Here is a 114,587-nt window from a genome sequence, read left to right on the forward strand (position 1 = left end):
ACGACGGCCGGGCCGCGCCGCCCAGGCTCACCGCGACGGCAAGCACCCCGACGAGCAGCGGGTCCAGCGCGGCCGGCGCGCGGCGAAGCGGGTTCCGCACGCCGCTATGGTGCCAGAAGCGGAGCGCGACCCCGCCGCTGGCCGAACCTCAGTTGAGCAGCCAGACGTGCCAGAATCCGTCGGAGCCCAGCCGGCAATCCCAATGCGTGTACAGGTTGTCGTTGTGGGTGAGCTCGACGTGCGGGGCGTCCGCTTCGCAACCGGCCTGGCTCGAGTAGTTGCCTTCGACCTCGATCTCGTCGGCACCGGCCACGCCCACCCCGGTGGTGAGCAGCCCGGCCAACGCCAATACGCCAGCCGCGCAAGCCATCTTCATGTGGACCTCCCCTTGGGTAGCTGAGCCGACTATATCGATCCGCCCGCGTGCCGGACCCAAAACGAGGAACCGGGCCGCCGATGCCCGTTCGAACGTATGATCGATCGATGGGGCAGTTCGCGTCCATCGGGTACAACGGCCAACCGGTCCGTAGCCCGTTTCGGGTGGTGCGTCCGCCGATCACCGTCCTGGTGGACCTGACGGTGCTGTTCCCGCGCGAGCCCCACCGCTCCGGCCGGTATCAGCCCAACGGGCTGCAGCTGCACAAGGTGGTCGAGGGGCTGCTCAGCTGCTGGGGCCTCTGCGAGCAGGGCGACTGGTGGGGGCTCGTGACCTACCCGGTCGCCTACGGCTCCGAGCGCAAGACCGTGACCCACTGGGTGCCCGCCTGGACGCTGCGCCGAAACCGGTTATGAGCACGGGGGTTACGCCGGACCCATGCGGCCGCGCCGAGCCGATGCGATGATTGCTGCCCGTGGACGCAAGTTGGGGTTCGGTGCTGACCAAGCTCGTCGCGCTGGCGGCGGTCATCGCGCTCTCGCCGATCACCGTCATCCCGGCCGTCCTGGTGTTGCACGCGCCGCGCCCACGCCCGACCAGCCTCGCGTTCCTCGCGGGGTGGGTGCTGGGCCTGGCCGCCCTCACCGCCGCGTTCGTCGGCGGCTCGGGCCTGCTCGAAGGGCTGCACAAGGCGCCACCGACGTGGGCGTCGTGGCTCCGCGTCGGACTGGGGTCGGCGCTGATCGCCCTGGGCGGCTACCACTGGCTGACCCGGCATCGCCACGGCAGCATGCCGCGCTGGATGCGGTCGTTCTCCACGCTCACCCCGGTGCGCGCCGGGGTGACCGGGGCGGTGCTGGTGGTGCTGCGGCCCGAGGTGCTGATCCTGTGCGCGGCCGCCGGTTTGGCCGTCGGCAGCAGCAGTCTCAGCGCGGGCGGCCAGCTGCTGGCCGCCGCGGTGTTCCTCGTCATCACCGCGTCGACGGTCGCCGTCCCGATATTGGGGTATGCGGGGGCCGGTGATCGCCTCGACGACGCGCTGGAACGCCTCAAAGCGTGGATGGAGGAAAACCATGCGACGCTGCTGGCGATCATCCTGGTCCTGATCGGTTTGATGGTGCTCTACAACGGGATTCGCGCCCTGTAGATTGCTGCCCATGGCAGGAAGCTGGGGCACCGTCCTGACCGGGCTCGTTCCGCTCGGGCTGGTGATCTCGCTCTCGCCGCTCACGGTCATCCCGGCCGTGCTGGTGCTGCAGGCACCGCGGCCCCGGCCCAGTGGCCTGGCGTTCCTGGGCGGCTGGTTGCTGAGCCTGGCCGCGCTGACGGCGCTATCCGTCGCGGCCTCCGGCCTGCTCGGCGGCCTGGACAAGTCGCCGCCGAAATGGTCGTCGTGGCTGCGGATCGTGTTCGGCTCGGCGCTGATCGTGTACGGCATCTACCGGTGGTTGAACCGGCGCGGCCAGGCCGAGTCGCCGCGCTGGATGCGGTCGTTCGCCACCATCACCCCGGCCCGCGCGGGCATCATGGGGGCGGTGCTGGCCGTGGTGCGGCCGGACGTGCTGCTCATCTGCATCCCGGCCGGACTGGGCATCGGCACCGCCGGGCTGGGTCTGGTCGGGGACTGGGTGGCCGCCGCGTTCTTCGTCGCCATCGCGGCGTCAAGTGTCGCGATCCCGATACTGGCCTACGCGGCGGCCGGCAGCCGCCTCGACGACCCGCTGGCAAGGCTCAAAGACTGGATGGACCGAAACAACGCCGCCCTGCTCGCGGCGGTCCTGGTCGTGATCGGCGCCATGCTGCTCTACCACGGGATCGACGCTTTATAGCCGCCGTCGGCCAGGCCGGCCTCCTCCTCGAGCCTGTTGATCGCGCCGAAGGCGTATTCGCGGACCAACTCGCGGCCGTAGTCGGCCAGCATGCCCGCGTAGCCCTTGGCCGCCCATTGCCGGCAGTGACGCTCCTCGTGGTGCAGCACCCGATCCAAGTCGAGGCCGCTCTCCACGGCCCGCCCCGCCGCGTCGACGTACCAGGCATGCCCGGACTCGACGATGCGGCGCAGCCGTTCGGCGGGGTCGGAGACGGCACCCATGTTGACCATGAAGATGTCGCCCCACGTGGTGCCGGCCCGCCGGCAGAATTGCCGTTGGATCCAATTGCCGCCGAGGCCCATGAGGATGCCGTTCGGCGTCGCGACGAGGCGCCCGCCGTTGCGGTCGACGAACCTGACGTCGCGGGTGTAACTCCAGCGGTTTACCCTCTGCCGCCGCATGATTCGCGTGACTTCGGCGGCGCAGTAGGGCGTCGGCGGGAAGTCGGTGCGCCACGCGCCTTTGGTGCCGTAGCCGGTGCCGGCGTTCAGGATGTAGGTGCGGAGCGCCGCCGCGCGGGCGTCGCCGCCGCTGGTGCCCCGCGGCAGGAGGAAGAAGGATTTGCCGTCCGGATCCCTGATTTCCGCCATCCGGGCGAGGACCTGAAAGCTGGCCGGGGTGACGGCGTGCCGCCGGGCGATCTCCGCGAGCACGTCCGGGGCAACGCCGCGCCGCTCGGCGTTGGCGCGCCATGCCTGGAAGTAGCCCGCTGCGTCCATGTCCGCCAACCAATTTAGGGTGTAGCGAATGAACACGCGGCCCTGGCGACGTGCGCGCGGCATCAACCAGATCACCCGGGGGCTGGGGACCCTGGACCGGGAGATCTTCGAAGCGATCGCCGAGACGGACACTCCGCTGCTGGACGCGGTCATGCCGCCGCTGACCCGGGCGGCCGACAACTCCAAGCTGTGGTTGGCCATCGCCGCGGTCCTGATGGCGTCGGGGAAGCAGAGCGCCCAGCGCGGGGCGACGCGCGGCGTCGTGACGCTCGCGGCCACCAGCCTGCTCACCAACCAGGTCGCCAAGCGCATCCGCCGGCGCCCCCGTCCCGGGTACGAAACGGTGCCGCTGGTCAGGCAGGTCCGTCGCCGCCCGACGTCGAACTCGTTCCCGTCGGGGCACTCCGCCAGCGCGGCCGCGTTCGCCGTGGGGGTCGGTCTGGAGAACCCGATGCTGGGTTTCGGGCTGGCGCTGCTGGCCGGGCTGGTCGGCCTGTCGCGGGTGGCGACCGGGGCGCACTACCCGGGTGACGTCGTCGCCGGGTTCGGCATCGGGTCGGGCCTGGCGGTCCTGGGCGGTCGGCTCGTCCCGCCGATCGTCGAAACCGCCCTGCCCAGGACCGAACCGCTTCGAATGGAGGCGCCCGAACGGCCCGACGGCGCCGGGGTGGTGCTGGTCATCAACCCGGAGTCGGGCAGCGGCACCGGGGCCCGCGTCGTCGACGAGGTTCGCGACGCGCTGCCGCGGGTGGACATCCGGGAGCTGGGCCCCGACGACGACCCGGAGGACGTGCTGCGTGAGGCCGCCGCGCGCGCCGAGGTGCTCGCGGTCGGGGGCGGCGACGGCACGGTGGCGGCCGCTGCCGGGGTGGCCATCGAGGCCGGCCTGCCGCTGGCCGTATTTCCCGCCGGCACGTTCAACCACTTCGCCAAGGACATCGGCTGCGACACCGTCGCCAAGACCGTCGACGCGATCCGCCGCGGCAGCGTGGCATGCGTGGACCTGGTGTGCCTCAACGAAAGTCAGATGGTCCTCAACACCGCCAGCATCGGCGCCTACCCGGCCTTCGTGCAGCAGCGCGAGAAACTGGAGAAACGCATCGGCAAGCCGCTGGCCGGCCTCTACGCGATGCTGCACACGCTGCGCCACGACCAGCCCGTGCGCATCTCATACGACAACAAGACGCTGCTGACGTCGCTGTTCTTCCTCGGGAACTCGCTGTACCTGCCGACCGGCTTCGCCCCGTCGCGACGGACCCGCATGGACGACGGGCTGATCGATGTCCGCATGCTCGAAGCGGGCCGGCGGTGGACGCGGACCAGGATCCTGACCGCGCTCGCGCTCGGTCGGCTGGAACGCAGCCCGCTCTACCACGAGCTGCAGGTGCCGGAATTCGGCTTCGTCGCGCTCGACGGCCCGACGGTCATCGCCTGCGACGGCGAGGTGGGCGACGGATACGAGAAGGCCACCTTCACCGCCAAATACCGGGTCCTGCCGGTGTTCCGGCCCTGCGACTAGACCGGCGAGTCGCCGCCGCAGGCCGGGTCATCCACCGGGCGCGGTGAGCGCCCGCAGCGTGGCGCGCGCGCCGTGGCGGTGCAGCGAATCCAGCGCCCACAGGTACGGCTCGAGGAAGCGGGGCTGGTCGACGAGGTCACCGAACACCGCGCGGTTGGCCAGGAATGCGGCCGGGTCGTCGCGCTGGGAGCGGGCGAGCGGGACGAGCGTGTCGGCGAGCCGGTCCACCACCTGGATCGGCCGGCCTTCCTCGTCGACGCCCTCGGCGTAGCGCGCCCAGCTCGCGACGATCGCCGCGGACAGTCGCACCGGTCCGCCGCGCCGGAGATTGTCGTCGACCACCGGTAGCAGCCACTTGGGGATGCGGTCGGACGAGTCGGCGCACAGTCGGGCCACCGTGTCGCGCACGTAGGCGTTGGCGAAGCGGGGGATGAGCCCGGCTTTGAAGTCGGTGAGTTCCGGGACCCGGACGAGGGTCGGCATCGCCTCGAATTCCAGGTAGCGGTCCAGCAGTTCGGCGATCAGCGGGTCCCGGGCGGCCTCGTGCACCAGCCGATACCCGGCCAGGTAGGCGAAGTAGCACAGCCCCTGGTGTCCGGCGTTGAGCAGCCGCAGCTTCATCGCCTCGTAGGGCGACACGTCGTCGACGAGGGTGACGCCCGCCCGGTCCAGTGGGGGACGGCCGTCGGCGAAATCGTCCTCGAGCACCCACATGGCGAACGGCTCGGCGACCACGGGCCAGCCGTCGCGCACACCGAATTCGGAGTCCAGCCGGGCGATCGCCTCGGGCGTGGTGACCGGCGTGATGCGGTCGACCATCGAGTTCGGGAAGGTGGTGTGTTCCCGCATCCACTGCGCGAGTGCGGGTTCGAGCCGCTCGGCATGCGACGTGAACACGCGCCGGGCCACGTTCCCGTTTTTCGCGATGTTGTCACACGACACGATCGTGGGGGAGGGCAGGCCGCGTGCCCGTCGCCGGTTCAGGCCCTCGGCCACCAAGCCGAAGACGTCACTCAGCGGCGGCTGATATCCGCCTTCGGTGATGGTGAGCGACACGATCCGGGTGGCCGGGGCGGCGAGCAGCTCCACGACCGCCTCGGGATCCTCAGGCGCGTAACGGAAGTCGACGATGGAGCCGATCACCCGCGGCTCCCGGGTGCCGTCGGGGTGTTCGAGGATCAGCGTGTAGAGGTAGTCCTGGGCGCGCAGCACGTCGCGCATGCGCCGGTCGCCCGGCAGCACGCCGACGCCGCAGATTCCCCAGTCCCGGGCCAGCCCGTCGCGGAGCAGCCGGTCGAGGTACATGGCCTGGTGGGCGCGATGAAAGCCGCCCACACCGAAATGCACGATACCGACCCCGATTTGGCTGCGGTCGTAGGCCGGGACGGGGATGCTGAGAGCGCTCAGGTTGCGCGCGCTCAGCTCCATTCCCGGAACTTAGCCCACCGCTAAGCGTTGGGGCACAGATCCCGCATGGCGAAAATGACGACGTCAGCGGCCTGCCGGCCGTTGATCCCGCCGGTGCCCTGGTCGGCGTCGGAGCGTTGTATCGCCAGGCCCTCCAGCTGTTGGGGGGAGGCGCCCCAGGACAGCTGCTGGCACAGGTCCGCGCCCATCTGCAGCAGCGCTTCGTCGCCGCCGTTGACGGCGTGGATGCCGGCGTTGTGCAGGTCATTGAGGAAGGCAGTCGCGTCGGCCCGGGCCGGGCTGGCCCAGACGATCCCCGCGGCCAGAAGTGGGCCACCTGCGAGGGCTGCGCCCATGAACCGGCCATAGGGCCGCTGTGCTGCCATCGAAATCTTCTCCTTCGTCCCGTGCCCGAACGGCGATGATGCACTTTTACACGAAAGCGCCGCCGAACACGCTGGGGAAGAGAAATCTCGATGATGAATTGTGGGCGAAGACCGCCGGTCCGCTCGGCGCTACGCGTCCGGGCACAGATCGCGGACGGCGTCGATGACGACGTCGTCGGCCTGCTGGGGGGTGATCCCGCCGGCGCCCTGCCTGCTGTCGGAGCGCTGCAGCGCGAGGCCCTCCAGTTGGGAGGGCGGGGCGCCCCACGACAGCTGTTGGCAGACGGCGAAGCCCATCTGCACCAGCGCCCCGTCACCGCCGCTGACGGCGTGGATGCCGTCCTTGTGCAAGTCATTGACGAAGGCGGTCGCGTCGGCCTGCGCCGGGCCGGCCCACATCACCTCCGCGGCCAAGAGTGAGCCCCCCACCAGCGCTGTGCTCATGAGTCGGCCGCAGAGCCGTCGTGCTGTCATGGCTCCTTCTCCTGCCCGTTAACCGTTTGGTTGCCTACCGTTCACTTCCATGGAACCTCCGCGGGTTGTCGATTCCCCGAAAGTTTCCTGTGAATAAGCTGCGCGAAAGCGCACCCGCCGGCCGCGGCCGGCGTGGGCAAACATGCGGGGACGCAACCGACTTCGTGACGCCCTTGTGACATCACCATTTGGAAACGGCGCGGTGCGGCGCGGCCGGTGTTTCATCTCCGCTGCCGACAATTGGCTCGGTCGCCGAAAGACGACTACGCGGTTCTGCTGCACCAGGTTGTTATGTGAGCGCGAATATAAGGAGAGTCGACGCTGATGGCGATCGTCGATCGGTTCAACATGAAAGTAGTTGCCACGCTTGGGTTGTGCGGAGCCGCACTCGCGTTGAGCCCGGATGCGGCAGCCGCTCCCCTGAAGACGGGCGGCTACGCCTGCATACAGGGGCAGGCCGGCGAGGCCGGCGCGCCGCTGGCCGGACCGGGAGCCGCCGGTGCCGCTGGTGGGGCGCCGCTGGCCGGACCTGGAGCCGCCGGTGCCGCGGGCGGGGCGCCGACCGCGGAGGTCTGCACGGCCAGCGCGCCGCTCACCGACATGGCCGGTGTCCCACTGGCTGTGCCGGGTCCGCTGCCGGTGGGTGCTCCGCTGCCGGTTCCGTTGGGTGGCCCGCTGCCGCTGCCGTTGGGTGCGCCGCTGCCGTTGGGTGCACCGCTGCCCATCGCCCCGGTGGTGCCGGCCGGTGCTCCGCTGGTCGCGCTCGGTGGGCTGGCGGCCGGTGCCCCCCTCGATGCGGTCGCCGGTGCCCCGCTCATCGACATGTCCGGCGTCAAGGACGCGCCCACGGGACCGGCCCCGACCGGCGGCCCCCAGCCCGGTCAGCCGGTGGCGCCCGGCCCGGGCACGCACTGAGCCCCCATTCCCTCCCGACCGGAAGGACCCGCTGGCGGCCACCAGCGGGTCCTTTCGTATGTGGTTGGTGCTTCACTTCGGTCGCCGATGGTGAGGTTAGTTTCCCAGTCGACCGCGGGTGTGAAACCAACATCACACTCGACAGCGGGGGTGGAGCGCAAGCGAAAAGACCTCGCGCTCGGGGTGATTGAGTGAGGGGCCCTCCTCAGGAAGGAGGCCGCTCCCAGAGGTCTTGCTTGACGATCACCGGGTCGCCGACGTTGACCGTGTTGTAGTACCACTCGGCGTCTTCGGGGCTCAGGCTGATGCAGCCGTGGCTGACGTTCTCCAGTCCCAGTGATTGGACCGCCCACGGGGCGGAATGCACGAACAGGCCGCGGTTGGTGATCCGGACGGCGTAGTCGACATTGAGCAGGTAACCGCTGGGATCGTCGACCGGGATGCCGACGCTGCTCGAATCCATAAGCACCGAGCGGTCTTTGGACAAGACGGTGTAATTGCCGACCGGGGTCGGGAATTCCGGCCTACCCATCGATGCGGGCAGCACGCCCTCTTCGCCGAAGTGGGGACGGTGGTGCGGAGTCGGCGGGACCGCGTCGACCCCGTCGACGCTCACCGTGAACGTGTGGTCGGTGATGTTGGCGACGCCGACGACCTTCGGGCCCGTTTTGAATTCCGTGGGCCGGCCTTCCACCGACAGCGCCACCGTGCTGTGCGCCGGCCAGTAGTGGGCGGGGACCCACTGCACGACGTTGTTGTCGAGCCATTCGAACGTGCCCGTCATCGCGGGCGTCGACTTGACCGCGATGGCGCGTTCGGCGGCCTGCCGGTTCGCGACCGGCGCGTCGAACGTCACCACGACGGGGTGCGCGACACCCACCGTCGCGCCCGGCGCCGGCAGGACCGACGCGATGGCGAAGTCATGCGGCTGGCTCGCCGCCGCCGCGCTGGTGCCGGTCGGCCCGGCAACCACACCCGCAGCGATTCCGACCACCGCAAGAACACACCGAACGTCCGCCCGCATGGCTCCGCTTCCTCTTAACTGACATAGTTGTAATAGGAGGATCGTAAATCCCCGCTGACCAGCGGAAGCGCAAGGGCGCGTTAGTATTTGGTCAAGCCTCGGTCACGTTTCGGCCACGGGGGTTTAGTTCCGGCAATGTGGCCGTGCGCTGGGGTTTCGGGCGGGCTCGACCCTGGCCGCGAAGAGCGCGGCCTGACGCGCGGAGCGCGGGTCGACCAGAGGAATTCAACGTCGTCCGCTTGCGGCGGGCCCTGCCGGAGCATGACCTCGCGGCCGGTTCACGGGGGACCGTCGTCCCAGTCGGCCCACCCACTCGGGAACCGGTGTGTCCGGCATGGCGCCATAAACCGACGCCTCGTAACCGGATGCCACGCCCCTTGCAGTTTGGATCCAGCCTGTTCGCCCGTGATCGCCGGACCCGCGGGCGATCAGGGCGCGGACTCCGAAAGACTTGTGTCACCCACCTCGATTGCCGATGCTCGCCGGAGCGAAAAGCCCAATCGCGGGGCTTGACGCTAGCCGCCGAAGGGTGGTCGCGCCATGACAGTGGGGCGGAATCCGTACTTGGGGCCCACACCGCCATGCCCGCCTGCGGCTGTGCCGGCTAAGGGCATACCACCGAGAAGGTTTCCGGGTCCACCGCTGGCCTCGGGGGCGGCGCTGACCGTGCTGACCGGAATGGCCTGCCCGAGAACAGGAGGAGGCGTGCTGGCGGCAGACCATGTGACCGGTACTGACAACCTGCCACCAACGGAGGCTGCGTTACCCAATGCCGCGGCCGGGTGGGCAGCGGTCGCACCACCGCCCAGCAAGCCGCCCAGGCCGCCCAGGCCGGGCAGTGCCTTGACCGCCGGCGCCGCGCCGTTGAGCATGCCCGTTGTTTTGGCGATCTGGACACCGAAGTTGCCCATACCGACGGAGAAGTAGGGCAGACCTTCGGTGTTGTACCACAGCGCCGAAAAAGGGTTATAGCCGTTGACGAACGCTCCAAGGCTCGTGGGCAGTGTGGTCTGCCCGGTCAGCAGGTACCACAATTCGCTGAAAGGATCGCTGGTGGTTGAACCCTGCGTGGCCGCCGTGGATGCCGGCGTCGCAAGGGCCTGGAGTGTATTGGGCGTGCTCGAAACCGCATGTGACAATACGGATTGCGTGCTGCTCGCCGTGCTGCCACCGGTAGCGCTGGCGACCGCGGCGCCCTGGGTGGCTTGGGCGGTCGGGTTGGCGATCTGGGGCGCCGCGGTAAACGGCGTCACCTTGGTCGCGGCCGCGGATTGACCTGCGTAACCATACATTGCGCTGGCATCCTGGGCCCACATCTCGCCGTATTGCGCCTCGAGTTGTGCGATCGCCGGGGTGTTTAGTCCCAGTACGTTCGTGGCGAGCAGCTGGGCCGTCTGGGCACGGTTGCCCGCGACCAGTGGCGGCGGCACCGTGGCTGCCAGTGCGGTCTCGTAGGCCGTTGCCGCCGAGAGCATTTGGGCGGCTGTCTGTTCGGCCTGGGCAGCGGTGGTACGTATCCATGCCACATACGGTGCCACCGCCTGAGCCATCGACGCCGATGCCGGCCCCAGCCACTCCTCGCTGCTGAGCGCGGTAATCACCTTGTCATAGCCCAGGGCAGTCGAATTCAGTTCGGCGGCCAGCCCATTCCATGCCGACGCGGCCGCTGTTAGCGCCTCGGGTCCCGGCCCCGTGTACATCCGCGCGGAGTTGTACTCCGGTGGTGTTGCCCCAAAATCAATCACCTTGACCTCCTTAGCTGTCCACGGCCGTGTTGGCCGCCTCGATCGCCGCGTGACCCTGAGCTCATGCTCAAGGTGCTGAGGAACATCTCGTGAATCGCGGCCGCCTGCACGTTGACGGCCCGGCACATGCGCGCATTGGCGGCGGACCGCGCCGCCGTGAACGGGTGGATCGTGGCAGTCAGCATCGCGTCAACCGGCCGACGGAGGGCGGGTCAGCACACTGCGGCGAAACCCGTACTTGTTGACGGCATTGGCGGAGCTGCGCCGGCCCGCCGCTCCGTTGGGGATTCCGCGCAGCAGTCCGTTGCTGGTGGCCACATTGGAAGTGGTGTGGACGGACATGGGCTCTGTGGCAGTGAGTGCGGGGCTCGCCTGCGACACCGGCGTGGCCCAACTCTGCGGAACCGACAACATCCCGACCTTGCCGGCCTGGCCCACGCCAGCGGTAAGCCCTGCGTGGCTGACACCGCTGAAGCTGCTCAGACTGCCGATGTTGCCCAAGCCCAGCTGTGCGAATTGCGGTGTCGGATACCAGGCGCCGCTACCGGCGGTTGTCCCGGTGCCGAAGACCAACTGTTGTGCCATTTGGTAAGCCTGGTAGCCGGCGCCGTAGGAGTTATATTCCTGGAGCAGGTCGTGGAAGATGATCTTGTAGTCGTTAGGCACGAACCCCCACCAATTATTCGGGCCCGGGATCAACGAACTGGAAGATGAGTCGGCGGTGCCCAGCGTCGACGAAACCTGCTGCACGGAGATGGCCGTAGCCAGCTGCGGTGTCGTGGTCGCCGTGGTCTGCGCGGTGTTGCCCGCCGGCGTCGCGGTGGCTTGGGCCACCGCGGTCGCCTGGTCGGTCGGTGCATCCGGGGTGGTGGTATTCGGCGGTGAGGTGAAGGGAGTCAACTGCCCAGCTACCGCCGACGAGCCCGCATACCCGTACATGGCCACGGCATCTTGGGCCCACATCTGCATGTACTGGGCTTCCGTGGCCGCGATCGCCGGAGTGTTCTGGCCGAAAAAGTTGGTCGCGATCAGCGCCATCAACAAGGTCCGGTTCGCGGCAATCTCCGGCGGCGGCACCGTCATCGCGTATGCCGTATCGAAGGCCGCAGCAGCCCCGCGAGCCTGGTTCGCCGTCTGTTCTGACAAATTGGCCACCGCCGCAAGCCAACTCACATACGGGACCACTGCCGATACCATCGACTCCGATGCCGGCCCCGACCAGAGCGCGCTGGTCAACTCTGAAAGCACCGAGCCGCAGATACTGGCCGCCGTACTCAACTCCGTCGCCAGCTCGTCCCACGCGGCCGCGGCGGCCAGCATCGGACCCGATCCTGGACCGGTATACATGCGGCCCGAATTGATTTCGGGTGGCAACGCCCCAAAGTCAAACATCCTGTCATCCCCCGATATCCATAGTCGCTGGGCGATATGTCGACTGTCCCTAGTTCCAGCTCAATGGCAGCGACTCAAGCGCAAAACTCTTCGATGGGAACTTGATAACCGGCCTGTAGCCTTGTGGCAGTACGAAGTCGGGGATCTGCTTGAGCCACTGGTCGACAATGATCATCAGCTCCATTCGCGCGAGGTGAGAGCCCAAGCACCGATGAGGACCGCCGCCAAATCCCCAATGCCGATGCACTTTTCCATCCATGACCAAGTCGTCGGTCGATATCTCGTCGCTGCCGTCGCGGTTGATCGCGGCCGTGCACAACCGCACCGGTGTGCCTGGGGGAAGCACCATGCCGCCCACATTGACGACGTCGGTGGTGACCCGGGCGGCCAATGGTGCCGCCGGCTCAAGTCGGACGATCTCTTCGATGAAAACCTTGATCTGCTCCGGCTTATCGCGAAGCTCTTGACGTAGTTCGGGTCGGCGCGCCAGTTCAAACAGCGAGAAACCGATTGCGGCGGCCACCGTATCCAGACCCGACAGCACCAGCAGGTGACTCATGCCGAGCAGCTCGAGGTCAGTGAGGTCTCCCGGACCCGTCATGATTTCTGATAACAGGTCGGAGCCCACGTTCTGCCGGCGTTGTTGGATGGCGTCGGTGAAATACGCCAACAGGTCATGCCCTTCGGGTCTGCCGTCCACCGCGGCGTCCTTCCACGCGATCACGCGATCACGGTCCTCCAGGGGCAGGCCGCAGAGGTCCATAAACACCTGAAACGGGTAGAGTCGCGCGAAATCCATTGCATCGCATTGAGTGCGAGCCGCTAGCGCGGCAATCATCTCGGCGGCGTGGCGCTCCATCACCGGCCGAAACCTGTTCAAGGCGTGCGGACTGAAATGCGGCTGCAAAATTTTGCGATATCGGGTGTGCTCAGGAGGGTCGAACCCCGAGGGCAGCACGGGCACCGGGCTGCCGGGGGGCTGAAGCGCCAACTGGGCCGAGAAGAGATTGGGTTCGCTCAGCGCTGCGAGCACGTCTTCGCGGCGGGTCAGATAGTAGGCGCCGTTCATGAACACGACCGGCCCGGCGTCGCGCAGTGCCTTCCAGCCGACTCCTCGGTCAGCGGCCATTGGGAGTGTGGAATGTTCCAGCCGCGGTAGGTGGAACGCGCTGGTGGGGCATTCGGTGGGAATGTGGCTCGACTCGGTTTGCGTGGGATCGGCAGGCGATGCTTGGGATTCGAGATTCATCGCGGCCGAACCTGGTTCGTGGCGGCTCGGGCGAGCTGAGTTACACATGCAGCCATGACTGTTCCTTCAAGACGATGACGCTGGAAAAGAAAGCCGACGTTGGAGGTGCCGTGTTGTCTTACGGACGGCTTGGCTCGCTACAGCCGCACGGCATTGAGCGCGCGCAGGCAACAACCCTGCGATTGGCCTTCCCAACCGAAGCCGTAGCTTTGCCGACAGCCGCGTTGCGGGCCGGGGCTACAGGGCCGAATCAGACTCCACGACAGGCGCTGGGTTGTCAGCAGCGGAGGATGCAGAGCAGGGTGGGGGTATCTCGGTTGGCCGGGGTGGGCGCCGAAACGGCCCCGGCGGCGGCGCCCGGCGCAGACGCCGGGGCGGCAAACGATGCCGGCAACGCCAGCCAGTCCGAATGAGGCGACAGCGCAGTCCAACTGGTCGGCACAGCGCGTGGCATCCACATGCTGAGGAACGTCTTGTTGTTCGTCGGCGCAACGCCGGTGCCAAGACGATGCCCGGGTTGGCTGTGGGATCGGGCGGCAGCAATGTCTGAACGCTGCCCGACATGTGCTGGCAGATGGCGGGTTACGTGAGTCCACGCCGCGGGCTCGGGCAGGGTCGACGCTGCCAGCCGAGGACGCAACGAGGATCCTGCGACCAGCGCAATGAACACGCTCAGCGCGGCGATAATCGCGATGGCCGACCGCCACCGCGGAGTCATGTCACATCCCCGAAGCTCCACAGTGGCGCAAATGTAACCCGTAAGGCGTGAACACAAGCTGACAGAAGCGTGAACGGAAGTTGGCGAAGGACTGTGAATGCCCAGGTAGTCCGCTGCCAGTTAGGTGCAGCTCCGCGACGGTCTATCGACACGCTGAACCGTCTCGGGTATGGGCCCGACTTCATGGCGGAGGCTTCGCCGGCTGACACGCAGATCTTCTTCTCCGCCGGCGCATCGTCATGCGCACCCGCCGACGTGGTTGAGCTGCAGTGTTTTTCGGGGCAGATGAGTCCGCGAGCGGTCGACGTGTACTGTCCGGAACTGGATTGGCGAACGGCAGGAAGGTGGCGACGATGCCGCAAATCCACGGCGCTTCATCGGATGTCGCCGAGCGGGTAGGGGCGACCGCGCTGGGAATCGCCGCAGCGCGTGCCGCAGAAACCGCCGGCGACAACCCCATCATCCAAGATCCGTTCGCGCAGGTATTTGTGGACGCGGCGGGTATCGGAGTGTGGAACGTCATGGCAAGCCCCAAGCTGTTGGCCGAGCTCAGCGCCGCAGAGCCGGGTCTCGAGCCGATGGTGCGCGCGCTGATCGGCTTCACGGCCGTTCGGACAGCGTTTCTCGATGAGTTCTTCCTGGACGCCGGGCGGGCCGGGATTCGGCAGATAGTCAATCTGGCCGCCGGCCTGGACTCACGCGCGTGGCGGTTGCCGTGGCCCGAGGGCACCACCGTGTATGAGCTCGATCAGCCAACGGTGCTGGAGTTCAAGTACGCCGCGTTGCGGCGGAACGGTGCGACCCCTACGGCAAACGTGGTCGGCGTACCGATGGATCTTCGGGACGACTGGTCAATGGCATTGCAGGAGAGTGGGTTTGACGCTTCGCAGCCCACCGCCTGGTTGGCTGAGGGGCTACTCCATTATCTGCCGGCGCGGACCCATGATCTTTTGTTTGACCGGGTGCATGCGCTCAGTTCCGCAGCCAGTCGGTTCGCTCTCAACGCCCCGAGCAGTGACACGCAGGCTCCGGCGGCCGGGCTGCGGGGCACCGAAGCCGCGGGCGTGACGGGTCAGTGGTGTGCCGACGAAATCACCGGCTGGCTGGACCAACAGGGTTGGGAAACATCGGCCCTAAGTCTCGAGGACTTACTGCGTCACTACGGGCGGGTGGTTCGCGACACCGAGGTAATGCCAACCGTTTTCATCTCCGCGCACCTTCCCGTGGCTTCGCCCACGGATCCGCACCACGCGGTGGAGCCCAGATACCGTCGCGGAGCCACGGGTGGCCGCGACAGTGCGTCGGAGACGTCCGTAGGGCCGAGATTAGGTCTGTGAAGTGAGGATTTGATGAATCAGAAATCCGAAGGGCGTGCCCGCCCTCTGATCGGGTACATCACCCATGACATCGCGCCGCCGATCAGCCCCGCACCGATCAGCCGGAGGTGGATGTCGGAGATGCGTCAAGGGCGGCCGCACCGGTGTTTGCCAATGCTGATCGCCAATCAAAGCGGCTGGGAGGTGCGCAACCGCAGCGCGTTCACCGCGACGTGGATGGGCGGGGATGACCGCAGCAGTCTGTCGATTGCTCCCGACACGCGCCAAAGCGGTCAGTTCCTGCCCTCCAGCCACTTCGGCTACGGGATCTTGACCTGGCATCTGGCGATACTGTTTCGTACACCGCCGGGCTACAACCTATTGGTCCGCGGGCCGGCGAACTATCCGAAAGACGCTATCTGTCCGCTGGAAGGCATCGTCGAAACCGACTGGTCATCCTCGAGCTTCAGCATCAACTGGAAATTCACCCGCGAATTCATGCCGGTGCGTTTCGAGGTCGACGAGCCGATCTGCATGATCGTTCCCCAGCGCCGGGCCGAGCTGGAAGAATTCGCCCCCGAACTCAGACGCATCGAGTCCGACGCAGAACTGTACGCCAAGCACGAATTCTTCCTGGGCTCGCGTGGCGCGCTGGGGCGCGAACAGGTGCCGGCGGACACCGCTGACGAGCGTGCGCCGTGGCAAAGCGATTACACGCGAGGAAGGCACAGCGACGGCGAGGCCGGGGCGGAAGACCACCAGACACGTCGCCACCTTCGCTCGTTCGTTGAGCACCAGCCCGAGAACCGTGCATGAGCGGGTCCACTAACGCCGACCTCGGCTAGCACACTGGTCGCAAGCCCCGCCCGCCGGTGGCACACACCAGACTCGGATTGATTTCACAGCTAGCTCCGATCGTTCACGTGGTTGTGAGCCGTACATTTTGATCATTGTGAAATTGCGAGGCGCTGGTATGACTCCGCGGTGGCGGTCGGCCATCGCGATTATCGCCGCGCTGAGCGTGTTCGTTGCGCTGGTCGCAGGATCCTCGTTGCGTCCTCGGTTGGCCGCGTCGACCCTGCCCGAGCCCGCGGCGTGGACTCACGTAACCCACCATCTGCCAGCACATGTCGGGCAGCGTCCAGACATTGCTGCCGCCCGATCCCACAGCCAACCCGGGCATCGTCTCGGCACCGGCGTTGCGCCGACGAAAAACAAGACGTTCCTCAGCATGTGGATGCCACGCGCTGTGCCGACCAATTGGACTGCGCTGTCGCCCCATTCGGACTGGCTGGCGTTGCCGGCATCGTTTGCCGCCCCGGCGTCTGCGCCGGGCGCCGCCGCCGGGGCCGCCTCGGCGGCCACCCCGGCCAACCGAGATACCCCCACCCTGCTCTGCATCCTCCGCTGCTGACAACCCAGCGCCTCGACGACGTGGGTGTCGCTGGGCCGGGGGAAGGCTGCGTGCGTCGGCCATGCTTCCAGACCAGGCGTCCGCGCCATGCATCTCCCTGACACTAAGCGCGCTAACACCTCTGACCGCTGTGTCTATCTCTTGAAAGAAGTAGTCCTTATGTTGTCGAACGCGACTCATACCGCTGAACTGGGGCGGTGGTTGTAATGGATTTCGCGGCGCTACCGCCGGAAATCAACTCCGGCCTGATGTATTCGGGTCCCGGCGCGGGATCGATGAGAGAGGCGGCCACGGCCTGGGGCCAATTGGCCGCACGGTTATGTGCCGCCGCGGCTGATTATCGGGCTGTGCTGGCGACGGTGGTGGCAGAACACGGAGGGCCGACGGCGATGACCGAAGCCGCGGCACCGTACATCGCCTGGATTGACGGTGTCGCCGCACGCAGTGAGCTCGCGGGCATCCAGCTTGCGGCGGCAGTCAATGCCCATCAGGCGGCCCTGACGGCGATGGCGCCCCCACCGCTGATCGCCGGCAACCGCGCCCGCCAGAAGTCGTTGGCAACGGAAAACGTTCTGGCGCAGGTCAGCCCGGTGATCGCGGGCCTCGACGCCGAATACGAAGAGATGTGGCTGTGCGACGCCCACGCGATGCACGCCTACGCCGACGCCTCGACCGATGCGGTGGCGCTGGCGCCGTTCACCTCGCCGCCGGGCGAGCCGGGCACGACGTCAACCACCTGGGCCCTAGAGTCTGCACCGGAGGTCATATCAACGGGCTGCCAGGTGATGTCAGCGATTCCCGAAACGCTCCTGGAGCTGTCGTCATCACCCCGGGCCACCTTGGAGGCATCTCTCGCACCGGTGACGTCGTCGCTGTCAAAGCTGGGTTCACTTTCTGCGCCTTCGGATTTCGCGATCAGCCACTTGAATACCATGAACAAAGCAGCCGCGCTCCAGTCACTTTTGCCAAATCCGGTTGACCGCAACGACGACCGGGTGAGCGCGAGCCTGGGTTGCGGGATCCCGGTCGGCATACTGTCAGTACCGCATGCGTGGATGACAGGCACGCTGAACGAAACTGTTTCGGCGCCCGTGTGCACAGGGTGGGTCGGGGCACCCGTCCGGTTGGTCACGGCCTGTCAGTTGCCTGGCTTCCATGCTGCCGGCCAGTACGACGGTTGAGGGCCTGGAGAAGCAGTGATGGGTGACACGTCGGCGTCGCCAAAAGAGCTGCTATGTAGGAGATTTCGGCGTGGATGCGGATCTCCCGGGTAACGCACTTCGTGTACGCCCGGCGCGCGGACCCGCACCGGCCGTTCGGGATCCGGTACCTGCAGCTGTAGCCGCCGTTGTGAACTGCCGGATCCCGCACACCGGGTCGCGACCTATCCCGCTGTTAGCGCCGGCGGCGAGCCAATGCCGTTGTAAGGAAAGAACGTTCGAGCACCTCGGTGCGTCCGACAACGACGACGGTGAAGTCGACTACGGCGTCTACGTGCCCGGTCTGCCCGGGCGCCAACGCTTCAGGCAATCATCGGTCGGTCACCGCGAGGGCTCTCGTAGCCGAGTTCCTCTGCGCCGTACATAGTTTCGCCAGTTCATTCCCAGGATATTTTTGGTCAACAGGGAGCCTTTAGTGGTCAAATGGTAATCAACATGAGCTGACCGGTCGACAGACCGAGGAGAAGATATGTTCGGGTCACCGAGTCTTTGTGGGCGTTCCATCGGCCTAGCGCTCGCAGTTGGCCCACTTCTGGCCGGAGTCTTCTGGGCCAGCCCGGCGGCGGCGGACGCAACTGGCTTCATCAGTGACATGCACAAGGACGGGATCCACGCCGTGTCGGGTGGTGATGCGGCGCTGTTGCAGGCGGGCCTGGACCTTTGTCAGCAGCTATCGTGGGGCGCTCCTCCCTCCCAGCTGGAGGGACTGGCGTTGCAACGCTCCGACGGCAGGCAAGGAGGGAGTGGGCTCACCCCTCGGCAGGCAGACGACGTCGTCAATTACGCCCTGCGTGATCTGTGCCCCCCGACGTAGCTTGAGTACGAATTGCTCTGCAGCACGACATCACACGAATCAGGCGTATTGACGGCCAAAGCGCGCCGGGCGCTCGGGGCATTTCGAAACTGGGATGTGTCCTCTTATGACTGAGGAGTGACTCGAACGCCATCGAGCGATCCCGTTGCCCCGATGGGTCTGCTGCCTTCGTGGGGAGTGTTTTGCGGTTTGTGCTTCCACCAGTGAAGTACGCCTAAGGCCTACGGGATGGGCGGGATGGTCGGGATCGCAGGGATCCGTGGTATGCGCGGAATCTGTGGTACCTGAACCGATGTCGGCGGATTGTCCGTAGACGACGGTGGTGGCGGTGCCGGCGGCGACGTCGTGGCCGTTGACGGGGCGCTCGTCGGCGGCGGTTCCGTGGTGGTCGCTGGCGGTTCGGTGGTGGTCGGCGCCGGCTGAGTGCTCGTCGGCGGCGGGGCAGCCGGTGCGGCCGTGCTGGTCTGCACGGGGGCCTGCTGCGCCGGGGCCGGGGTTGTCTGCACCGGGGAAGGCGATGGTGACGGCTGCGATGTGGTGGCGACGCCGGGTGTCGGCGTGGCCGGTGTGCCGGTCGACCCGTGGCTCAAAGCCAGCATGATCACGGCGCTGACGGCTAGCACCGCCGCGGCCGCACCGAGGATCATCACCAATGGTCGCCGATACCAGGCGACCTCGGCTGGCCGGTCGTTTTCGGGAACGGGTTGTTGCTCGAACCTCAAGTCCGGCCGGGCGTAACCGGTCTCGTCGCCGAACTGAAACGGCGGCGCGGGGGACGGGCCCGGGGCATCATCGTCGGCCCAGCCCCGAGGCCCGTCGGTGGCCAGCGGCATCATCCCCGATTCGTCGCCGGCCTCAGACCACGCGAGGGCCGGCATGGCCGTTGACCCCGGCGCCACGTCGGCCAGCGTTGGTTCCGCGAGCGGCGGTGGGGCAGCCACGGATGCCGCGACGGCCATTTTCGTTGCGCTGTCGTCTGCCGGCCCGCGCGCGGCCCGCAGCGCCGCGCCGGTGGCGGCCGCCAGCTGCGGCCGCGGTGACGTGATGACCGGCGCCCGAAAGTGCTCGGACAGCCTGGTGGTGATTTCCGGGATCGCCGCTCCACCGCCCACCGAGGCGATGGCAACCAGATCGGTGGCGCGGATTCCGTTGCGCGCCAAGGTGTCTTGTAGGACATGGACGAACTGGTCCAGTGGCTGATTGATCGCTTCGTTGAGTTCGGTCCTGGTGAGCCGGATATCCCCGCGGAAGCCCGGCAGCTCGGCGGGCAGCGTGGTCGCGGTACTGGCCGAGAGGCGCTGCTTGGCCGCCCGGCATTCGGCCCGCAGTCGGGTCAGCGATCCGATTGCCGACGTGGCCGAGACGTCGATGGAGCCCGCCGAGGACAAGTCCGCCACGATGTGGGCCAGCAGGGCTTGGTCGATCAGTTCCCCGGAGAAATCGGTGTGGCGCACCGTGGCACCGATGGGCTCGTAGCCATTGGTGGCATCGGCAAGGGTGATGCTGGTTCCGCTGGCGCCGAAGTCGCACACCGCGACGATCCCGCGGATGGGCAGACCCGGGTTGGTCTGCAGGGCGGTCAGCGCCCCTTCGGCATCCGAGATCAGCGACAGGGATCCCGAACCGCCCGACCATTCGGGCACCCGGCTCAACGCCGTGCGCAACGCGTCCACCGCGGCGGGCCGCCAGTGCGCGGGGTAGGCCACCGCCGTCGCCTCCGGCAGCGGGCGCCCGGCGGTCGCGGCGTAGGCGAGGGCACGCAACGCGTCCGCCAGCAACGCCTCGCCGCGATGCGTGGTGCCGTCGGCGGCCACGATCCCGACCGCGTCTCCCACCCGGTCGACGAAGTCGGTGACCACCAAACCGGGTCCGTCCAGGTTGGGATTCTCCGCGGGCACGCCCACTTCCGCAGGGCGATGCTGGTACAGCGTCAGCACCGACGTCCGGGTCACCGCCCGATCGGCCGTTATGGCTACCAGGTTGGCGGTCCCCGCCGACAGCCCCAGCGCTCGTCTTGCTTCCGTCGACATATCGTCCAATTCAGGTGTCCGCCGGCGTGCGAATGCGCGGCCACGACAATCTATCGGCAGCCAACCTATAGCAGGCCAGCGCTGTCCCCCGACTCACCTTCGTGAAGGCGGCCACGCCCCGCCGTTGGGCGCGGCGAACGCCGCCACCATGGCTTCGGCGCTTCGCACCGCCGCGCGGCACACCCTGGTGGTGAATGGGTCGTTGAGTGGGTGCTCGGCGCGGCGGCGCCAGCGTTGGGCCGCGGCGAAGGCGGCGCGCGGCGCGTCGTGGTGCGCCTCGGGGGCCAGCCCCAACCGGCTGGCCGCGTCGGTACCCGAACCGCCGATGAGGCGCCGCAGCGACGCAAGCTCTTCGTCGTGCAACGCCGTCGCGCGCGAATGCAGTTGGCTCAGCAGGCGCAGCTCCTCGAACGCGTGGGTGTCGGCCAGCAACGGATCGATGTCGGCGAGGATGCGGGGAGTGCCCGCGATCGGGTATGCCTCCACGAATCGGCGCAACGACACCAGCGCGGTGTGCGCCTTGAGCATGTCGGAGCGCTGCGCGAACTGCTGATCGATCACGTTGCGCAACGCGACCAGCCCGCTGCGTTCGAGCAACTCATCGGCCAGCCCCGCCGCGTCGGTGACGCCGGCCTTGAGCACCGCGATCGAGATCCGGATGCCGAACATGCCGAACCGGTCGAGCAGCCGGGCCCGCGTCGCGGCGTCCACCGGCAACGGGCTGTCGGGACGGACGAAGCGGTCCGCGCTGAGCATGGCCTTGTGCAGCTCGGCGGCATCGACACCGGCGAGTTTTTGCAGCGCGCCGAACTCCGACTGGCGCAGCGTGCGGGCGGTCAGCGCCAGCAGCCCCGAGACCGGCACCACCGCCTGGCAGACGCCCGTCTGGCTCAACTCGCGGGTGAACCTCTTGGCCACGTCTTCGGCCGAGAGCATGGCGTCGAGCCGCCCGGCGCCGATCTCGTCGGCCCGCGACGCCACACCGATGATGCCCAGCGCCCCGGCCGCCCCGCCGACGAGGTCACCGATCTGTTTGAGGAGCGCGATGTCGGCGGCGTTGAGGGTGCGCAGCAAGAACACCACCGCGTCCACCCGCGGCATCCCGTCCTCGGGTACCAGCAGCCGCAGCGTGCGCGCGGAGACGTCACGCGCCAGCGACGAGGTCCCCGGCGTGTCGATGATCGTGGTGGCGATCAGCTCGTCGGCGGGCCATTGAACGTCGAGGTCAACCAGTTCGTCAGGGTTCAGCCTGCTCAGGTCGAAGCCGAGTCCGCCGTCGCGCATGATCGGCACATGAGAACGACGCCCCCCACGATGGTTGGCAATGACCTTCGGTGCCAGGCCGTGCCGAAACCAGGTGACGATTCGGGTGGCCTCGGTGGCATCCGTTGGCGCGACGGTTTCCCCGACCAGCGCGTTGACCAGGGTGGACTTACCAGCCTTGAGGGTCCCGGCCAGTGCGATGCGCATCGGTTCGTTGAGCCGGTCGGCGATGCGCTGCAATTCGTGGAAGACGTCGGGCCGCTCGCGGTAGGCCGGCTCCGCCTGGTAGGCGCGAATGGTTCCGCCCAGGATGGCGCGGACCTGCTCGCTGGTGCTCACACCCGTGTCACCTGGGGCGCGAGCTTATCGACGTTGTCGGTGACCTGGGTCAGGATGTTCAACTGCCGCTCCAGCTCCCGGATTCGGTTGTCACGCTCGGTTTCCTCTAACCGCGCGGCGGCGATGGTCGCCTGCAGCGATTCGTTGAGCGAGCGGGTGGCCTGGTTGGCGATGCCGCGGTAATGGTCGCGCAGTTGACGTTGGATCGTCTTGAGCCGGTCGCGCGACTCCTTGCCGACCACGAAGGACACATCGTCGACGAAACGCCGCAGGTTGGTTTTGGCCTCGTTGCGGGCCCGCAGCAGCCGGTTCTCCCTGTCTTCCTTGTATGCCATGCGGCCCATCACCAGCCCGGCCCCCACCGACAGCGGGTTGAACAGACCCAGCCCGGCGACCGAGGACAACATGCCGACCATCACCATGCCGCCGTAGGAGCCGCGCATCCCCGTCACCACCTTGTGGCCTTTGCCCATGGGCTTGGACTCCAGCCGGGCCAGCGACTTGAGCTGACCGAACTCCGCACCCATGGCGTGCGCGCTGAGCTCGGGCATGGCGACCGCGCCCAGCCCCGCCTCGACGAACACGCGGGCCACTTCCTGGGCAAGGGCTTTGGCGCGCTGGTAGGCCCAGACGAAATTGTCGCCGACGGCGGTGGCGACGGCGTTCTCCACGTCCACCCCGATCTCGGCCCAGTGCCGGGTCGGGTCGCACGAGTCGATCACCCGCTCGGCGTGCTCGGTGATTTCCCGGAAGCGTGCCCGCAGATCGTGGTCCACGTCGCCGGTCAGGTCGGTGATCCCGTCGTTGAGCAACTGCTGCCACAACGCCGTCTGCTGCAGCGCGTCCTCGGCCTCGCGTTTGCGTTGTTCCAGGTCCTCGGTGAGCCGCCCACCGACGTCGGCGTCGCTGAGCGCGGCCAGCTCAGAGCGCACCGCGAGCGTCAAATGCTCTGCCGCCGAGCGGATTTCATCCAGAACCTGGTCTCGGAGCTGGTCCTTGCGGCGGCCCAGCACGTCCTCACTGAGGAACTTGACGATCGCCGGGAAGTTGGACTCGTCGTTGAGTTCCTTGTCGTTGAGCGTGATGGCGTGGCTGCGCAACAGCGACGACACCGGAAGCACCGGCATCGGTACCCGGGCGCGCTGCAGGTGTCCGATGTTGGCGTTGACGATCTCGCGCCAATGCGGATACAGGTCGGTCTTGGTGGCCAGCAGCACCCCGACCGAACAAATTTGATAGGCCTGCTGCACGAACCGCATTTCCGGCTCGGTCAATTCCTGGCTGGTGTCGCTGACCATCAGGATCGCGTCGGCATCGGGTAATAATCCCAGCGTCGCCGACAGGTGCGGCTGACCGTGACCGCCCACACCGGGTGTGTCGATGAAGGTGAGCCCCCCTTGCAGCATCGGGCTGGGCGCGCCGACCTCCACCCGGAGCACGTCGCGGCCGGCGGCCTGCGGAGCCTGACGCAGGTCCGTTTGCAGCTCGGCGACCGGGAGCTCAGCGGTTTCCGGTTCGCCGTTGGGGCCCGCCAGGACGATCCGAGCCGACGGCGGGTCGCCGTAGGCGACGACGGTGACCAGCACCGTGGCCTCGTCGTCACCGACGCGCGCGACGGGCATGTTGAGCAGCGAGTTGAGCAGCTGGCTTTTGCCCTGCTTGAGCTGGCCGGCGATCACCACCCGGATGTGGGGGTCGGTGATGCGTTCGCGGGCCCACGCGAGCCGCTGGCTCAGGTCGCCGCGGCCGTTGAGGCCGGCGATCGTGCTGGTGTGATCGATCAGTTCGACGATCACGTTGACCCGGCGCGGGTCATCGGGCTGGGTCACCGGGTCGCCCTACCTTCTGCGTTGAACTCCGAAACACCGTATGCCCACCGACCGGCGGGAGCCCCGCAAGGTCCCCGCCGGTTGGCGGCGGTGCGTCTGATCAGAACCCGGTGTGCGGGTCCACCGGGTGGTGCGTCATCGGGTCGCTTTGGACCGGCGTGTGCGATGCCGCCGGGTCGTAGCTGTTGTGGTCGAACACCGAGTGACTTGAGGCGTCGGCGGCCGACTGGCCCGACGCGTCGAACGCCGTGTGGCCGGACGGGTCGGCGAGCGCCGACGTGCCCTGCAGGGCCGAGTGTGCGTCCACCAAGGCCGCGCTTTGGCCGGCGGCCGCCGTCGGATCCGCGTGCGCGGGCGTGCTGGGACTCTGAATGACAGCGGAGCTGCCGCCCGCGGCGGCCGCGTGGCCACCGGCCGTGGCGGCGGAGCTGCTGTCGTGTATGACGCCGCTTTGGCCCGCGGAGACGTGGCTGGTGCCCGCGCCGCCGCCGGTGGTACCGCCGCCGAGCGCAGCGCCCTCGTGGCTGAGGATGTTGCCCTGCGCGTCGCCGCCGGCGCCGACCGCCGCGCCACCGCCGGCCGCGACGTGACCTGACATGCCGGTTTCGGGGGGCGTCGTCGGCTGAGCGCTGGCGTTGCCACCCAGCGCGGCGCCTTCGCTAGTGAGCATGGTGCCGTGTGCGCCAGCGCCGGATCCGGTCGCTGCGCCACCGCCGGCTTGGCCGCCCGCGGCGACTCCGCCTTGTGCGCCGGTCGGCTGCGCGGCACCGCCCAGCGCTGCGCTTTCGTTGCCCAGGAAACTGGCGTGACCGCCGGCGTTGGCCGCGAGTGCCGCGTTTCCGGCAGCGCTGGCTTGGGCACCCAGGCCGGCATTGCCTAACGAGCTGGCTGCCGCCTGAGCACCGGCGGCACCGCCGAGGGCAGTAGCCCCGCCGACACCGCCAACCGTGGAGCCGCCAGCCGACCCGAACGCGCCACCGCTGGTGCCGAGCGTCGCGCCTCCGGCTGCGCCAGTTCCGACCTGGCCGCCTACACCGACGCCGCCCGACGAGGTGCCGAGCTGAGCTCCGCCAGACCCCAGGCCGCTGGCCTGACCGCCGATGCCGCCGCCGGCCTGTCCGCCGATGCCGCCGCCGGCTTGTCCGCCGAAGCCGCCGCCAACGCGGCCGCCGAAGCCACCGCCAGAGTCACCCTCAGCGCCCGCCTGACCACCAGCTCCGACCTGACCGCGAGATCCAGCCTGGCCGCCAGCTCCACCCTGCCCGCCAAAGCCGCCGGCGGCACGCCCACCTGCTTCGCCGCGACTACTACCAGCGACCTGGCCGCCGGCCCCTAGGCCGCCACCGGCGTGGCCGTCGACGCCGCCTTGCCATCTGGCGTCACCACCGGCACCAAATCCGCCGCCGGCTTGGCCGCCGACACCGCCTTGCCATCTGGCGTCACCACCGGCACCAAATCCGCCACCGGCTTGGCCGCCGACACCGCCTTGCCATCCGGCGTCACCACCGGCACCAAATCCGCCACCGGCTTGGCCGCCAAAGCCACCGCCGATACCAGCGCCGGCGTCGCCACCGACACCGAAACCGCCGCCGGCTTCACCGCCGGCTTGGCCGCCGACACCGCCTTGCCATCCGGCGTCGCCACCGGCACCGAAACCGCCGCCGGCTTCACCGCCGGCTTGGCCGCCGACACCGCCTTGCCATCCGGCGTCGCCACCGGCACCGAAACCGCCGCCGGCTTCACCGCCGGCTTGGCCGCCGACACCGCCTTGCCATCCGGCGTCGCCACCGGCACCAAATCCGCCACCGGCTTGGCCGCCAAAGCCACCGCCGATACCAGCGCCGGCGTCGCCACCGGCACCGAAACCGCCGCCGGCTTCACCGCCGGCTTGGCCGCCGACACCGCCTTGCCATCCGGCGTCGCCACCGGCACCAAATCCGCCACCGGCTTGGCCGCCAAAGCCACCGCCGATACCAGCGCCGGCGTCGCCACCGACACCGAAACGGCCGCCGGCTTCACCACCGGCTTGGCCGCCGACACCGAAACCGCCGCCGGCTTCACCGCCGGCTTGGCCGCCGACACCGCCTTGCCATCCGGCGTCACCACCGGCACCAAAACCGGCACCGGCTTGGCCGCCAAAGCCACCGCCGATACCAGCGCCGACACCGCCACCGACACCGAAACCGCCGCCGGCTTCACCGCCGGCTTGGCCGCCAAAGCCACCGCCGATACCAGCGCCGGCATCGCCACCGACACCGCCACCGACACCGAAACCGCCGCCGGCTTCACCGCCGACGCCAAAACCGCCACCAATACCTGCGCCCGCTTCGCCACCGAGGCCTAAGCCGGCACCGGCCTGGCCGCCGACGCCGCCTTGCCAACCGAGGTCACCACCGGCAGCACCACCAACACCAAAGCCGCCACCGGTTTCACCGCTAAGACCACCGCCGACGCCGTAGCCGACCTGAGCACCCAGCCCCACCGCATCGGATAACTCGGCGCCGACGCCCAAGCCAGCACCCACGTCGGCGCCCAGCCCAGCAGCGGCCTCACCGCCAGCCGCCGCAGAAACATTTGAGGCCGCCGCGAGACCGAACTGACTGGACACCGCTTGCTGCAGGCCAGCGATGGGGTCGCCGCTACCCAGTTCCAGTCCCGGCACCGCGCTGGCCGCCACGGAGGAGACCTGGGCGGGGGACACGTCAGCAAACCCGGCCTCATTCAGCGCCTGCTGGGGGGAAGCAGCGAAAGCCCTGGCCGCGTCTTCGCTGCGGAACAGGTTAAGGATGTAGTCGATCAGAGAGCTCACGTCAGTGCCTTTCGATTGTGACTCGTTTGAGCCGTTGCCGGTGCTACGCCGACGTTCCGACACTCAAGCTAGGTGCTTCTTTTCAGGCCGGTAACGGGGCCGAATCCCCCAGTCGTTTGCGCCCTTGGCGGGATCACTCAGCCGATGCCGTTAGGGGATTAGGGGGTAGTTAGGGACAAGGTGGAGCTTGGTCGGATAACCCCCCATCGACGACAATTGCCCACTTCAGGACCATAACGGCCGACAATTGCGGTCGTCGCCCAAGTCGATAACGAATCGAAATCACCCGAAGTGTGGGTCGAATCCGTGATGCTCATTCTCGACGGGGTGGCTGTCGGCCACGGAGTGATCCCATCCTACCGGGCCGTCCATCCCGAATCCGCCGTCGTGGACTGGCTGATCAGGCATTTCGTCGGGCGCAGCGATCGTCGCCGAAGGATCATGCAGCTCGAGTGGCGCCGGATTGGGATCTGTCCAAGCCCCCGGGGCCTCGCCGCCGCCGCCGACCGGCGGGTGATCGATGACGTGTCCGGTCAGGCCGTGCCCGTCGGTTCCCCCCGAATCTTGGACCGGCGCATGCGCCGGGAACGCGTCGAACGCGGCCGTGGCCGCCCCGCTCGCCCACACATTGCCGTGCTCGGTGGTGCCGCCGGTACCGCCCGGAGTGGACATCGACAGCGAATCCGACACCATCGGGATCAAATGATTCACATCGGCGCTGGTGACACCGGTCAGGTGAGCCTCGGCGATCGCTTGTGCGGGATCTGCCGCGTAGCGCGCGGCGGCTTGCGGGTCGCGCACAAGTGACATCACAAAGTCAAGCAATGCATTTGCCATGACACGCCTCCAGCGTGCGCTCCGTCACCATCAGCGCCTACCCGCAGCCAAATACCAGCCGTTTCCCGGAATGCTATCGGCCGACGGCGCCGCCGTGATCGGTGTGCGCCCACCCTGCCCGAGCGCCGCGTTAGGGGATACCCCCGTTAGGGGATCACGGTGCCTACGGGGATTATGATGACCGGCACGTCGGGGGAGCGCTAGGGTAGGCAACGACCGCCGACGCCAGTCACCGGAATCGACACAGGGACGTGCACTATGGGCAAGTCGCTCGGGTTGGGGGCCGGGTCGCGAGCCTGGTGGCCGGACGCCGACGCCTCGCCGCGCGTTGGCCACCGGCCACCCGAGAACCGCCTGTTCGACACGGCCACGGGTGCCAGGGTGCGCACCGATCACCGATCGCCCGCCCGCGCCACGCCCGGGTAGCCCCCCCAACGTGGCCAGTCCGGACATTACGGCTTCCGCCGAGGTCCTCCCCCCCGACGCGCGTCGCATCATCAACGCGCTGGCGGACGGCGCGCAGACCCCGGTCAAGGTTCTGGTCAGCGGGGGAATCGGTACGGGAAAGACCACCGTCCTCGCCGCCGTTCGGGATGCCTTGCGCGGTGCCGGGATAACGGTGCTGACGCGGTCTCCGCGCGACGGGGACCGACCCGACGCGGCGGTTGTCATCGATGACGCGCAACTGTTGCCCGACGCCGAGCTGCTGGCGCTCGTTGAGCGCATCGCTGATCCCGCGGCGACGATCGTGGTGGCCGCCGAACCTTGCGAGCAACACACCACGCTGCGGACGCTGGCCACGGCCCTCGAACGGGAGCGGCCCCGCCTAGCGTTGGGTCCGCGGCCGGTCGCCGACCACTTCCTGGACAGCACGGCGGGGCTGCCGTTCTTGGTGCGGGCAGTGGCCGAGGCCGCGCAGGACCCGATGCAGGCGGCCAAGTTCGCATTGATCGACCGGCTGCGCCGCCTCGACGAGCCGACGCTGGACACGCTGCTCATCACGTCGTTGAGCCACGGTTTGGGCACCGCCGATGTCGCTGCGGCACTGGACATCCCGGCGACGCAAGCGCTGCTGCTTGTCGACCGCGCGCGCGCAAGCGGGCTAATCGAGCCATCGCACAGCCCGGGCTTCCTCCAATCGGTGCACGACGCCGTTGCCCAGCTCGTCGGCAACGCGCATCACCACCAGGTCGAGGCCGCACTGTTGCGTTCCCAGCTCGCCATGTCCACGTTGTCATCAGACCTCGCGCTGCGTCTCGCCGAACACGGACTGCGAGACCCCGATCTGGCGAGCATCCTGCGCCGTGAGGCGACGCGGGCTCGCGGCCGGTCGGGCCGAGCCGCCCGGCTGTACCGCGCGGCGGCCGACGCCGGCGCCGAAGGGTTGTCGTGCCGGCTGGCCGACGCGCTGGCCCTGACCGGAGACTGCGCAGGCGCGGCGGCCCTGGCCGACGACTTGCTCGGTTCGGCGGACCTTGCCGAACGTGCCGCCGCGGTGCGGGTTGCGGCCAGCGCCGCCGCCCACGACGGCAATGCGGGGCAGGCGGCGGAGTTGTTCGGCTGGCTGGGACCCTATCCGGACGCGGTGGTCAGCGCCGCCGGCGCGATCACACTGGCCGCGACGGGAGACCTCACGGCGGCGCACGCGGCGCTGCAGGTCCCGGGACAGGGGCCGCCGACGGCCGCCGCACGCGCCGCGCGCGGCCTCGCCGAAGGCCTGCTGAGGAGTATGAAAGAGCCGTACCCGGTGGCGGTGGCGAAGCTCGGCCAGGCGATCGCCGTGGGCGGGTCGATGGGTGAAGTGATCCCCGACAGCCCGGCCGCATTGGTCACGCTGGCCGCGTTGCACGGCGGCGATTCGGTGCGGGCGCGCAGCGTCATCGGTCGCGCTGCCGTCCGCGCCGACGGCGACGGGTTCTTCGGGCGTCGGCACCTGCTGCTGCTCGGCTGGACGAAGATGCGCGACGGCCAGCTCGCGTCGGCCGGCGCCGACGCCGACGCCGCCTGCTCGGGTGCGGCCACCGACCTGCATCGGCGCGACGCATTATGGGCGGCGACGCTGCGTACCGCGATCGCGCGTCGCAGCGGCGACACCGGCGCGCTGCACAAGCATTGGTATGCGGCGATGGAGGTGCTCGCCGAGTACTCCATCGACTTGTTCACCCTGCTGCCCTTGGGTGAATTGTGGGTCGCCGCGGCAAGGATGCGCCAGGTGGCCCGGCTGCGCCACCACCTTGATCTGGCGTTCGGTTTGTTGGACTCGCTGGGCAACCCGGTCTTATGGTCGGTGCCACTGCACTGGGCGGGCGTGCACGCCGGAATCTTGACCGGTTCACCCGAATCCGTTGCCCCGCACGGGCAGGCCCTCACCGCGGCGGCATCCCAGAGTGTCTTCGCCCAGGCGCTGGCGAGCACCGGTCGCACCTGGCTGCGGGTGCTCGCCGGCGATGTCGACGCCGACGAGGTGACCATGGGCGCCCGCTCGCTGGCCCAATTCGGTTTGACCTGGGATGCGACGCGCCTTGCCGGTCAGGCCGCGCTGCAGACGCCGGATGGCCGGGTATCGGGGGACATGTTGCAGCTCGCCCGTGACCTCAAGCTGGTCGCGGCGGTGGAGGAAACACCCGACGACGAGCCCGGGTCTGACGCTCCGAAAACGACCCGACAGGCGCCGTCGGCCTCGCCGTTGTCCGCGCGCGAACGCGAAGTCGCCGAGCTGCTCCTCTTGGGCTTGCCGTACCGCGACATTGGCCGTCAGCTGTTCATCTCGGCCAAGACCGTCGAACACCATGTGGCGCGGATACGCCGCCGGCTCGGCGCCGGCTCGCGTTCCGAGATGTTGTCGATGCTGCGCGCAATATCGGCTCCGTAGCATTCGTCGGGGCGGTTGATCCACAGGTAGGTGTCGGCGGGGACGATCCATCGCGCGACTGCACCAGCAGCTGAGACATCAGGTCAGGGGAATTAATGTCCCGTACTTCGAGCGCCAATCGTCGAAGCCAGGCTCGGTGACGGCCGCTCGAATATGGAGCCGATGACGGGAATCGAACCCGCGTATTCAGCTTGGGAAGCTGATGTTCTGCCATTGAACTACATCGGCGGTATCGGCTTCGAAGGTTAGCATCCGGCGGCGGATCCGTCGGGGGGACAGGCCCCCACCGGCCGGGCCCCAGCTGGCGCCACCCAAGCCCGGCGGTGAAATGCCCACGCCGCGAAATGGGCCGCTCAGCCGCAAATTCCCAAAGCGATGTTTATTCTTTCGTGATCATGTCGTAATGTGCCTTGGGTGGGTCGGCACCGGTTAGCCACGAAGCGGCGGAAATCGCCGCTGCTCCTGGCAGGGATGCTGGCCCCCGCGGCGGTGTTCTTCGCGGCGGCGGGAGATGTCTCCCCTTTCATACCCCGCCATGACGCCGCACCCGTTATTAGAGACAATCCAGCATGCTGCTTAGAAATCGTGGCGGCAAAGCCGATCGGGATTGTGCTCGCGTCGGACGTGTCCCGCGGCGAGGGCGCGGCTGAGCCCCTCGCCGCATCGAGGTATCACACAAGGTCGCGGTTCCTGCCCGCCGGGCTTACGCCCGAACAGGGCCTCCAGGTCAGAACCATCCTGGTCTCGCGCAGCATCAGCGCCAACTTCCCCCAGATCCACGAAATGGGGGGAGTGCGACCGGATCCGCTGCCGTGGCATCCCCTTGGCTTGGCCATCGACGTGATGATCCCCAACCCGCAGAGCGCCGACGGCATCGCCCTGGGCAACGAGATCGTCGCGTACGTGATGACGAACGCGAAACGCTTCGGGATCCAGGACGCGATCTGGCGCGGCGTCTACTACACGCCGGGCGGAGCGCAGCCGAGCCGGCTCGGCCACTATGACCACGTCCACGTCACGACCACCGGGGGCGGATACCCGACGGGTCGGGAGATGTATCTCGCCGACTGACCGCGCGACGGCGGGCAGCGGATAGGCTCGTCGCGTGCTGCTCTCCGATCGTGACCTCAGGGCCGAAATCACCGCCGGCCGGCTGGGCATCGACCCCTACGACGACACCCTGGTGCAGCCGTCCAGCATCGACGTCCGCCTCGACTGCATGTTCCGGGTGTTCAACAACACCCGCTACACCCACATCGACCCGGCCAAGCAGCAGGACGAGCTCACGACGCTGGTCGAACCCGTCGACGGGGAGCCCTTCGTCCTGCACCCGGGGGAGTTCGTGCTCGGCTCCACGCTGGAGCTGTTCACCCTGCCCGAGGACCTCGCGGGCCGGCTGGAAGGCAAGTCGTCGCTGGGCCGGCTGGGGCTGCTGACGCACTCGACGGCCGGGTTCATCGATCCCGGCTTCAGCGGCCACATCACGCTGGAGCTGTCCAACGTCGCCAACCTGCCGATCACGCTGTGGCCCGGCATGAAGATCGGCCAGCTGTGCATCCTGCGGCTGACCAGCCCGGCCGAACATCCTTACGGCAGTTCGCAAGTAGGTTCGAAGTACCAGGGCCAGCGCGGACCCACGCCGTCGCGCTCCTATCAGAACTTCATAAGGACTACATAGGTTCTGCGGGGCTCTCCCGCCCCCGTTCTGCGCGATACTTAGTTAGCCATGGTTCTTTCCTCCGCCTGACCATGGTTCACCGCGCAATACCTTTGGAGGGGTTTGTCTTGGAAATCGTGCTCGGGGTGTCGATGGCACCGGCGTCGATCCAAATGGTCGTCCTCGAAGGCCAATACGCCGACGGCGCCACCGTCGAAGAGGAAGTGTTCGACGTCGCCGCCGCCGCCGAAGCGCCCACCGCGAGCGCACCCGACCAGGTGCTCGCCGCCATCCTGGGGACCCGCGAGGGCGCGGCCGACGCCGGACTCGAGGTGTCGTCCATCGGCGTGACGTGGACCGACCAGTTCGAAGCGGCGGCGTTGCGCGACGCACTGGCCGCGCACCGGGTCGAGCACGTGATGCTGGTGTCGGCCTTCCTCGCCGCGACCGCACTGGCCCAAAATGTCGGCGGAGCAATGGGTTACGAGCGAACCGCCGTGATGTTCGTGGAGCCCGACACCGCGACGCTGGCGGTTGTCGAGACCTCCGACGGGTCCATCCCCGACATCTACAAACAACCGATCTACGCCGAGTCGTACGACCAGGCCGCCGCGCAACTCGGCGGCATGATCGCCGGGCTGCAGAAGCTGGAAGCGGCGCCGGACGGCGTGCTGGTGGTCGGCTCGGGCGTCGACGTCGCCCCGCTGAAACCGGCGCTGCAGACCGCGACCTCGCTGGCGGTCAGCGTGCCGGAGGAGCCGGAGACGGCGCTGGCCCGCGGCGCCGCCCTGGCGTCGGCCAACGCGCCGCTGTTCGCCTCGTCGACCGCCGCGCTGGCCTACGCCCAGGACCCGGGCACCGGTGCCGTCGACCAGCACTCGCTGCCCGAATACCTGTACGTGCCTTTCGGGCCGGAGGCCGGCGACGACGAGCTCGCCTACAGCGCGGTGCCCGACGAGGACGCCGATTCGCCGACCGTCGTCATCGAAAAGCTCTTCATGCCGGACGAAAGCCAACCGCGGCGCAGGCCGGCCCTGCTGATCGGGAGCGGGCTGGCGGTCGCCGGCATCAGCGCGGTGCTGGCGCTCGAGATCGCGCTGGCGATCGGCATCCGCACGACCGGCACGATCGCCTTGCAGCCCACCCCGGGACAACACCTGATCGTCCCGACGCAGGAGCCGCCGGCGCCCGTCGAGGCGTCGGCCCCGGCGGCGAAGCTCAACGTGCCGGAGCCGGTGGCGGCGCCCAAGCCGATGACTCCGCAGTTCGCCGCGCCGCTGCCTGCGGCCCCTCCGCCCGCGGCGCCTCCCATCCCCGCGGCGCCGGTCCCGGCGGCTCCGGTGGTGCCGGTTCCCGTCGTGGTCCCGCCGATCGTGCCGGTGATTTTGCCGCCGGTCCGCGTCCCGGTTCCCAACCCGATCGTGAGCCCGCCGGTCATCCAGGCTCCGCCGCGCGTGTCGCCCCCGCAGCCGGTGCTGCCCCAACCGCCGGTCCACGTTCCCGAGCCGCCACAGACCGGTGGCACGGTCCCGCAGTCGCCACCCCACCAGACGCCTCCCGGGGGTACCGGCACCTCCACCGGAGGACATGTTCCGCCGCCCGGTTCGGGTACCGGCGGCTCGACTGGCGGGCATGTTCCGCCGCCCGGTTCGGGCACGGGCGGCTCCACCGGCGGCCACGAGCCCGCCCCCGGTTCGGGTCCTGGCGGCCTCGGCGGTGGGCATGTGTCACCTCCGGGTTCGGGCACCGGCGGCTCCAGTGGCGGGCACGAGCCGGCACCCGGTTCGGGCGCTGGCGGCCTCGGCGGCGGCCACGTGTCGACGCCGGGTTCGCCCCCGGGCTCGGGCCCCGGTGGCCTGGGTAGCGGCCACGTGTCGCCCCCGGGTGCGGGGCCGGGCGGATTGGGCGGCGGGCACCTTCCGTCTCCCGGTTCGGGCGGCGGCGCGCCCAGCGGTCCCGGTGGCCTGTTCGGCGGTGGCGGCCATGGCGGCGGACCCGGTGGCCTGTTCGGCGGTGGCGGCTTCGGCGCCCCCGGTGGTGGCGGCGGGTTCGGCGGTGGCCACACCGGCGGCGGCCTGGGCGGCGGCGGCCTGGGTGGCGGCGGCCTGGGTGGCGGCGGTGGGTTCGGCGGTGGCCACAGCGGCGGCGGCCTGGGTGGCGGCGGCCTGGGTGGTGGCGGCGGCCACAGCGGCGGCGGTGGCGGTGGCGGCGGGCACAAATAGGCCCGCGGCGGACGAACCTCACTCAATGACACGTCACCCCGGGTAGGCCGTCGCAGCCCCGGACGCCTGGCTTCGCGCGCTAGGGTGGCGAATTGGGTTGGGGCGCGGCCGGGATCGCCGCGAAGTCTCCGCCACTCCCGAAGTGACGGACGCCCGTGCGCACGGCGCAGCAATCGATTTGGACGACTTGGAGGAGCAGTGGACGTCGTACTTGGCGTGTCCATGGCGCCTGAGACGGTCCGCATGGTGCTGGTCGAAGGCGAGGCCGCCGGCGGGGTGACCGTAGATCAGGACGGTTTTCACCTCACCGATCAGACGACCGCGGTCGCCGCGGCCGATCGCGTCGTCTCCGCGATTCTCGGCACCCGGGAGAGCGCGGCCCAGGGCGGCTATCAGCTGACATCAAGCGGAGTGACCTGGACCGATGCCGCCGAGGCGGCCGCGCTGCGAAAGGCGTTGGCGGAACGCAAGATCGAGAACGTCAAGCTGGTGTCGGCGGTCATGGCCGCAGCGGCGCTGGCGCAGGCGGCGGGCAGCGCGACCAATTGCGCGCGCACCGCACTGCTGTTCGTCGAACCCGCCACCGCGACGCTGGCCGTCGTCGACACCGCGGACGGGTCGGTCGCCGACGTGCGCCGGCATCCGCTGCCCAGCAGCGACGAGGCGGCGCTGGCGAAGCTGGCCGCGATGGCCTCGGACGCCGAATCGATGCGGGCGCGCCCGGACGGACTGTTCCTCGTGGGTTCGGACGTCGACATCCCCTACCTCAAGCCGGCGCTCGAGGCGGCGACCTCGCTGTCGGTCACCACGCCCGAGGAGCCCGAGATGGCCCTGGCGCGGGGCGCCTCACTCGCGGCGGCCAACGCGCGGCTGGGGGCGCCGTCGACGATCGCGATGCCCTACGCCGGGGACCCCTCGGCGGACCGGCGCGAGCTGGCCTACAGCGCCGAATCGGACAGCGGGAAGGCCCGGGCGACCGGGGCCGAACGCGAGGCCGCCGCCCACACGGACGAGCAGCGCAGCCGGAAAGCGGTGCTGGCCGTCGTCGCCGCCACCCTGGTGTTCGTCGGCGGTGTCGTCGCACTGGCCGTGGCGCTGGCCGTCGACATCCGGCCCCACGCGCACCAGCGCCCCGACATCACCCAAAACGTCGTCGCCCCGGGCAACCAGGCGCCCCCGCCGCCGTCGGTGATCCCGCCGCCCCCGGCGTCCGCCCCGCCGGCGCCCGCCCCGGCGTCCCCCCAACCGGGGCCCGCCCCCTCCCACGGCGAGCAATGGGACGACTGGCTGCACCGGCACCTGGGGGAACACGGCATCCCGGTCCCGTAGCCGCGCCCGTCCCCAACCGAAAGGCGCGACCGCGCGTAAAATCGGATCACTAGGGGAACATAGGGTGGGGACTCAGTGACCTCTGGCGTTTTCGCGGGGTGCGGCGGCCACGTCCTCATCATCAGGGCTAGCAAATCGAACCTTGGAGGAACATTGGACACCGTACTTGGCGTGTCAATGGCGCCGACGGCGGTCCGGATGGTGCTGGTCGAAGGCCAAAACGGCGAAGGCGCCACCGTTGACGAAGACAATTTCGACGTTCCGCCCGAAGACGACGCCGCAACGCTCAACGCGGCCAACCAGGTAGTGTCCGCGATCCTGGGCACACGTCAGGGCGCGGCCGAGGGCGGCTACCAGCTGGCCTCGACCGGCGTCACCTTCACCGACCCGATCGAGGCCGCCGCGCTGCGCGATGCGCTGGCCGCCCACAAGGTCGAGAACGTGATGTTGGTCTCGGCATTCCTCGCCGCGGCCGCCCTGGCGCAAGCGGTGGGCAGCCAGACCAACTACGCGCAGACGGCGCTGCTGTACATCGAGCCCGACACGGCGACCCTGGCGGTGGTCAACAGCGCCGACGGCTCGGTCGCCGACGTCCGCCGGCAGCCGCTGCCGGCCGACGACGAGGCCGCGGTGGCCCAGCTGGCCGCGATGGTGTCGCAGGCAGAGACGCTCGAGACCCGCCCCGACGGCGTGTTCGTCGTCGGCTCCGGCATCGACATCCCCCTGATCAAACCCGCGCTGGAGGCGGCGACCTCGCTGCCGTTGTCGGCCCCCGAGGAGCCCGAGACGGCGCTGGCCCGGGGCGCGGCGCTGGCCTCGGCGCATGCCCCGCTGTTCTCGTCGTCCACCGCGGCGCTGGCCTATGCCCAAGACCCGGGCACCGGAGCCATCAACCCGTTCGCGTTGGCGCCCGGCTACTTCGACACCCCGGGAACCTTGGGCAGGGACGCGCTCGCCTACAGCGCCGTGCCCGACGACATCGACGGCCCCTACACCGGTGCGCACACCGGCGCCACCGCGCTGGTCGACGCGGGCTATCCCGAGCGCCGCTCGTTCCGGCTGGTGGGCAGCATCGTGGCGGGCGTCTTCGTCATCGGTGTGGTGGCGCTGGTCGTCTCCCTGGCGATCGCCATCCGGCCGACCGCCAACGTCCGGCCCAGCCCGAACCAGAACGTCGTCGCGCCCACCCGGGCCGCGCCGGCCCCAGCGGCCCCCGCGCCGGCCGAAGCGCCGGCACCGGCAGCCCCGGCTCCCGCCCCACAGGCCCCGGCGCCCGCGCCCGAGGCCCAAGTGCCCGCCCCGGCCCCGGCCCCGGCGGCCCCCGCTCCCGTCCTGGTTCCCGAGGCCCCGGCGCCCGCACCGATCCCGGCCGCGCCGGCTCCCGCACCGCCACCGGCGGTGGCCCCCATTCCGGTTCCGATCCCGCTGCCGATACCCGGCATCGGCGGGCCGGTCATCGGTGGGCCGCCCGGCGGCGGCTTCGGGCCACGAGAAGGCGGCGACGACGGGCCGCGTGGCGGCGGCGGGTTCCCCGGAATCCCGGGCTTCGGCGGCGGCCACGGCGGCTTCGGCGGTGGTCACGGCTTCGGCCGCCACTAGCGCGGGCAGCTGGGCCACCTGTCATCTGCCGTTTGCCTCCCGCTTAGCGGGGCGATGCAGTTAGCTCATCGCGGCGACCTACACCGGTTATATGCGATGCACCGTCTTCGGCACCGGTTACCTGGGTGCGACCCACGCCGTCGGAATGGCGGAACTGGGACACGAGGTGGTCGGGGTCGACATCGACTCGGGCAAGATCGCCAAGCTCGCCGGCGGTGACATCCCCTTCTACGAGCCCGGCCTGCGCAAGCTGCTGACGAAGAACCTGGCGGCCGGGCGGCTGCGGTTCACCACCGACTACGACCTGGCTGCCGAGTTCGCCGACGTGCATTTCCTCGGGGTCGGGACACCGCAGAAGAAGGGCGAGTACGGCGCCGACCTGCGCCACGTGTACGCCGTCATCGACGCGCTGGTGCCGCGGCTGACGAGATCCTCGGTGCTGGTGGGCAAGTCGACCGTGCCGGTGGGAACCGCGGCCGAGCTCAACCACCGGGCGGCCGCCCTGACACCCCGCGGCGTCGACGTGGAGATCGCCTGGAACCCGGAGTTCCTGCGCGAGGGCTACGCGGTGCACGACACCCTGCACCCGGACCGCATCGTCCTTGGCGTGCAACAGGATTCGACGCGCGCCGAGACGGCCGTGCGCGAGCTCTACGGCCCGCTGCTCGCCGAGGGAGTGCCGTTCCTGGTGACGGACCTGCAGACCGCGGAGCTGGTCAAGGTTTCCGCCAACGCCTTTCTGGCCACCAAGATCTCGTTCATCAACGCCATTTCCGAGGTGTGCGAGGCGGCGGGTGCCGACGTCAGCGTGCTGGCGGACGCGCTCGGCTACGACCCCCGGATCGGTCGCCAATTCCTCAACGCCGGTTTGGGTTTCGGCGGCGGCTGCCTGCCCAAGGACATCCGCGCCTTCATGGCCCGCGCCGGTGAACTGGGCGCCGACCAGGCGCTGACGTTCCTGCGCGAGGTCGACAGCATCAACATGCGCCGGCGCACCCGGATGGTGGAGCTCGCCAGCGCCGCCTGCGGCGGATCGCTGCTGGGCGCCAACATCGCCGTGCTGGGCGCGGCGTTCAAGCCCGAATCCGACGACGTGCGCGACTCGCCCGCGCTCAACGTCGCCGGCCAGCTGCAGCTCAACGGCGCCGCGGTCAACGTGTACGACCCCAAGGCGCTGGACAACGCGCAGCGGCTGTTCCCCACGCTGAACTACGCGGTGTCGGTCGAGGAGGCCTGCGAGCGCGCGGACGCGGTGCTCGTTCTCACCGAGTGGCGGCAGTTCATCGACCTCGACCCCGGGGACCTGGCCGACCGGGTGCGCGCCCGCGTCATCGTCGACGGCCGCAACTGCCTCGACGCCGCACGCTGGACGCAAGCGGGCTGGCGGGTGTTCCGGCTGGGCGCGCCGCGCCCCTGAAGCCGTTGACGCCGCCGAGTAGCCTGACCGGGGTGGACTACGCCGGCGCATTCCTCGAAGAGAACCGCGCATTCTCGGAGCTTTTCCGCGATGTCGACCAGTCCACGCCGGTGCCGACCTGCCCGGGCTGGAGCCTGAGCCAACTGCTGCGCCACGTCGGGCGCGGCGACCGCTGGGCGGCGCAGATCGTGCGCGACCGGCTCCAGGAGTTTCTCGACCCCCGGTCCGTCGAGGGCGGCAAGCCGCCACCCGATCCGGCCGACGCGATCTCCTGGTTGCACGGCGGAGCGCAGCGGCTCGTCGACGCCGTCGAGCTCACCGGGGTGGAAACCCCGGTGTGGACGTTCCTCGGCCCCCGCGCGGCGAACTGGTGGATCCGGCGCCGCCTGCACGAGGTCGCCGTGCACCGGGCCGACGCGGCCATCGCCCTGGGATCCCCCTACACCCTGGACGCCGCGGTGGCCGCCGACGCGATCACCGAATGGCTGGAGCGGGTCGCGATCCAGGCCGGAAGCGACGGGGCGCCGCTGCCGCTCGACGGCGACGACACCCTGCACCTACACGCCACCGACCCCGGGCTCGGCGCAGCCGGCGAGTGGACGATCGGCGTCGACGACGGCCGGATCACCTGGTCGCACGAGCACGGCAAGGGCACCGCGGCCCTGCGGGGCGGTGCGACCGAACTGCTGCTGGCCATCCTGCGCCGGCTGCCGCTCGCGGACACCGGCGTCGCGCTGTTCGGCGACGAGCGGGTGTGGCAGAACTGGCTGGACCGTACCCCGCTCTAGCCACGGCGGCGGGGCGCACACGGTAACTTTGCACACCATGACCACTTCGGAGATCGCCACCGTCCTGGCGTGGCACGACGCGCTCAACGCCGCCGATCTGGAAACCCTGGTCGAGCTGTCCAGCGACGACATCGAGATCGGCGACGCGCACGGCGCCGCGCAGGGCCACGAGGCGCTGCGCAGCTGGGCCGCCTCCCGCGACGGCACGGCCGAAGTCGGCCGGATGTACGTGCACGACGGTGTCGTGGTCGTCGAACAGAAGGTCAGCGCCCCGGACAGTCCCGGAGCCGTGACCACCGCGGCGTCGGCATTCCGGGTGGTCCACGACCACGTCACGTCCGTGTTCCGGCACGACGACCTGGCGTCGGCGCTGGCGGCCACCGACCTCACCGAATCCGACCTCGTCAATTGAGCGATTGAGCGTGGAATAGGGGACCACCATGCGCGGGATCATCCTGGCCGGCGGCTCGGGCACTCGCCTGCACCCGATCACCGTGGGCATCAGCAAGCAGTTGCTGCCGGTGTACGACAAACCGATGGTCTACTACCCGCTGTCCACCCTGATGATGGCCGGGATTCGCGACATCCTGGTGATCACCACCCCGCACGACGCGGCGGGCTTCGAGCGGCTCCTGGGCGACGGCTCGCAATTCGGGATCAACATCAGCTACGTCACGCAGGAACGGCCCGACGGCCTGGCCCAGGCCTTCGTCCTGGGCGCCGACCACATCGGCAACGACTCGGTGGCATTGGTGTTGGGAGACAACATCTTCTACGGCCCCGGCCTGGGCACCAGCCTGAGCCGTTTCCAAACCATCAGCGGCGGAGCGGTTTTCGCGTACTGGGTGGCCAACCCGTCGGCGTACGGTGTCGTCGAGTTCAGTGACGACGGCACGGCGCTGTCGCTGGAGGAGAAACCCAAGACGCCGAAATCCAATTACGCGGTGCCGGGTCTGTATTTCTACGACAACGACGTGATCGAGATCGCCAGGGGCCTGAAGAAGTCCGCACGCGGGGAGTACGAGATCACCGAGGTCAACCAGATCTATCTGAATCGGGGCCGGCTCTCGGTCGAGGTGATGGCCCGCGGAACGGCCTGGCTCGACACCGGCACGTTCGACTCCCTGCTCGACGCCAGCGACTTCGTGCGCACGCTGGAACGGCGGCAAGGCCTGAAGGTCAGCGTCCCCGAGGAAGTGGCGTGGCAGCAGGGCTGGATCACCGACGAGCAGCTGGCCGAGCAAGCGCAGACCCTGCTCAAGTCCGGGTATGGCGGCTATCTGCTGGATCTGTTGGAGCGGAGCCGATTTCACTAGGCTTCGCCAGCGCCGCGGCGATCGCTGTCGTCAGCGGCACCGACAACGCCAGCGCGACACCGCCCACCGCCGACCGGGCGATCTCGATCGCCACGCTCTCACTGGTCAGCACGTCGGTCAGGGAGCGGTTGGCCACGCTGAACAGCAGCAGCAGCGGCAGCGAACTGCCGGCATAGGCCAGCACCAGCGTGTACACCGTGCTGGCGATGTGGTCGCGACCGACCCGAATGGCGCCCACGAAGATCGCGCGTCGCGAACCGCCGAGGTGGGCCAGCTCGAACACCGTCGAGGCCTGGGTCACCGTCACATCGTTGAGCACACCCAGCGACCCGATGATGAAGCCCGCGAGCAGCAGGCCGCCGATCGACACGTTGCCCAGGTACGCGCTGACGGTGGCGTTCTGGTCGTCGGACAGGCCGGTCAGATGGGCCACTCGTATTGCGGCCCAGGACAATCCCGCGGCCAGCAGCAGCGACGTCAGGGTGCCCAGCAGCGCGGCGCTGGTCCGCAGGCTCACGCCGTGGGCCAGATAGATGACCGCGTAGAGGATCGCCGCCGAGGCCACCAGGGCCACCGGAATCGCGGGGGCCCCGTCGCGCAGCGCGGGCAGCAGAAACACCACCAGCACCGAGAACGCGACCACGATGCCGACCAGCGCCAGCAGCCCCCGCCAGCGCGCCACCGCGACGACCACCACCGCGAACGCGACGGCCAGGGCGACCAACGACCAGCCCCGTTCGAAGTCGTAGAACGCGTAGCTGGTGGCGCCCTGGTCGTCGACCTGGCGGACGAGCCGAATGTGGTCTCCCACCGCGAACTTCGGCTGGCCGGGGCCGGGGGAGGACTCCAGCAACGTGCTGGCGCCGGCGTTGGGGCCGGAATCGATGGCCACCTGGGTCAGCACGCACCGGCCGGCGCCCGGCGGCGCCGGTTGTGGTGCGGTGGTGAGCACCTGGCTGACCGACGGGCTCCCGCAATCGCCCATGCCGCTGGACAGCACGTGCCCGGCCTGCGTGCTCACGGCGCCGCCGGCCGCGTTCTGCAACGGCATGGGGATGTCGACGTGCTCGCGGCTGGGCCACAGCACGACGGCGCCCGCCAGTACCGCCAGACCGATCGCGACCAGCAGCCCGACGACGATCCTGGCGGGCAGCGGGTCGACCGGGGCCGGGCCGGACAGGCTGTGCGAGTGGGAGTGGGAGTGGCTCACCCGGTCCACCGTAGAGGCGCCGGCTGCGAAGATGCTTACTGGCGATAGCCGACCAGGAAGTTGCCCAACCGCTCGATCGCCGCGGCCAGGTCGCGGGCCCACGGCAGCGTCACGATGCGCAGGTGATCCGGTGCCGGCCAATTGAATCCGGTGCCCTGGGTGACCAGGATCTTCTCCTGCAGCAGCAGGTCGAGGACGAGCTGTTCGTCGTCGGTGATGTCGTAGACCTCGGGGTCGAGGCGGGGGAAGGCGTACAGCGCGCCCTCGGGCTTCACGCAGGACACCCCGGGAATCTCGTTGAGTTTCTCCCACGCTACGTCGCGCTGCTCGAGCAGCCGGCCGCCGGGCAGCACCAGGTCTTCGATGCTCTGGTGGCCCCCCAGGGCCACCTGAATGCCGTGCTGGGCGGGCACATTGGGGCACAGCCGCATATTGGCCAGCAGGTTGATGCCCTCGATGAAGCTCTCGGCGTGGTCCTTGGGGCCGGTGATCGCCAGCCAGCCCGCGCGGTAGCCGGCGACCCGGTAGGCCTTGGACAGCCCATTGAAGGTGAGGCACAACATGTCCGGCGCCAGCGTGGCCACGTTGATGTGCTTGGCGTCGTCGTAGAGGATCTTGTCGTAGATCTCGTCGGCCAGCAGCAGCAGTTCGTGCTTGCGCGCGAGTTCCACCATCTGGGTGAGCACCCCGTGGCTGTAGACGGCGCCGGTCGGGTTGTTGGGGTTGATGATGACCAACGCCTTGGTGCGCTCGGTGATCTTGGATTCCAGGTCGGCGATGTCGGGCTGCCACCCCTGGGTCTCGTCGCACAGGTAGTGCACGGGCGTGCCGCCGGCCAGCGACGTCGACGCCGTCCACAGCGGGTAGTCCGGCGACGGGATCAACACCTCGTCGCCGTTGTCGAGCAGGGCCTGCAGCGTCATCGTGATCAGCTCGGAGCACCCGTTGCCCAGGTAGACGTCGTCGACGTCGAACCGGGGGAAGCCCTCGACCAACTCGTAACGGGTGACCACCGCGCGGCGGGCGGGCAGGATGCCCTGCGAATCCGAGTAGCCCTGGGCGTACGGCAGCGCCTGGATCATGTCGCGCATGATCACGTCGGGCGCCTCGAAGCCGAACGGCGCCGGATTGCCGATGTTGAGCTTGAGGATGCGGTGCCCTTCGGCCTCCAGCCGCGCGGCGTGCTGGTGCACCGGACCGCGGATCTCGTACAGGACGTCCCGGAGCTTGGACGACTGCGCGAAGACGCGCTGCCGATGGTGGGCGCTCGCGTGCAGGGGCAGTTGGTGCATGGTCACCTCACCAATGGTGCCACTTGTGTCCACCGAATTTTGCCGTCAAGCGGCAAAATCCCTGATCAGCGCTTGCCCGGCGGGCGGGCCCCGCGGGCGATACCCAGGCCTTTGACCGGCGGGCCCGCCGGTGCGCCGTCGCCGTCGGCCTGTTTTGCGGGCTCCGCTTTCGGCGCGGGCTCGGCTTCCGCCTGCTCGGCGGGCTTGGATGCCTCCGCCTTGGGCGCCTCGGCCCTGGGTGCCTCGGCTGCCGGGGCGGCCTTCTTGGCGCCGGGGCGCTTGGCGCCCGCGGCGATGCCCAACCCCTTGACCGGCGCCGCGGGCGCCTTGGCTTCGGCCTTCTCCTCAGCCGCGGGTGCGGCCTCGGCCGTGGGCGCCTCCGCCTTGGCCTCGGCCGCCGGGGCGGCCTTCTTGGCCCCGGGACGCTTGGCGCCCGCGGCGATGCCCAACCCCTTGGCCGGGGCGGCGGGTGCCTCGGAAGACGCCGCGGGTGCCTCCGCCTCGGCCTCGGCCGCCGGGGCGGCCTTCTTGGCGCCGGGCCTCTTCGCCCCGCCGGCGATGCCCAACCCCTTCACGGGAGCGGCGGGCGCGGATTCGGCTTTCGGCGCGGCTTCGGCCTTCGGGGCGGCCTCGGCGGGTTCCTGCTCGGTCTCCCTGGCCGGCGCCTCGACGGTCGCGGTGGCCTTGGGCGCAGCAGCCGCCCGCTTCTCGGCTTCCTTTGCGGCCGTGCCCTTCTCCGGCAGCGTCGCCTTGTCGTACTCGAGGGAGCCGAGCAGCACCTGGGCCACGTCGAGCACCTCGACGCCGGTGCGGCCGGCCTCCTCGGCGCGGTCGTTGACGCCGTCGGTGACCATCACGCGGCAGAACGGGCAGCCGGTGGCGATCGTCGACGCCCCGGTGGCCAGGGCCTCGTCGACGCGTTCGTGGTTGATCCGCTTGCCGATGTGCTCTTCCATCCACATCCGCGCGCCGCCGGCACCGCAGCAGAAGCTGCGCTCGGCGTGGCGCGGCATCTCGGTGAGCGTGGCCCCCGCGGCCCCGATCAGCTCGCGCGGCGCCTCGTACACCTTGTTGTGCCGGCCCAGGTAGCACGGGTCGTGATAGGTGATGTCCTGAGAAACGGGCGTCACCGGCACCAGCTTGTTGTCGCGGATCAGCCGGTTGAGCAGCTGGGTGTGGTGCAGCACCGAGTAGTTGGCGCCCAGCTGGCGATATTCGCGGCCCAGCGTGTTGAAGCAGTGCGGGCAGGTGACGACGATCTTGCGGTCCACCGTCTCCACGCCCTCGAACACCCCGTCCAGGGTCTCGACGGCCTGCGCGGCCAGCTGCTGGAACAGGAACTCGTTGCCCGAGCGGCGCGCGGAGTCGCCGTTGCAGGTTTCGCCGGTCCCCAGCACCAGGTACTTCACCCCGGCGATGGCCAGCAGTTCGGCGACGGCCTTGGTGGTCTTCTTGGCCTTGTCGTCGTAGGCGCCGGCGCAGCCGACCCAGAACAGGTACTCGTAGCCGTCGAAGCTGTCGACGTCTTCGCCGTAGACGGGGACGTCGAAGTCCACCTCGTCGATCCAGTTGGTGCGGTCGGAGGCGTTCTGGCCCCACGGGTTGGCCTTGGTCTCCAGGTTCTTGAACAGCACCGACAGCTCGGACGGGAACTCCGACTCCATCATCACCTGGTAGCGGCGCATGTCGACGATGTGGTCGACGTGCTCGATGTCCACCGGGCACTGCTCCACGCAGGCGCCGCAGGTCACGCACGACCACAGCACGTCGGGGTCGATGACGCCGCCCTGTTCGGCGGTGCCGACCAGCGGGCGGGTGGCCTGCTCGGGGCCGGACCCCATGACGCGGCCGAACCCGGACTCGGGGACGTGGTGCGCCTCGGCGTGCTTCTCGCCGGACAGCTCCTCGCCGATGCCGCCCTCCGGCGTGTTCTCGAGGGGGCTCTCCTTGTCACCGAGGATGTAGGGCGCCTTGGCCATCCAGTGGTCGCGCAGGTCCATGATGACGAGCTTCGGCGAGAGCGGCTTGCCGGTGTTCCACGCCGGGCACTGCGACTGACAGCGCCCGCATTCGGTGCAGGTGGCGAAGTCCAGCATCGCCTTCCAGCTGAAGTCCTCGATCTTGCCGCGGCCGAATTCGGCGTCGTCGGGCGGGTTTTCGAAGTCGATCGGCTTGCCGTCGTGTTCCAGCGGCATCAGCGGCCCGAGCCCGTTGGGCAGCCGCTTGAAGATGACGTTGATGGGCGCCGTGAAGATGTGCATGTGCTTGGAGTGCAGCACGATGATCAGGAACGCCAGCATGACCGCGATGTGCAGCAGCAGGGCCACGGTTTCGATGATCTCGTTGGCGGGCTGGCCCAGCGGACGCAGGATCACGCCGAACAGCTGCGACAGGAACGCGCCCTTGCCGTAGGGCAGCGTGCCGTTGTTGACCGCGGACCCGCGCACCAGGACGTAGGTCCAGATGACGTTGAAGATCATGAACAGCACCAGCCAGGCGCCGCCGGTGTGCGAGCCGTAGAACCGCGACGAGCGGCCGATCTCGCGCGGGCTGCGCGTCAGCCGGATGATCGCGAACGTGGTGATGCCCAGGAAGACGGCGGTGGCGAAGAAGTCCTGCAGGAAGCCCAGCGCGTCCCAGCGCCCGATGATCGGGATGTGGAAGTTGTCCTGGAACAGCAGCCCGTAGGCCTCGATGTAGACCGTCAGCAGGATGAAGAATCCCCACATGGTGAAGAAGTGGGCCAGGCCGGGGATGGACCACTTGAGCAGGCGACGCTGCCCGAAGACCTCGGAGACCTCGGCCCAGATTCGTTTGCCGGGTTCGTCGGTGTGTCCCGGGGCGGGCTTCCCGGACGTGATCAGCTTGAACAGCCACAGGACCCGCCGGGCAGCCAGTGCGGCCACGACCAGCGTCATGCCCATGCCCACTACCAGTCTGATGAGCATCTGCGTCGTCACAGAAGGTCTCCCCAATGCCTTGTTGATTCAGCCAGCGTTTTGTTTGCCTGCTCAGCCCTGCTCATAGTTGCATCTCCGCAGCTTTCGCCGCGAGAAAGGCTGCCCTAACTTGGCGTTCATCGGCGCCCTTGGCCTGCTTGGTTAGCGCCCGGCGGGGGTGTGAGCTTCGTCGCCGTGACCGGCGCCACCGCGTCAGGGCCGGGGTTGGGGCACGAAGGGTGGCAGGAGCGGCCGGAAGCGGGTCGTCGTGGGGGGCGCGGCCGTGGTGGTCGGCGCCTGCGAGGTCGTGGTCGGCGGCGCGGTCGTTGTGGTCGTGGTCGGCGGGGGCGTCGTGGTGGTGGTGGTCGGCGGGGGCGTCGTGGTGGTGGTGGTCGGCGGCTCGGTCGTCGTGGTGGCCGGCGGCTGCTCGGACGACGACGGCGGCGGCGGGGGCGGCGGCAGGACCGTCACGGTGGTGCTGTTGTCCGGCCCGGTGATGGTCACGGTTTGCGACGTCGGCGGGGGAGCCGGTGTGGTGGTGACCGGGGTGGGCTTGGGGTGGCCCAGGGTCAGCGCCAACACGATGGCCACCAGCACCGCCGCCGCGGCGCCGGCGACGGTCAGGACCAGGGCCGTGCGCTTGTACCACGGCAGCCCGCCCTCCTGGGCGGCGTAGCGGTCGCCGGCGGCCCGGTCGAGATCGGTTGCCTCATCGGTGTACTCACCGGTGGCGTCGCGCCCGGTGTAGGGCACCGGCTCGTCGGCGCCGTCGGCGTCCTGCGACCAGGCCAGCGCGCCGTCCACGTCGGTGGCCCGGGCGGCCGACGCGGCCTGGGTCATGTCGATTCCGGCGGTGCCCACCATCTCGGTGGGCGCTTCCACGACGGCGCCCGCGGCGGTCGGGGCGCCCGCCGGCGCCTGCTGACCACCGAGCGACGCCGCGCCGATCGCGGCGCTGGCCGCGGGCTGCGGCGCGGTGTGGACCGGCACCCGAAAACGCTCCGACAGCCGCGCGGAGAGCAGTGGGATGCTGGCGCCGCCGCCGACGGTCGCCACGGCGGCCAGCCTGGATACCGGAATGGCGTTGCGGCGCAACGCTTCCTCGAGGGTGTCCAGGAATCGGTCCAGCGGTTCGGAGATCAGCTGATCCAGCTCGGCGCGCGACAGCTGCGCGTTGGCGCCCGGAGCCGCCGCGAGGGTCGCGGTCGCGGCGGTCGACAGTTGCTCCTTGGCGCGCCGGCATGCGTCGAGCAGCCGGGCCTGCGAGCCCATCCGCACGGTGCCGGCCATGTCGGCCATGGTGTCGTCGGAGGCCTGCAGGCGGCCGAGGACGAGCCGATCGATCGCGTCGCCCGAGAAATCGGCGTAGCGCACCGACGGACCGATGTGGGTGAAATTCGCTCCGGCGTCCATCAGGGTGATGGTGGTGCCGCTGGCGCCGAAATCGCACAGCGCGACGACGCCGGCGGTCGGGAATCCCGGCCTGCCGCGCAGTGCCGCCAGCGCCGCGGTGGCGTCGGACACCAGCACCGGGGTCACACCGCCGCGGGCGAGATCCGGCTGGGCGAAGAATTCGTCACGCAGCGCGGCGAACTGGGCCTCGGACCAGTACGCGGGGACGGCGATGGTGATCGGTGCGCCGTAGCCGACCGTGCGGGCCATGGCCTCGATCGCCTCGACCGTCAGCACCTCGCCGAGGTACTTCGTCCCGTCGGGCGCCACCAAGGGGGAGCGGTCGCCGACGCGCTCGACGAAGCCGCGGAGCACCATCCCGTTTTCGGTCAGGTTCGGGTTCTCTTCCGGCAGGCCAACTTCGGTCGGCCGGTGCTCGAAGAGGGTCAACACGGCGCTGCGGACCACCGGGGCGCTTCCCGCCCGGGCCGCCACCAGGTGGGCCGCCCCGATCGACAGCCCGAGCGACTCGCTCATGCCCCGCACCCCACTTCCGATCGCCCGGTGGTCCTCACCATAGCGGCCGACCGGGTCAGCGCAGGCCGGGCGGGACCGTGATCACTGTGGGCACGCCCGGAATCGTGATCACCGAAGGCACCTGTGGCAGGTGGTGCCGGTGCGACGGCTCCTGCTGGCTGGGCTGGCGCGTGGGCTGCTGAGTCGGCTGCTGTGCCGGCGCCTCGACCGAGCTGCTGGTCGTCGGCGTCGTGGTGGTGGTCGGCGCTGTCGTCGTCGTCGTGGTGGTGGTGGTGGTGGTCGTGCTCGTGCTGCTGGTGCTCGGGGTGGGGCCGGCGCCCCCTCCGCCGTGCAGCAGCTCGGTGATGCCGTAGGCGATCAGCGCGATCAGGATCGCGACGAACACCAGCCAGGCGATCAGCAGCGGAGGCTTGCGATACCACGGCGTGGGTTCGCTCTCCAGGGCGTCGAAAGCCTCGGGCTGCTCGAACCCCTCGGGCGGGTAGTGCGGGGGTTCGCCGGAAGTCGGCTGGTCAGCCATGCCGTAGTTGGCATGATGGGTCGCCTGCTCGTGGAAGTCGTCGGGTGGGCCTTTGCGTTCCACGGCACCGATGGTACTGACCCCGCCTGCCAGGCTCCTGAGCCCACCTTCAGAACGTGCTGACCTTGTCGAGGCTGACGAGCGGTCTCGGGCGTCGGCGCCTCATCGCCCTCCGAGCGCGGCCCGCACGCGTCCGCGCGCCCGGTCGAGCCGGGCGGCGGCCTCGGTCGCGTCGACGCCTGCGAGCAGCGCGACGATCGCGGTTTTGGCGTGACCACCCGCGGCGGCGAGTGCGGCGGCCGCGGTTTCCTCGTCGACGCCGGCCGCATCGCGCACGATCCGCACCGCACGGCGGCGCAGCTTCGCGCTGGTCGGTCGCACGTCAACCATCCGCGGGCCGTAGGCCTTGCCGAGCGCGATCATCACGCTCGTCGACAGCGCGTTGAGCACGACCTTCTGAGCCGTTCCCGCGGTCAGCCGCGTCGAGCCTGCCAACACCTCGGGCCCGGTCAACAGTTCGATCACCACGTCGGCTGACGCCTCGCTGCCGGGGTTGTTGACGATCGCGACCGTCAGCGCACCCGCCGCACGCGCATGCTCGAGCGCCCCGAGCACGTAAGGTGTGCGGCCCGACGCGGTGATCCCGACGAGCGCGTCGGCGGCGGTCAGGTCGGCGAGATCGGTGGGGTCGAACGCGTCTTCGGCGCCCTCGATCGCCTCGGTCAGCGCCGCCGGCCCGCCGGCGATCACTCCGCGCACGAGGTCGGTGCCGAACGTGGGCGCGCATTCGGCCGCGTCGAGCACGCCGAGCCGCCCGGGCGTTCCGGCACCGGCGTAGATCAGGCGGCCGCCGCGCTCGAGTCGCGCACCGATCGCCTCGGCCGCCGCCGCGATCCGCGGGACCGCCGCCGCCACCGCGGCGTGCGCCTCGCCTTCGGCGGCGACGAGCAGGGCGACGACCTCCCCGACGGGCCGCGCGTCGAGGTCGTGCAGGCGCGGACGCGCGGCTTCGGTGGCGAGCGCGTCGAGTCCTTGAACGCCAAAGGTTTTGGGTGCCGCCTGCACGCGGATCACGTGCGGCTGGTGGATCGCCCCCAGCCGCAGCGCGCCGTCGAGCGCGTCGCCGGCGGCGGGGACGAGGTCGAGCTGCGCACGCAGCGCTGTGGACCCGGCCAGGCCGCCGACCATCGCGACCGGGCCGTCCCCGGCCGCGCGAGCGGTCGCGGCGAGCGCCTCAGCCGCCGCGCCGACGATGGCCAGCGCGGCGGCGTCGCCCTGCGCGGCGAGGACGTCGGGTGCGAAGGACGCGAGCTCGGCGGCGCCGGTGAGCTGCGCGGGCCAGGTCTCCGGCGCGCCGAAGCGGGCGCGGGCGGCGTCGAGCAGCGTGGTGGACGGGCCGCGGCCGTCGTGCGCGCGCAGTGCCGCGCGCAGCCCGGCGGCGCCGATCCACGCGCCGCCGCCCTCGTCACCCAGCCACGGGCCCCAGCCGTCGGCAGTCCGCAGGGCGCCGTCAGCGTCGATCGCGAGCGCCACGACGCCGGTGCCCGCGATCAGCACGACGCCCGGCTCTCCGTCCAGCGCGCCGGCATGCGCGATCACGGCGTCGCTCGTCACGGCGACGCGCTCCGCCCGCAGCGCGGTCAGCAGCGCATCGCCCAGCGCACGCGCCCCGTCCGGCGCCGCCAGCGCGCCGGCGGCGCCCACGATCACCTCATCGACCGCGCCGAGCTCGCGCGCCAATTCGCTGGCCAAGGTCAGGATCACCGCCTCCGCGGCCCGCACGCCGCCAGGCGCCGCCAGCCCGGGCGCGCCCGGCCCCTCCGCCCTACGGCCGCCCGCCGAAGCCCGGCAGGACGTCTTACCCAAGTCGACGGCGAGGATCACCGCACCCATCCTTGATCGGCCCGGGCTGTGTGTCGACTGCCGCGACCGGCATGCCGGGCAAACTGGTCTGGTGGAGCGGGCGTTGCTGACCGTGGGGCACGGGACAGCCGGCCGTGAGCGGCTAGCGGAGTTGCTTGCCGGCGCCGGAGTCGAGCTGGTGGTGGATGTGCGGCGATATCCCGCCAGTCGGACGAATCCGGACGTGCGGCGGGAGGCCCTGGAATGCTGGTTGCCCCAACGCGGCATCGGCTACCGATGGGAGCCTCGCCTGGGCGGTCGGCGTCATGTCGCGGCCGGAGAAGAGGAGCCGGACAGCTGGTGGACCGTGGCCGCATTCCGGGCGTACGCCGCGTACACCCGGACGCCGGAGTTCGACGCGGCGCTGGACGAGGTCCTGGCCGACGCAACCCGGCGCACCACCGCGGTGATGTGCAGCGAGAGCGTCTGGTGGCGCTGCCACCGGCGACTGATCGCCGACGTGGCGGAGCTGGGTCGCGCGGTGCCGGTGCGACACCTCATGCCGAACGGCCGCCTCAGCCCACACCGCCCCGCCGACGGGGCTCGCCGCCGCCCCGACGGCCACTTGGTATGGGACGGCTGAGCCGGCGATCGCCGGTCCGGATCCTGGCCTTTAGAACGTGTTGACCTTGTCGAGGCTGACGAACATCCCGTGGCCGGTGCGGTCGTTGATGAAGCGCGTCCCGTCGGCGGTCGCGTTGATCGTCCAGCCCGCGGCGTTGTAGGTCTTGTAGTCGATCTGGACGGTGGGGATGGCCCCCAGGTTGCCCAGCACCCACTGCACCTTGCCGCCGGAGTCGACGCTGACGCCGTTGGCGTGTTCGCCGTCTTGCAGGGGCGAGTTGGTGAACGGCGCCTCGCAGCCGACGGTGTCCCTGTTGATCTGGCAGCGCGTGGTGCCCGACTTGGTCTCGATGAACACGTAGCCGTTCTGGTCGGGCGGCAGCGGGATGGCGCCGGCGGGCGCCGTCGGGTTGGCCGGGGTGGTCGGCAGGCCGGGGGCCGGGCTCGCGGTGGGCGCCGGCGGCGCCGTGGTCGGCCTGGGTGTGGGGAACGTGGGTTCCACCGGACCCGCCCCGGGCGCGGCGACCGGGCGGCCGGCGATGGTGGAGGAACATGCGTCGATCAGCGCGGGACTGACCAGCACCGGCGCAATCAGCAGGGATCCCCCGGCAAGACTCCACCGTGCCCTTTGCGAAAACCGCACGCGCCACTCCCGACGATCACCCGATACCGGGAAATCAGATTACGCGTGAAGCGACGAAACCCCCTGCAACCGCGCGCCTATCGATGCGACCCCGATGGTGAAGCTTTATCGCCGCGTGACCGACTGGACCTCGGCGGCCCGGCGGGCGGCGGCCACGATGCCCTGGTAACCGGTGCACCGGCAGAAGTTGCCCGACAGGCCTTCGCGGATCTCCTGGTCGGTGGGATCGGGATTGTCGCGCAGCAGCGCGGTCAGCGACATGACGAAACCCGGCGTGCAGAAGCCGCATTGCAGCCCGTGGCACTCCCGCAGCGCCGACTGCACCGGCGACAGGGTGCCGTCCGCCGCGGCGACGCCCTCGACCGTCGTCACCTCCGTCCCGTCGGCCTGCACCGCGAACATCAGGCACGAACGCACGGCCTGGCCGTCCAGCAGGACCGTGCACGCCCCGCACGCCCCGTGCTCGCAGCCCAGGTGGGTGCCGGTCAGCCCGCACTTCTCCCGCAGGAAGTCCGCCAGCGTCATCCGCGGTTCGACCGCGGCCGTGGTCGGAGTTCCGTTGACGGACAGGTCGATTGGACGTTCACGCATCGTTTTCCCCCGTGGCTGCTTCGGCTGTCGCTCGTGTCCAGGCGCGCGTGGCCATGGTGGCGCCGACCTTCAACCGGTATTCCGCCGACCCCTGCAGGTCGTTGGGGACGTCGTCGAGCCCGCTCATCGCGGCCTCGCCGATCTCCTCGGGCACCAGCTCGGCGACCGGCCTGCCGACCGCGGCCACCTCGGCCGCGGTGGCGCGCCGGACCGTGGACCCCATGCCCAGCAGCCCGATCGCGCAGCGCGCTACCCGATCCCGGTCGTCGAGCTGGACGGCGACCAGGGCACCCGCGATCGCGAAATCGCCGTGCCGGCGGGAGAATTCCTCGACGGCGAACCCGCATCTGCCGTTCCACACGGGGAACCGCACCCCGGTCAGCACCTCGTCGGAGTCCATGGTGGTCTCCCACACCCCGGCGAAGAAGTCGGCGGCCGCGATCTCGCGGCGCCCCCGCGGCGACTGCACCTCCATCACCGCGTCCAGGGTCAGCGCGACCGCCGGGTATTCGCCGGCGGCGTCGGCGTGGGCGATCGACCCGCCGAGTGTGCCGCGGTTGCGGATCTGGAAGTGCCCGACGAACGGCGTCGCCCGCGTCAGCAGCGGAACCGCTTGGCGCACTCGGTCATCGGCGCCGACGGTGGCCTCGGTGGTGCCCGCGCCGATCCACAGTTCCGATCCCCGGCGCTCGATGCCCTGCAGCTCGGCCAGCCGGGAGATGTCGATGAGGTGGTCGAAGTAGGCCAGCCGCATCGCCAGCATCGGCACCAGGCTCTGGCCGCCGGCAAGGATTTTCGCGTCGTCGCCCAGTTCGGCCAGCAGGCCCACCGCGTCGCCGATGGTGTCGGGGCGGTGGTAGTCGAACGCGGCCGGCTTCACCGTTGCCCCCGTTCCAGCAGGGTGGCGATCGACGCCGGGCTGGCCGGCAGCCGGGTGATCGTCACGCCCAGCGGTGCGAGCGCGTCGTTGATGGCGTTGATCACCGCCGGCACCGAGCCGATGGCCCCGCCCTCGCCGGCGCCCTTGTAGCCGCCGGGCCCCGGCCCGGGTATCTCGACGTGGCCGAACTCGATCGGCGGCACCTCGGTGGCGGTGGGTAGCAGGTAGTCGACGAAAGTCGTTGCCAGCGGGTTGCCTTCGTCGTCGTAGACCATGTCCTCCATCAGGGCGCCGCCGATGCCCTGCACGGTTCCGCCGGCGATCTGGCCCTCCACCACCGACGGGTTGATCATCGGCCCGACGTCCTCGCTGACGATGTAGCGCAGCAGGGTCACCTTGCCGGTCGCCACGTCCACCTCGCAGGTGCAGGCGTGCGTCGCGTTGGACCAGTGGATGGGATTGGTCGAGTTGAACCGGGCGGTCGCCTCGAGATTGGTCGACAGTCCCGGCGGCAGCTGCTGCGGCGAGTAGTACGCCACATAGGCCAGCTCGCCGAACGACACCGACTTGGCCGGGTCGTCGCGCACGCTGGCCACCGAGAACGCCAGATCCACTTGCGCCTCGGGCACTTTCAGGTGGTGCGCCGCCAGCGCCACGATCTTCTCGCGCAGGATGGCGCCCGCCTCGCTGACGGCCCCGGCGGTCATCGGCGCGCTGCGGCTGCCTTGCGTCCCCGCCCCGTACGGGGTGATCGCGGTGTCGCCCTGGATGGTGGCCACGTCGTCGATGTCGGCACCGAGCGCGTCGGCGGTGAGCTGCACGACGGTGGTCTCGATGCTGTTTCCGCTCGAGCCGCCGTTGACGTACACGTTGATCTTGCCGGTCGGCTCCATGCGGATGGTCGCGCCCTCGGTGGCCAGGTGCCCCGTCGCCGCGCCGGTCGGCTCGATGTAGGCGGAAAACCCGAGACCCAGGTAGCGGCCCTGCGCCAGCGCCTCGGCCTGCTCCTTGCGAAACCCTTCGTGGTCAAGGATTTTCACCGCCTGCTCGAACGTGTCGATCGGGGCGACGTGGTCGTAGGGCATGCCGTTGGGGTTGACGTACGGCATCTCGTCGCGGCGCAGCAGGTTGCGCCGGCGCAACTCGACCGGGTCGACGTTCATCTTGCGCGCGGCGATGTCGAGCAGGACCTCGCGGGCCAGCGTCTCGTACTGCCAGGGGCCGCGATAGGCGGCCAGGCCGCTGGTGTTGGAGAAGACCGTCTTGTAGTTGAAGCTGGCCTTGGGCACCCGGTAGGGGCCCGGGAAGAACATGCCGATGGCGGCCGTGGTCAGCACCGGGTACGGCGTCGGGTAGGCGCCGATGTCCTGGACGAAGTCGATGTCGGCCGCCGCGATGTTGCCCTCGTCGTCGAACGCCATCCGCGCCGTGCCGTCGACGTGCCGCGCCTGCCCCGCCGACATCAGGTTCTCGCGCCGGTCCTCGATCCACTTCAGCGCCGCCGGCACCTTGCGGGCGGCCAGCATGATGCACATGTCTTCCCGCATCGGCACGACCTTCTGGCCGAAGCCGCCGCCGGTGTCGCGCATGATGACCCGAACACGTTGCGCCGCAATGCCCAACAGCCGGGCGCAGAACGCCCGCAGCTCGTGCGGGGTCTGGGTGGACGCCCACATGGTGAGTTCCCCGGTGGCGGCGGTCCATTCGACGACCAGGCCGCGGGTCTCGATCGGCACCGGCGCGTAGATCTGCTGATAGATCTGCTCTTTGACGACGCACGGCGCGCTGGCGAACAGCTCCTCGTCGGGCGGGGCGCCGCCCATGCCGCCGGCGACGTTGTTCGGGTAGGCGTCGTGCACCAGGACATCGGCGTCCTGCGCCCGGGTGAAGTCGGTGACCGCGGGCAGCGGCTCGTAGTCCACGTCGATGAGTTCCAGCGCGTCCTCGGCGACATACCGGCTCTCGGCGACGACGAGCGCGACGGGGTCGCCGACGAACTTGGCCTCGCCCTCGGCCAGCGGCGGTCGCGGCGTGTCCGGGACGTCCTTGCCGGCGACGGCGTGCCACGCCTCCTTCGCGTCGGGGTTGAGGTCGGCGGCGGTGAACACCGCGCGCACGCCCGGCAGCGCCAGCGCGGCCGAGGCGTCGATGCCGTTGATGCGCGCCCGCGCGAACGGGCTGCGCACGAAGCAGGCGTGCAGCATTCCGGGCCGGACGATGTCGTCGACGAAGCTGCCGCGGCCCGTCAGCAGCCGGCCGTCCTCCACCCGCTGGACGCGGGTGCCGGCGTACCGGGGCGCCGGGGTTACCGGTCCGTCCGTTGCCGCCTGCACGTCCTGAGTCATTGCGCTCCATCATTGTCGCTGTACGAGAAGCTCAATGTCATCATAGGAGAGTGCCGTTATCGCAGTCTATTGGCCCGGGGCCACACGTCGTCGGAATCCTGTTGGCCGCGGGCGCCGGAAGCCGCTACGGCATGCCGAAGGTGCTGGTCGACGGTTGGCTGGACGCCGCGGTTGACGCGCTGCAAGACGGCGGGTGCGCGGGGGTCGTCCTGGTCCTGGGTGCCGCGGAGGTCGCTGCCCCGGCCGGGGTCACCGCGATCGTGGTGCCGGACTGGCGCGCGGGGGTGAGCGCCTCGGTGCGCGCCGGCCTGGCCCAGGCCGACCGCATGCGGGCCGACTACGCGGCGCTGCACGTCATCGACACGCCCGACGTCGGCGCCGCCGTGGTGGCGCGCGTCCTCGACCGCGCGGTGGCGTCGGCCAGTGGCCTGGCGCGCGCCGTCTTCGGTGACCGGCCGGGGCATCCGGTGGTGATCGCGCGCCGGCACTGGCCCGAGGTGGTCTCGCGGATCTCGGGCGATCACGGCGCCGGCGCGTACCTGGGCGCCCGGGACGACGTCGAGCTCGTCGACTGCGCGGATCTGGCCGGCGGCCAGGACGTCGACGAGCCTTAGGCCGCCGCGGGTGGGTCGACGGCCAGCGGCGGGGTGTCTTGGGCGGCCTCGCGCACCCGGTGGCGGACCAGATACCAGCCGCCGATCAGGCCCGGGATGCCGACGGCCATGGCGCCGAGCAGCCACGGGCCTTGGACCTTGTCCAACAACATCAGGACGAGGACGCCGGCCAGGAAGGCCAGCGTGAGGTAGCCGCTGTAGGGCGCAAGCGGCATCCGGAAGTGCGGCCGTTGCAACGCCCCGGCGCGGGAGAGCCGGTAGAACCGCAGCTGGCTCGCCACGATCGTCCCCCAGGCCACCACCACGCCCACGGCGGCGATGTGCAGCACGATCTCGAACGCCTGGCTCGGTTTGACGGCGTTGAGCACGATGCCCGACAGGCCGACCACGGCGGTGAGCAGGATCCCGCCGTACGGCACGCCGTTCTTCGTCATCGGTGCGGTGAATTTCGGGCCGCTGCCGTTGATCGCCATGGACCGCAGGATGCGGCCGGTGGAGTACAGCCCGGCGTTGAGGCTCGAGAGCGCGGCGGTGAGCACCACGAGGTTCATCACGCTGCCCGCCCCGCCGAACCCGACCTTCGAGAAGAAGGTGACGAACGGGCTCACGTGGTCCCGGTAGGCGGTGTGCGGCAGCAGCAGCGCCAGCAGGACCGTCGACCCGATGTAGAAGATGGCGATGCGAAACACCACCGAGTTGATCGCCCGCGGCATGATCTTGTGCGGATTCGCGGTCTCCCCGGCCGCGATGCCGACCAATTCGACCGCGGCGTAGGCGAACACCACCCCCGAGGTCACCAGCACCAGGGGCAGCAAGCCGGCCGGCAGGAGTCCCCCATGGCTGTCCCATAGCGTCACCCCGGGGTCATGACCGTCGACCTTGACGCGGCCGACCAGGAAGACGATGCCGACGACGAGGAACGTCACCAGCGCGAGCACCTTGATCAACGAGGCCCAGAACTCCAGCTCGCCGAAGAGCTTCACCGAGATGAGGTTCATCGCCAGCACGGCGACCAGCGCGATCAACGCCAGCGTCCACTGCGGGACGGCCTGGAACGCCGTCCAGTAGTGGCAGTAGTGCGCGATCGCGGTGGTGTCCACGATCCCCGTCATCGCCCAGTTGAGGAAGTACAGCCAGCCGGCGGCGAACGCGGCCTTCTCGCCGAAGAACTCGCGGGCATAGGAGACGAAGGATCCCGAGGACGGGCGGTACAGCACCAGCTCGCCGAGGGCGCGCAGGATCAAGAAGACGAAGATGCCGCAGATCCCGTACACCAGAAACAGCCCCGGCCCCGCCGACGCGAGCCTTCCGCCGGCGCCGAGGAACAGGCCGGTCCCGATGGCACCGCCCAGCCCGATCATCTGGATCTGGCGGTTGTTCAGGCCCTTGTGATAGCCCGCCTCTTCGCGGGCGAGCCGCGCGGCGGCGGTGTCTTGCGGTGGCATTGAGTCCTGCCGTGTCGGCTCCGGGAAAGGCTCAGGCTAACCCACCGATGCCCGGGGTGCCCAGTCCAGCGACCCCCGGGAACAAGACGGCGGCGCCCACCGTTAGCATGATCGACAAGTTGAGCGAACCAGACTCAAGCCTGGGTTGACACCACGGTGCGGCCCAGAGCAGTCTTGAGCGGGGTTCACTCAGCATAGTGGCACCAAAGAAGCTCTACTCAATCAGGAGGAATCACTATGGCTCGTGCGGTCGGTATCGACCTCGGGACCACCAACTCCGTCGTCGCAGTTCTCGAGGGCGGTGACCCCGTCGTCGTCGCCAACTCCGAGGGCTCACGGACGACCCCGTCCATCGTTGCCTTCGCGCGCAACGGTGAGGTGCTCGTCGGCCAGCCCGCCAAGAACCAGGCGGTGACCAACGTCGACCGCACGATCCGTTCGGTCAAGCGGCACATGGGCACCGACTGGTCCATCGAGATCGACGACAAGAAGTACACCGCGCAGGAGATCAGCGCCCGCGTGCTGATGAAGCTGAAGCGCGACGCGGAGGCGTACCTGGGTGAGGACATCACCGACGCCGTCATCACCGTGCCGGCGTACTTCAACGACGCCCAGCGGCAGGCGACCAAGGAGGCCGGCCAGATCGCCGGCCTGAACGTGCTGCGCATCGTCAACGAGCCCACCGCGGCCGCGTTGGCCTACGGCCTGGACAAGGGCGAGAAGGAACAGACCATCCTGGTCTTCGACCTGGGCGGCGGCACGTTCGACGTCTCGCTGCTCGAGATCGGCGAGGGCGTGGTCGAGGTCCGCGCCACCAGCGGTGACAACCACCTCGGTGGCGACGACTGGGACGACCGGGTCGTCGAGTGGCTCGTCGACAAGTTCAAGGGCACCAGCGGCATCGACCTGACCAAGGACAAGATGGCGATGCAGCGGCTGCGCGAGGCCGCCGAGAAGGCCAAGATCGAGCTGTCGAGTTCGCAGAGCACCTCGATCAACCTGCCCTACATCACCGTCGACGCGGACAAGAACCCGCTGTTCCTCGACGAGCAGCTGACCCGCGCCGAATTCCAGCGCATCACCCAGGATCTGCTGGACCGCACCCGTCAGCCGTTCCAGTCCGTGATCAAGGACGCCGGCATCTCGGTCTCCGAGATCGACCACGTGGTGCTGGTGGGTGGTTCCACCCGGATGCCCGCGGTGTCCGATCTGGTCAAGGAGATGACCGGCGGCAAGGAGCCCAACAAGGGCGTCAACCCCGACGAGGTGGTGGCCGTGGGTGCCGCGCTGCAGGCGGGTGTCCTCAAGGGTGAGGTGAAAGACGTTCTGCTGCTTGACGTCACGCCGCTGAGCCTGGGCATCGAGACCAAGGGTGGGGTGATGACCAAGCTCATCGAGCGCAACACCACGATCCCCACCAAGCGGTCGGAGACCTTCACCACGGCCGACGACAACCAGCCGTCGGTGCAGATCCAGGTGTACCAAGGTGAGCGCGAAATCGCCTCGCACAACAAGCTGCTCGGTTCCTTCGAGCTGACCGGCATCCCGCCGGCCCCGCGCGGCGTCCCGCAGATCGAGGTCACCTTCGACATCGACGCGAACGGCATCGTGCACGTCACGGCGAAGGACAAGGGCACCGGCAAGGAGAACACGATCAAGATCCAGGAGGGCTCCGGCCTGTCCAAGGAGGAGATCGACCGGATGATCAAGGACGCCGAGGCGCACGCCGAGGAGGACCGCCAGCGTCGCGAGGAAGCCGACATCCGCAACCAGGCGGAGTCGCTGGTCTACCAGACGGAGAAGTTCGTCAAGGATCAGCGTGACGCCGAGGGCGGCTCGAAGGTTCCCGAGGAGACGCTGTCCAAGGTCGACGCCGCGATCGCCGAGGCCAAGTCCGCGCTGGGCGGCACCGACATCTCCGCGATCAAGGCGGCGATGGAGAAGCTGGGCCAGGAATCCCAGGCGCTCGGCCAGGCCATCTATGAGGCCACCCAGGCCGCCGGCGAACAGGCCGGCGCCGCCCCCGGCGGCCCGTCCGGTTCCGCCGACGACGTCGTGGACGCGGAGGTGGTCGACGACGACCGGGAGTCCAAGTGACCGAAGGTAATCCACAGGAGCAGGTGACCGTCACCGACAAGCGGCGGATCGACCCTGAGACCGGTGAAATCCGGCACGCCTCTCCCGGCTCCGCGCCGGGAGAGGCTGCGCCGGGCGACTTCTCGGGTGAGTCACCCGAGGAGGCCGGCAAGGCCGCCGAACTGCTGGGCGACCTGCAACGGGTCCAGGCGGACTTCGCCAACTACCGCAAGCGTGCGCTGCGCGACCAGCAGGCCGCGGCCGACCGGGCCAAGGCCGGCGTCGTCAGCCAATTGCTGGGCGTGCTCGATGATCTCGAGCGGGCGCGCAAACACGGCGACCTGGAATCCGGCCCGCTGAAGTCGGTGGCCGACAAGCTGGACAGCGCCCTGACCGGACTCGGTCTGACGGCGTTCGGCGCGGAAGGCGAGGACTTCGACCCGGTGTTGCACGAAGCCGTGCAGCACGAGGGCGGCGGCGGCGACGGCTCCAAGCCGGTGATCGGCACGGTCATGCGGCAGGGTTACAAGCTGGGCGACCAGGTCCTGCGGCACGCTCTGGTCGGCGTCGTCGACACGGTCGCCGACGAGGGTGGCGCGCCGGCCCAACCGGCCGAATCGCACGATAACCCCGGCGCATCCGGTGAATAGACCACACAATCAGCACAACAAAAGACAGAAAGGTGAGAGGGGGTGACGCGACATGGCCCAGCGCGAATGGGTCGAAAAGGACTTCTACAAGGAGCTGGGCGTCTCCTCTGACGCCAGTCCCGAAGAGATAAAACGCGCGTACCGCAAACTGGCGCGCGACCTGCATCCGGACGCCAATCCCGACAACCCCGCCGCGGGCGAGCGATTCAAGGCGGTCTCCGAGGCGCACAACGTGTTGTCGGATCCGGCCAAACGCAAGGAGTACGACGAAACCCGCCGCCTGTTCGCGGGCGGCGGTTTTGGCGGCCGCCGGTTCGACACCGGGGGTTTCGGCGGTTTCGGTGCCGGCGGTGACGGCGCCGAGTTCAACCTCAACGACCTGTTCGACGCCGCCGGGCGAAGCGGCGGCGCCAACATCGGGGACCTGTTCGGCGGCCTGTTCGGGCGCGGCGCGAGCGCCCGTCCCAGCCGGCCGCGGCGCGGCAACGACCTGGAGACCGAGACTCAGCTGGATTTCGTCGAGGCCGCCAAGGGTGTGGCAATGCCGTTGCGGCTCACCAGCCCTGCGCCGTGCACCAACTGCCACGGCAGCGGCGCGCGGCCGGGGACCAGCCCGAAGGTGTGCCCCACCTGCAACGGTTCCGGCGTGATCAGCCGCAACCAGGGCGCGTTCGGGTTCTCCGAGCCGTGCACCGATTGCCGCGGCAGCGGCTCGATCATCGAGCACCCGTGTGAGGAGTGCAAGGGCACCGGGGTCACCACCCGCACCCGCACCATCAACGTGCGGATCCCGCCCGGCGTCGAGGACGGCCAGCGCATCCGGCTGCCCGGGCAGGGCGAGGCCGGATTGCGTGGGGCGCCGTCGGGCGACCTCTACGTGACCGTGCACGTGCGGCCGGACCAGGTGTTTGGCCGCGACGGCGACGACCTCACCGTGACCGTTCCGGTCAGCTTCACCGAATTGGCCTTGGGTTCAACAATTTCGGTACCCACACTGGACGGCAAGGTCGGCGTCCGGGTGCCCAAGGGGACCTCCGACGGCCGCATCCTGCGGGTGCGGGGGCGGGGCGTTCCCAAGCGCAGCGGCGGCAACGGGGACTTGCTGGTCACCGTCAAGGTCGCCGTGCCGCCCAACGTGGAAGGCGCCGCGGCCGAGGCGCTGGAGGCCTACGCGGCGGCCGAGCGGGCCAGTGGGTTCGACCCACGAGCGGGATGGGCGGGTAATCGCTGATGGCCAAGAATTCACGGGAAGAGTCCCGGACGTTCCTGATCTCGGTGGCGGCGGAGCTGGCCGGCATGCATGCGCAGACCCTGCGCACCTACGATCGCCTCGGCCTGGTCAGCCCGCGCCGCACTTCCGGTGGGGGACGGCGTTATTCGGAACACGACGTCGACCTGCTGCGTGAGGTGCAGCGGCTGTCCCAGGACGAGGGGGTCAACCTCGCCGGCATCAAGCGCATCATCGAACTGACCAATCAGGTCGAGGCGCTGCAGTCGCGGGTCAAGGAGCTGACCGACGAGTTGGCGCAGGTGCGCGCCGGGCAGCGCCGCGACCTCGCGGTGATGCCCAAGAGCACCGCCGTCGTGGTGTGGCAGCCGCGCAGAACACGCGGCTGATCAGACCCGGATCGAGAACTGCGTGAGGGCCGGTTCGCCCGGCCGGGCGAGGCGGTAGCCGCCGCGGCGCAGAGCGTCGGTCGGTGCGGTCATCGGCTCGAAGCACACGATGGCTTCGGCGGTGGGCGCGAAGATCTGTGTCGCCGGATACCCCCGGTCGAAGCGCACCTCCAGCCGCCGGCCACCGCCCGAGACCGCGAACACCGCGCCGTCGGGGACCTCGTCGTAGGCATCGTCGAAAGCCTTGTCCCCCAGGGGTTCCGACAGCGCCGCAGGTGGCTCGGATTCGCCGGTGGGCAGCCCGAGGTCGTCAAGCCGCAGATGCCGCAGCGGCGGAGTCTCGATCACCCATTCGCCGCGGGCGACGTCCGGCAGGCGCAGGTAGGGATGAAAGCCGAAGCACAGCGGGACCGCCCGGTCGCCGGTGGCGGTCACCGTGGTGCGCACGGTCAGCGTCCGCTCGGCCAGCCGCACCGCCACCGTCAACACGTGCGGGTAGGGAAAGCTGGCCAGCAATCGGGGATCGGCGGCGAAATCCAGCTCGGCAGTCAGCTGGTCGGCCGACTCGGCGGTCACCCGCCAGCCCGGGTGGCCCGCCAGCACGCCGTGGATCGGCAAGCCGCTGGGATCGGCACGGACCCCGTTCTGGCCCGGCGTGAGCGTCGTCGTCACGCCCTCCGCGGTATAGGTGTTGGCGCCCAACCGGTTTGCCCAGGGATACAGGATCGGTATCCCCATCGTCTTGCCCGCCGTCACGTAGGCGTCCAGCCCGCGCCGTTGCCCGAGCAGCTCCACGCCGGCATCGCGCAGCGAGGTGCCGATCATCCCCGCCTCGGGCACGAATTCCGCGGTCACCGTCGATGCCGGGTCGCACAGGGTGACGACACGCATGTCTACCTCCACTCAACTCGATAGCGGGTCGTGCTGAATGCTTTCCGGCGGAGCGCCTTTGGCGATGAGGGCGGCCTTGGTGGCCCGCACCATGGCCGGGCCCCCGCAGATCAGGATCTGCCGGTCACCCCACCCACCGTATTTGGTCACCACGTCGGGGAGCCGGCCGGTCTGGCGCACGTGCAGGCCGCGCGGCGGCGTGACGTCGGGATAGTCGGCCGCCCACGCCGGGTCGGCGCTGTACTCGGAGACCGGCGAGACCGACAGCCACGGATTGTGGGAGGCCACCTGCCACAGCGTCGGCAGGTCGTAGAGCTCGCAGCGATAGCGCGCCCCGAAGAACAGGTGCACCCGCGGGTTCACCGCGAACCGGGACAGGTCCATGATCAGCGCCCGCAGGGGGGCCAGACCGGTGCTGCCGGCGACCATCAGCACGTCCCCGCCCTGCCGGTCGACCCGCAGGCCGCCGTGCGGGCTGGACAGCCGCCAGCGGTCGCCGGGCCGGGTTTCGTGGACGATGGCGGTGCTGACCAAGCCGCCGGGCACCACGCGGACGTGGAACTCGATGCCGCCGCCCGGGTCCGCCGGGATGGCGGGGGACAGGTAGCGCCAGCGCCGCGGGCATTGCGGGACGTGCACATTCACGTACTGGCCGGCGTGGTAGTCCAGCGGGCGGTCGAGCTGCAACCGGACCACCGCCAGGTCGCGGGAGACCCGCATGTGCTCGATCACCGTGCCGTCCCACCAGGCCGGCCCCTCGTCGGCGTCCGCGGCGCCCCGCATCACCCCGGTGATCAGGTTGAGCGACTGCTGGGCCGCGGCGTCGACGGCGCCGGTCCAGGCGTCGCCGAGGTGTGTCCGCAGCGTCGCCAACAACGCGCGGCGCAACGTGTCGTAATGCGCTGGGAGCACACCGTATTTGCGGTGGTCGCGGCCGAGCTGGGCGAGAAAGGCGACCGGTTCCTGGGCGCGCTGGTCGACGAGTTCGCCGTACACCCAGTGCAGGGCGTGCGCGAAAGCGGCCCGCTGCCCGCCCATTTCGGGCGGGAAGAGGTCGCGGACCGAGACGTCGAGGCCGAACCAGTGGGTGTAGAAGCGGCGGACGAGTTCGTCGCCGGATCCCGAGTCGTCCCGCGCGAAGGCGTCGCGCAGCACCCGCAACGCATCGGTGTCCTCGAGCCCCACGGGGCCCGATTCTAGGCTCGCCGCGCGCCGGCAATCCCGATCAGCACGGCCGCGGCGGCCACCCAGCAGCACAGCACGAGGCTGGCGGTCGTCGCCCCGGCGCCGGAGAAATACGCCGTCGACCGCAACAGGGTGGCGTTGGCCCCCTGCGGCAGCAGCTGACCCAGCGCGCCCCACCCGGACGGCAGCATCTCCGGGGCGCTCATCAGGCCGGACAGCGGGTTGCCCAGCAGCATGGCCACCGCCACCGCAGCACTCAGGCCGGCCCGGCCGAACAGCGAGCCCAGCGCCAGCGTCGGCAGCGCCATCGCCAGCGTGCCCAGCGTGAGTCCGGCGGCCACGCCCCAGAAATTCTGGTCGACCGACCCCAGCACGTAACGCAGCAGCACGGCGATGGTCACCGCGGCGCTGACCGAAAAGGCCGTCGCCACAGCGCAATTGAGCCAGGGCCGGCGCGGGAACGCCAGCAGCAGCACGATGGCGGGCAGGATTCCGGCCAGGGTGATCGGCAGCGCGGAGGCGGCCAGGCCGGCGCCGCGCGGATCGTCGGCGGGCAACGGGGCGAGGTCTTCGGTGCGCAACGGCGCTCCGGTGCGTTGCGCGACGCGGTCGCCGATCTGCGTCAGCAGTTGGGCGACGGTCGGGCTCGCCCCGGACGCGAGCAGCAGGGTGGGCCCGGTGGGGGTGACCACCAGGCCGCCGTAGCCGTCGCGGTTGCGGATCGCCGACCGCAGCGCGGCCTCGTCCGGGTAGGTGGTCACGGTGAAGCCGCCCGGGGCGGCCGTGTCGAGCTGGCTGTTGATGAGCCCGGTCACCAGGCCGGGTCCCACCAGGCCGATCGGTACGTGGTGTGGCTTGGAGCGTGCCGCCGGTAGCGCGAAGGCGATGCAGATGACGGCGACCGCCACGGTCATCGCCGCGACGAGGCCCGTCGCACGGAACAGGGGCAGCTGCGGGCGGGGGCGCGCGGGCCGGCCGTGCTGGGGGAGCGACTGCGTGATCATGCGCGACAACCCTTTTCATCAGTGGATGAAATATGACGCTCGCGAGCGTAGCCGCGCCGTCCAGTATTTTCAACAATCAATGAAATGATACCGTCGTCGTGTGCCGTCACCTGCCGCTTCCCCCACACGCAAGCGCCGGGGCCGCCGTCAGGGTGAGCCCGTGTCGAAGGACGTGGTGCTCAGGGCGGCCAAACAGCGGTTCGCCGCCCAGGGCTACGAGAAGACGACGCTGCGGCAGGTCGCCGAGGATGCCCACGTGGACGCGGCGATGGTGATCTATTTGTTCGGTTCCAAGGCCGAGCTGTTCCGTGAGTCGATGCGGCTGATCCTGGACGGTGGCGTGCTGGCCGCCGCGATGGGCGACGGCCCGCGCCGGGACATCGGCGCCCGGTTGGTGCGCGCCTACCTGCAGATCTGGGACGAGCCCGAGACCGGTCCGACGATGGTCGCCATGCTGCACTCGGCGATGCTGCACTCCGACGCTCATGAGGCCTTCCGCGACTTCATGCGCGGCTACGTGATGACGGCGATCTCCGGCGTCCTGGGCGAGGGGCCCGACACCTTGCTGCGGGCCAACCTGGCCGGCACCAACCTGGTCGGCACCGCGTTGTTCCGCTACGTGATGAAGGTGGGTCCGCTGGCCGAGCTCGGCACCGACGAGGTGGTCGGGCTGATCGCCCCCAGCGTGCAGCGCTACCTCACCGCGGACGCGGACGAGCTCGGCCTGCCGAAGTCGTATCGCGCCTGACCGGCTCAGCCCTGCCCGACGGTGTTGGCCGTTCCGGCGTTGACGACCTTCGGTGAGCCCCAGTGGTAGGTGATCGCGTTGCCGGTTCCGGACGTGCTCACCGCGTCCGTGCTGTCGACCGCCACCCGGTTGCCGTGCCCCGAGACGCTCAGGCTGGTGCAGTGGCCGGTGACTTTCACCGTGTTCGTCTGGCCGCTGACCGACAGGTAGCCGCCGTGGCAGCCGATGGTTTTCGTCGTGCCGGTCCCGCTGACCTGCAACGTGCCCGACTCCGGGACGGCCGCCGAGGCGCCCCCGCCGGCGAGATCGGCGCGGAATCCGGCCACGGCAAGTCCCGCCAGCGCCACCGCGCCGACCACCGTGGCCAGCCTGAAGGCCCCGGGAACGCGGCGCGCGGGGGCCCGGTTCTGGTGCCGCTCCGTCTCTGTCATCGCTTCGGGGGTACCCCGTGCGCCAGCTCGGCCAAAACTCGTTAGAGTTGAGCGGAACACACTCAACCTTGACGGCGTTGAACATCGCGACAAGCATTTGGTACTACTCGAACGGAGGCGTCGTGGACTCTTTCAACCCGACAACCAAGACGCAAGCGGCGCTGACCTCGGCGCTCCAGGCGGCCTCGGCCGCCGGTAATCCCGAGATCCGGCCCGCGCATCTGCTGATGGCCCTGCTGACGCAGGCCGACGGGATCGCGGGACCGCTGCTGGAGGCTGTCGGCGTCCAGCCCGCGACCATTCGCACCGAGGCGGAGCGCCTCGTCGAACGGCTGCCCCAGGCCAGCGGCGCCAGCTCGCAACCGCAGCTGTCGCGCGAATCGCTGGCCGCCATCACCACCGCCCAGCAACTGGCCACCGAGATGGACGACGAGTACGTCTCGACCGAGCACCTGCTGGTCGGCCTGGCCACCGGCGATTCCGACGTCGCCAAGCTGTTGACCGGTCACGGCGCGTCGCCGCAGGCCCTGCGCGAGGGTTTCGTCAAGGTGCGCGGCAGCGCCCGGGTCACCAGCCCGGAGCCGGAGGCCACCTACCAGGCGCTGGAGAAGTACTCGACCGACCTGACCGCCCGCGCCCGGGAAGGCAAGCTCGACCCGGTCATCGGCCGGGACAACGAGATCCGGCGCGTCGTGCAGGTGTTGAGCCGCCGCACCAAGAACAACCCGGTGCTGATCGGCGAGCCCGGCGTCGGCAAGACCGCGATCGTCGAGGGCCTGGCCCAGCGCATCGTGGCCGGCGACGTGCCGGAAAGCCTGCGCGACAAGACCGTCATCAGCCTGGACCTCGGCTCGATGGTCGCCGGCGCCAAGTACCGCGGCGAGTTCGAGGAGCGGCTGAAGGCCGTCCTCGACGACATCAAGAACTCCGCCGGCCAGATCATCACGTTCATCGACGAGCTGCACACCATCGTCGGCGCCGGCGCGACCGGCGAGGGCGCGATGGACGCCGGCAACATGATCAAGCCGATGCTGGCCCGCGGCGAGCTGCGGCTCGTCGGCGCCACCACGCTCGACGAGTACCGCAAGTACATCGAGAAGGACGCCGCGCTGGAGCGGCGCTTCCAGCAGGTGCTGGTCGGCGAGCCGTCGGTGGAGGACACCGTCGGCATCCTGCGCGGGCTGAAGGACCGCTACGAGGTGCACCACGGTGTGCGCATCACCGACTCGGCCCTGGTCGCGGCGGCGACGCTGTCCGACCGCTACATCACCGCCCGCTTCCTGCCGGACAAGGCCATCGACCTGGTCGACGAGGCCGCCAGCCGGCTGAAGATGGAGATCGACTCGCGGCCCGTCGAGATCGACGAGGTCGAGCGCCTGGTGCGCCGCCTCGAGATCGAGGAGATGGCGCTGGCCAAGGAGGAGGACGAGGCGTCCAAGGAGCGGCTGGAGAAGCTGCGCTCCGAGCTGGCCGACCAGAAGGAGAAGCTGGCCGAGCTGACCACCCGCTGGCAGAACGAGAAGAGCGCGATCGACGTGGTCCGCGACCTCAAGGAGCAGCTGGAGGCGTTGCGCGGGGAGTCCGAGCGCGCCGAGCGCGACGGCGACCTGGCCAAGGCCGCCGAGCTGCGCTACGGCCGCATCCCCGAGGTGGAGAAGAAGCTCGACGCCGCCCTGCCGCACGCCGAGGCGCGCGAGAACGTGATGCTCAAGGAGGAGGTCGGGCCCGACGACATCGCCGACGTGGTGTCGGCGTGGACCGGCATCCCCGCCGGCCGGATGCTCGAGGGCGAGACGGCCAAGCTGCTGCGCATGGAGGACGAGCTGGGCAAGCGCGTCATCGGCCAGAAGAAGGCGGTGACGGCGGTGTCCGACGCGGTGCGCCGCAGCCGGGCCGGCGTCGCCGACCCCAACCGGCCGACCGGGTCGTTCATGTTCCTCGGGCCCACCGGTGTGGGTAAGACGGAGCTGGCCAAGGCGCTGGCGGAGTTCCTGTTCGACGACGAGCGCGCGATGGTGCGCATCGACATGAGCGAGTACGGCGAGAAGCACTCCGTCGCCCGCCTGGTCGGCGCTCCCCCGGGCTACATCGGCTACGACCAGGGCGGTCAGCTGACCGAGGCGGTGCGGCGGCGTCCGTACACGGTGATCCTGTTCGACGAGATCGAGAAGGCGCACCCGGACGTGTTCGACGTGCTGCTGCAGGTGCTCGACGAGGGCCGGCTCACCGACGGGCAGGGCCGCACGGTCGACTTCCGCAACACCATCCTGATCCTGACGTCCAACCTCGGGTCGGGTGGCAGCGAGGAGCAGGTGATGGCCGCGGTGCGCTCGGCGTTCAAGCCCGAGTTCATCAACCGGCTCGACGACGTCATCATCTTCCACGGCCTCGAGCCCGGTGAGCTGGTGCAGATCGTCGACATCCAGCTGGCCCAGCTGCAGAAGCGGCTGGCGCAGCGCCGCCTCACGCTGGAGGTGTCGCTGCCGGCCAAGCAGTGGCTGGCGCAGCGCGGGTTCGACCCCGTCTACGGCGCGCGGCCGCTGCGCCGGCTGGTGCAGCAGGCCATCGGCGACCAGCTGGCCAAGCAGCTGCTCGCCGGCGACGTGCACGACGGTGACACCGTCCCGGTGAACGTCAGCCCGGACGGCGACTCGCTGATCCTGGGCTAGGGGTGAGCGCGGCCCGAGTGTGAATGCTGGGCTTTGAGTGTGAGCGCAGGGCGGGAAAATCGCGAAAGTCCCGCCGCCGGCTCACACTCAAGGCCGTCAGCGCACACGGCCGCGGGGGGCCGGGCCTCAGCGGCACCCGATTCGTCCTGTAATTGGGTTGTGACCAGCCGGACTTCTTTATTCCGGCGCAATTGCAGATACCCTGTGTGGGATGGTCCCCCTTTGGTTCACGCTCTCCGCGCTGTGCTTCGTCGGCGCGGGCGTGTTGCTGTACGTCGACCTCGATCGACGCCGCGGCCGCAGCAGGCGCCGCAAATCATGGGCGCGGTCACACGGATTCGACTACGAGCGTGAATCGGCCGACATCCTCAAGCGCTGGAAGCGCGGGGTGATCTCGACGGTGGGCGACATCGCCGCCGAGAACGTCGTGCTGGGTCAGATCCGCGGCGAGGCGGTGTACATCTTCGACCTCGAGGAGGTCGCCACCGTGATCGCGCTGCACCGCAAGGTGGGCACGAACGTGGTGGTGGATCTGCGGCTCAAGGGGCTCAAAGAGCCACGGGAAAGCGACATCTGGCTGCTCGGCGCGATCGGCCCGCGGATGGTGTACTCCACCAACCTGGACGCCGCCCGGCGGGCCTGCGACCGCCGCATGGTCACCTTCGCGCACACCGCGCCGGACTGCGCCGAGATCATGTGGAACGAGCAGAACTGGACGCTGGTCGCCCTGCCCATCACCAGCACCCGCACCCAGTGGGACGAGGGGCTGCGCACCGTGCGGCAGTTCAACGACCTGTTGCGGGTGCTGCCGCCGCTGCCGGAGGAGACCCAGCAGGAGGCGGGCGCGCCCGCGGGGCTGCGCAGCGCGTCGCCCAGCCGACCGCTGGCGCCCGCGGGCCGCGCGGAGTTGCCGCCCCGGCGCGCGCAGCAGGACGTCGGTGGGCTGCTCGGTGATGCGTCCGCCCGCCGGCCGGCCGAGCCGATCCGCCGGGAGCAGCGCGGCCCGGACGCCGTTCGCCGTCAGCCGCCGGCCGGCCGCAACGGCCACCAGGCCACCAACTATCAGCGCTGACGGCGCGCCGGGCGCCGGGTGGGCGGCGCGGCCGCCGTCATTAGGATGTCGCTCATGCCTCGTCCCGTCGCCCTGATCACCGGCCCCACGTCCGGGATCGGCGCCGGCTACGCGCGACACTTCGCCTCCGACGGCTACGACCTGGTCCTGGTCGCCCGCGACGCGGACCGGTTGACGCAGCTGGCGGGTGAACTGGAAGGCCGGGCCGGCGACGTCGAGGTGCTGCCGGCCGACCTGGCCGATGCCGCCGGTCGCGACAAGGTCTGCGAACGCCTGGCCCGGGGAGTCCGGGTGCTGGTGAACAACGCCGGCTTCGGCACCTCCGGCGACTTCTGGGCCACCGACCCCGCGCTGCTGCAGTCTCAGCTGGACGTCAACGTCACCGCGGTCATGCACCTGACCCGGGCCGCCCTGCCGGCCATGCTCGACGCCGGGGCCGGCACCGTCGTCAACATCGCCAGCGTCGCCGGGCTGGTGCCAGGGCGCGGATCCACGTATTCGGCGTCCAAGGCGTGGGTGATCTCGTTCAGCGAGGGCCTGGCCGTCGGCCTGCAGGGCACCGGCGTGGGCGTGCACGCCGTGTGTCCGGGCTACGTGCACACCGAATTTCACGCCCGGGCCGGCATCGACATGGCCAAGTCGCCGTCGTTCATGTGGCTCGAGGTGGACGACGTGGTGAACCAGAGCCTGGCCGACATCGCCCGGGGCAAGGTGATCAGCATCCCGGGCCTGCAATACAAGGCGATCATCGCCGCCGAGCGGATGATCCCGCGGACCGTGATGCGGGCGGTCACGAAGCGGATCGGCGGTGGCCGTGGCCGGACCTGAGTCGCCGGCATCCGCGCGCGAGGAGCTGGCCGAGCTGGTGCGCCGGCTGTCGGTGGTGCACGGCCGGGTGACCCTGTCGTCGGGCCAGGAGGCCGACTACTACGTCGACCTGCGCCGCGCCACCCTGCACCACCGGGCCTCGGCCTTGATCGGCACGCTGGTGCGCGAACTCACCCGCGACTGGGACTACGCCGTGGTCGGCGGGCTGACCCTGGGCGCCGACCCGGTCGCCACCGCCGTGATGCATGCGCCGGGGCGCCCGATCGACGCGTTCGTCGTGCGCAAATCCGCGAAAACCCATGGGCTGCAACGCCTTATCGAGGGATCCGAGGTTGCCGGTAAGCGGGCGCTGGTGGTCGAGGACACCAGCACCACGGGCAACTCGGCGCTGACGGCGGTGCGCGCCGTGCAAGAGGCCGGCGGGCAGGTGGTCGGCGTGGCCACGGTCGTCGACCGTGCCACCGGCGCCGCCGAGGCCATCGAGGCCGAGGGGCTGCCGTACCGCAGCGTGCTGGGCCTCGCCGACCTGGGGTTGGGCTAGTTGCGTTGCCGCGCAATCCTTCTCGCGGTAGCCGTCTGCCTGCTGGCCTGCCTGACGGGTTGCTCGGGCTCGAGCCACCCCGTGCGCCCCTACGGCGCGCAGGGGGCGTGGTTCGGGGAATCGCTTTCCCTGCTGGGCTGGAACATGTCGGTGTCGAACCTGCGCTGGGCCGACGACTACGTGCTCATCGATGTCGACGCCTCCGCGGCCGATCCGCACGCGCCGCACGCCAAGCCCGAGGACATCCGGTTCGGGCTCTACGGCGCGCTGTCGCACCCGATCGAGGCGACCGGGCTGGGCAGCTGTGACCGCCCGACGGCGAAGCCGCCCGACGTCCACTCGGCGCTGTCGGCGCCGGGTGACCGGCTCACCGGCACGGTTTGCCTTGGGCCGCTGAAGGATCGGAGCCAGGTCCGCGGTGTGTACGGCTACTCGCCGCGCGACCGGATTCCGAACACGTCGGCGGCCTACCCGGCCGCGTTCCCCGTGGGGCTGATGCCCACCAACGCCAACGACACCGGCCTGGCGGTGAAGACCACCAGCCTGTCGGCCTGGCGCGCCGACGGCGCCCCGATGACCAAGGCGCAGCTCGGCGATCCCGCGGCGTTCAACGGGACCGGCTACATGCTGCTGGGCCTGGAAGCCGACGGGATCGCGGCGCGGTACCGCGACGACTCGGCCCAGCGCGGCGGGCCGCTGATGCTGCTGGCGTCGCCGACCCTGCCCGGCGCCGGGCTGAACCCGGCTTGCGCGGCGTACGGGTCGTCGGTGCTGATCCTGCCCGACGCCTCGCTGGACGCGGTCCACGTGAGCGCGTCGCTGTGCACCCAGGGCGAGATCAACGAGGCGCTGCTCTACGCGACGGTGGCGGTCGACGGCACGCACGCCGGCGTGTGGACGCCGCGATGACCGGCCCGGGGCCGACCGAGTGGGCCGCGCCGGCCGGCGGGGTGGGGCCCTGGGCGGGCGAGCCGCCCGACGACCCACGGTATGACCCGGTCCTGTTGCGCGAGGGCGACACTCGCAACGTCGTCGACGCCTACCGGTACTGGACGCGGGAGGCGATCATCGCCGACATCGACCGGCGCCGGCACCCGCTGCACGTGGCGATCGAGAACTTCGGGCACGACGCCAACATCGGCTCGGTGGTGCGCACCGCCAACGCCTTCGCCGTGCACACCGTGCACATCGTGGGCCGGCGGCGCTGGAACCGCCGGGGCGCCATGGTGACCGACCGTTATCAGCGGCTGTGCCACCACGACAGCACCCCCGAGCTGCTCGGCTTCGCGGCCGGCGCCGGGCTGGCGGTGGTCGCGGTGGACAACGTCCCGGGGGCGACGCGCCTCGAGGAGACCGCGCTGCCGCGGGAGTGTCTGCTGGTGTTCGGGCAGGAGGGCCCGGGCATCACCGACGACCTGCGGGCGGGCGCGGCGATGACGGTGTCGATCGCCCAGTTCGGCTCGACCCGCAGCATCAACGCCGGCGTGGCCGCCGGGATCGCGATGCACGCCTGGGTTCGGCGGCACGCCAACCTGTCTGACGCCTGGTAGGCGCCCGGTTGGCGTCGAGTGTGCGCTGAGGGCGTCGATTCTCGGCGTGTCGCCGCCATGCGCGCACACTCAAGGCCAACGATTCACACGCGGAAACCCGTTCAGCTCCACAGTGTCACGTGCACCTTCGGGCGAAACCGGGTCACGCCCACGCCGGACCCGCGGATCATCGCCTGCGTGCAGCGCGGGGTGGTGATGAAGCGGACCAACTCGGAGACGGCCGGCTGACGGGCCGAGGGCGCCAGCGTCGCCGCGCACCACTCGCCCGACCGGTCCAGCCCGGGACCGTGCACATGCGTCAGGCGCCCGCCGGCCAGGTCCTTGGCAACCGCGAAGCCGATGGTCAACGTGGCCCCGCCGACCCGCTGCACCTCCTCGAGGGCGGCCGCGTCGCTCTGAAAAATCCGCTGCTGTGACTCCGGGATCGCCAAGTCGCGCAACATGGTTGCGATCTCGCCGTCCACTCCGCCCGCCGACGGGCCCAGCATCCACTGTTGCTGACGCAGCAATGCCGGCGTCGGAACACCAACGGCCAGCGGGCTTTTGGGTGCCGCGACGGCGATGATCTGATACTTCAGGAACGGCCGCACGAACAGCGCGTCGTCCGCGTCGATCGAACTCTCGCTGGCCGGGCCGATCGCGATGTCCACGGCGCGCGAGCAGATCAGGTCACGAAACCGGCTCGTCGGATGCACGCTCAACTCGACCGACAGGTCATCTGCCCGCGACGAGAAGAGCTCGATCAGCCCGGGCGCGGCGTGTTCGGCGAACGCGGTGGACGCGGCGATCCGCAGCAACCGGCGCCCGTGGGCGGCCTCGGTGACTTCGATGGCGGTTTGCTGTTGCAGACCCAGGATTTCGACCGCGCGGCTGGCCAGTCGCAGCCCCCCGGGGGTAAACGCCAACCCGGCGCCGGTCCGGGTGAACAACGGGTCGTCGAGCTCCTTGCGCAGCGCCGTCACGAGCATCGAGACGCCGGCGTCGGAAACACCCAGCTCCGCGGCCGCTGCCCGCACCGAGCCGAGGCGAACCACCGCGGAAAAGGCCCGAAGTTGAGCCGGGGTCATGGAGTCAGCCTAATTTAAAAGGGTGCGTGACGTGCTTGCCCAGCTGATGTCGATCTGGCGCGCCGGCGACACCGCGGGCCTCGCGACGGTGGTGCGCACCTTCCGGTCCGCGCCGCGCGCGCCGGGAGCCGCGATGGTGGTCGCGCCGGACGGCTCGGTCAGCGGGTCGGTGTCGGGCGGCTGCGTGGAAGGCGCGGTCTACGACCTCGCCACCGAGGCGGCGCAGACCGGGGCGCCGCGGCTGCAACGGTACGGGGTCAGCGACGACGACGCGTTCGCGGTCGGCCTGACGTGCGGCGGCGTCATCGACGTGTTCGTCGAGCCGGTTTCGCGCGCGTCGTTCCCCGACCTCGGCGCGGTGGCCGACGACATCGCCGAGCGCCGCGCGGTGGCGACCGCGACCGTCATCGCCCACCCGGATCCGGCCTGGATCGGCCGGCGGGTCGTCATCCGGCCCGACGGGATGGCGGGGTCACTGGGGTCGGCGCGAGCCGACGCCGCGGTCGCCGACGATGCCCGCGGCCTCCTTGCGCTCGGCCGCAGCGAGGTGCTCGAGTACGGGCCCGACGGGCAGCGGCTCGGCGACGGCATGGAGGTCTTCGTGTCCAGCTATGCGCCACCGCCGCGGATGCTGGTGTTCGGTGCCATCGACTTCGCGGCCGCGCTGGCGCGCCAGGGCTCGTTCCTGGGCTACCGCGTCACCGTGTGCGACGCCCGTGCGGTGTTCGCCACCCGGGCGCGCTTCCCCACGGCCGACGACGTCGTCGTCGACTGGCCCCACCGCTATCTCGCCGCCCAGGCCGAGGCGGGCGCCGTCGACCGCCACACGGTGATCTGCGTGCTCACCCACGACCCGAAGTTCGACGTGCCGGTGCTCGAGGTGGCGCTGCGGCTGCCCCAGGTCGGCTACGTCGGCGCCATGGGGTCGCGCCGCACCCACGACGACCGCCTGGCCCGGCTCAAGGCCGCCGGCCTGTCCGACGCCGAGCTGAGCCGGCTGTCCAGCCCCATCGGGCTGGACCTCGGCGCGCGCACCCCGGAGGAGACCGCCGTCTCGATTGCCGCCGACATCATCGCTAGGCGCTGGGGCGGCGGGGGCAGGCCCCTGGCCCAGATCGTCGGGCGAATCCACCACGACGCCGAGGTAGCGGGCGGCTTCCCGGCGAGTTCAGGGATTGCTTAACTCGCTATTGACGCCCCTGTCAGGGCGGCTGACACTGTGGCGCATGCAAGTACCCGGACCCTTCGAATACGAACGCGCGACCAGCGTCGACCACGCCATCGGACTGCTGGATCGGTTAGGGGAGGGGGCGCGCGTCGTCGCCGGCGGGCACAGCCTGCTGCCGATGATGAAACTGCGCATCGCCAACCCCGAATACCTGGTGGACATCAACGATCTCGCGCTCGAGCTCGGATACGTGATCACCGATCCGACGCTGGTGCGCATCGGCGCGATGACGCGGCACCGGGAGATCCTGGAGTCCGACACCCTGGCCGCGGTCTGCCCGATCTTCCGGGACGCCGAGCGCGTGATCGCCGACCCGGTGGTGCGCAACCGCGGCACCCTCGGCGGTTCGCTGTGCCAGGCGGACCCGGCCGAGGATCTGTCGACGGTGTGCACGGTGCTGGACGCGGTGTGCCTGGCCCGGGGACCGTCCGGTGAACGCGAGATCGCGATCGACGACTTCCTTGCCGGCCCGTACGAGACCACGCTGGCCCGCAACGAGATCCTCATCGAGGTCCGGATACCGTTGCGGCACAACAGCTCCAGCGCATATGCGAAGGTGGAGCGTCGGGTGGGCGACTGGGCGGTCACGGCCGCGGGGGCGGCCATCACCCTGGACGGCGACCAGATCGCCGCCGCGCGGGTCGACCTGACGGCGGTGAATCCCGATCCCGGCGGCCTGGCCGAGCTGTCGGCCGCGTTGGTCGGCCAGCCGGCCACCGAGAGCGTCTTCGCCGACGCGGGGCGGCGCGCCGCGCAGGCCTGCGACCCGGTCACCGATGTCCGCGGCAGCGCCGAATACAAGCGCCACCTGGCCTCCGAACTGACCATCCGCACGCTTCGCACTGCGGCCGAGCGCGTCCGCGAACAAGGGGGTAACTGATCATGCAAGTCAATATGACCGTCAACGGCGAGCAGGTGACCGCCGAGGTCGAGCCCCGGACGCTGCTCGTCCACTTCCTGCGGGATCAGTTGCGGCTCACCGGAACGCACTGGGGTTGCGACACCAGCAACTGCGGGACATGCGTTGTCGACGTGGACGGCGTGCCGGTGAAGTCCTGCACGATGCTCGCCGTGATGGCGTCCGGCCACAGCATCCGGACCGTCGAAGGGTTGGCGGTTGACGGCCGGCTCGACCCGGTGCAGGAAGGCTTCATGCGCTGCCACGGGTTGCAGTGCGGCTTTTGCACGCCGGGAATGATGATCACCGCCCGTGCGCTGCTCGACCGCGATCCCGACCCCGACGAGCAGACCATCCGCGAGGCGATATCCGGGCAGATCTGCCGGTGCACCGGATACACCACGATCGTGCGCTCCATCCAGTGGGCCGCACAGCACAGCTCCGCGGAGGCCACGTCATGACCACCATCGAGTCCCGGCCGCCGTCCCCCGAAGACACCGCCGACAACGACCAAAAGCCCTGCGGCCACGGCCGGATGCTGCGCAAGGAGGACCCCCGCTTCATCCGCGGCCGCGGCACCTACGTCGACGACGTCGCGTTGCCGGGCATGCTGCACCTGGCCATCCTGCGCTCGCCGTACGCGCACGCCCGCATCGCGAGCATCGACGTGACCGCGGCCATGGCGCATCCGAAGGTCAAGGCGGTCGTGACGGGCGCGGACCTGGCCGAGAAGGGCCTGGCCTGGATGCCCACGCTGTCCAATGACGTGCAGGCGGTGCTGGCCACCGACAAGGTCCGCTTTCAGGGGCAGGAGGTCGCGTTCGTCGTTGCCGAGGACCGGTATTCGGCGCGCGACGCGCTCGAACTGATCGACGTCGACTACGACCCGTTGGACCCGGTGGTCGACGTGCGCACCGCGCTGGACGCGTCCGCGCCGGTCATCCGCACCGACCTCGACGGCAAGACCGACAACCACATCTTCGACTGGGAGACCGGCGACGCCGCCGCCACCGAGGCGGCGTTCGCGCGCGCCGACGTGGTGGTCAAGCAGGAGATCGTGTACCCGCGGGTGCACCCGGCGCCGATGGAGACCTGCGGTGCCGTCGCCGATTTGGACCCGGTCACCGGCAAGCTGACGCTGTGGACCACCTCGCAGGCGCCACACGCCCACCGCACCCTGTACGCGTTGGTCGCCGGCCTGCCCGAACACAAGATCCGGGTGATCTCGCCGGACATCGGCGGCGGCTTCGGCAACAAGGTGCCGATCTATCCCGGCTACGTGTGCGCGATCGTCGGCTCGCTGCTGCTGGGCAAGCCGGTCAAGTGGATGGAGGACCGCAGCGAGAACCTGACGTCCACCAGCTTCGCCCGCGACTACATCATGGTCGGCGAGATCGCGGCCACCCAGGACGGGAAGATCCTGGCGCTGCGGTCCAACGTGCTCGCCGACCACGGCGCGTTCAACGGTCAGGCGGCGCCGACGAAATACCCGGCCGGCTTCTTCGGGGTGTTCACCGGCAGCTATGACCTGGAGGCCGCCTACTGCCACATGACCGCGGTGTACACCAACAAGGCGCCCGGCGGGGTGGCCTACGCGTGCTCGTTCCGCATCACCGAGGCGGTGTACTTCGTCGAGCGACTGGTGGACTGCCTGGCCTTCGAGCTCAAGATGGACCCGGCCGAGCTGCGGCTGCGGAACCTGTTGCGGCCCGACCAGTTTCCGTACACCACCAAGACCGGCTGGACCTACGACTCGGGTGACTACGAGGCCACCATGCGCAAGGCCATGGACATGATCGGCTACGACGCGTTGCGCGCCGAGCAGAAGGAGCGGCGCGAGCGCGGTGAGCTGATGGGCATCGGCATGGCCTTCTTCACCGAGGCCGTCGGCGCCGGCCCCCGCAAGGACATGGACATCCTCGGCCTGGGCATGGCCGACGGGTGCGAGCTGCGCGTGCACCCCACCGGCAAAGCCGTTGTGCGGCTGTCGGTCCAGAGCCAGGGTCAGGGGCACGAGACGACGTTCGCGCAGATCGTCGCCGAGGAGCTGGGCATCCCGCCCGACGACATCGACGTGGTGCACGGCGACACCGACCAGACCCCGTTCGGTCTGGGCACCTACGGCAGCCGATCCACCCCGGTCTCCGGCGCGGCGGCGGCGCTGGTGGCCCGCAAGGTGCGCGACAAGGCGCAGATCATCGCCTCGGGGATGCTCGAGGTGTCGGTCGCCGACCTGGAATGGGAGAAGGGCTCTTTCCACGTCAAGGGTGACCCGTCGGCGTCGGTGACGATCCAGGACATCGCGATGCGTGCGCACGGGGCAGGTGACCTGCCCGAGGGCATCGAGGGCGGCCTGGACGCCGAGGTGTGCTACAACCCGTCGAACCTGACCTACCCGTACGGGGCGTATTTCTGTGTGGTGGACGTCGATCCCGGCACCGCGGTGGTCAAGGTGCGGCGCTTCCTGGCCGTCGACGACTGCGGTACCCGGATCAACCCGATGATCATCGAGGGCCAGGTACACGGCGGCATCGTCGACGGCATCGGGATGGCGCTGATGGAGATGATCGCGTTCGACGAGGACGGCAACTGCCTGGGCGGCTCGTTGATGGACTACCTGATCCCGACGGCCATGGAGGTGCCGCACCTGGAGACCGGTTTCACCGTGACGCCGTCGCCGCACCACCCGATCGGCGCCAAGGGTATCGGCGAGTCGGCCACCGTCGGGTCGCCGCCCGCGGTGGTCAACGCGGTGGTGGATGCGTTGGCGCCGTTCGGGGTCCGCCACGCCGACATGCCGCTGACCCCGTCGCGGGTGTGGGAGGCGATGCAGGGCAGAGCGAGGCCACCGATTTGAGCACGGTCAGCGAACGGGCCCAGCAACTACTGGCCGCGCGCACACCCTTCGTGCGCGCGACGGTGGTGCGCGCCCAGCCGCCCGCCTCGGCGTACCCCGGCGACGAGGCGATCCTGTTGGCCGACGGCACCATCGAGGGCTTCGTCGGCGGCCAGTGCGCGCAGAACTCCGTCCGCAAAGCCGCGCTGGGCGCACTGCAAGCAGGCGAAAGCGTGCTGCTGCGAGTGCTTCCCGACGGCGACGTCCACTTTCCCGAGGCGCCCGGCGCCTGCGTCGTCGTCAACCCGTGCCTGTCCGGCGGGTCGCTGGAGATATTCCTGACGCCGCAGCTGCCGCCGCCGATGATCCGGATCCACGGTGAGACGCCGATCGCCGACTCCCTGGCCCAGATCTGCGGCGTGCTCGGTTACGAAGTCCGCCGCGACGCCGACATGTCCGACACCGCCGCCTCGCCCACCGCCATCGTGATCGCCAGCCACGGCGGCCCGGAAGCCGAAATCATCCGCGCCGCACTGGACACCGGCGTCGGCTACATCGGCCTGGTCGCCAGCAGGGTTCGCGGCGCGTCGGTTGTGGACGCGCTCGACCTGTCCGACGTCGAGCGGGCCCGCATCCACACCCCGGTGGGATTGCGCATCGGGGCCAAGACTCCCGCGGAGATCGCCGTGTCGATCGCCGCCGAACTGATCGCGGCCGTGCGCGACGGCAGCCTCCTGCGCTCCGCCGGCCCGGTGAACGGCGCCCCCGACGAGGCGGTCGACCCCGTCTGCGGCATGACCGTGCCGATCGGCCCCGCCGCCGAGCACTTGCGGCTGGCCGGCACCGACTACTGGTTCTGCGGCCCGGGCTGCCGCACGGCGTTCGCGGGGAAAGCCGGCGCATGACGCCGGCGGTGTTCAGCGACGTCGACGACGTGATCGCCCGGTTCGACGCGCGGGACTACCTGCTCGACGCTGGGACCGCGTCCGCGATCTACCTGGCGGTCACGCTGGGCCGGCCCCTGCTGCTGGAAGGCGAGCCGGGCGTCGGCAAGACCACCGCCGCGAAAACTCTTGCGGACGTGCTGAATACGCCGCTGGTCAGGCTGCAATGCTATGAAGGGCTGACCGCCGCCGAGGCGCTCTACGACTGGAACTACCAACGCCAGCTGCTGTCCATCCGGCTGGCCGAAGCCCAGCGGACCCAGATCGCCGAGGCCGACCTGTACACCGAGGCCTACCTGGTCGACCGGCCGATCCTGCGGTGCGTGCGGCACCGCGGGCCCACCCCGCCGGTGTTGCTGATCGACGAGATCGATCGGGCCGACGACGAATTCGAGGCGCTGCTGCTGGAGTTCCTCGGCGAATCCGCCGTCACCGTGCCCGAGCTGGGCACCTTCGTCGCGCAGCGCCCGCCCGTCGCGGTGCTCACCTCCAACCGGAGCCGTGACCTGCACGACGCGCTGCGCCGCCGCTGCCTGTACCACTGGATCGACTACCCGGAGGCTTCGCGGGCGGCCGCGATCGTGCGGCGGACCGTGCCGGGCGCCGCGGCCCCGCTGATCGAGCACGTCACCCAATTCGTCGGTATGGCAAGGAATCTCGATCTGGACAAGCCGCCGGGCGTGGCCGAGACGATCGACTGGGTCGCCGCCCTGGTGGCGCTCGGCGTCGCCGACCTGGTCGATCCGGCGGCGCTGGTCAGCCTGGGGGCGCTGGCCAAGACCCCCGACGACCGTACGCTGATTCGCGACGCGTTCATCGAATACAGCCGCACCTGAGAGGACCACGGGATGAAGATCGCCAACCAGTTCACCGTCAGCGCGCCCATCGACCAGGCGTGGGACGTGCTGTGCGACCTGGAACAGGTGATCCCGCTGATGCCGGGCGCGCAGCTCACCGGCCACGAGGGCGAGGACTACTCCGGCAAGGTGAAGGTCAAGGTGGGGCCGGTCACCAGCGAATTCAGCGGCAAGGTGCGTTTCGTCGAGCAGGACCGCGGCCAGTACCGCGCCGTCATCGACGCCAAGGGCAAGGAGACGCGCGGCACCGGCAACGCGGCCGCGACGGTCACCGCCCAGCTGCAGGCCGACGGCGAGAAGACCAGCGTCACCGTGGACACCGACCTGAAGATCGTCGGCAAGCTGGCCCAGTTCGGCAGCGGCATGCTGCAACAGGTGTCGGAGAAGCTGCTGGGGCAGTTCGTGGACTCGCTCGAGGCCAAGCTCGCCGCCGAATCGGTGGCGGCCCCGGCCACATCCGAGGGACCCCCACAGGTCGGGCGCATCCCGGAGCCGCGCCACGCCGTCACCAGCGCCGAGCCCGAACCCATCGATCTGCTCGAGCTCGCCGGGGGCGACCAGCTCAAGAAATACGCCCCGCTGCTGCTGGCCGTGCTCGCCGGGCTGGTGCTGGGCTGGTTGCTCGGCCGGAGGCGTTAGCGCCTCGTGGGCTCCCCTGTGCTGTTGCGGGGCGTCGACCTGGCGGCGTTCGCGGCGGCACTGGTCGCCCGGCTGCGCGACGCCGGAGTTCTGGTCTCCGCCAGCGGCCCGGCGAGCTTTGTCCAGGCGCTGCGAAAGCTGTTGCCGGACAACACCACCGCGCTGTATTGGGCGGCCAGGCTGACGCTGGTCAACCGGATGGAGGATCTCGCCACCTTCGACGCGGTCTTCGCGGTGGTCTTCGGCGCCGCCGACCCCGACGGCACCGGCCGCCCCCTCACCCCGCTGCCGCTGCCCGGCCCCAAAGCGCGCGCGGCCGGCGCGCTGCGTCCCGCCGGCAGTGGGTCCGCGTCCGCCCAGAGCCTGCCCTGGGTGACGCGAACGCCGGCCGCCGCGGACGACGCGGCGGGCCCGAGCCTCGCGCTGCCGGATCTGCTGCCCAGCCGGATCGCCGCGCTGGCCGACGAACCGTTCGACCGCTTCGACGCGCAAGACCTCCGCCTGCTCGGCAACTGGCTGGAGGCGACCGTCACGCGCTGGCCGCGGCGGCGCAGCGGGCGATTCGAGCGCAGCCCCGCCGGCAAGCGGATCGACCTGCGGGCGACCATGAACGCGTCGCGCAAGAGCGGCTGGGAGGCGATGGTCCTGGCCCGGACCCGGCCGCGGCTCCGGCCCCGGCGGGTCGTCCTGGCCTGCGATGTGAGCCGTTCGATGCAGCCCTACGCCACGGTATATCTGCATCTGATGCGGGCGGTGTCGCGCCAGCCCGGAACCCACCCCGAGGTTTTCGCCTTCTCGACGTCGCTGACCCGGCTCACCTCGGTGCTGGCGCACCGATCCGCGGAGGTGGCGCTGCAGCGGGCCAACGCCAAGGTCGCCGACCGGTACGGCGGAACGTTCATCGGCCGCAGCCTGAACGGGCTCCTGGCCCCGCCCCACGGCAACGCGCTGCGCGGCGCCGTGCTGATCATCGCCTCGGACGGCTGGGACAGCGATCCCCCCGACGTGCTCGCGCACGCGATGGCCCGGCTGCGGCGCCGCGCCGAGTTACTGGTCTGGCTCAATCCGCGTGCGGCGCAGGGTGATTTCCAGCCGCTGGCCGGCTCGATGGCCGCGGCCCTGCCGTACTGCGATCTATTTCTGCCCGCGCACTCGCTGTCGGAGATACGGCAATTGCTGCTCGCGTTGTGTCTTTGAGGGTGACGCCCGAGCGGCCGAGTTCGCGGGCCCCGGCCACCAGCGCGGCCGCGACCGCCGCCGCCGTCGGGTAGTCCAGGCCGTCGGGCGGATGAATGTTGGAGATGCAGTTGCGGTCGGCGTCGGTGCGCCCCGGCGCGGGCCGATGCGTCAGGTAGATGCCCAGGCTGTCGGCGACCGACAGCCCCGGGCGTTCGCCGATGAGCACGAGAACGGTTGTGACGCCGAGGGCCTGGCCGATGTGGTCGCCGAGCGCGACGCGGGCCTGCGTTGCGATGACCGGCGGCGCTATCCGGTAGCGGCCGTGAAATTCTCCGACCAGCGCGCCGACCATGCCCGCGGCGTGCTCGGTCACGGCCCGCGGCGAGAGCCCGTCGGCGAGGACGATCCCGATGTCCGCCTCGGTGTCCGGCAGGCCCGACAGGTCGGCCGGGCTGCGGCCGAGGTCGGGCCGGCGCAGATACTCCTCGCGCGAGGTCGCCCGGCTGCACACCCGTAGCGGCTCGCCGAGGCCGGCGCCGGCGTCGTGCAGCCGCCGGATCAGGCCGTCGACGTCGAGTGGCTCGTGCACGGCGTCGCGCGCGGCGGCGTGCGCGGCCTGGAATTCCAGGACGCGCGCGGTCGGCAGCGAATTCCCCGCCCGCCCGAGCCCGATGCGGGCCCGGGTGGTGGCCCGCAGCGGCGCCCAGAGGTCGTTCATCAGCCGGCCGCCAGGGCGCGCAGCGGCGACGTCGCGAGGTCGACGGGAAGAATCCGGCCGTCGGCGTCGGCCATGCCCAGGCCGGCCAGCCAGGCCTCGAACTCAGGTGCGGGCCGCAGCCCCAACGCTTTTCGCACGTACAGCGCGTCGTGAAAGGACAGGCTCTGATAGCCGAGCATGATGTCGTCGGCGCCCGGGACGGTGATGACGAACGCGGTGCCCGCCGCGCCCAGCAGGGTGAGCAGCGTGTCCATGTCGTCCTGGTCGGCCTCGGCGTGGTTGGTGTAGCAGACGTCGACGCCCATCGGCAGGCCGAGCAGCTTGCCGCAGAAGTTGTCCTCGAGCCCGGCACGGATGATCTGCTTGCCGTCGTAGAGGTACTCCGGTCCGATGAAGCCGACCACGGTGTCGATCAGCAGCGGCTGCAGCGCCCGGGCGACCGCGTAGGCGCGCGCCTCCAGCGTCTGCTGATCGACCGGCTTGTTCCCCACGCCGAGGTGCGCCCCGGCCGACAGGGCCGCGCCCTGCCCCGTCTCCAGGTACATGACGTTGTCGCCGACGGTGCCGCGGCGCAACGACCGGGCGGCCTCGTTGGCCTCCATCAACATGCCGATGGAGGTCCCGAACGAGGAATTGGCGCCCTCGGTGCCCGCGATCGATTGGAACACCAGGTCGACGGGCGCGCCCCGCTCGATCAGCTCCATGGTCGTCGTGACGTGGCACAGCACGCACGACTGGACCGGAATCGCGAACCGCTGGCGAATGTCGTCGAGCAGGTGCAGCAGGTCCGACGCCGCCTGGGGCGAGTCGGTCGCCGGGTTGACGCCGATCACCGCGTCACCGCAGCCCAGCAACAGGCCGTCGAGCAGCGCCGCGGCGATCCCGCGCGGGTCGTCGGTGGGGTGGTTGGGTTGCAGCCGGGTCGCCAGCGTGCCCGGCAGGCCGATCGTGGTGCGGAAGGCCGCGGTGGCCGTCGCGGCGGCGGCCACCAGGATCAGGTCCTGGTTGCGCATGATCTTGGACACCGCGGCGACCATTTCCGGCGTGAGCCCGGGGGAGACGGCGGCGATCCGCGTCGCGCTGTCGTCGCGGCAGGCCATGTCCAGCAGCCAGTCGCGCAGGCCGCCCACGGTCAGGCCCGCGATCGGGCCGAACGCCTCGCGATCGTGACCGTCGATGATGAGCCGGGTGACCTCGTCGGTCTCGTACGGCACGACCGCCTCGGTGAGGAACGTCTCCAGCGGCATGTCCGCCAGCACCCACGCGGCGGCGGCACGCTCGGCATCGGAGCCGGCGGCGCACCCCGCGAGCTGGTCGCCGGAGCGCAACGGTGTCGCCTTCGCCATCACGTCGACCAGCCCCTCGAAGGCGTGCGTGGTCCCCGAAATGGTTTGCCGGTAGCGCATATATCAGTATGAGGCAGGATCGGCGGTATGGATCAGCTATGGGCCAACCGGGCGGCCAGCTCCGAAGCCGCTGTCGCGCAACGGCACCTGAAACGGCTGTGGGGGCTGCCCGGGACCCAGCTGGGCGTGGTGGCCTGGCCGCCGACGCGGCGGGACTCCTCGTTCGGCACGTGGCACTACTGGTGGCAGGCGCATCTGCTGGATTGCCTGGTCGACGCGCAGCTGCGCGACCCCCGGCCCGACCGGCACACCCGGATCAACCGGCAGGTCCGCTCGCACCGGCTGCGCAACAACTTCCGCTGGACCAACAGCTACTACGACGACATGGCCTGGCTGGCGCTGGCGCTGGAACGCGCCGCCCGGATCGCCGGCGTCGAGCGGCACCGCGCGCTGCCCAAGCTGGCCGAGGAGTTCCTCGACGCGTGGGTGCCCGAGGACGGCGGCGGCATTCCGTGGCGCAAGCAGGACCAGTTCTTCAACGCCCCGGCCAACGGGCCGGCGGCCATCTTCCTGGCCCGCTACGGCGGCCGGATGCGGCGCGCCCAGCAGATGGCCGACTGGATCGACGAGACCCTGATCGACCCGGAGACGCACCTGGTGTTCGACGGCATCAAGGCCGGCTCCCTGGTCCGCGCCCAGTACACCTATTGCCAGGGCGTGGTGCTCGGCCTGGAAACGGAACTCGCGGTCCGCACCCACGACGATCGGCACGCGCCCCGGGTGCACCGGCTGGTCGCGGCCGTCGCCGAGCACATGGCGCCGACGGGCGTGCTGGCCGGCGCCGGCGGCGGGGACGGCGGCCTGTTCTCCGGCGTCACCGCGCGATACCTCGCGCTGGTCGCCACCACCTTGCTGGGCGACTCCGCCGACGACGCCGCGGCCCGCGACACCGCCCGGCGGATCGTGCTGGCCAGCGCGAAATCGGCGTGGGACTACCGGCAAACCGTGGACGGGCTGCCGCTGTTCGGGCCGTTCTGGGACCGAGACGCGCAGCTGCCCACCCAGGCCGGCGGGGAGGCGCAGTCCGTCGACGGGGCGGTGCACAGTTCGGATGTCGCCGAACGGGACCTGTCGGTGCAGCTGTCGGGCTGGATGCTGATGGAGGCCGCCTGTAACGTCACCGCCGTGACGGCAGGGAGCGCGACATGACCGAGCCCGGCGGCTGGATTCCCGACGAGGCCACGCTGGCCCGGGCAAACCTCACCCGCTTCATGGCGTGGCTCGGCCAGACGGGCCGCGGCGACTACGGCGACTACCACGCGCTGTGGCGCAAGTCCGTCGAGGACATCGAATGGTTCTGGGACGCCGTCTGGCACTACTTCGACATCCAGGCGGCCAACCCGCCCCGCGCGGTGCTGGGCAGCCGCGCCATGCCCGGCGCCGAGTGGTTCCCCGGCGCCACGCTCAACTACGCCACCGAGATCTTCCGGCACGCCACCGACGAGCGGCCCGCCATGATCGTCGTCGGCGAGGACGGCGCGTGCGAGTGGTCGTGGGCGCGGCTGCGCCGCGAGACCGGCGCGTTCGCGGCCTACCTACGTGATCTCGGGGTGCGGCCCGGGGACGCCGTCGTCGGGTACCTGCCCAACGTCGCCGAGGCGGCCGTCGCCGCCCTGGCCGCGGCCAGCGTCGGCGCGATCTGGGCGGTGTGCAATCAGGACGTGGCCGTCGACGGCGTGATCGCGCGGCTGGGCCAGGTGGAGCCGGCCGTGCTGGTGGCGACCGACGGCTCGGTCTACGACGGCAAGCGCATCGACCGGCGCGCGGAGCTGGACGCGATCCGGCGTGCGCTGCCCAGCCTGCGGGCCACCGTGGTGGTGCCGCGGCTCGGGCTCGAGACCGGCGGCGAGACAGTGCCGTGGGGTGCGGCGACGCAGTCGGACGCCGAGCTGGAGATCACCGCCGTGCCGTTCGCGCACCCGCTGTGGGTGATGTTCTCGTCCGGCACCACCGGCAAGCCGAAGGGCATCGTGCACGGGCACGGCGGCACCGTGCTCGAGCACCTGAAATACCTGAACCTGCAATTGGAGCTGTACGCCGGCGAACGCTTCCTGTGGTACTCGTCGACCAGCTGGATGATGTGGAACCTGCTGCTGTCCGGGCTGCTGGCCGACACCACGATCGTGCTTTACGACGGCAGCCCAACGCATCTGGGCACCGACGGGCTGTGGCGGGTCGCCGCGGAGGCCGGTGTGAACGTGCTCGGGGCCGGCGCGGGCTACCTGCTCGCCTGCGCCAAGAAGGAGCTCAAGCCCGGGGCGACGTACCCGCTGGACGGGCTGCGCGCCGTGGGTTCCACCGGTTCGCCGTTGCCCGCGTCCGGATTCCGTTGGGTCCAGGAGGGACTCGGCCGGACCGTCCCGGTGATCTCGATGAGCGGCGGCACCGACGTCTGCACCGCGTTCATCGGCGGCTGCGCGATCCTGCCGGTGGTGGCCGGCGAGCTGTCGTGCATCTGCCTGGGGGCGGCCATCGAAGCCTGGACGGGACCGAACCACCCGGTCATCGGGGAAGAGGGCGAGCTGGTGATCACCGAGCCGATGCCCTCGATGCCGGTGTTCTTCTGGAACGACGACGACGGGAGCCGGTACCGGGCCGCCTACTTCGAGAAGTACCCCGGGGTGTGGTGTCACGGCGACTGGATCACCATCACCGACCGGGGATCCGTTGTGGTGCACGGCCGTTCGGACGCGACGCTGAACCGGATGGGCGTGCGGATGGGCAGCGCGGAGATCTACACCGCGGTGGAGGGCCTGCCCGAGGTGGGGGACTGCCTGGTGGTCGGGGTCGAGCAGGACGACGGCGGCTACTGGATGCCGCTGTTCGTGAGCCTGGTGGACGGCGCCGAACTCGACGAGCGGCTGCGGTCCGAGATCGTGGCGGCCATCCGCCGGCACGCCTCCCCGCGCCACGTGCCCGACGACATCCTGGCGGTGCCGGGCATACCGCGGACGCTGACCGGCAAACGGCTGGAGATCCCGATCAAGCGGATCCTGCTGGGCGCGGTGCCGGGCGAGGCGGTGCAGCAGAGTTCGATCGACCGGCCGGAACTGCTAGACGCTTTCGTTGCGTACCGCAGAAGTCGGGTGTCCTGAGCCGGGCTCCTGCTCGGGCTGCTGCGGCCCCCGCCGCCGGCCCCGGTAGCTCCGCCACGCCGCGATGAACGCCGGCATCAGGGAGACCACCAGGATGACCAGCAGGATTTTCTGCAGGTTGTGGTGCACGAATGGCACGTTGCCCAAAAAGTAGCCCGCCAGCGTGACGCCGCCGCCCCACAGGATGCCGCCGACGATGTCGAAGCCCAGGAACACCGGGTAGCGCATGTAGGACACCCCGGCCACCGGCGGCACGAACGTCCGCACGAACGGCGCGAAGCGCGCCAGGATGATCGCCCACGGCCCGTACTTCTCGAAGAAGGCGTGCGACTCGGTCACGTAGTGCTTCTTGAAGAACCGGGAATCTTCCTTCTTGAACAGCGCGGGGCCGATCCGCCGGCCGATGAAGTACCCGGTCTGATCGCCCAGGATCGCCACGGTGGCGACGGCGGGGGCGAGCACCCAGATGCTGGCCGGCGGGTTCGGGTGCGCGGCCAGCAGCCCACCGGTGAACAGCAGCGATTCGCCGGGCAGCAGCGGAAACAGCAGGCCGGTCTCGATGAAGACGATGATCAGGATGCCGGGCAGCACCGCGGACCCGAAGACGCCGTCGGCGCCCAACCAATACATCGGGTCGAAGATGTGGGGCAGGGCCGTCACGGTGGTGCTCACGATGCTTCAACATACCGGTGTTGAGATACTGGACGGGCCAAGTCGCCAGGAGGAGCCCATGCCCATCGCCACGCCCGAGGTGTACGCCGAGATGCTGGGCCGCGCCAAGGAGAACTCGTACGCCTTCCCGGCCATCAACTGCACCTCCTCGGAGACGGTGAACGCCGCGATCAAGGGCTTCGCCGACGCCGGCAGCGACGGCATCATCCAGTTCTCCACCGGCGGCGCGGAGTTCGCCTCCGGGCTGGGGGTGAAGGACATGGTGACCGGGGCGGTGGCGCTGGCCGAGTTCACCCGCGTCGTCGCGGCCAGGTACCCGATCAACGTCGCGCTGCACACCGACCACTGCCCCAAGGACAAGCTGGACAGCTACGTGCGGCCGCTGCTGGCCATCTCCGCCGAGCGGGTGGCCGCGGGTCAGGACCCGCTGTTCGGATCGCACATGTGGGACGGCTCGGCCGTGCCGATCGCCGAGAACCTGGCCATCGCGCAGGAACTGCTCAAGCAGGCCGCGGCCGCCAAGATCATCCTGGAGATCGAGATCGGCGTCGTCGGCGGTGAGGAGGACGGCGTCGCCCACGAGATCAACGACAAGCTGTACACCACGCCGGAGGACTTCGAGAAGACCATCGACGCGCTGGGCCACGGCGAGCACGGCAAGTATCTGCTGGCCGCGACGTTCGGCAACGTGCACGGCGTCTACAAGCCCGGCAACGTCAAGCTGCGCCCCGACATCCTGGCCCAGGGGCAACAGGTGGCCGCGGCGAAGCTGGGGTTGCCCGGCGACGCCAAGCCGTTCGACTTCGTCTTCCACGGCGGGTCGGGCTCGCTCAAGTCGGAGATCGAGGAGTCGCTGCGGTACGGCGTGGTGAAGATGAACGTCGACACCGACACCCAGTACGCCTTCACCCGCCCGATCGCCGGTCACATGTTCGGCAATTACGACGGCGTGCTCAAGGTCGACGGCGAGGTGGGCGCCAAGAAGGTCTACGACCCGCGCAGCTACCTCAAGAAGGGCGAGGCGTCGATGACCGAGCGCGTGGTGGAGGCCTGCGAAGACCTGCACTGCGCCGGGAAGTCCGTGGGCTCAAGCTAGCCGGTCCGCCCCGGATGCCCGGCTGGGCGGGCACTCGGCACCGAACGTGCGGCTGGCCGGGCGCTCGGCCGAAGCCCACGCGCCGCGGCTAACCGCTGGGGGACTGGCAGATCTTCCACTGGTCGTCGCGGTACTGCAGGTCCAGGCTGCGGGTCGACCGCAGCGACGGGTCGTAGGCCATGAACGTGGTGACGTTGGCCTCGGCGTGCTGGCCGTTGACCACCACCTGGTCGATGCTGGCGATCACCGGATATTGCTTGGCCGCGGACACCCGCCGGTAGGTCTCGTCCCACGAGTGCTCGTCGTAGTCCGCGTACCCGTCGCGGGTGGTGCCGCAGGTGATGGTGCGCAGCGTGGTCAGGTCGCCCTTTTGAATCGCGGTGTCGAAGCTTTGGATGGTGGTCCGAACCTGGTCTTCCTGCGACACTTTGGTGTGTTTGCCGCGGGTGAGCAGCACCGTGCCCAGGATCGCGATCGCGGCCAACGCCAGCACGATCAGCACCAGCGCCAGCACCCAGCCCCAGTTGAACTGCCGGGAGGTGCGCAGCTTTCCCCCGAGCCGGGGCGGGATCGATTGCGGCACAGCCGGTTTGCCGGGCGAGCCGAACTGTGCGGTCGGCCCCTCGGGTCCGGGCGGTGAGGCGAAGACCTCGGTGGCGGGCTCGGGGGTGGTCGCGATCACCGCGGTCTCTTTGGCGTCGAAGCCGGGCGCGGTGAAGCGGCGTTCGCGCTGCCCACCGTCCGCGTCCTCCCCGGGATCCCCCTGGCTGCCGCCGGAATCGGGTTTGATCACCACGGTCTCGGTCTCGGAGTCGCTCGGTACCAGCGGAACGCTCGCGGTCGCGTCCTCGCCTGATTGCGCGGCCCATTCGTGCCCAGGCGGATTGGGCGTGCCGCCGCGGTCGGGCTCGGGTGGCTGGGGCATGAGTACGGCTGTCCTCCGCTATCGGATGGGGTAATTGGAGAGCTTAGCGACCCGCCCCCCTCGATGGGGTGACGGCCGAGGTCCCGCGGTCCGGCGAAACGGGGGAGCTGCAGAATAGGAGCCATGACGCCGCCGCGAGACCTTCTCGGACCCGACCCGACCCTGCTGCCGGGCGATCCCGACGCCGAGGCGGAACTGCTCGCCGGCGAGCAGCCCGCGATCGTCGCCGCCACGCACCCGTCGGCGTCGGTGGCCTGGGCGGCGCTGGCCGAGCAGGCGCTGGCCGACGACCAGGCCATCACGGCCTACGCCTACGCCCGCACCGGCTATCACCGCGGCCTGGACCAGCTGCGGCGCAGCGGCTGGAAGGGCTTTGGCCCGGTGCCCTATTCGCACGAGCCCAACCGCGGATTCCTGCGCTGCGTGGCGGCCCTGGCGCGCGCCGCCGACACGATCGGCGAGGCCGACGAGTACCTGCGCTGCCTGGACCTGCTCGACGATTGCGACCCGGCGGCGCGGCCGGCGCTGGGGCTCTAGAAGGTTTCCGAGCACCCCGCGTCGTCCGGCGAGTCGATCTGCACGGTGGCGTGCTGCAGCCCCCGCGCCGACAGCACCGCGCGGGCGTCCTGCAGCACCCGGGCGGAGTCGCCGGCGCTGCGCAAGTGCGCGGTGCACATGTCCTTGCCGGGCGACAGCGTCCAGACATGCAGGTCGTGCACCTCGGTCACGCCGTCGACGGCGCCCAGCGCCGAGCGCAGCTCGTCGACGTCGATGTGTGTCGGCGACGATTCGGACAGGATCCGCAAGGCGTCGCGGGCCAGCGAGATCGCCCGCGGCAACACCCACAGCGCGACCAGCACGGCGACCACCACGTCGGCGTACGGCCAGCGCGTCGTCACGGTGACGATGCCGGCGATCAGCACGCCCAGGCTGCCGACGCTGTCGGCGACCACCTCCATGTAGGCGCCCTTGACCGCCAGGCTCTGCCCGGAGTGCGACCGCAGCAGCAACGCGACCACCAGGTTGGCCAGCAGCCCGGCCAGCGCGACGACGATCATGGGCACACCGGGGATCGACGGGGTTTCCCTGAGCCGCTGGATCGCCTCCCAGAGAATGAAGAGGGCGACCCCCATCAGCAGCCCCGCGTTGGCGACCGCCGTGAAGACCTCGGCCCGATGCCAGCCGTAGGTCCGTGACGGTGACGAGCTGCCCCGCCGGGCCAGCGTCACCGCGGCCAGTCCCATGAAGACCGCGACGACGTCGGTCAGCATGTGGCCCGCGTCGGCCAGCAGCGCGATCGAGTTGATCAGCAGCGAGGTGGTCAACTCCACCACGAAAAACGCCGCCAGTATCGCGGCGGCGATGATCATGCGGGGAATCAACCGGGCCCCGTCGGTGTCGGCGGGACTGTGGTTGTGGCCGGCGCCCATGCCGTGCAATATATGCGGATCCGCGCATATATGGCAAGGGTCAGATCCAGCGGCTCCAGAAGCGGGTCAGCAGGTTGCCCGCGGACACCAGCCAGGTCGGCACCCCGGAGAACTCGAACAGCCACAGCACCGCCTGGAAGAACCAGTGACTGGCCGGCAACAGCAGGAACAGCACGATGAAGAAGCCCCACTGCTTGGCCGGGGCCAGCGCGCGCTGCGTCTCCGGGCTCAGGTGTGGTTCCAGGGCGTCGTACCCGTCCAGGCCCGGGATGGGCAGCAGGTTCAGCACCACCGCGGTCAGTTGCAGGAAGCCCAGGAACGCCACTCCCGCCCACAGCACCTGATGGAAAGGGTCGTAGAAGAACCGCGTCAGCGTCAGCAGCAGCACGGCCAGCACCAGGTTGGCCGCCGGGCCCGCCAGGCTGACCAGGCTGCGCCGGTTCGGCGTCATGAACCAGGTCCGCACGTACACCGCGGCGCCGGGCAGGCCGATCCCGCCCAGCGCGATGACCACCATCGGCAGCAGGAGCGACAGCGCGGGATGGCTGTAGCGCCGCGGATCCAGCGTCAGGTAGCCGCGCACGGCGGCGTCGTGGTCGCCGAAGCGCCAGGCGGTCACGGCGTGGCCGAACTCGTGCAGGCAGAGCGACACCAGCCAGCCGGCGATGACGAAGGTGAACACCCCGAAGTACGCCAGCGGCCGCACGGTGCTGCCGGCCAGCCACGCCAGCACGCCGCCGGCCGCCGTCAGGGCCAACAGGGCCAAAAAGATGGGGCTGGGTCGCACCGATTCGCGCCGGGCGGGCAGGTTCACCGGTCGAAACTATCGGACGGCCAGCCAGCCTTCGACGTTGCGGTAGAACGTGGACCGGCGCGCCGGGCGCGGCGCGGGCACGCCGTCGCGGACCACGGTGACGCCGGTGCTGCCCAGCTGCACCGCGCGCCCGGCCACCCAGCGGCGCCGGCCCGGCGACACCCGGGCCCGCAGGCCCGGCACCGCCAGCGTCGGCTCGATGTCGACGGCGCGGGCGGCGCCGTCGAACAGCACGGCGTCGTCGACGACCGCCTCGCCGTGCAGGCACGGGCCTTCCGGCGGCACCCAGCCGGCCCGCCCGACGACCACCGACCCGGTTTCGTCGCGGACCAGGGTCACGCGCCGGGCGGTCGCGCTCGCGGCGCGCCGTGCCGCGCGCCGACCGGCGGGCAGGCCGTAGATCCGGGTCGCGCGCGTGCGGCGGCGCGGCGCGTAGGCCACCTCGACGTCGAGCCGGCCGGCCCGCAGCAGCCGGGTCAGCACGGTCGCCAGGTCGGCATCGGCGCCGACCACCACCAGCCGCCGGTGCGGCCCGATCGCGGCGTCCACGTCGGTCGCCTCGGTGACGCGGTGGAGGGGCGAACCGGTCAACGAGCGGGGCGCGCGACGATCACCGAACAGCAACACCGCCAGGACGCGGTCTTCTTTCCTCACCAGTCATCCAATCAAGCCGGACCAATAGCTCTGTCGTCCAACGTCTCTCGTCTGCTCGTCGGCCAGACCGTTTGGGCGCGGGATGATCTCGTCATAACGACACAGTCACAACATGGTGTCGGACTGCGAAAGTTGTTGCGCCAGCGCATGCTAACAACCGGATACTTTACTCCTGCCACGGGGTCAACGAATGGGTGGCCAAGAGAACGGAGTTCTGCCATTCGCGGACTGACCGCCGTCTTCCCAACCGCGCGAACCGCACCGCCCGCTTCCGGTACCGGCCCCACGCGCGTCCATTGCTGACGAAGCAACTCCGCCGTGTTGGCGCCGTGGCGGTTTCGGCCGTCCTGCTGTGCGTCGGGCCGGCGACGGCCTCGGCCGACGAATCGATCGTCATCGACTTGGTGCGGCATGGCCAGTCGGAGGCCAATGCGGCGCGCGTGATCGACACGTCGGTGCCCGGAACGGTACTCACGGCACTCGGCCAGGAACAGGCGCAGAACGTCGGCAACGTTCTCGCCGCGCAGGGCCCGCTCGCCGGGATCTTCGCGTCGCAGTTGATCAGGACGCAGCAGACCGCGGCGCCGTTGGCGGCCACGTTGGGGATGAACGTTCAGGCACTGCCCGGGCTCAACGAGATCGACGCCGGCGTTTTCAACGGGCTGCCGCAGTTCAGCCTCGCGGGCCTGGCGTACCTGCTGGGCCCGGTGGCGTGGCTGCTTGGGCTCCGCATCGTGCCGATGCTGGCTCCGGGCTCCGCCGACGCCAACGGGTTCGAATTCCACAAACGCTTCAACGGCGCGCTGCAAACGATGTACGGCAACACGGTGACCGACGCGGGTCGCTTCAACGACTCCCTGCAAATGATGTACGGCAACGCCATGGCCAACCCGGTCCGGACCGCGGGCGGCAAGATCACCGAGGTGGCGTTCTCCAGCGAATTCGCCATCGGCGTCGGGACCATGATGAGCGTCAAAAACCCCGATCCGCTGCTCCTGCTCTTCGACCCGCTGCCCAACACCGGCATCGTCGTGATCCAGGGCAACCCGCACGACGGCTGGAGACTGGTCAGTTGGAACGGGAAGCCGGTGTGGCCTGGCTGGGCGGCCAAGAGGACCGCTCGCGACCCCAAGCAGCCCCTGTGCCTGATGCTGGACGCTCCGACCGCCGGCGGTGTATGTGCGGCTCAGCCGCCCTCGACGCCGTGAGCCGGGCCCGTCCGGGACACGCGTCGGGGTCAAACGGCCCTTGACGAGGGTGCGTCGCTGGCCGACGTTTAGGATCGCCACGTGAGCGCGGCAAGCAACGATGCCTCCAGCTACGCGCAAGGCCCCGGAGTGGTCAACCGAGGCGCTGGTGCGGGTCGGCAGCTCGAGCCACCGGGTGATGCCGCAAAACGTTGCAGCGCTGCAAGATACGGCGCTTTGCCAGTCGAACCACAGTAAGCAGGCGGGAGCAGTCATGCCGGCAATCGTCCTCATCGGCGCCCAATGGGGCGACGAGGGCAAAGGTAAGGCCACTGACCTGCTCGGTGGGCGCGTGCAGTGGGTGGTGCGCTACCAGGGGGGCAACAACGCCGGGCACACCGTCGTCCTGCCCACCGGCGAGAACTTCGCCCTGCACCTGATCCCCTCGGGCGTGCTGACCCCCGGCGTCACCAACGTCATCGGCAACGGCGTGGTGGTCGACCCCGGCGTGCTGCTCGACGAGCTCAAAGGCCTCGAAGACCGCGGCGTGGACACCACCAAGCTGCTGATCTCCGCCGACGCGCACCTGCTGTTGCCCTACCACGTCGCCATCGACAAGGTCACCGAGCGCTACATGGGCAACAAGAAGATCGGCACCACCGGCCGCGGCATCGGGCCGTGCTACCAGGACAAGATCGCCCGCCAGGGAATCCGGGTCGCCGACGTGCTCGACCCCGAACAATTGACCCACAAGGTCGAGGCCGCCCTCGAACTCAAGAACCAGATCCTGGTCAAGATCTACAACCGCAAGGCACTGGACCCGCACCAGGTCGTCGACGCCCTCCTGGAACAAGCCGCGGGGTTCCGTCACCGCATCCGCGACACCCGGCTGCTGCTCAACGCCGCGCTCGAGACCGGCGAGACCGTGCTCCTGGAGGGCTCCCAGGGCACCCTGCTCGACGTCGACCACGGCACGTATCCCTATGTGACGTCGTCGAATCCGACCGCCGGCGGCGCGGCGGTCGGGTCCGGCATCGGCCCCACCCGCATCACCACCGTGCTCGGGATCCTCAAGGCCTACACCACCCGGGTGGGCTCCGGCCCGTTCCCCACCGAGCTGTTCGACGAGAACGGCGAATACCTGTCCAAGACCGGCGGCGAATACGGCGTCACCACCGGGCGGCGGCGCCGCTGCGGCTGGTTCGACGCCGTCATCGCCCGCTACGCCACCCGCGTCAACGGCATCACCGACTTCTTCCTGACCAAGCTCGACGTGCTCTCCAGCCTGGAAACGGTCCCGATCTGCGTCGGTTATCGCATCGACGGCGAGCGCACGACCGACATGCCGATGACGCAAACCGACCTCGCCCGCGCCGAACCGATCTACGAGGAATTGCCGGGCTGGTGGGAGGACATCTCGGACGCGCGCGAATTCGACGACCTGCCCGCCAAGGCGCGTGACTACGTGTTGCGGCTGGAAGAGCTTGCCGGGGCGCATGTTTCGTGCATCGGCGTCGGTCCGGGACGGGAACAGACGATCGTGCGCCGCGACGTCCTGGCGGCCCGCCCGTGACGGAGCCGGACGCACGCGAACTCGACCCCGAATACGAACACCACGGCGGCTTCCCCGAATACGGCCCGGCCAGCCCGGGCCCGGGGTTCGGCCGGTTCGTCGCGGCCATGCGCGCCCTGCAGGACCTTGCCGTGTCCGCCGACCCCGGCGACGACGTGTGGGACGACGCGGCAGACCGGGCCGCGGACCTGGTGCAGCTGCTCGCGCCGTTCCAGGCCGAGGAGGGCAAGGCGCCGGCCGGGCGGACGCCCGATCTGCCCGGCATGGGCAGCCTGCTGCTGCCGCCGTGGACGCTGACGCGCTACGCGCCGGACGGCGTCGAGATGACCGGGTACTTCAGCCGGTTTCACGTCGGCGGAAACCACGCCGTGCACGGGGGCGTGCTGCCGCTGCTGTTCGACCACATGTTCGGCATGGTGTCGCACGCCGCGGGGCGGCCGATCAGCCGGACGGCGTTCCTGCACGTCGACTACCGCAAGGTCACCCCGATCGACGCGCCGCTGGTGGTGCGCGGCCGCGTCACGCGCACCGAGGGCCGCAAGGCGTTCGTGGCCGCGGAACTGCTCGACGGCGGGCACGCGGTGCTGGCCGAGGCCAACGGGCTGATGGTGCGGCTGCTTCCCGGCCAGCCCTGAGGTCCCCGCAACGCACCTATCCTGAAGCGGTGACTGACGGCCCGACCGAAGGACAAGACGACAGGACCACCGCGCTCGCCGTGCCCCCGCACGCGCCGGCGGACGAAGCCGACGCCCGGCCGCGGGTGGTGGTGCTGGGCTCCGGAGAGCTCAGCCGCGAACTGGCGATCGCCCTGGGGCGCCTCGGTGCGCGGGTCATCGCGGTCGGTGAGCGCGCGGACGGGGTGGCCGATCAGTCGCTGGTGGTCCCGATGACCGACGCCGAGGAGCTGACGAAGGCGGTGCGGGGGCTGCACCCGGACGTCGTCGTGACCGCCACCGACGCCGTCGCGCCCCGGGCGCTCGAGGGACTCGAGGACGGAAACGCCCAGCTGGTGCCCAGCGCTCGCGCCGTGCGGCTCGCCGCCGACCGGGAGGGCCTGCGCCGGCTGGCCGCCGACGAGCTGGGGCTGCCCACGGCGCCGTTCTGGTTCGTCGGCTCCATCGGCGAACTCGAGGCGGTCGGCGCCCACGCCGGTTACCCGTTGCTGGTGAAGCCCGTGCTCGCGGCCGCCGGGTGGGGGCAGTCGGTGGCCTCGGGGCCCGACGACATCGGGCCGGCCTGGCAGCGCGCGACGGGAGGCCAGGGGGACCAGCACCGCGTGCTGGCCGAAACCGTGGTGGAGGTCGAGGTTTACGTCACCCTGCTGGCCGTCCGCAGCGACGGCGCCGGTGGGCCGGCGATCGAATTCTGCTCGCCCATCGGCCATCGCGGTGGCCACGCCGACGCGCTGGAATCGTGGCAACCCCAGCAGATGAGCGCGGCGGCGATGGATGCCGCCAAATCGATTGCGGCGCGGATCGTCAACGCGCTCGGCGGGCGCGGCGTCTTCGGTGTCGAGTTGATGATCAACGGCGACGAGGTGTACTTCGCCGACGTCACGCCCTTCCCCGCCGACAGCGCCTGGGCGACGGTGCGCAGCCAGCGGCTCTCGGCGTTCGAGCTGCAGGCCCGCACCAGTCTGGGCCTGCCGGTGGACACCATGATGATTTCCCCGGGCGCGGCCCACCGGGTGGAGCGCGCCGACGCGCCGGCCGCCGCGCTCAGCCGGGCGCTGAGCGTTCCGGAGAGCGACCTTCGCCCCGTCGGGCGGGGCTTCCAGGCGTTGGCGACGGCGCCGGAGGTGGCGGCGGCGCGCGACCGCGCCCGTGAGGTGGCCAGCCGGCTGACCCGACAACCTCGTTACGATTCGAGGTCATGAGCACACAGCGCCCGGGATCCTACGCCGGAGACATCACGCCCCAGCAGGCATGGCAGCTGCTCAGCGACAATCCCGACGCTGTGCTGGTCGACGTGCGCACCGACGACGAATGGCGGTTTATCGGCGTGCCCGACCTGTCCAGCCTGGGCCGCGAGGTGGTGTTCATCGAGTGGAACACCTCCGACGGCAGGCACAACCCCAACTTCACCGACGAGCTGCGCGACCGCGTGCCCGACGCCGACGCCGAGCGGCCGGTGGTCTTCCTGTGTCGCTCGGGCAACCGGTCCATCGGCGCCGCCGAGGCCGCCACCCGGGCCGGCATCACCCCGGCCTACAACGTGCTGGACGGGTTCGAAGGCCACGCGAACCCCGCCGGGCATCGCGGCGAATCGGGCTGGCGCGCCATCGGATTGCCCTGGAAGCAGCTGTGACCTCCCCGCCGGGGGACTCCGTCCGCGTGCCCAAGGCGCTGCCCGACGGCGTCGGCCAGGCCACCCTCGGCGTGCGCGGCGGGCTGCTGCGCTCGGGGTTCGACGAGACCGCCGAGGCGATGTTCCTGACGTCCGGCTACGTCTACGAGTCGGCGGCGGTCGCCGAGAAGTCGTTCACCGGCGAGCTGGACCACTTCGTGTACTCGCGCTACGGCAACCCGACCGTGACGATGTTCGAGGAGCGGTTGCGCCTCATCGAGGGCGCGCCGGCGGCGTTCGCCACCGCGAGCGGCATGGCGGCGGTGTTCACCTCGCTGGGCGCGCTGCTGGCCGCCGGGGACCGGCTGGTGGCCGCGCGCAGCCTGTTCGGGTCGTGTTTCGTGGTGTGCAACGAGATCCTGCCGCGCTGGGGCGTCGAGACCGTCTTCGTCGACGGCGACGACCTGGCGCAGTGGGAGGAGGCGCTGTCCGTCCCCACCGCGGCGGTCTTCTTCGAGACGCCGTCCAACCCGATGCAGTCGCTGGTCGACATCACCGCGGTGGTCGAGCTCGCGCACGCGGCGGGGGCAAAAGTGGTGCTGGACAACGTCTTCGCCACGCCGCTGCTGCAGCAGGGCATTCCGCTCGGGGTGGACGTGGTGGTGTACTCGGGCACCAAGCACATCGACGGCCAGGGCCGGGTGCTGGGCGGCGCCATCCTCGGGGACAAGGAGTACATCGACGGTCCGGTGCAGAAGCTGATGCGGCACACCGGACCGGCCATGAGCGCGTTCAACGCCTGGGTGTTGGTGAAAGGCCTTGAGACGCTGGCCGTCCGGGTCGAGTACAGCAATTCATCGGCGCACCGGATCGCGGAATTCCTGGAGACCCATCCGGCGGTGAGCTGGGTGCGCTACCCGTATCTGCCCTCGCACCCGCAGTACGACCTGGCCAAGCGGCAGATGTCCGGCGGCGGGACGGTCATCACCTTCGCCCTCGATTGCCCCGACGACAAGGCCAAGCAGCGGGCCTTCGAGATGCTGGACAGGCTGCGGCTGATCGACATCTCCAACAACCTGGGCGACGCCAAATCCCTTGTCACCCATCCGGCGACCACGACCCACCGGGCGATGGGCCCGGAGGGCCGCGCGGCGATCGGGCTGGGGGACGGCGTGGTCCGGATCTCCGTCGGGCTGGAGGGGACCGACGACCTGATCGCCGACATCGACCAGGCGCTGCGCTAGCCGGCTTGCTTCTCGGCCGCTTCGATGCGTTCGGCGGCCGCCAGCGTTCCCTCCTGCGCTTGCCGTTCCACCCAGTCCACCACCGGCCGCGCGTACATCATCTGGCTGGTGATGGCCATCTGGCCGCGGGTGCGGCCCAGGAAGGAGATGCCCCAGGCGAACATGGCGGCGATGCGGTTGCGGTGGCCGATCAGGTAGTACAGGTGCAGCAGCAGCCACGCCAGCCAGGCGATGAAGCCGCCGAACTCCAGCTTGCCGACCTTGGCGACGGCGCTGTACCGGGAGATGAGCGCCATGCTGCCCTTGTCGAAGTACTTGAACGGCTTGCGGGCGGCCGGGTCGTCCTGGCCCTTCACCGCCTGCTTGATCAGCTTCGTGACGTAATGCGCCCCCTGGATCGCACCCTGGGCCATCCCGGGGACGCCGGGCACCGACATCAGGTCGCCGACGACGAACACGTACGGATGCCCCTTGACGGTGAGGTCGGGCTCGACGATCACCCGCCCGGCGCGGTCGGTCTCGGTTCCGTCGGACTGCTCGGCGACCATCCTGCCCAGCTCGCTGGCCTGCACCCCCGCGGCCCACACCTTGCACGCGCATTCGATGCGCCGCTCGCCGCCGTCCTTCTCCTTGACCGTGATGCCCATGTAGTCCACCGCGGTCACCATGGCGTTGAGCTGGATCTCGACGTCCATCTTCTCCAGCCGGCGTTTCGCCTTGAGGCCCAGGTTCTCGCCCATCGGCGGCAACACCGCCGGCGCGGCGTCGAGCAGGATGACCCGGCATTCGCTGGGCGTGATGGTCCGGAACGCCCCGGCCAGGGTGCGCTCGGCCAGCTGGACGATCTCGCCGGCCAGCTCGACTCCGGTCGGCCCGGCGCCGACCACCACGAACGTCAGGCGGCGCTGCCGCTCGGCCGGGTCGGTGGCGACCTCGGCGGCCTCGAACGCGCCCAGGATGCGGGCCCGCAGCTCGAGGGCGTCGTCGACGCTCTTCATGCCGGGCGCGAAGGCCGCGTACTCGTCGTTGCCGAAGTAGGACTGCTGCGCGCCCGCGGCCACGATGAGGCTGTCGAACGGCGTCACCGTCTGCATGCCCATCAGGTGCGACGTGACGGTCTTGGCGGTCAGGTCGATCTCGCTGACCTCGCCCCACAGGACCCGGACGTTCTTCTGCCGGCGCAGGATCAGCCGGGTGGTCGGGGCGATGTCGCCTTCCGAGAGGATGCCGGTGGCCACCTGGTACAGGAGTGGCTGGAACAGGTGGCTCGTGGTCTTCGAGATCAGGGTGACGTCGACGTCCGCCCGTTTGAGGGCCTTGGCCGCGTTCAGGCCACCGAATCCGCTTCCGATGATGACGACGCGATGACGCGACATGCTTACCCCTTATCGGCCGTGTCGTTCTGGTCGCACGCTGCGTGCAGCACATGTCCACCGTACGACTCCGGCCGGGCGCGCGTCACGGCAACGTCCGGATCGGGCCCGCGCCCGGCAGAACCGGCTGTCAGACAGGACAATCCGCCATTCGCGGTGGAGAAACGAATTGGGCCGCGCGGTAAGCGCGACCCAATTCGCCACCCAGTGGTTACTGGCAGGTCAAGGACGGACCGCAATCAATCGTTATCGGCGTCGTGCAAGCAGAAGCCGCGCAGACGGTGAAGCCGAGCATCGCTGCGAGAATGATTTTGCCGGTGAACCGTGACATCACACCATCCCGTTCTTGGTTGGACAATTTCCCTGGTTACCTCGATTGCCCGATGGCGGAAGTGTACGTTGTGATCGCCGTTGCGCCAGCGGATTTCGGAAACTGGCGCGCCGAATTTCCGGTGTGAGGCGCACGGCGACGCGAGACGTGTTGAATTCAATCCGCGTAGGGCGGAGCGGGCGGCGGCGCAGGGCGGTAGCGAAAAATAGAAGTGCGCAACGGATTTCGCGCGCTAGAACGGCCACCCGTTGGAGTTGTCCTTGAATTTGCCGTTGACCGCGGTGCAAAAGTCGTCGGCGGTACCGGCGAGCAGGACGTAATAGGTCTCGCCGCGGCGGCTCTCGTAGGTGTTGGGGGTGCTCCACCCGGTGTTGCACAGCGAGCTCTGCGTGCCCGCGGTGGCCCTGCGCCAGTTCGTCTTGGCGCAGCCCGCCAGTCCGTCGACGTTGGGCGTCGCGCTCTTGGCCGCGACCAGCATCGCGCCTCCCCATTGCCCGTCGCCGCGCCGATAGGCGCGCGCCCCGAATCCGGCATTGTTGGTTTGGCACGCCAGCGCCCGGCGCATGAGCGAGAAGGGCGCCGCCAGTTGCTGATTGGCGCTTCCGGCGGCGGCCGTGATGAATTGGGCCGCGTCCGAACCGTCGGCCTCCTGCACGTTGGGAGTGCCGAAGCTGAACAGCTGCGCCGCGATGCCGGCACTGCTGCCGCCGCCGATGATCGGCGTGGCCCCGGTCGACGTCATCGGGGGCAGCGCGACGGTGGGATCGGCGCCGGCCGCCGGCGCCACGGCGGCGACCACCAGGGCCAACGCCGCGACGGTGCTGCCGAGCCGGTGCGCGGTGCCTGTCATGGCTCCCATTCCAGCACGTGCGCGCGACCGGCGCGAGGTATTCGCGCACCAATGCGCGTCGGTCCCGCCCTCCCGTCAGCGGAAGGCGTCGCTACCGGTGAACGCCTGCCCGAGGACGAGCTGGTGCATCTCCGGCGTGCCCTCGTAGGTGAGCACCGACTCCAGGTTGACCATGTGCCGGATGACCGGATACTCCAGCGATATCCCGTTGCCGCCCAATATGGTTCGGGCGGACCGGCAGATCTTGATGGCCTCCCGCGTGTTGTTCAGCTTGCCGAAGCTCACCTGCTCGGGACGCAGCCCGACGCTGTCCTTGAGTCGGCCGAGGTGCAGCGACAGCAGCTGACCCTTGTGCAGCTCGACCGCCATGTCGACCAGCTTCGCCTGGGTCAACTGGAACCCGGCGATCGGGCGCCCGAATTGGGTGCGCTGCGTGGCGTAGTCGAGGGCGGCCTGCCAGGCCGACCGCGCCGCGCCCATCGAACCCCAGATGATCCCGTAGCGCGCTTCGGACAAACACGATAGCGGTCCCCGCAGGCCTTTCGCCTCGGGCAGCATCGCGTCGGCGGGCAGCCGCACGTCGTCGAGCACCAGCTCGCTGGTGATCGAGGCGCGCAGCGACAGCTTGTGGTGAATGGTGTTGGCGGAGAAGCCCGGCGTGTTCGTCGGGACGATGAAACCGCGAATGCCTTCGTCGGTGGAGGCCCACACGACGGCGACGTCGGCGACCGAGCCGTTGGTGATCCACAATTTGCGGCCGTCGAGCACCCAGTCCGAACCGTCGCGCCGCGCGCGGGTTTTCATCGCGGCCGGATCGGACCCCACGTCGGGTTCGGTCAGCCCGAAGCACCCGAGCAACTCACCCGACGCCATCGCGGGCAGCCACTGCTGCTTGTGTTCCTCGGACCCGAAATTCCAGATCGCGAACATCGCCAGCGAGCCCTGCACCGAGACCATCGAACGGATGCCGGAGTCGGCCGCCTCCAGCTCCGTGCACGCCAGGCCGTAGTGGACGGCCGAGGCGCCGCCGCAGCCGTAGCCGTGCAGGTGCATGCCCAGCAGCCCCAGTTCGCCGAACTGCTTGGCCAGTTGGCGGACGGGCAGGTCGCCGATCTCGAACCACTCCGCGACGTGCGGGAGGACGTGCTCGGCGCAGAACCCTCTGACGGTGTCGCGCACCGCGAGCTCGTCGTCGGACAGCGACGCGTCCAGGCCCAGGGGGTCGTACCGGTCGAAGGCGGGAGGTTTTTGCGTGCTCATGGGTGTCAGCCTGCCACTACCCGGCGCGGGTGCGGCGACCTCGGCGGCCCGCCCCCGGTAGTCTCGCGGCATGCGACGGCTGGTGTGGCTCGGCCTCGACGTCATCGGTGTGGTGATCTTCTGCGCCGTCGGCCGCCGCAGCCACGACGAAGGGCTCGACGTCACCGGCGTCGCCACCACCGCCTGGCCGTTTCTCGCCGGAACCGTCGTCGGCTGGCTGGCGTCCCGCGCCTGGCGCCGCCCCACGGCGCTGGTTCCGACCGGGGTGGTCGTCTGGCTGTGCACCGTCGTCATCGGGATGGTGTTGCGCAAGGCCAGTTCCGCGGGTGTGGCGGCCAGTTTCGTGGTGGTGGCGGCGTCGGTCACCGCGGTGTTGTTGCTCGGCTGGCGAGCGGTCGCCGGGCTGGCCCTGCGGCGCCGGTCCGGCGTCTGAGCCATGGCGGCGACGGCGGGTGTGGCGGTGACCTCGGCGTTCGGCGCCGCCGCTCGGGCCGTCGCCACCAACAAGGGGCTGCTGAGCGACCCCTTCGCCGAACCGCTGGTGCGCGCCGCCGGGGTCGACCACTTCGTCCGCGTGATCGACGACGACCGGTTCGCCGCGGACGACACCGGCGGCCCGCGGTTCCTGGACATCTGCGCGGCGCACGCCCGGTTCGTCGACGAGTTCCTGGCCGAGGCCGGGGCGGCGGGCCTGCGGCAGGTGGTGATCCTGGCGGCCGGGCTGGACACCCGGGCGTACCGGCTGTGGTGGCCGCCGGGCACGACGGTGTACGAGATCGACCGGCCCGAGGTGCTCGACTTCAAGTCCGAAGCGCTGCGGGGCCTGGGCGCCGAACTGACCGCGAGCCGTCGCGCCGTCGGCGTCGACCTGCATCGAGACTGGCCGGCCGCCCTGCGGCGGGTCGGTTTCGACGCCACCGCGCCCACGGTGTGGATCGCCGAGCAGTTGCTGATCGGCTACCTGACGCCCGGCCTGCAGGACCGCGTGCTGCAGGGGGTCACAGCGATGAGCGCCGCGGGCAGCCGCTTCGCCGCCGACCACATGCCGATCTGGACCCCGCTGCAGCTCGAGGCGGAGCGGTCGTTCGTCGACGGCTGGCGCCGCCACGGCCTGGACGTCGACCTGGCCAGCCTGACCCATCCCGGGCAATACCACTATGTCCCGGAATATTTGTCCGCCCGCGGCTGGGCGACGGTGCAGCGCAGCGTCGCCGACCTGCTGGGAGCGGTGGGCCTGCCCGGCCTGCGGCGGGGCGGGCCCGGTCACACCGAGTTCGTGCCGGAATACCTCACCGCCACGCGGCCCTAGCGGCGCGCCCGGGCCGATATTAAGTTGATTAACATTTAATTAACTTAAATTAGTTGCGCCGATTCTTGAACCCCGTGCGGCCTAACGTCGTAACACGCTTTGTGGACCGCGACGAGGAGGGACCGGCGACCATGCTGACGCGACTGGCCCGGGTCGCCATCGCCGCTCCGCGGCGAGTGATCGCGGGCGCGATCCTCCTCGCTGTCCTGGCCGCCGTGTTCGGCATCCCGGCCGCCGCGACCCTGCCCGGCGGCGGATTTCTGGACCAGACGGCCGAATCCGCGCGTGCGGCAGCGGTTCTGGCCGACAAGTTCCATCAGGGTGACATGGAGATGACGCTGCTGGTGAGCTCGCCGGCCGGCGTCAACGAAGGCCCCGCCCGGATGGTGGGCATGGACATCGTCGAACAGCTGGGCCGCTCGCCGTTCGTCGCCCAGGTGGCCTCCCCGTGGAATGCCCCGCGGCCGGGGTTCATCAGCGCCGACGGAAAGTCGGCGCTGATCCTGGTCGCGCTCAACGGTGGGGAAAGTAGCGCGCCGAAGCACGCCCGGGAGCTGGCGGACCGCCTCGCGCGCGACCGCGACGGCGTGACCGTACGGGCCGGCGGGATGGCCGTGATCTACGAAGAACTCAACCGGCAGACCGAAAATGACTTACTGCGAATGGAATTCGTCGCCATACCGTTGAGTTTCGCCGCGCTGGTATGGGTATTCGGCGGGTTGCTCGCCGCGGCACTGCCGATCCTGGTCGGCGGGTTCGCGATCCTGGGCGCACTCGCGGTGTTGCGCGCGGTGGCGGTGGTTGCGGACGTGTCGATCTTCGCCGTGAACGTCGCGGTGGCGCTGGCCTTGGCGTTGGGCATCGACTACACCCTGCTGATCATCAGTCGCTACCGCGACGAGCTGGCCGAGGGGCGCTGCCCCCGCGAAGCCCTCCCGCGCACCATGGCCACGGCCGGGCGCACCGTGCTGTTCTCCGCGATGACGGTGGCCCTGGCCCTTTCGGCGCTGGTGATCTTCCCCATGTACTTCCTCAGGTCGTTCGCCTACGCCGGGGTGGCGGTGGTGGCGTTCGCGGCGTTGGCCGCGATGGTGGTTGCGCCCGCCGTGATCGTCTTGTTGGGGGACCGGCTCGACGCGCTCAACGTGTGGGACTTGGGGCGCAGGCTGTTTCGGCGCCCGCCGCCACCCCCGGTGGCGATCGAACAGACCTTTTGGTATCGCACGGCCACGCTTGCCATGCGGCACGCCCTCCCGGTCGGCCTGGCGATCATCGCCCTCCTGCTGGCGCTGGGCGCACCGTTCCTCGGCATCAAATGGGGCTATCCCGACGATCGGGTGCTGCCGGCGTCATCGTCGGCGCGCGCCGTCAGCGACCGGATCCGCCAAGACTTCGGTGCCGATGCCGCGACCACGGTGCGGGTCGTCATCGCGCACACCGAGGGCCTGAGCACGGGCGAGCTCGAAGAGTACGCCGCGCGGCTGTCGCGGGTGCCCGACGCGTCGGCGGTGTCGTCGCCGACGGGGACCTTCGTCGGCGGCGAGCGGAAAGGACCGCCGTCCGCGCCGGCCGGCCTGGCGGGCGGCAGCGCCTACCTGACCGTGGCCAGCGGTGCGCCGCTGTATTCCGCGGCGTCTGACGCCCAGCTGGACCGCTTGCACGCGGTTCCGGTGCCCGGGGACCGCCGGGCCGAGATGACCGGCATGGCCCAGATGAATCGTGACTCGGTGCAGGCGATTACGTCGCGCTTGCCGTTGCTGTTCGGCTTCGTCGGGTGCGTCACGCTGGTGCTGCTTTTCCTGCTTACGGGCAGCGTGGTGCTGCCCGTCAAGGCGGTGCTGCTCAACATGCTGTCGTTGACGACGGGATTCGGCGCTTTGGTGTGGATCTTTCAAGACGGGCATCTGGGGGCGTTGGGCACCACCCCGACCGGCACGCTGGTCGCCAACATCCCGGTGTTGATGTTCTGCATCGCATTCGGATTGTCCATGGACTACGAGGTTTTCCTGCTGGCCCGCATCCGCGAGTACTGGCTGGACTCGCCGCGCAGCCGCTCCGACAACGACAAGAGCATCGCGTTGGGCGTCGCCAGGACGGGCCGGATCATCACGGCGGCGGCGCTGCTGATGTCGATCTCGTTCGCCGCCCTGACGTCCGCGGATGTCTCGTTCATGCGGATGTTCGGGGTGGGGCTGACCCTTGCCGTGCTGATCGACGCCACGTTGGTGCGGGTACTGCTCGTCCCGGCCTTCATGCACGTGTTCGGGCGCCTGAACTGGTGGGCGCCCGCACCGCTGGCACGGCTCCGCCGACGAGCGGACGCCCGGCCGGTGGACGCCCCGCGCGCGCCCGACCCCGTCGGGTGAACGAGCCGAATGGAATGCGTCGCGCTCGGAGGCGTTGGATGGTGACGTGGTGCACCCATCAAACCCGCCGGTCGCGCGCCGCCGGCTGCGGTTCGTGTCGGCCACGCACGATGACCCGTTGGCGCGCCCGCTGCTGGCCGAGCTCGCCGACGAGTACGCGCAGCGCTACGGCGGCACGCCGAGCGCGCACCTGTCCTGGCTGCCCGTGCCGGCCAGCGAGTTGGCGGCGCCGGACGGCGGCCTGCTGATCGGTGTGCTGGACGGCGTGCCCGTCACCGGCGGCGCGTTCCGGCGTTACGACGCCGAGACCGCTGAGCTCAAGCGGATCTGGACCGACCGCGCACATCGGCGCCGCGGTTACGCGCGGGCGCTGCTGGCGGCCCTGGAGGCCGAGACCGCCGCGCGCGGATACCGGCGGCTCTACCTGATCACCGGCAACCGGCAACCCGAGGCCGAGGCGCTGTACGACGCGACCGGCTACGCCCGGGTGCCCCCCGACCCGCTGCCGTCCTGGGGGCCGTTTATCCCGATCGCCTTCGAGAAGTGGCTGGTTGCCGACGGACGGTGAGATAGCAACGACGGCAACGGCTTTGGAGTCATCCCTGCGGTCGCGCGCCTCACTCGACGCTGGCCAGCGCGAGCGCCGCGGCGGTCGCCTCACGGATCTGGCCCCGCCACACGTCGCCGTGCCCGGGCAGCAAGATCTCGGTGTCGAGCAACGCCAGCGCGGACAGGGTGCGGATGCAATCCTGTTGGCTGTAGCTGAAAATCGCCGGCAGCAGCTGCGGTCCGCGGTGCCGCAGCAGCGGGTGGCCGGTGATCAGCGCGTCGCCGCTGACCAGCACGCCGTCCACCAGGTACGAGCAGTGCCCGTTGGTGTGGCCGGGACTGAAGACCGGCCGCGGCTGGCCCGGCAGGCCGGCGGCCACCTCGCCGGTCAGCGGTCGGGCGGTGGGGATGCCGTCGCGGATCAGGCCGCCGCTGCGGATCACGTGGGCGGTCCACTTCGCCCACCGGGGCCGCCAAATCCGCAGCGCCACATCGACGATGGACACCTGTTCCAGGTACTCGCGTTTCGCGTGCCCCACCTCGTCGGCGTGGCAGTACACGGGGATGCCGTGCGCTGCGGCGAACCAGATCGCCGAACCCAGGTGGTCGATATGGGCGTGGGTCAACAGGATGGCGCGCACGTCGGCCACGCCGTAGCCCAGCTTGGCCAGTGAGGCCAGCACGTCCTCGCGGTCCCCGGGATAGCCGGCGTCGATCAGCATGACGCCGGTGCCGTCGACGACCAGCGTCCAGTTCACGGCGTGCCCCTGGGCGAGGTACACGGTGTCGGTGACCTGAACAAGAGTCGGTGCTGGTGCCACGCCAGTGAGCATAGGAGCGATCGCGAGTGCGGCGTAGCCGGGCGTGGCGGGTCGCGACCGTTGATGTGGGAGTGATCGCGAGTGCGGCGTAGCCGGGCGTGGCGGGTCGCGACCGTTGATGTAGGAGTGATCGCGAGCGCGGCGTAGCCGGGCGTGGCGGGTCGCGACCATCGATATAGGAGTAGAAATAAGCCGTGGCTGAACTGAAACTCGGATACAAAGCGTCCGCTGAACAATTCGCACCGCGCGAGCTCGTCGAACTGGCCGTGGCCGCCGAAGGTCACGGCATGGACAGCGCAACCGTCAGCGACCACTTCCAGCCGTGGCGGCACGAGGGCGGGCATGCGCCGTTCTCGCTGGCGTGGATGACCGCCGTCGGCGAACGCACCGAGCGGATCGTCCTGGGCACCTCGGTGCTCACGCCGACCTTCCGCTACAACCCCGCCGTCATCGCGCAGGCCTTCGCCACCATGGCCTGCCTGTACCCGGACCGGATCTTCCTGGGCGTGGGCACCGGCGAGGCGCTGAACGAGATCGCGACCGGATACGAGGGCGACTGGCCGGAGTTCAAGGAGCGGTTCGCCCGGCTGCGCGAGTCGGTGCGCCTGATGCGCGAGCTGTGGCGCGGCGACCGCGTCGACTTCGACGGCGAGTACTACCGGCTCAAGGGCGCCTCGATCTACGACGTTCCCGAGGGGGGCGTCCCGATCTACGTCGCCGCCGGCGGGCCGGCGGTGGCGAAATACGCCGGGCGGGCCGGCGACGGCTTCATCTGCACCTCCGGCAAGGGCGAGGAGCTCTACAAGGACAAGCTGATCCCGGCGGTGAAGGAGGGTGCCGCGGCCAACGGCCGCGACATCGAGGACATCGACAAGATGATCGAGATCAAGATCTCCTACGATCCGGACCCCGAGCTGGCCCTGGAGAACACCCGGTTCTGGGCTCCGCTGTCGCTGACCGCCGAGCAGAAGCACAGCATCGACGACCCGATCGAGATGGAGAAGGCCGCCGACGCCTTGCCGATCGAGCAGGTCGCCAAGCGCTGGATCGTCGCGTCCGACCCCGACGAGGCCGTCGAGAAGGTCAAGGCGTACGTCGACTGGGGGCTCAACCACCTGGTGTTCCACGCCCCGGGCCACGACCAGCGCCGGTTCCTGGAGCTCTTCGAGAAGGACCTGGCCCCCAGGCTGCGGCGACTTGCCTGAGCCCTCAGCGATCTACATCGCCGCTCCGGAACCGGAGACCGGCAAGTCGACGATCGCGCTGGCGCTGCTGCACCGGCTCACCGCGACCGTCGCCAGGGTCGGCGTGTTCCGGCCCATCACGCGGGTCACCGACGGCAAGGATCGCGACTACATCCTGGACCTGCTGCTGCGGCACACCACCGCGGGCCTGTCCTACGAGCAGTGCGTCGGCGTGACGTACCAGCAGCTGCACGGCGACAACGACGCCGCGATCGCCACCATCGTCGACGCCTATCACGCGATGGCCGACGACTGCGACGCGGTGGTGATCGTCGGCAGCGACTACACCGACGTCGCGCGGCCCGCCGAGCTCTCGGTCAACGCCCGGATCGCCGTCAACCTCGGCGCCCCCGTGCTGCTCACGGTCAGCGGCCGGGGCCGCACCCCCGACGAGGTGGCGCGCGTCGTGGAGGCGTGCCTGGCCGAGCTGGCCGTCCAGCGCGCGCACGCCGCGGCGGTGGTGGCCAACCGCTGCGAGCCGGCCCGGCTGGGCGAGGTTGCCGAGGCGCTGGAGGCCTTCACCCAGCGCAGCTACGTGCTGCCCGAGGAGCCGCTGCTGTCCGCGCCGACGGTGGCCGAACTCGAACGGGCGGTCAACGGAACGCCGGTCAGCGGTGAGGCTTCGCTGCGGGAGCGTGAGGTCACCGACGTGCTGGTCGCCGGGATGACCGCCGACCACGTCCTGGAACGCCTGGGCGACGGCATGGCGGTCATCACCCCCGGCGACCGTTCCGACGTGGTGCTCGCCGTGGCCAGTGCCCATGGGGCCGAAGGCTTTCCGTCGCTGTCGTGCATCGTGCTCAACGGTGGCTTCCAGCTCCACCCGTCCATCGCGGCGTTGGTCGCCGGGCTGCGGCTGCGGCTGCCCATCATCGCCACCACGCTGGGCACCTACGACGCCGCCAGCGCGGCCGCCGCCGCCCGGGGCCGCGTCACGGCGAACTCGCAGCGCAAGATCGACACCGCGCTGGAGCTGATGGACCGCTACGTCGACATCTCGGACCTCTTGGAGCAGCTTGCCATTCCGATACCCACCGTGACCACACCGCAGATGTTCATCCACCGGCTGACGCTGCAGGCGCGTTCGGACCGCAAGCACATCGTGCTGCCCGAGGGCGACGACGACCGCATCCTCAAGTCGGCCGGCCGCGTGCTGCAGCGCCGCGTCGCCGACCTCACCGTGCTGGGCGACGAGGCGCAGATCCGCCAGCGTTCGGGGGAACTCGGCGTCGACCTCGACGGCGCGCAGGTGATCGACCCGCGCACCAGCGAGCTGCGCTTCCGGTTCGCCGACCAGTACGCCGAATTGCGCAAGGCCAAGGGCGTCACCGTCGAGCATGCCCGCGAGATCATGCGCGACGCAACCTATTTCGGCACCATGTTGGTGTACAACGGCATGGTCGACGGCATGGTGTCCGGCGCCGCGCACACCACGGCGCACACCGTTCGGCCCGCGTTCGAGATCATCAAGACCGTGCCCGACGTCTCCACGGTGTCCAGCATCTTCCTGATGTGCCTGCCCGATCGCGTGCTGGCGTACGGCGACTGCGCGATCATCCCGAACCCGACGCCCGAGCAGCTCGCCGACATCGCCATCTCCTCCGCGCGCACCGCGGCGCAGTTCGGCATCGAACCGCGGGTCGCGATGCTGTCATACTCCACCGGGGCGTCGGGCACCGGCGCGGACGTCGAGAAGGTCAGGAAGGCAACGGAACTGGTTCGGCAAAGGGCGCCGCAGCTGCCCGTCGAGGGACCCATCCAGTACGACGCCGCGATAGAACCGTCCGTCGCGGCCACCAAGCTGCGCGACTCACCGGTGGCCGGGCGCGCCACGGTGCTGGTCTTCCCCGACCTCAACACCGGTAACAACACCTACAAGGCCGTCCAGCGCAGCGCCGGGGCGATCGCGATCGGGCCGGTGCTGCAGGGCTTGCGCAAGCCGGTGAACGACCTGTCCCGCGGCGCCCTGGTCGAGGACATCGTGAATACCATCGCCATCACCGCGATTCAGGCCCAGGGCATCCGTGGCTAGCGCCGACCGGGTTGTGCTGGTGATCAACTCGGGCTCGTCCTCGCTGAAATACCAGTTGGTCGACCCCGACTCCGGCGCGGCCCGCGCGACCGGCAACGTCGAACGGATCGGGGAGGAGTCCTCACCGATCCGTGACCACGACGCCGCGCTGCGTCAAGCGTTCGACACGCTGTCCGAGCAGGGCATCGACCTGCGCGCCTGCGGGCTGGTGGCGGTGGGCCACCGAGTCGTGCACGGCGGCAACACCTTCTACAAGCCCACGCGGGTGGATGACGCGGTGATCGGCAAGCTCGACGAATTGTCGGAACTGGCGCCGCTGCACAATCCGCCGGCGATCAAGGGGATCGAGGTGGCGCGCAAGCTGCTGCCCGAGTTTACGCACATCGCGGTGTTCGACACCGCGTTCTTCCACGACATGCCGCCGGCGGCCGCGACCTATGCCATCGACCGCGGGGTGGCCGAGCGCTGGCAGATCCGCCGGTACGGCTTCCACGGCACGTCGCACCGGTACGTGAGCCAGCAGGCCGCCGCCTTTTTGGAGCGGCCGCCGCGGAGCCTGAAACAGATTGTGCTGCATCTGGGTAACGGCTGCTCGGCGTCGGCGATCGCCGGCACCCGGCCCCTGGACACCTCGATGGGTCTGACGCCGCTGGAGGGCCTGGTGATGGGCACCCGCAGCGGTGACATCGACCCCAGCATCGTCAGCTACCTCTGCCACACCGCGAACATGAGCGTCGACGAGGTCGAGTCCATGCTCAACCAGCGGTCGGGGATGCTGGGCCTGTCCGGCGAGCGCGACTTCCGGCGGCTGCGCACCATGATCGAATCCGGCGACGGCGCAGCGCAATTGGCCTACAGCGTGTTCACCCACCGGCTGCGCAAGTACATCGGCGCCTACCTGGCGGTGCTCGGGCACACCGACGTCATCACCTTCACCGGCGGGATCGGGGAGAACGACGCGGCGGTGCGTCGCGACGCGCTGGCCGGCCTGGAGGAGCTGGGCGTGGTGCTCGACGAGCGCCGCAACCTCGGCGGCGGCAAGGGCGCGCGGCAGATCTCCGCCGAGGAGTCCCCGATCGCCGTGCTGGTGATCCCGACCAACGAGGAGCTGGCGATCGCCCGCGACTGCGTCAGCGCCCTGGGCGGTTAAGCGGTCTGGGCGGTCTCGCTTTCCGCTCACTGTGCGGTCACGGCTTTGACTGTGTGTCCACGGCGGTGAATTCGGCCGATTTCCGCCACCAGCGCACACGCAAAGCCCTGAGTGCACACTCGGTTGCCCTGTGCATAGAGGCAATCGCGAAGCGTCGTTGATGTGCGACCGTACCGGCGTGGAACGAGGCGAACCGTTTATCGGCAGCGAGGCCCTGGAGTCGCGCGTGTTGAACCGCCATCAACTGCGGGCGCGTTATCGCGCGGTCTTCCCGAACGTTTACGTGTCCGACGACGCCCGTCTGTCGCTCGAGCGGCGAATCTCCGCGGCTTGGCTGTGGTCTGGGCGGACGGCGACGATCGTGGGAGCGGCCGCCGCCAGATTGCATGGCACCGAATGGATTCCCGACGATGTGCCGATCGAGTTGAACCACACCAACACCCGTCCACCCCGGGGCGTGCTGACGCGGCGCGATCGATTACTGGACGGCGAAACGCAGGTCATGGGCCGCTACGCCGTCTCCACACCCGAGCGAACCGCCTTCGACATCGGCCGGCGCGGGGCCGTGCGCTCGGCCGTGGCGCGCCTGGACGCGTTGGCCAGGGCGACGGGTGTCAAGGTCGACGACGTACTGCGGATGGCGAAGTGCCATCCCGGCTCCCCGGGCTTGCGGCGGCTGGAAACCGCGCTGCGACTGGTCGACGCCGGCGCCCAGTCGCCCAGGGAGAGCTATCTGCGGCTGCTCCTCATCGATGCGGGACTGCCGCGTCCGCGGACCCAGATACCGGTGCTCGGTGCCGACGGCATCCCGGTCGCCTTCCTGGATTTGGGCTGGGAGGAGCACCTGGTCGCCGTCGAGTACGACGGCGACCAACACCGCACGGACAGAAGGCAATACGTCAAGGACATCCGGCGGCTCGAAATGCTCGAGCAGATGGGGTGGGTCGTCGTGCGGGTGGTCGCCGAGGACCGTCCCGCCGCTGTCGTGCGCCGGGTTCGCGCCGCGCTGGCCGCATCGAGTGTGCGTTCGCGGCTTTGAGTGTGCGCTCAGGGCGGAGCTTTTCGGCGTGTCGCCGCCCTGGACGCACACTCGACGTGAAGGGGGCGCAGCAGGAAGCCCGGGGCCACGAGGCTAGAACGTGCTCGTCGGACGCACCTTGTTCGCCATGTCCACCAGCGCGTAGCGGTGGCGTTGGGTGGGCGCGACCCGGGCCAGGTTGCGCAGCGCGGCCTCGACGCCGAGCCGCAGCCCGTGCTCGGTGAACGGGAAGCCGAGGATGTGGTTGGTGCTGGCCTTGTTGTCCTCCAGCCAGTCCATCGCGCAGCCCAGCACCAGCGCGCGGATCTGCAACACGCGTGGTTCGGTGGGCGGCAGCGCCTCCACGCGGCGGGCGGCGTCGCGGATGTCCTCCTCGCTGATCTCGCTCTTGGTCCGCCCGGACAGCAGGGTCACCGCACTGGTCAGCCGCGCGGTGGTGAAATGCCTTGAGGTGGGCGGGACTTCGTCGAGCGTGTCCACGGCGGCGGCCCGATCACCCTCGGCGGACAGCCA

Annotated in this window: 105 protein-coding genes, 1 tRNA gene and 4 pseudogenes (2 of these 110 only partly in view); 61 read left to right on the forward strand and 49 right to left on the reverse strand. The window is 70.0% G+C overall.

The window, feature by feature from the left end; genetic code table 11:
* Both G6N37_RS21985 and G6N37_RS21990 read right to left on the reverse strand, forming a co-directional pair.
* Positions 1-100 carry the 5' portion of a glycosyltransferase family 39 protein gene (locus G6N37_RS21985; protein ID WP_163683521.1) on the reverse strand. 1,418 nt of this gene lie to the left of the window's left edge, so the window shows 100 of its 1,518 coding nt (coding positions 1-100); its start codon is at positions 98-100; its stop codon lies beyond the left edge, outside the window.
* 48 nt (positions 101-148) lie between these two features.
* Entirely contained in the window at positions 149-376 is a 228-nt protein-coding gene (locus G6N37_RS21990; RefSeq protein WP_163683522.1) for a hypothetical protein, read from the reverse strand.
* 107 nt (positions 377-483) lie between these two features.
* Here G6N37_RS21990 and G6N37_RS21995 point away from each other — a divergent pair, with 107 nt between their 5' ends.
* The 3 genes from G6N37_RS21995 (at position 484) to G6N37_RS22005 (ending at position 2,205) form a co-directional block, all read left to right on the forward strand.
* The gene (locus G6N37_RS21995; RefSeq protein WP_067924303.1) at positions 484-792 is read left to right on the forward strand and encodes a hypothetical protein; all 309 of its coding nucleotides are present in this window, start codon (positions 484-486) and stop codon (positions 790-792) included.
* Positions 793-872: 80 nt separating this feature from the next.
* Positions 873-1,523, forward strand: a complete 651-nt coding sequence (locus tag G6N37_RS22000; RefSeq protein WP_174813970.1) for a GAP family protein — start codon at positions 873-875, stop codon at positions 1,521-1,523.
* 10 nt (positions 1,524-1,533) lie between these two features.
* Positions 1,534-2,205 carry a GAP family protein gene (locus tag G6N37_RS22005; RefSeq protein WP_163683524.1) on the forward strand — a complete coding sequence of 224 codons (672 nt, stop codon included), beginning with the start codon at positions 1,534-1,536 and terminating at the stop codon, positions 2,203-2,205.
* Here the strand turns inward: G6N37_RS22005 and G6N37_RS22010 are convergent.
* The gene (locus tag G6N37_RS22010; protein ID WP_163683525.1) at positions 2,181-2,966 is read right to left on the reverse strand and encodes a hypothetical protein; all 786 of its coding nucleotides are present in this window, start codon (positions 2,964-2,966) and stop codon (positions 2,181-2,183) included. The two genes, G6N37_RS22005 and G6N37_RS22010, sit on opposite strands and share 25 nt — an antisense overlap.
* A 28-nt stretch (positions 2,967-2,994) precedes the next feature.
* Here G6N37_RS22010 and G6N37_RS22015 point away from each other — a divergent pair, with 28 nt between their 5' ends.
* Complete coding sequence (locus tag G6N37_RS22015; RefSeq protein ID WP_163683526.1) at positions 2,995-4,485, forward strand: bifunctional phosphatase PAP2/diacylglycerol kinase family protein; 1,491 nt, start codon at positions 2,995-2,997, stop codon at positions 4,483-4,485.
* A gap of 27 nt (positions 4,486-4,512) precedes the next feature.
* Here the strand turns inward: G6N37_RS22015 and G6N37_RS22020 are convergent, their stop codons facing one another.
* The 3 genes from G6N37_RS22020 to G6N37_RS22030 form a co-directional block, all read right to left on the reverse strand.
* On the reverse strand, positions 4,513-5,913 hold the full coding sequence (locus G6N37_RS22020; RefSeq protein ID WP_163683527.1) for a mannitol dehydrogenase family protein: 1,401 nt from the start codon (positions 5,911-5,913) through the stop codon (positions 4,513-4,515).
* Between the two features lie 20 nt (positions 5,914-5,933).
* Positions 5,934-6,278, reverse strand: a complete 345-nt coding sequence (locus G6N37_RS22025) for a DUF732 domain-containing protein (protein WP_163683528.1) — start codon at positions 6,276-6,278, stop codon at positions 5,934-5,936.
* Between the two features lie 129 nt (positions 6,279-6,407).
* Positions 6,408-6,752 carry a DUF732 domain-containing protein gene (locus G6N37_RS22030; protein ID WP_163683529.1) on the reverse strand — a complete coding sequence of 115 codons (345 nt, stop codon included), beginning with the start codon at positions 6,750-6,752 and terminating at the stop codon, positions 6,408-6,410.
* A gap of 324 nt (positions 6,753-7,076) precedes the next feature.
* Here G6N37_RS22030 and G6N37_RS22035 point away from each other — a divergent pair, with 324 nt between their 5' ends.
* The gene (locus G6N37_RS22035; protein ID WP_163683530.1) at positions 7,077-7,667 is read left to right on the forward strand and encodes a hypothetical protein; all 591 of its coding nucleotides are present in this window, start codon (positions 7,077-7,079) and stop codon (positions 7,665-7,667) included.
* Positions 7,668-7,872: 205 nt separating this feature from the next.
* Here G6N37_RS22035 and G6N37_RS22040 read toward each other — a convergent pair whose 3' ends face one another.
* The 5 genes and pseudogenes from G6N37_RS22040 to G6N37_RS22055 form a co-directional block, all read right to left on the reverse strand.
* Positions 7,873-8,691: a L,D-transpeptidase gene (locus tag G6N37_RS22040; RefSeq protein ID WP_163683531.1), complete on the reverse strand. Its 819-nt coding sequence runs from the start codon at positions 8,689-8,691 to the stop codon at positions 7,873-7,875.
* 515 nt (positions 8,692-9,206) lie between these two features.
* Positions 9,207-10,436 (reverse strand): PPE family protein, encoded by a 1,230-nt coding sequence (locus G6N37_RS22045; RefSeq protein WP_269475732.1) that lies wholly within the window; start codon positions 10,434-10,436, stop codon positions 9,207-9,209.
* A 10-nt stretch (positions 10,437-10,446) separates the two neighbouring features.
* Positions 10,447-10,606, reverse strand: a pseudogene (locus G6N37_RS26695) (PE domain-containing protein); the annotation flags it as partial.
* A 19-nt stretch (positions 10,607-10,625) separates the two neighbouring features.
* Positions 10,626-11,828: a PPE family protein gene (locus tag G6N37_RS22050; RefSeq protein WP_163683532.1), complete on the reverse strand. Its 1,203-nt coding sequence runs from the start codon at positions 11,826-11,828 to the stop codon at positions 10,626-10,628.
* A gap of 49 nt (positions 11,829-11,877) precedes the next feature.
* Positions 11,878-12,957: a cytochrome P450 gene (locus tag G6N37_RS22055; RefSeq protein WP_232075589.1), complete on the reverse strand. Its 1,080-nt coding sequence runs from the start codon at positions 12,955-12,957 to the stop codon at positions 11,878-11,880.
* Positions 12,958-14,148: 1,191 nt separating this feature from the next.
* Here G6N37_RS22055 and G6N37_RS22060 point away from each other — a divergent pair.
* The 4 genes from G6N37_RS22060 (at position 14,149) to G6N37_RS22075 (ending at position 18,559) form a co-directional block, all read left to right on the forward strand.
* Positions 14,149-15,132 carry an SAM-dependent methyltransferase gene (locus G6N37_RS22060; protein ID WP_163683534.1) on the forward strand — a complete coding sequence of 328 codons (984 nt, stop codon included), beginning with the start codon at positions 14,149-14,151 and terminating at the stop codon, positions 15,130-15,132.
* Positions 15,133-15,144: 12 nt separating this feature from the next.
* Positions 15,145-15,927 carry a DUF6065 family protein gene (locus G6N37_RS22065; protein WP_163683535.1) on the forward strand — a complete coding sequence of 261 codons (783 nt, stop codon included), beginning with the start codon at positions 15,145-15,147 and terminating at the stop codon, positions 15,925-15,927.
* 804 nt (positions 15,928-16,731) lie between these two features.
* Positions 16,732-17,706 (forward strand): PPE family protein, encoded by a 975-nt coding sequence (locus G6N37_RS22070; protein WP_163683536.1) that lies wholly within the window; start codon positions 16,732-16,734, stop codon positions 17,704-17,706.
* Between the two features lie 508 nt (positions 17,707-18,214).
* Positions 18,215-18,559, forward strand: a complete 345-nt coding sequence (locus G6N37_RS22075; protein ID WP_163683537.1) for a DUF732 domain-containing protein — start codon at positions 18,215-18,217, stop codon at positions 18,557-18,559.
* Positions 18,560-18,780: 221 nt separating this feature from the next.
* Here G6N37_RS22075 and G6N37_RS22080 read toward each other — a convergent pair whose 3' ends face one another.
* The 4 genes from G6N37_RS22080 to G6N37_RS26490 all read right to left on the reverse strand — a co-directional run bounded on the left by G6N37_RS22080 (position 18,781) and on the right by G6N37_RS26490 (position 24,690).
* Positions 18,781-20,589 carry an Hsp70 family protein gene (locus G6N37_RS22080; RefSeq protein WP_163683538.1) on the reverse strand — a complete coding sequence of 603 codons (1,809 nt, stop codon included), beginning with the start codon at positions 20,587-20,589 and terminating at the stop codon, positions 18,781-18,783.
* A 93-nt stretch (positions 20,590-20,682) separates the two neighbouring features.
* Positions 20,683-22,191, reverse strand: coding sequence for a dynamin family protein (locus G6N37_RS22085; protein WP_163683539.1), 1,509 nt, complete (start codon positions 22,189-22,191; stop codon positions 20,683-20,685).
* On the reverse strand, positions 22,188-24,020 hold the full coding sequence (locus G6N37_RS22090; RefSeq protein ID WP_163683540.1) for a dynamin family protein: 1,833 nt from the start codon (positions 24,018-24,020) through the stop codon (positions 22,188-22,190). The genes G6N37_RS22085 and G6N37_RS22090 overlap by 4 nt, the downstream gene beginning before the upstream one ends.
* A gap of 100 nt (positions 24,021-24,120) precedes the next feature.
* Entirely contained in the window at positions 24,121-24,690 is a 570-nt protein-coding gene (locus G6N37_RS26490; protein ID WP_163683541.1) for a hypothetical protein, read from the reverse strand.
* 468 nt (positions 24,691-25,158) lie between these two features.
* On the opposite strand from G6N37_RS26490, the gene G6N37_RS26375 reads away from it, so the two are divergent.
* Positions 25,159-25,356: a hypothetical protein gene (locus tag G6N37_RS26375; protein ID WP_163683542.1), complete on the forward strand. Its 198-nt coding sequence runs from the start codon at positions 25,159-25,161 to the stop codon at positions 25,354-25,356.
* On the opposite strand, the gene G6N37_RS26380 is transcribed toward G6N37_RS26375, so the two are convergent.
* Positions 25,353-26,060: a hypothetical protein gene (locus tag G6N37_RS26380; protein WP_163683543.1), complete on the reverse strand. Its 708-nt coding sequence runs from the start codon at positions 26,058-26,060 to the stop codon at positions 25,353-25,355. The genes G6N37_RS26375 and G6N37_RS26380 overlap by 4 nt on opposite strands.
* On the opposite strand from G6N37_RS26380, the gene G6N37_RS26385 reads away from it, so the two are divergent.
* On the forward strand, positions 26,047-26,364 hold the full coding sequence (locus tag G6N37_RS26385) for a hypothetical protein (RefSeq protein ID WP_163683544.1): 318 nt from the start codon (positions 26,047-26,049) through the stop codon (positions 26,362-26,364). The two genes, G6N37_RS26380 and G6N37_RS26385, sit on opposite strands and share 14 nt — an antisense overlap.
* Here G6N37_RS26385 and G6N37_RS26390 read toward each other — a convergent pair.
* The 3 genes and pseudogenes from G6N37_RS26390 to G6N37_RS22120 all read right to left on the reverse strand — a co-directional run bounded on the left by G6N37_RS26390 (position 26,361) and on the right by G6N37_RS22120 (position 27,666).
* Positions 26,361-26,594, reverse strand: coding sequence for a hypothetical protein (locus G6N37_RS26390; protein WP_163683545.1), 234 nt, complete (start codon positions 26,592-26,594; stop codon positions 26,361-26,363). The two genes, G6N37_RS26385 and G6N37_RS26390, sit on opposite strands and share 4 nt — an antisense overlap.
* Positions 26,595-26,688: 94 nt before the next feature.
* Positions 26,689-26,892: pseudogene (locus G6N37_RS26700) on the reverse strand (IniB N-terminal domain-containing protein); the annotation flags it as partial.
* A 219-nt stretch (positions 26,893-27,111) separates the two neighbouring features.
* Entirely contained in the window at positions 27,112-27,666 is a 555-nt protein-coding gene (locus G6N37_RS22120) for an Rv0340 family IniB-related protein (RefSeq protein ID WP_163683546.1), read from the reverse strand.
* Positions 27,667-28,102: 436 nt separating this feature from the next.
* Between G6N37_RS22120 and iniR the strand changes: the two genes are divergently transcribed.
* Complete coding sequence (gene iniR, locus G6N37_RS22125; RefSeq protein ID WP_232075144.1) at positions 28,103-30,538, forward strand: isoniazid response ATPase/transcriptional regulator IniR; 2,436 nt, start codon at positions 28,103-28,105, stop codon at positions 30,536-30,538.
* 154 nt (positions 30,539-30,692) lie between these two features.
* Here iniR and G6N37_RS22130 read toward each other — a convergent pair.
* Positions 30,693-30,766: transfer RNA gene (locus G6N37_RS22130), tRNA-Gly, on the reverse strand.
* Between the two features lie 186 nt (positions 30,767-30,952).
* Between G6N37_RS22130 and G6N37_RS22135 the strand changes: the two genes are divergently transcribed.
* The 9 genes from G6N37_RS22135 to rfbA all read left to right on the forward strand — a co-directional run bounded on the left by G6N37_RS22135 (position 30,953) and on the right by rfbA (position 40,866).
* A complete protein-coding gene (locus G6N37_RS22135; RefSeq protein ID WP_174813868.1) occupies positions 30,953-31,609 on the forward strand; it encodes a hypothetical protein in 657 nt (218 codons plus the stop codon).
* A gap of 34 nt (positions 31,610-31,643) precedes the next feature.
* Positions 31,644-32,216, forward strand: a complete 573-nt coding sequence (gene dcd, locus G6N37_RS22140) for a dCTP deaminase (protein ID WP_163683547.1) — start codon at positions 31,644-31,646, stop codon at positions 32,214-32,216.
* A gap of 116 nt (positions 32,217-32,332) precedes the next feature.
* Positions 32,333-34,417, forward strand: a complete 2,085-nt coding sequence (locus G6N37_RS22145) for a DUF7159 family protein (RefSeq protein WP_264067443.1) — start codon at positions 32,333-32,335, stop codon at positions 34,415-34,417.
* A 198-nt stretch (positions 34,418-34,615) separates the two neighbouring features.
* The gene (locus G6N37_RS22150) at positions 34,616-35,746 is read left to right on the forward strand and encodes a DUF7159 family protein (protein WP_163683549.1); all 1,131 of its coding nucleotides are present in this window, start codon (positions 34,616-34,618) and stop codon (positions 35,744-35,746) included.
* Positions 35,747-35,899: 153 nt separating this feature from the next.
* Entirely contained in the window at positions 35,900-37,345 is a 1,446-nt protein-coding gene (locus tag G6N37_RS22155) for a DUF7159 family protein (RefSeq protein WP_443677490.1), read from the forward strand.
* 91 nt (positions 37,346-37,436) lie between these two features.
* Positions 37,437-38,762, forward strand: coding sequence for a UDP-glucose dehydrogenase family protein (locus G6N37_RS22160; protein WP_163683551.1), 1,326 nt, complete (start codon positions 37,437-37,439; stop codon positions 38,760-38,762).
* A gap of 32 nt (positions 38,763-38,794) precedes the next feature.
* Complete coding sequence (locus tag G6N37_RS22165) at positions 38,795-39,550, forward strand: maleylpyruvate isomerase family mycothiol-dependent enzyme (protein WP_163683552.1); 756 nt, start codon at positions 38,795-38,797, stop codon at positions 39,548-39,550.
* A 37-nt stretch (positions 39,551-39,587) separates the two neighbouring features.
* Positions 39,588-39,962, forward strand: a complete 375-nt coding sequence (locus tag G6N37_RS22170) for a nuclear transport factor 2 family protein (RefSeq protein WP_163683553.1) — start codon at positions 39,588-39,590, stop codon at positions 39,960-39,962.
* A 28-nt stretch (positions 39,963-39,990) separates the two neighbouring features.
* Positions 39,991-40,866, forward strand: coding sequence for a glucose-1-phosphate thymidylyltransferase RfbA (gene rfbA, locus G6N37_RS22175; protein WP_163683554.1), 876 nt, complete (start codon positions 39,991-39,993; stop codon positions 40,864-40,866).
* Here the strand turns inward: rfbA and G6N37_RS22180 are convergent.
* From G6N37_RS22180 to G6N37_RS26710, 7 genes and pseudogenes are all read right to left on the reverse strand, one after another.
* Complete coding sequence (locus G6N37_RS22180) at positions 40,808-42,085, reverse strand: YibE/F family protein (protein ID WP_163683555.1); 1,278 nt, start codon at positions 42,083-42,085, stop codon at positions 40,808-40,810. The two genes, rfbA and G6N37_RS22180, sit on opposite strands and share 59 nt — an antisense overlap.
* Positions 42,086-42,111: 26 nt before the next feature.
* On the reverse strand, positions 42,112-43,401 hold the full coding sequence (locus G6N37_RS22185) for a pyridoxal phosphate-dependent aminotransferase (protein WP_163683556.1): 1,290 nt from the start codon (positions 43,399-43,401) through the stop codon (positions 42,112-42,114).
* A 32-nt stretch (positions 43,402-43,433) separates the two neighbouring features.
* Complete coding sequence (locus tag G6N37_RS22190; RefSeq protein ID WP_174813869.1) at positions 43,434-46,328, reverse strand: (Fe-S)-binding protein; 2,895 nt, start codon at positions 46,326-46,328, stop codon at positions 43,434-43,436.
* A 192-nt stretch (positions 46,329-46,520) separates the two neighbouring features.
* Complete coding sequence (locus tag G6N37_RS22195; protein ID WP_163683557.1) at positions 46,521-48,236, reverse strand: Hsp70 family protein; 1,716 nt, start codon at positions 48,234-48,236, stop codon at positions 46,521-46,523.
* A 55-nt stretch (positions 48,237-48,291) separates the two neighbouring features.
* The gene (locus tag G6N37_RS22200) at positions 48,292-48,819 is read right to left on the reverse strand and encodes a hypothetical protein (protein WP_163683558.1); all 528 of its coding nucleotides are present in this window, start codon (positions 48,817-48,819) and stop codon (positions 48,292-48,294) included.
* A 99-nt stretch (positions 48,820-48,918) separates the two neighbouring features.
* Positions 48,919-49,821, reverse strand: coding sequence for an N-acetylmuramic acid 6-phosphate etherase (gene murQ / locus G6N37_RS26705; RefSeq protein WP_372514735.1), 903 nt, complete (start codon positions 49,819-49,821; stop codon positions 48,919-48,921).
* Positions 49,822-49,956: 135 nt separating this feature from the next.
* Positions 49,957-50,649: pseudogene (locus G6N37_RS26710) on the reverse strand (BadF/BadG/BcrA/BcrD ATPase family protein); the annotation flags it as partial.
* A gap of 61 nt (positions 50,650-50,710) precedes the next feature.
* Between G6N37_RS26710 and G6N37_RS22210 the strand changes: the two are divergent.
* Positions 50,711-51,241 (forward strand): DUF488 domain-containing protein, encoded by a 531-nt coding sequence (locus G6N37_RS22210; protein ID WP_163683559.1) that lies wholly within the window; start codon positions 50,711-50,713, stop codon positions 51,239-51,241.
* Positions 51,242-51,271: 30 nt separating this feature from the next.
* Here the strand turns inward: G6N37_RS22210 and G6N37_RS22215 are convergent, their stop codons facing one another.
* The 4 genes from G6N37_RS22215 to G6N37_RS22230 all read right to left on the reverse strand — a co-directional run bounded on the left by G6N37_RS22215 (position 51,272) and on the right by G6N37_RS22230 (position 55,681).
* Complete coding sequence (locus G6N37_RS22215) at positions 51,272-51,820, reverse strand: hypothetical protein (RefSeq protein ID WP_163685379.1); 549 nt, start codon at positions 51,818-51,820, stop codon at positions 51,272-51,274.
* A 150-nt stretch (positions 51,821-51,970) separates the two neighbouring features.
* Positions 51,971-52,456: a (2Fe-2S)-binding protein gene (locus G6N37_RS22220; RefSeq protein ID WP_163683560.1), complete on the reverse strand. Its 486-nt coding sequence runs from the start codon at positions 52,454-52,456 to the stop codon at positions 51,971-51,973.
* Positions 52,449-53,336, reverse strand: coding sequence for an FAD binding domain-containing protein (locus G6N37_RS22225; RefSeq protein WP_163683561.1), 888 nt, complete (start codon positions 53,334-53,336; stop codon positions 52,449-52,451). The genes G6N37_RS22220 and G6N37_RS22225 overlap by 8 nt, the downstream gene beginning before the upstream one ends.
* Positions 53,333-55,681: a xanthine dehydrogenase family protein molybdopterin-binding subunit gene (locus G6N37_RS22230; protein ID WP_163683562.1), complete on the reverse strand. Its 2,349-nt coding sequence runs from the start codon at positions 55,679-55,681 to the stop codon at positions 53,333-53,335. The genes G6N37_RS22225 and G6N37_RS22230 overlap by 4 nt, the downstream gene beginning before the upstream one ends.
* 50 nt (positions 55,682-55,731) lie before the next feature.
* Between G6N37_RS22230 and G6N37_RS22235 the strand changes: the two genes are divergently transcribed.
* Positions 55,732-56,295: a nucleotidyltransferase family protein gene (locus tag G6N37_RS22235; RefSeq protein ID WP_264066883.1), complete on the forward strand. Its 564-nt coding sequence runs from the start codon at positions 55,732-55,734 to the stop codon at positions 56,293-56,295.
* Here the strand turns inward: G6N37_RS22235 and G6N37_RS22240 are convergent.
* Positions 56,292-57,740 (reverse strand): amino acid permease, encoded by a 1,449-nt coding sequence (locus G6N37_RS22240; protein ID WP_163683563.1) that lies wholly within the window; start codon positions 57,738-57,740, stop codon positions 56,292-56,294. The genes G6N37_RS22235 and G6N37_RS22240 overlap by 4 nt on opposite strands.
* Positions 57,741-57,977: 237 nt before the next feature.
* Here G6N37_RS22240 and dnaK point away from each other — a divergent pair, with 237 nt between their 5' ends.
* The 4 genes from dnaK to G6N37_RS22260 are packed head-to-tail and all read left to right on the forward strand — an operon-like array spanning position 57,978 to position 62,083.
* Complete coding sequence (dnaK, locus tag G6N37_RS22245) at positions 57,978-59,837, forward strand: molecular chaperone DnaK (protein WP_163683564.1); 1,860 nt, start codon at positions 57,978-57,980, stop codon at positions 59,835-59,837.
* A complete protein-coding gene (grpE, locus tag G6N37_RS22250) occupies positions 59,834-60,466 on the forward strand; it encodes a nucleotide exchange factor GrpE (protein WP_163683565.1) in 633 nt (210 codons plus the stop codon). The genes dnaK and grpE overlap by 4 nt, the downstream gene beginning before the upstream one ends.
* A gap of 52 nt (positions 60,467-60,518) precedes the next feature.
* A complete protein-coding gene (gene dnaJ, locus G6N37_RS22255; RefSeq protein ID WP_163683566.1) occupies positions 60,519-61,697 on the forward strand; it encodes a molecular chaperone DnaJ in 1,179 nt (392 codons plus the stop codon).
* Positions 61,697-62,083 carry a heat shock protein transcriptional repressor HspR gene (locus tag G6N37_RS22260; RefSeq protein ID WP_163683567.1) on the forward strand — a complete coding sequence of 129 codons (387 nt, stop codon included), beginning with the start codon at positions 61,697-61,699 and terminating at the stop codon, positions 62,081-62,083. Before dnaJ ends, G6N37_RS22260 begins: the two co-directional genes overlap by 1 nt.
* Here the strand turns inward: G6N37_RS22260 and G6N37_RS22265 are convergent, their stop codons facing one another.
* From G6N37_RS22265 to G6N37_RS22275, 3 genes are read right to left on the reverse strand one after another with little or no spacing between them, the layout of a single operon-like run.
* On the reverse strand, positions 62,084-62,974 hold the full coding sequence (locus G6N37_RS22265) for an aldose 1-epimerase (protein ID WP_163683568.1): 891 nt from the start codon (positions 62,972-62,974) through the stop codon (positions 62,084-62,086).
* A gap of 12 nt (positions 62,975-62,986) precedes the next feature.
* A complete protein-coding gene (locus G6N37_RS22270) occupies positions 62,987-64,159 on the reverse strand; it encodes an FAD-binding oxidoreductase (protein WP_163683569.1) in 1,173 nt (390 codons plus the stop codon).
* An 11-nt stretch (positions 64,160-64,170) separates the two neighbouring features.
* Positions 64,171-65,163 (reverse strand): ABC transporter permease, encoded by a 993-nt coding sequence (locus G6N37_RS22275; RefSeq protein ID WP_163683570.1) that lies wholly within the window; start codon positions 65,161-65,163, stop codon positions 64,171-64,173.
* Positions 65,164-65,263: 100 nt separating this feature from the next.
* Between G6N37_RS22275 and G6N37_RS22280 the strand changes: the two genes are divergently transcribed.
* Positions 65,264-65,911, forward strand: a complete 648-nt coding sequence (locus G6N37_RS22280; RefSeq protein WP_163683571.1) for a TetR/AcrR family transcriptional regulator — start codon at positions 65,264-65,266, stop codon at positions 65,909-65,911.
* A 5-nt stretch (positions 65,912-65,916) separates the two neighbouring features.
* On the opposite strand, the gene G6N37_RS22285 is transcribed toward G6N37_RS22280, so the two are convergent.
* Positions 65,917-66,342 carry a DUF3060 domain-containing protein gene (locus tag G6N37_RS22285; protein ID WP_163683572.1) on the reverse strand — a complete coding sequence of 142 codons (426 nt, stop codon included), beginning with the start codon at positions 66,340-66,342 and terminating at the stop codon, positions 65,917-65,919.
* Between the two features lie 122 nt (positions 66,343-66,464).
* Here G6N37_RS22285 and clpB point away from each other — a divergent pair, with 122 nt between their 5' ends.
* The 6 genes from clpB to G6N37_RS22315 all read left to right on the forward strand — a co-directional run bounded on the left by clpB (position 66,465) and on the right by G6N37_RS22315 (position 73,002).
* Positions 66,465-69,011 carry an ATP-dependent chaperone ClpB gene (gene clpB, locus G6N37_RS22290; protein WP_163683573.1) on the forward strand — a complete coding sequence of 849 codons (2,547 nt, stop codon included), beginning with the start codon at positions 66,465-66,467 and terminating at the stop codon, positions 69,009-69,011.
* Positions 69,012-69,222: 211 nt separating this feature from the next.
* Positions 69,223-70,083 (forward strand): trehalose monomycolate transport factor TtfA, encoded by an 861-nt coding sequence (ttfA, locus tag G6N37_RS22295; RefSeq protein ID WP_163683574.1) that lies wholly within the window; start codon positions 69,223-69,225, stop codon positions 70,081-70,083.
* 54 nt (positions 70,084-70,137) lie between these two features.
* Positions 70,138-70,911 carry an SDR family NAD(P)-dependent oxidoreductase gene (locus G6N37_RS22300; protein ID WP_163683575.1) on the forward strand — a complete coding sequence of 258 codons (774 nt, stop codon included), beginning with the start codon at positions 70,138-70,140 and terminating at the stop codon, positions 70,909-70,911.
* Positions 70,892-71,452 (forward strand): orotate phosphoribosyltransferase, encoded by a 561-nt coding sequence (gene pyrE / locus G6N37_RS22305; RefSeq protein WP_372514709.1) that lies wholly within the window; start codon positions 70,892-70,894, stop codon positions 71,450-71,452. The genes G6N37_RS22300 and pyrE overlap by 20 nt, the downstream gene beginning before the upstream one ends.
* Positions 71,453-71,467: 15 nt before the next feature.
* Positions 71,468-72,361: a hypothetical protein gene (locus tag G6N37_RS22310; protein ID WP_174813974.1), complete on the forward strand. Its 894-nt coding sequence runs from the start codon at positions 71,468-71,470 to the stop codon at positions 72,359-72,361.
* Complete coding sequence (locus tag G6N37_RS22315) at positions 72,358-73,002, forward strand: TrmH family RNA methyltransferase (protein WP_174813870.1); 645 nt, start codon at positions 72,358-72,360, stop codon at positions 73,000-73,002. The genes G6N37_RS22310 and G6N37_RS22315 overlap by 4 nt, the downstream gene beginning before the upstream one ends.
* A 101-nt stretch (positions 73,003-73,103) precedes the next feature.
* Here G6N37_RS22315 and G6N37_RS22320 read toward each other — a convergent pair whose 3' ends face one another.
* Positions 73,104-74,069 (reverse strand): LysR family transcriptional regulator, encoded by a 966-nt coding sequence (locus G6N37_RS22320; RefSeq protein ID WP_163683578.1) that lies wholly within the window; start codon positions 74,067-74,069, stop codon positions 73,104-73,106.
* Between the two features lie 22 nt (positions 74,070-74,091).
* On the opposite strand from G6N37_RS22320, the gene G6N37_RS22325 reads away from it, so the two are divergent.
* Genes G6N37_RS22325 through G6N37_RS25960 form a run of 8 tightly spaced genes read left to right on the forward strand, consistent with a single transcriptional unit; the run spans position 74,092 to position 82,668 of the window.
* Positions 74,092-75,252, forward strand: a complete 1,161-nt coding sequence (locus G6N37_RS22325) for an XdhC family protein (protein ID WP_174813871.1) — start codon at positions 74,092-74,094, stop codon at positions 75,250-75,252.
* A 43-nt stretch (positions 75,253-75,295) separates the two neighbouring features.
* Positions 75,296-76,177, forward strand: a complete 882-nt coding sequence (locus G6N37_RS22330) for an FAD binding domain-containing protein (RefSeq protein WP_163683579.1) — start codon at positions 75,296-75,298, stop codon at positions 76,175-76,177.
* A 2-nt stretch (positions 76,178-76,179) separates the two neighbouring features.
* Entirely contained in the window at positions 76,180-76,656 is a 477-nt protein-coding gene (locus G6N37_RS22335) for a (2Fe-2S)-binding protein (RefSeq protein ID WP_163683580.1), read from the forward strand.
* Positions 76,653-79,052 (forward strand): aerobic carbon-monoxide dehydrogenase large subunit, encoded by a 2,400-nt coding sequence (locus G6N37_RS22340; RefSeq protein ID WP_163683581.1) that lies wholly within the window; start codon positions 76,653-76,655, stop codon positions 79,050-79,052. Before G6N37_RS22335 ends, G6N37_RS22340 begins: the two co-directional genes overlap by 4 nt.
* Positions 79,049-79,936, forward strand: a complete 888-nt coding sequence (locus tag G6N37_RS22345; RefSeq protein ID WP_163685387.1) for an XdhC family protein — start codon at positions 79,049-79,051, stop codon at positions 79,934-79,936. Before G6N37_RS22340 ends, G6N37_RS22345 begins: the two co-directional genes overlap by 4 nt.
* Positions 79,933-80,811 (forward strand): AAA family ATPase, encoded by an 879-nt coding sequence (locus tag G6N37_RS22350; protein ID WP_163683582.1) that lies wholly within the window; start codon positions 79,933-79,935, stop codon positions 80,809-80,811. Before G6N37_RS22345 ends, G6N37_RS22350 begins: the two co-directional genes overlap by 4 nt.
* Positions 80,812-80,823: 12 nt before the next feature.
* The gene (locus tag G6N37_RS22355) at positions 80,824-81,471 is read left to right on the forward strand and encodes an SRPBCC family protein (RefSeq protein ID WP_163683583.1); all 648 of its coding nucleotides are present in this window, start codon (positions 80,824-80,826) and stop codon (positions 81,469-81,471) included.
* Positions 81,472-81,477: 6 nt separating this feature from the next.
* Complete coding sequence (locus G6N37_RS25960; protein WP_163683584.1) at positions 81,478-82,668, forward strand: vWA domain-containing protein; 1,191 nt, start codon at positions 81,478-81,480, stop codon at positions 82,666-82,668.
* Here the strand turns inward: G6N37_RS25960 and eutC are convergent.
* Positions 82,628-83,368, reverse strand: a pseudogene (gene eutC / locus G6N37_RS22365) (ethanolamine ammonia-lyase subunit EutC); the annotation flags it as partial. The gene G6N37_RS25960 and the pseudogene eutC sit on opposite strands and share 41 nt — an antisense overlap.
* Positions 83,368-84,774, reverse strand: coding sequence for an ethanolamine ammonia-lyase subunit EutB (locus tag G6N37_RS22370; protein WP_163683586.1), 1,407 nt, complete (start codon positions 84,772-84,774; stop codon positions 83,368-83,370). The gene G6N37_RS22370 and the pseudogene eutC, both read right to left, overlap by 1 nt.
* Before the next feature lie 27 nt (positions 84,775-84,801).
* Between G6N37_RS22370 and G6N37_RS22375 the strand changes: the two genes are divergently transcribed.
* Both G6N37_RS22375 and G6N37_RS22380 read left to right on the forward strand, forming a co-directional pair.
* Positions 84,802-85,923 (forward strand): glycoside hydrolase family 76 protein, encoded by a 1,122-nt coding sequence (locus tag G6N37_RS22375; RefSeq protein ID WP_163683587.1) that lies wholly within the window; start codon positions 84,802-84,804, stop codon positions 85,921-85,923.
* Entirely contained in the window at positions 85,920-87,869 is a 1,950-nt protein-coding gene (locus G6N37_RS22380) for an acetoacetate--CoA ligase (RefSeq protein WP_163683588.1), read from the forward strand. Before G6N37_RS22375 ends, G6N37_RS22380 begins: the two co-directional genes overlap by 4 nt.
* Here G6N37_RS22380 and G6N37_RS22385 read toward each other — a convergent pair.
* A complete protein-coding gene (locus tag G6N37_RS22385) occupies positions 87,828-88,541 on the reverse strand; it encodes a DedA family protein (protein ID WP_083173334.1) in 714 nt (237 codons plus the stop codon). The two genes, G6N37_RS22380 and G6N37_RS22385, sit on opposite strands and share 42 nt — an antisense overlap.
* Positions 88,542-88,599: 58 nt before the next feature.
* On the opposite strand from G6N37_RS22385, the gene fbaA reads away from it, so the two are divergent.
* A complete protein-coding gene (gene fbaA, locus G6N37_RS22390; RefSeq protein ID WP_163683589.1) occupies positions 88,600-89,637 on the forward strand; it encodes a class II fructose-bisphosphate aldolase in 1,038 nt (345 codons plus the stop codon).
* A gap of 88 nt (positions 89,638-89,725) precedes the next feature.
* Here the strand turns inward: fbaA and G6N37_RS22395 are convergent, their stop codons facing one another.
* A complete protein-coding gene (locus G6N37_RS22395; RefSeq protein ID WP_163683590.1) occupies positions 89,726-90,562 on the reverse strand; it encodes an Rv0361 family membrane protein in 837 nt (278 codons plus the stop codon).
* 123 nt (positions 90,563-90,685) lie between these two features.
* On the opposite strand from G6N37_RS22395, the gene G6N37_RS22400 reads away from it, so the two are divergent.
* A complete protein-coding gene (locus tag G6N37_RS22400; protein WP_163683591.1) occupies positions 90,686-91,099 on the forward strand; it encodes a DUF3151 domain-containing protein in 414 nt (137 codons plus the stop codon).
* Here G6N37_RS22400 and G6N37_RS22405 read toward each other — a convergent pair.
* The 3 genes from G6N37_RS22405 to G6N37_RS22415 are packed head-to-tail and all read right to left on the reverse strand — an operon-like array spanning position 91,096 to position 93,460.
* Positions 91,096-91,992 (reverse strand): cation diffusion facilitator family transporter, encoded by an 897-nt coding sequence (locus tag G6N37_RS22405; protein ID WP_163683592.1) that lies wholly within the window; start codon positions 91,990-91,992, stop codon positions 91,096-91,098. The genes G6N37_RS22400 and G6N37_RS22405 overlap by 4 nt on opposite strands.
* Positions 91,993-92,032: 40 nt before the next feature.
* Entirely contained in the window at positions 92,033-92,806 is a 774-nt protein-coding gene (locus tag G6N37_RS22410; RefSeq protein ID WP_163683593.1) for a site-2 protease family protein, read from the reverse strand.
* A gap of 9 nt (positions 92,807-92,815) precedes the next feature.
* The gene (locus G6N37_RS22415; RefSeq protein WP_163683594.1) at positions 92,816-93,460 is read right to left on the reverse strand and encodes a peptidase M50; all 645 of its coding nucleotides are present in this window, start codon (positions 93,458-93,460) and stop codon (positions 92,816-92,818) included.
* Between the two features lie 296 nt (positions 93,461-93,756).
* On the opposite strand from G6N37_RS22415, the gene G6N37_RS22420 reads away from it, so the two are divergent.
* The 6 genes from G6N37_RS22420 (at position 93,757) to G6N37_RS22445 (ending at position 99,750) form a co-directional block, all read left to right on the forward strand.
* On the forward strand, positions 93,757-94,668 hold the full coding sequence (locus tag G6N37_RS22420) for a histidine phosphatase family protein (RefSeq protein WP_174813872.1): 912 nt from the start codon (positions 93,757-93,759) through the stop codon (positions 94,666-94,668).
* Positions 94,669-94,921: 253 nt separating this feature from the next.
* Positions 94,922-96,220, forward strand: a complete 1,299-nt coding sequence (locus G6N37_RS22425; RefSeq protein ID WP_163683596.1) for an adenylosuccinate synthase — start codon at positions 94,922-94,924, stop codon at positions 96,218-96,220.
* Positions 96,217-96,855 carry a PaaI family thioesterase gene (locus G6N37_RS22430; RefSeq protein ID WP_163683597.1) on the forward strand — a complete coding sequence of 213 codons (639 nt, stop codon included), beginning with the start codon at positions 96,217-96,219 and terminating at the stop codon, positions 96,853-96,855. Before G6N37_RS22425 ends, G6N37_RS22430 begins: the two co-directional genes overlap by 4 nt.
* Positions 96,856-96,884: 29 nt before the next feature.
* Complete coding sequence (purT, locus tag G6N37_RS22435) at positions 96,885-98,096, forward strand: formate-dependent phosphoribosylglycinamide formyltransferase (protein WP_163683598.1); 1,212 nt, start codon at positions 96,885-96,887, stop codon at positions 98,094-98,096.
* Positions 98,093-98,527 (forward strand): rhodanese-like domain-containing protein, encoded by a 435-nt coding sequence (locus tag G6N37_RS22440; RefSeq protein ID WP_163683599.1) that lies wholly within the window; start codon positions 98,093-98,095, stop codon positions 98,525-98,527. The genes purT and G6N37_RS22440 overlap by 4 nt, the downstream gene beginning before the upstream one ends.
* Positions 98,524-99,750, forward strand: a complete 1,227-nt coding sequence (locus G6N37_RS22445) for an O-succinylhomoserine sulfhydrylase (RefSeq protein WP_163683600.1) — start codon at positions 98,524-98,526, stop codon at positions 99,748-99,750. The genes G6N37_RS22440 and G6N37_RS22445 overlap by 4 nt, the downstream gene beginning before the upstream one ends.
* Here G6N37_RS22445 and G6N37_RS22450 read toward each other — a convergent pair.
* Positions 99,747-101,126, reverse strand: a complete 1,380-nt coding sequence (locus G6N37_RS22450) for an NAD(P)/FAD-dependent oxidoreductase (RefSeq protein ID WP_163683601.1) — start codon at positions 101,124-101,126, stop codon at positions 99,747-99,749. The genes G6N37_RS22445 and G6N37_RS22450 overlap by 4 nt on opposite strands.
* A 254-nt stretch (positions 101,127-101,380) precedes the next feature.
* Here G6N37_RS22450 and G6N37_RS22455 point away from each other — a divergent pair, with 254 nt between their 5' ends.
* Entirely contained in the window at positions 101,381-101,581 is a 201-nt protein-coding gene (locus G6N37_RS22455; protein ID WP_163683602.1) for a hypothetical protein, read from the forward strand.
* Between the two features lie 105 nt (positions 101,582-101,686).
* On the opposite strand, the gene G6N37_RS22460 is transcribed toward G6N37_RS22455, so the two are convergent.
* Together G6N37_RS22460 and G6N37_RS22465 are read right to left on the reverse strand one after the other, a co-directional pair.
* Positions 101,687-102,304: a hypothetical protein gene (locus G6N37_RS22460; protein ID WP_163683603.1), complete on the reverse strand. Its 618-nt coding sequence runs from the start codon at positions 102,302-102,304 to the stop codon at positions 101,687-101,689.
* 75 nt (positions 102,305-102,379) lie between these two features.
* Positions 102,380-103,564 carry an acyl-CoA dehydrogenase gene (locus G6N37_RS22465; RefSeq protein ID WP_163683604.1) on the reverse strand — a complete coding sequence of 395 codons (1,185 nt, stop codon included), beginning with the start codon at positions 103,562-103,564 and terminating at the stop codon, positions 102,380-102,382.
* Positions 103,565-103,634: 70 nt separating this feature from the next.
* Here G6N37_RS22465 and G6N37_RS22470 point away from each other — a divergent pair, with 70 nt between their 5' ends.
* The 4 genes from G6N37_RS22470 to G6N37_RS22485 all read left to right on the forward strand — a co-directional run bounded on the left by G6N37_RS22470 (position 103,635) and on the right by G6N37_RS22485 (position 107,807).
* Positions 103,635-103,997, forward strand: coding sequence for a DUF3054 domain-containing protein (locus tag G6N37_RS22470; RefSeq protein ID WP_163683605.1), 363 nt, complete (start codon positions 103,635-103,637; stop codon positions 103,995-103,997).
* Positions 103,998-104,000: 3 nt separating this feature from the next.
* Complete coding sequence (locus G6N37_RS22475) at positions 104,001-104,873, forward strand: SAM-dependent methyltransferase (protein ID WP_163683606.1); 873 nt, start codon at positions 104,001-104,003, stop codon at positions 104,871-104,873.
* A gap of 131 nt (positions 104,874-105,004) precedes the next feature.
* Positions 105,005-107,239: an MMPL family transporter gene (locus G6N37_RS22480; protein ID WP_163685389.1), complete on the forward strand. Its 2,235-nt coding sequence runs from the start codon at positions 105,005-105,007 to the stop codon at positions 107,237-107,239.
* Positions 107,240-107,285: 46 nt separating this feature from the next.
* Positions 107,286-107,807 (forward strand): GNAT family N-acetyltransferase, encoded by a 522-nt coding sequence (locus tag G6N37_RS22485; RefSeq protein WP_174813873.1) that lies wholly within the window; start codon positions 107,286-107,288, stop codon positions 107,805-107,807.
* Between the two features lie 49 nt (positions 107,808-107,856).
* Here the strand turns inward: G6N37_RS22485 and G6N37_RS22490 are convergent, their stop codons facing one another.
* The gene (locus G6N37_RS22490) at positions 107,857-108,609 is read right to left on the reverse strand and encodes an MBL fold metallo-hydrolase (protein WP_232075149.1); all 753 of its coding nucleotides are present in this window, start codon (positions 108,607-108,609) and stop codon (positions 107,857-107,859) included.
* A gap of 194 nt (positions 108,610-108,803) precedes the next feature.
* Between G6N37_RS22490 and fgd the strand changes: the two genes are divergently transcribed.
* From fgd to G6N37_RS22510, 4 genes are all read left to right on the forward strand, one after another.
* Positions 108,804-109,814 (forward strand): glucose-6-phosphate dehydrogenase (coenzyme-F420), encoded by a 1,011-nt coding sequence (fgd, locus tag G6N37_RS22495; RefSeq protein ID WP_163683608.1) that lies wholly within the window; start codon positions 108,804-108,806, stop codon positions 109,812-109,814.
* Complete coding sequence (pta, locus tag G6N37_RS22500) at positions 109,807-111,885, forward strand: phosphate acetyltransferase (protein ID WP_163683609.1); 2,079 nt, start codon at positions 109,807-109,809, stop codon at positions 111,883-111,885. Before fgd ends, pta begins: the two co-directional genes overlap by 8 nt.
* Positions 111,878-113,035, forward strand: coding sequence for an acetate kinase (locus tag G6N37_RS22505; RefSeq protein ID WP_232075151.1), 1,158 nt, complete (start codon positions 111,878-111,880; stop codon positions 113,033-113,035). The genes pta and G6N37_RS22505 overlap by 8 nt, the downstream gene beginning before the upstream one ends.
* Before the next feature lie 160 nt (positions 113,036-113,195).
* Complete coding sequence (locus G6N37_RS22510) at positions 113,196-114,074, forward strand: DUF559 domain-containing protein (protein ID WP_163683610.1); 879 nt, start codon at positions 113,196-113,198, stop codon at positions 114,072-114,074.
* 93 nt (positions 114,075-114,167) lie between these two features.
* Here the strand turns inward: G6N37_RS22510 and G6N37_RS22515 are convergent, their stop codons facing one another.
* Positions 114,168-114,587 carry the final stretch of a serine/threonine-protein kinase PknG gene (locus G6N37_RS22515; RefSeq protein ID WP_163683611.1) on the reverse strand. 1,857 nt of this gene lie beyond the right edge of the window, so the window shows 420 of its 2,277 coding nt (coding positions 1,858-2,277); its start codon lies beyond the right edge, outside the window; the stop codon is at positions 114,168-114,170.

The organism is Mycobacterium seoulense (genome assembly GCF_010731595.1).
GTDB classification, from domain to species: Bacteria; Actinomycetota; Actinomycetes; order Mycobacteriales; family Mycobacteriaceae; genus Mycobacterium; species Mycobacterium seoulense.

Coding starts and splice junctions, on each gene's coding strand:
- G6N37_RS21990 (WP_163683522.1), bottom strand. CDS start 376: ATGAAGATGGCTTGCGCGGCTGGCGTATTGGCGTTGGCCGGGCTGCTC.
- G6N37_RS21995 (WP_067924303.1), top strand. CDS start 484: ATGGGGCAGTTCGCGTCCATCGGGTACAACGGCCAACCGGTCCGTAGC.
- G6N37_RS22005 (WP_163683524.1), top strand. CDS start 1,534: ATGGCAGGAAGCTGGGGCACCGTCCTGACCGGGCTCGTTCCGCTCGGG.
- G6N37_RS22010 (WP_163683525.1), bottom strand. CDS start 2,966: ATGGACGCAGCGGGCTACTTCCAGGCATGGCGCGCCAACGCCGAGCGG.
- G6N37_RS22015 (WP_163683526.1), top strand. CDS start 2,995: ATGAACACGCGGCCCTGGCGACGTGCGCGCGGCATCAACCAGATCACC.
- G6N37_RS22020 (WP_163683527.1), bottom strand. CDS start 5,913: ATGGAGCTGAGCGCGCGCAACCTGAGCGCTCTCAGCATCCCCGTCCCG.
- G6N37_RS22025 (WP_163683528.1), bottom strand. CDS start 6,278: ATGGCAGCACAGCGGCCCTATGGCCGGTTCATGGGCGCAGCCCTCGCA.
- G6N37_RS22030 (WP_163683529.1), bottom strand. CDS start 6,752: ATGACAGCACGACGGCTCTGCGGCCGACTCATGAGCACAGCGCTGGTG.
- G6N37_RS22035 (WP_163683530.1), top strand. CDS start 7,077: ATGGCGATCGTCGATCGGTTCAACATGAAAGTAGTTGCCACGCTTGGG.
- G6N37_RS22040 (WP_163683531.1), bottom strand. CDS start 8,691: ATGCGGGCGGACGTTCGGTGTGTTCTTGCGGTGGTCGGAATCGCTGCG.
- G6N37_RS22050 (WP_163683532.1), bottom strand. CDS start 11,828: ATGTTTGACTTTGGGGCGTTGCCACCCGAAATCAATTCGGGCCGCATG.
- G6N37_RS22055 (WP_232075589.1), bottom strand. CDS start 12,957: ATGGCCGCTGACCGAGGAGTCGGCTGGAAGGCACTGCGCGACGCCGGG.
- G6N37_RS22060 (WP_163683534.1), top strand. CDS start 14,149: ATGCCGCAAATCCACGGCGCTTCATCGGATGTCGCCGAGCGGGTAGGG.
- G6N37_RS22065 (WP_163683535.1), top strand. CDS start 15,145: ATGAATCAGAAATCCGAAGGGCGTGCCCGCCCTCTGATCGGGTACATC.
- G6N37_RS22070 (WP_163683536.1), top strand. CDS start 16,732: ATGGATTTCGCGGCGCTACCGCCGGAAATCAACTCCGGCCTGATGTAT.
- G6N37_RS22075 (WP_163683537.1), top strand. CDS start 18,215: ATGTTCGGGTCACCGAGTCTTTGTGGGCGTTCCATCGGCCTAGCGCTC.
- G6N37_RS22080 (WP_163683538.1), bottom strand. CDS start 20,589: ATGTCGACGGAAGCAAGACGAGCGCTGGGGCTGTCGGCGGGGACCGCC.
- G6N37_RS26490 (WP_163683541.1), bottom strand. CDS start 24,690: ATGCTCACTAGCGAAGGCGCCGCGCTGGGTGGCAACGCCAGCGCTCAG.
- G6N37_RS26390 (WP_163683545.1), bottom strand. CDS start 26,594: ATGTTTCTGCGGCGGCTGGCGGTGAGGCCGCTGCTGGGCTGGGCGCCG.
- G6N37_RS22120 (WP_163683546.1), bottom strand. CDS start 27,666: ATGGCAAATGCATTGCTTGACTTTGTGATGTCACTTGTGCGCGACCCG.
- G6N37_RS22160 (WP_163683551.1), top strand. CDS start 37,437: ATGCGATGCACCGTCTTCGGCACCGGTTACCTGGGTGCGACCCACGCC.
- G6N37_RS22170 (WP_163683553.1), top strand. CDS start 39,588: ATGACCACTTCGGAGATCGCCACCGTCCTGGCGTGGCACGACGCGCTC.
- rfbA (WP_163683554.1), top strand. CDS start 39,991: ATGCGCGGGATCATCCTGGCCGGCGGCTCGGGCACTCGCCTGCACCCG.
- G6N37_RS22195 (WP_163683557.1), bottom strand. CDS start 48,236: ATGAGCGAGTCGCTCGGGCTGTCGATCGGGGCGGCCCACCTGGTGGCG.
- G6N37_RS22220 (WP_163683560.1), bottom strand. CDS start 52,456: ATGCGTGAACGTCCAATCGACCTGTCCGTCAACGGAACTCCGACCACG.
- G6N37_RS22230 (WP_163683562.1), bottom strand. CDS start 55,681: ATGACTCAGGACGTGCAGGCGGCAACGGACGGACCGGTAACCCCGGCG.
- G6N37_RS22240 (WP_163683563.1), bottom strand. CDS start 57,740: ATGCCACCGCAAGACACCGCCGCCGCGCGGCTCGCCCGCGAAGAGGCG.
- dnaK (WP_163683564.1), top strand. CDS start 57,978: ATGGCTCGTGCGGTCGGTATCGACCTCGGGACCACCAACTCCGTCGTC.
- dnaJ (WP_163683566.1), top strand. CDS start 60,519: ATGGCCCAGCGCGAATGGGTCGAAAAGGACTTCTACAAGGAGCTGGGC.
- G6N37_RS22260 (WP_163683567.1), top strand. CDS start 61,697: ATGGCCAAGAATTCACGGGAAGAGTCCCGGACGTTCCTGATCTCGGTG.
- G6N37_RS22265 (WP_163683568.1), bottom strand. CDS start 62,974: ATGCGTGTCGTCACCCTGTGCGACCCGGCATCGACGGTGACCGCGGAA.
- G6N37_RS22275 (WP_163683570.1), bottom strand. CDS start 65,163: ATGATCACGCAGTCGCTCCCCCAGCACGGCCGGCCCGCGCGCCCCCGC.
- G6N37_RS22285 (WP_163683572.1), bottom strand. CDS start 66,342: ATGACAGAGACGGAGCGGCACCAGAACCGGGCCCCCGCGCGCCGCGTT.
- ttfA (WP_163683574.1), top strand. CDS start 69,223: ATGGTCCCCCTTTGGTTCACGCTCTCCGCGCTGTGCTTCGTCGGCGCG.
- G6N37_RS22300 (WP_163683575.1), top strand. CDS start 70,138: ATGCCTCGTCCCGTCGCCCTGATCACCGGCCCCACGTCCGGGATCGGC.
- G6N37_RS22315 (WP_174813870.1), top strand. CDS start 72,358: ATGACCGGCCCGGGGCCGACCGAGTGGGCCGCGCCGGCCGGCGGGGTG.
- G6N37_RS22320 (WP_163683578.1), bottom strand. CDS start 74,069: ATGACCCCGGCTCAACTTCGGGCCTTTTCCGCGGTGGTTCGCCTCGGC.
- G6N37_RS22330 (WP_163683579.1), top strand. CDS start 75,296: ATGCAAGTACCCGGACCCTTCGAATACGAACGCGCGACCAGCGTCGAC.
- G6N37_RS22335 (WP_163683580.1), top strand. CDS start 76,180: ATGCAAGTCAATATGACCGTCAACGGCGAGCAGGTGACCGCCGAGGTC.
- G6N37_RS22340 (WP_163683581.1), top strand. CDS start 76,653: ATGACCACCATCGAGTCCCGGCCGCCGTCCCCCGAAGACACCGCCGAC.
- G6N37_RS22350 (WP_163683582.1), top strand. CDS start 79,933: ATGACGCCGGCGGTGTTCAGCGACGTCGACGACGTGATCGCCCGGTTC.
- G6N37_RS22355 (WP_163683583.1), top strand. CDS start 80,824: ATGAAGATCGCCAACCAGTTCACCGTCAGCGCGCCCATCGACCAGGCG.
- G6N37_RS22370 (WP_163683586.1), bottom strand. CDS start 84,774: ATGCGCTACCGGCAAACCATTTCGGGGACCACGCACGCCTTCGAGGGG.
- G6N37_RS22375 (WP_163683587.1), top strand. CDS start 84,802: ATGGATCAGCTATGGGCCAACCGGGCGGCCAGCTCCGAAGCCGCTGTC.
- G6N37_RS22380 (WP_163683588.1), top strand. CDS start 85,920: ATGACCGAGCCCGGCGGCTGGATTCCCGACGAGGCCACGCTGGCCCGG.
- fbaA (WP_163683589.1), top strand. CDS start 88,600: ATGCCCATCGCCACGCCCGAGGTGTACGCCGAGATGCTGGGCCGCGCC.
- G6N37_RS22395 (WP_163683590.1), bottom strand. CDS start 90,562: ATGCCCCAGCCACCCGAGCCCGACCGCGGCGGCACGCCCAATCCGCCT.
- G6N37_RS22400 (WP_163683591.1), top strand. CDS start 90,686: ATGACGCCGCCGCGAGACCTTCTCGGACCCGACCCGACCCTGCTGCCG.
- G6N37_RS22405 (WP_163683592.1), bottom strand. CDS start 91,992: ATGGGCGCCGGCCACAACCACAGTCCCGCCGACACCGACGGGGCCCGG.
- G6N37_RS22425 (WP_163683596.1), top strand. CDS start 94,922: ATGCCGGCAATCGTCCTCATCGGCGCCCAATGGGGCGACGAGGGCAAA.
- G6N37_RS22440 (WP_163683599.1), top strand. CDS start 98,093: ATGAGCACACAGCGCCCGGGATCCTACGCCGGAGACATCACGCCCCAG.
- G6N37_RS22450 (WP_163683601.1), bottom strand. CDS start 101,126: ATGTCGCGTCATCGCGTCGTCATCATCGGAAGCGGATTCGGTGGCCTG.
- G6N37_RS22460 (WP_163683603.1), bottom strand. CDS start 102,304: ATGACAGGCACCGCGCACCGGCTCGGCAGCACCGTCGCGGCGTTGGCC.
- G6N37_RS22465 (WP_163683604.1), bottom strand. CDS start 103,564: ATGAGCACGCAAAAACCTCCCGCCTTCGACCGGTACGACCCCCTGGGC.
- G6N37_RS22470 (WP_163683605.1), top strand. CDS start 103,635: ATGCGACGGCTGGTGTGGCTCGGCCTCGACGTCATCGGTGTGGTGATC.
- G6N37_RS22475 (WP_163683606.1), top strand. CDS start 104,001: ATGGCGGCGACGGCGGGTGTGGCGGTGACCTCGGCGTTCGGCGCCGCC.
- G6N37_RS22480 (WP_163685389.1), top strand. CDS start 105,005: ATGCTGACGCGACTGGCCCGGGTCGCCATCGCCGCTCCGCGGCGAGTG.
- G6N37_RS22510 (WP_163683610.1), top strand. CDS start 113,196: ATGTGCGACCGTACCGGCGTGGAACGAGGCGAACCGTTTATCGGCAGC.